The sequence below is a fragment of the Bacteroides mucinivorans genome (assembly GCF_034654355.2).
GTDB lineage: Bacteria > Bacteroidota > Bacteroidia > Bacteroidales > Bacteroidaceae > Bacteroides > Bacteroides nordii.
Window position 1 is genome coordinate 3,921,663 of record NZ_CP178179.1, and the last position, 115,343, is coordinate 4,037,005.

The window sequence follows — 115,343 nt, forward strand, 5'->3', positions numbered from 1 at the left end:
CACCCGGCAGATGTGGATCGGTACAAGAATGGGGCTCTATCAACTTGACAAGGAATCCGGGATTTACCGGTATATTGACCTGCCCATTGAATCTCCCTATATATGCGCATTATACCAAAGGAATGACGGTATCCTATATATCGGCACTCGTGGAGCCGGACTGCTTATATATGACATCGATAAAAAGAAGTTCATCCATCAGTACCGTACAGACAACTGTGCTCTGATTTCCGATAATATCTATACAATTCTCGCGCGTCAGGACAAGAGCCTCCTCATGGGTACAGAAAACGGAATTACCATTTACTCGCCTAAAGAACACTCCTTCCGCAATTGGACACGGGAACAAGGATTGATGAGTGTCAATTTTAATACCGGCTCTGCTACAACCTATAGCAAAAATACACTTGTTTTTGGTAGCAATGACGGGGCTGTCAGGTTCCCAACAGACATACAGATACCGGAACCGCATTACTCCCGTTTGTTACTGCGCGATTTTATGATAGCCTATCATCCCGTTTATCCTGGTGATGACGGTTCTCCGCTGGAAAAGGATATTGACGAGACTGACCGATTAAAATTGACTTACGGACAAAACTCCTTTTCTCTTGATGTAACTTCCATTAATTATGATTATCCTTCTAACATTCTTTATTCATGGAAGATTGACGGTTTTCATAAAGAATGGAGCCGTCCGAGCCAAGACAACCGGATTGTTGTAAGGAATCTGCCGCCCGGCAATTATACTTTGCAGATTCGTGCCGTATCCAATGAGGAAAAATATAAGACCTTTGAGACAAGAAACATTCAGATTATCATAACGCCTCCAGCATGGGCCAGTGTATGGGCTATGGCGGGATATGCAATCCTGCTGGTGCTGGTTATGGGTATCATATTCCGTATCATCATGCTACACAAACAGAAGAAAATTTCGGATGAGAAGACACAGTTCTTCATTAATACGGCCCATGACATACGTACCCCGCTCACATTGATAAAGGCTCCACTGGAGGAAGTCGTAGAAAATTGTATGATAAAGGAACAAGCATTACCGCATATGAATATGGCCCTTAGGAATGTAAATACATTGCTCCAGCTAACGACCAACCTGATAAATTTCGAACGGGTAGGTGTCTACTCTTCCCACCTTTATGTTTCCGAATACGAATTGAACTCCTATATGGATAATATTTGTGCCACTTTCCGTAAATATGCTGAGATGAGACATGTCAGGTTTGTTTACGAAAGCAATTTTAACTATCTGAATGTGTGGTTTGACAGTGACAAGATGGGATCTATTCTGAAGAATATCCTGTCAAATGCATTGAAATATACACCTGAAGGTGGCAGCGTACGTATTTATGCCTGCGAGGAAGCGAACTCCTGGAGCATCGAGGTGAAAGATACCGGAATCGGTATTCCCGCATGTGAACAGAAGAAACTGTTCAGGAATTATTTCCGGGGGAGCAACGTTATCAACCTCAAAGTGACAGGCTCTGGAATCGGGTTGATGCTGGTATACAAGCTGGTCAGATTACATAAAGGCAGGATCCAAATTCAGAGTACGGAACATCAAGGGACCTGTGTACAAGTTACTTTCCCGAAAGGAAACAGCCATCTCCATAAAGCAAAATTCATATCTCCCAAGACACCGGATGAATGTTCGGAGATTATCATACCTGATAGTGCTTCAGAGCAGCCATCCATAGAAACATCCCAGGCAAACGGTTCTTTACAACGTATCCTGATAGTAGAGGACAATGATGACTTACGTAATTATCTTGCTGATATGTTCAGAACGGGTTATAATATTCAGTCCTGTTCAAATGGAAAGGATGCGCTTGTCATAATACGGGAATTTAATCCGAATCTCATTATATCCGATATAATGATGCCCGAGATGGGCGGGGATAAACTCTGCTCAATTATAAAAGGTGATCTTGAAATGTCACATATTCCGGTCATCTTGCTGACTGCGCTGGGAGATGAAAAAAATATGCTCGAAGGACTGGAAATTGGAGCAGATGCCTACATCACAAAACCTTTCAACGTAGGGATACTCAAGGCAACGGCCAAGAATATACTTGCAAATCGCGCCATGCTCCGTCAGGTTTATAACAGTATCGAAGATGAAAAACAGAATCTTCCGTCCAACTGCACCAATACTTTGGACTGGAAATTCATAGCCTCTGTCAAGGAATGTATAGAAAACAATATGGGAAATCCGGACTTCAATGTGGACATGCTCAGTAGTCAGCATCACATGAGCCGTACAAGTTTCTTCAACAAATTAAAGGCGTTGACCGGCTATGCTCCGGCTGATTATATCCGGATGATACGTCTGCAACATGCCGCACAATTGCTGAAACAGGGTGAATATACAATAACGGAGATTGCTGACATAGTCGGATTCTCGGATGCAAAATACTTCCGTGAAGTATTTAAAAAATATTATAATGTAAGTCCAAGCAAATTTAATAAAAATCAGAATATTGATGGCTAATAAAAAAACTCACCGATCTGAACCTCAGTGTCTCAAGCATATCATTCCTCCTCAGTTCTAATCTTCTCGGTTTTCCTGACTGGAACGATGTGCAAGATATACTGGGATTTTTTAATTATCATCAGATCCCTACTCTTTCCTTGTTTTTTCTGCCACCATAAGCACTAACTTTTATACAAGTCGTATTTATTAGTAATATTTTATCTTTGCGGAAAACCTGAGAAAGAACAAAGTTAGCGAATGAAAGAACTTTATTTGCCTATATTCGTACCTCTCTTTATCTCCTTACTACAGGAATTGGAATATTACAGATCGAAGGCATTTCACGTCTTCACGGACCTTAAATGATGTTCAATAGAACAGACATAAGGGGATAAAAAAAGTTCCACAAATCTAATGATTTGTGGAACTTAGCTATTCATGCGGAGAGACAGGGATTCGAACCCCGGGTACCTCGCAGTACAACGGTTTTCAAGACCGCCGCAATCGACCACTCTGCCACCTCTCCAAAACTTCTTTATCAGAAGTGCTTTCCTTTGAAAGCGGTGCAAAGGTACGTATCTTTTTTAAATCTGCAAGCATTCTAATGATTTTTTCATGAAATAATCGTATTTTTGCTTCGTAATTCAAATTACAGGGAGTAATCTCAATCGTAAATTGTAAATAGCTAAATCGTAAATATCAATGATATATCCTCAAAATTTTGAGCAAAAGATAGGATTTGAACAAATCAGACAACTATTGAAAGAAAAATGTCTCAGCACATTGGGCGAGGAACGTGTAACAGATATGAACTTCTCCGATCAGCATGAAAAGGTAGAGGAACTACTAAATCAAGTTACAGAGTTTGTCCGCATCATACAGGAAGAAGACAGTTTCCCCGACCAGTTCTTTTTCGACGTACGCCCGTCACTGAAACGTGTACGAATAGAAGGAATGTACCTGGACGAGCAGGAATTATTTGATTTAAGACGTTCGTTAGAAACGATTCGCGACATCGTACGATTCCTTCAACGCAATGAAGAGGATGAAGAAAGTGATTGTCCCTACCCCAGCCTGAAACGATTGGCGGGAGATATTGCTGTATTTCCCCAGCTAATAGGAAAGATTGACGGTATACTAAACAAATACGGAAAGATAAAGGACAATGCTTCAACGGAACTGGCACGTATTCGTCGTGAACTTGCAAGTACGATGGGAAGCATCTCACGCTCACTAAACAGCATTTTACGCAGTGCTCAATCCGAAGGCTATGTAGACAAAGATGTAGCACCCACCATGCGTGATGGTCGCCTCGTAATCCCCGTTGCACCAGGATTGAAGAGAAAAATAAAAGGTATTGTACACGATGAGTCTGCCAGTGGAAAGACGGTCTTTATAGAACCAGCGGAAGTGGTAGAAGCCAACAATCGCATTCGTGAACTGGAGGGAGATGAACGACGGGAAATTATCCGTATTCTGACAGAGTTCTCCAATATGTTGCGTCCTTCTATCCCGGAAATACTACAATCTTATGAGTTTCTGGCAGAAATTGACTTTATACGGGCAAAAAGTTATTTCGCCATACAGACCAATGCGCTGAAACCTTCTCTTGAGAATGAGCAATTACTGGACTGGACCATGGCTATACACCCATTGTTACAACTGTCCCTCGCCAAGCATGGCAAAAAGGTAGTGCCCCTCGACATCGAATTGAATCAGCAACAACGTATTCTCATTATCTCCGGTCCTAATGCCGGTGGAAAGTCCGTCTGTCTCAAAACAGTAGGACTACTGCAATACATGTTGCAATGCGGAATGCTCATCCCTATGCATGAACGCAGCCATGCAGGAATATTCAGCAGCATATTCATTGACATCGGTGACGAACAATCTATTGAAGACGACCTGAGTACTTATTCGTCCCATCTGACCAACATGAAGATGATGATGAAGAATTGCAATGAACGCAGCCTTATTCTTATCGACGAATTCGGAGGTGGAACAGAACCACAGATAGGTGGAGCTATTGCCGAAGCTGTATTGAAACGCTTTAATCAGAAAAAGACATTCGGAGTTATCACTACGCATTATCAGAATCTAAAACACTTTGCAGAAGATAATGAAGGAGTAGTGAATGGTGCCATGCTTTACGACCGCCATCTCATGCAGGCTCTTTTTCAACTACAAATAGGTAATCCGGGGAGTTCATTTGCTGTAGAAATAGCAAGAAAAATCGGACTACCTGAGGATGTCATTGCTGATGCTTCAGAAATCGTAGGCAGCGAATATATTAACGCGGACAAATATCTTCAGGACATTGTCCGTGACAAACGTTATTGGGAAGGTAAACGCCAGACTATCCGCCAGCGTGAAAAACATATGGAGGAAACAATCGCCCGTTATCAGACCGAAATGGAGGAATTGCAGAAATCCCGTAAGGAAATTATCCGCCAGGCAAAAGAAGAAGCCGAACGATTGCTGCAAGAATCAAATGCAAAAATAGAGAATACCATACGTACCATCAAGGAGGCACAGGCAGAAAAAGAAAAAACCCGCCTTGTACGCCAGGAACTAAATGACTTCCGCGCTTCTGTAAACGAACTTGCTTCCAAAGAACAGGAAGATAAGATTGCCCGGAAAATGGAAAAGCTGAAAGAAAAGCAGAATCGAAAAAAGAGCAAGCAAAAAGCTACTCCGGAAGAAAAAGCACAATCCCAACTGGTTCCCAAAGTGATACCTATCACCATAGGTGACAATGTCAAGTTAAAAGGACAAACCAGCGTTGGTGAAGTACTGGAAATAAATGGTAAAAATGCAGTAGTAGGCTTTGGTAGTATCAAAACAACCGTTAAACTGGAAAGACTGGAACGCGCCAATGCCACGGTACAGAAACAGGAGCCGGCAAAGAGTACTTTTGTCAGTAGTCAGACACACGATCAGATGTATGAGAAAAAATTAAATTTCAAACAAGACATTGATGTACGTGGGATGCGTGGAGACGAGGCTTTGCAGGCTGTCACTTACTTTGTAGACGATGCCATACTGGTAGGTATGAGTCGCATACGTATTCTTCATGGTACAGGTACAGGTATTCTTCGTTCTCTTATCCGCCAGTATTTAGATACCGTACCAGGTGTACGCCACTTTGCCGATGAACATGTACAGTTTGGAGGTGCCGGGATTACAGTTGTAGATTTGGCATAAAAGCGAACTAAAGTATTAAACAACTTGTTCTCATATAGAAAATCATTACCTTTGTTGTAATGGTTTTCTAAAACTAAAAAATAAAGCATGAAGAACAACCTGTTAAGCGAGAAATTAATTTATACGGGTGAGAGCCAGACGCCTACCCATCTGCACCTTTGTACATACAATGCCAATGAAATGCAGGAAGTTTCAGGAGCAGACTTTCATGAAATCAGCAGTTCTCTGAATAGTGAACGTATCAACTGGCTTCAGGTACATGGTATGAAGAATACTGAAACTGTTCGTGAAATATGCGAACATTTCGAAATAAACTTTCTCGTGTTACAAGATATACTGAATGCCAATCATCCTACTAAAATAGAAGAACACGATAATTACATCGTACTAATTTTAAAGCTCTTCTATCCTGCACCCAAAAAGAACGAGGAAGATTTGGATGAACTGGAGCAGCAACAAATCTGCATTATTTTGGGTACCAATTACATACTTACCTTCCTTGAAAGAGAAACTGATTTTTTTGATGATGTAAGTACTGCCCTACGCAATGACGTACTCAAAATACGAGGCAGACAAAGCGATTATCTGCTCAGTGTACTTTTGAATAGTGTTATAGGCAATTACACCTCAATGGTATCCGACATAGATGATGCCCTTGAAGACCTCGAAGAAGAATTACTGACCATCAGCGACGGAAATGACATTGGTGTACAAATTCAGTCCCTGCGCCGTCAGTATATGCTGATGAAAAAATCAATACTCCCCTTAAAAGAGCAGTACATAAAACTACTGCGGGGAGAGAGCACTCTGATGCACAAGGTGAACCGTGCCTTCTTCAATGATGTAAACGACCATTTACAATTTGTACTGCAAACCATTGAAATATGCAGAGAAACCCTTTCATCTTTGGTAGACCTCTATATTTCCAACAATGATTTGAAGATGAATGACATCATGAAACGGCTAACAATCGTTTCTACAATCTTTATACCATTAACCTTTTTGGTAGGCGTATGGGGTATGAATTTCAAAGTGATGCCCGAACTGGACTGGCGATACGGATACTGTTTCGCCTGGGGATTAATGGCAGTTATAGGTATCATCGTATATGCTTTCTTCCGGAAAAAAAGATGGTACTGAAAGAGTTGAAAATAAGCACATTTATTATATATGAAATCTATTAAAGAGTTATACCGTATCGGTACGGGGCCTTCGAGTAGCCACACAATGGGGCCACGCAAAGCTGCCGAAATGTTTGTGGTACGCCATCCGGATGCTGCCAAGTTTAAAGTAACCCTCTATGGAAGTCTTGCCGCCACAGGAAAAGGACACATGACAGACGTTGCCATCATTGATACGCTGGAACCTACAGCCCCCGTAGAAATTATATGGCAACCTAAAGTATTCCTCCCTTTCCACCCCAATGGGATGACTTTTGCTGCATTCGATGTCAATGATAAATTAACAGAAAACTGGACCGTATATAGTGTTGGTGGCGGAGCTTTGGCAGAGAACAACGATACTCCTTCTATCGAAAGCCCAGATGTATACGGCATGAACAGCATGACAGAGATTCTGGAATGGTGTGAATGCAATGGCAGAAGCTATTGGGAATATGTCAAAGAATGCGAAGACTCTGATATTTGGGATTACCTGAATGAAGTCTGGAAAACAATGATAGATTCCATTCACCGTGGATTGGAAGAGGAAGGTGTATTACCCGGTCCACTGAATCTGAGAAGAAAAGCCTCAACCTATTATATCCGTGCTACAGGATACAAACAATCCTTGCAATCCCGTGGACTGGTATTTGCATACGCATTGGCTGTCAGCGAAGAAAATGCTTCCGGAGGGAAAATAGTCACGGCTCCTACTTGTGGCTCTTGTGGAGTAGTACCTGCCGTACTTTATCATCTGTACAAAAGCCGCGATTTCAGTGATATTCGTATCCTTCGTGCATTGGCAACAGCCGGATTAGTGGGAAATATTGTCAAATTCAATGCTTCTATCTCAGGAGCGGAAGTAGGTTGTCAAGGGGAAGTAGGTGTAGCATGTGCAATGGCCTCAGCTGCATCCAATCAGTTATTCGGGGGAAGCCCGGCACAAATAGAGTACGCAGCCGAAATGGGATTAGAACATCATTTGGGCATGACTTGTGATCCCGTATGCGGATTGGTACAAATTCCCTGTATTGAACGTAATGCATATGCTGCAGCACGTGCGCTGGATGCAAATCTATATTCTTCATTTACAGACGGAATGCATCGTGTCTCCTTCGATAAAGTTGTACAGGTGATGAAACAAACAGGACATGACCTACCTTCTCTGTATAAAGAAACAAGCGAAGGAGGACTGGCAAAAGACTACAAGCAAATGTAGTTATTTAGTTGACAATTGACAGTGGACAATTGACAGTGGCTATGCAGCATATAGCACAGCTAACTATCAACGATCAATTGTCAACTGTCAATTGTCAACTGTCAATTGTCAACTAATGTCCGGCCAGTGGGTATTATCCGTATCAGAGATGTCTTTTTCACGAAGGAGGCCTCCATATTCTGAATAATATAAAGCCCGTTCCTGCCCTCCTCGCTGTACTTCTAAAACAAACTCTTCGGGCTTTTGCGGGAAAGTCAGTTTCGTCAAATCATCAATAACCCAATTGGCGTAGTTACCTTCCTGGAAAGCAGTACTGACAGCTGTTGGCAGATTCTCGAAAAAGATATCCATTTCTGTCATAATCCAATTGGCATTGGCATCAAACCACACATCGAGTTCGTCATTTCCTACCCAGCAATTCGCCACATAATAAACACCTTTCTGCTCCCATTCTATGTTTTTCACACCGGGATAAAGCTGGTTCAATGCATTTATGATAGCCTGATTGGGGGGTAGATAAGTATCATCATCGTCACTACAAGAGTTAAAGGAAAATAAGGCTGTCATCAACATGACAGCCCAAATACTAAATTTTATTTTTATCATAGTTAAAGTCCTTCGGGGTTAGATTATTATCAGTAATCAGTGATCAATGATCTGCTTTACGAAATTTACCTTTCTTATCGAACTTAAAAGATACATCAGTATTCAATTCTACCTCGTATCCTTTACGATCACGTTCTACTTTGGTAACAAACTCATTGGTAAAATTATTCATCTTCAGATAATCATTCACAAAAGAGGGAATAATTGTTGCAGGTACCTTCTTTTTTCCGGCATCTACTTCAGTCCAGTTGCCTTTAGAATCAAAATCTATTTCTGTGCCATCTGTCAGTTGTACCTCGTATTTCTTCGACATTATTTCACTATCAATCTTAATGTGCGAAACCTGAGGACTGGCAAAGTGCTGATTAATGAAATTACGTGCCGCAAGTGGCAACTGGTTAATGTCTTTAGTAATAACATCACCTGCAAAAGCAAATTGAACAGCTACAACCGCCATCACAAGAAGAGACAAAATCTTTTTCATAATCGTTATTTTTTTAATGTTAGTAATATAGTTTTCTATCATTTGATAATGCAAATAACGATAGAGATTCTGGAAAGATTTGGGAATAATGGAATACAACTATTGTTTTTTAATTCTTTAACGTATGATTCCTGAAAACAGAAATGAAGGTATAGCAAAAGTTAATTGTCCTATCATTAAAATGCAGATTAACACAGGGGTCACAAAATTTAAATTAAATCTGCGACCCTCTGTGTTAATCTGCACTCCAAAAGTATAATACTTGTATCAATTCTCTGAATAACCGGCAAGATTATAGCACACAGGGATAGTACTATTTCCTACACGATAAATTCCAAATTTAAAGTAATACCCATCCTCATCATTACGGCCAATGAGAATTTCTTCATTATCTACAATATGACGATTTACCAGTTTCCCTTTTTCCGTATAACTCATCTGTACATCCAGCATACCGGGTTTTACAATTGTCTCGGCTTCTTTACCATATACAGTCCAGTCAATATGTATGCGGAATGTGATCCAGCAATCTTTAGGGAACTCTGCAAACGGCATTTTATAAGCAATAGTAGATGCTTTATATTTGGAAGTGACAGGCTTCATGATCTGAGATTTCTCAGCGCTGGCATTACAACGATCCGTTTTATCAGTAAGCCATTTACGGTCAGAATTTGCTTTTATATAAAAATATCCTCCGGAAAATCCAAAAGCAAGTGGAGGGTAACCACCTTGTTCTACCAACCAACCATTGGCCTTACCTGCTTTATAGATAACGTTACCATCTTTATCCTTTTTCGGATTACCTTGTTTGTCAAGTACCGGCACCTTATCATGTGCTGCATTTTTCTTAAAGATCATCCGGTCATACAGTTCCAAAAACTCCTCTGTAGTGAGCTTCTTCACTTCTCCGTCAGGAGTAGAAACCAAAGTACGATCCGGCATTCCGTGCCATTGGGCAAAGATAGTAGATACATCCCCATTCAATGTGGAAGGAATATAAACAGAGAACTCATAATCACGTGAAGCACCTTGCGGACATATACCTTTTCCATGATGATAAACGGTTTTGGTCTTCTGCGCATTTTCATAAACGCTTGCAGGCTGTCCTTTAAAATCAGCGGATGTAGCATAACAATAAGAAAACTCCGCACGGCCCTTAGTCTCACCTTTGGCATATCCTTCCAAGGTGTTGTCCTCTGTTTTAAGCTCAAAACGATAAGAAGGCTTTCCATTAAAAGGAATGGTATAATCCCGTTGAATGGAATGTGGTTTGTCTGTACCAACAGCTACCCAACAACCATCAATAACCTGATTGATACGTGCTGAGTCAGCCTGTACATTCACACGTTCCGTCAAAGGAATCAGCTTTGCATTTTGAGCAGTAAGCATCGCTGTGCTTACAGCCAGCAGAGAAAAAGAAAAAACAATTTTGTTCATATATTATTTACTTATTGAAAATTTACATTCTTATCAATTGGGAAGTGGCACCATCGGTCTGCGACCGTGATTCAGTTGTAATCCCATTTCGTATGCTTCCGGACCATGCAAATCCTTTATATCCATCTCTCCCAGATTCACAAGGATACCACGTGCCATCAATCCGGCATCTTCATTTGCCTTACGAGGAAGTTTTTCAGCTTTCTCTTTCAGATCGGCCAAATGTACCCGTACCGCAGGTTGCATCGCCTTATCCAAAGACAGGCACTCCAACAATGAATATCCTATCTTTCTATCCGCTTCATTCTGCGGATAATTCAGGCGCTTTACCCCTTTCTCTGTCTCACCCAGATAAGAAACAGCATAGGCAGCTTCACAAGCTATATAAGCATCGTTATCATCCAATAATGCAAGTAACGCAGCCGGACAAGTTTTCAACTCTCCTTTTATGCCTAACTGAGCCAAGCCTACGGCAGCCCAATAACGCATTTCGGGATATGCACTGGTCAGTGCTTTTTCAAATACCGACACATCAGCAGCAGTTGCTACACCTGCCAATTCCACCAAAGCATATAAGTCATTCAACGGATATTTCTCCTTACGCACTTTATCATACAAGACTACATTCTCACGGGAAGTAGGAATAAAGAATCCCAAATCCTTTGTCTCACGAATATGATCGGACATTCCCTTACGAAAACGAAGCAGTACCTCCTGATATTCCGGTTTAGCAGCCAGATCATTCAATTCAAACGGATCATTATCCAAATCGAATAACATCTCTGCCGGATGATGTTCAAACGTCTGCTTCCAGTCGGGATTCGTATTATGGCCACCCATTACCCATTTATCCCAGGCTTTATTGGAAGGCATGCCCCACTGATAGTAATTACGTAATGCAAACTGGCGGTAAGGTATATAACTGCGGATATACTTATAACGTCCGTCCATAGCTGCACGTACCGGCATAAAATGATGCAACTGATTGGCAGCCAATGCAAACTGCATCGTAGTCTTCTCCTTAGAAGCATATTTTCCCATCAGTGCTTTCCCCTGCATATGCTTAGGAGGCTTCACACCTGCCAGACTCAGGACAGTAGGGCCTAAGTCCACAAAACTAATCAGTGTACTATCTTTTGTTCCCGCTGTTGCCGGAGCCAGATGTTTCCATTTCTCGGGGAAATAAGTAACCAATGGCACCCGCAAACCTGTCTCATATAAGTATCCCTTACCACGAGGTAGACAACCACCATGATCACTGAATACAAAGATGATGGTATTATCTTCCAAACCGTGTTCCTTGAGATCCTTGAGGAAAAAGCCTACCCATGTATCCACATCCTGAGCAGCCTCCAAATGTCCGGCATAATCAGAACGTACTTCCGGAAGATCGGGCACATGAGGCGGAAGAATCAGTTTATCAGGATAAATGCCTTCCTTTGTATAATCACGACGCCCATCCATATGAAAGGTACGTACACGCCCCATATGAGAGGTAACCGTATTGTATACTGCAAAGAAAGGTTGGTCTTTTTCACGTTTAGGACTGTTGTAAGAAGCTGTTTTTGTGCATTCATCCCAACAGATCTTATTATCTGTAGTCGAGTTATAATGTGTCTTGCTATTATTCGTACAATAATAACCGGCATCCCTCAACCATTGTGGGAAGAAGATATTCTCCGGAGTATCATAGGGTACCGGGTGAACATCCATACCATATGTACTGGAATAACATCCGGTAATAAGCGAAGAACGTGCAGCAGAACTTTGTGGTGCCACCGACCATGCATTCATAAACTGTATTCCTTTGGAAGCCAGTCCGTCTACATTGGGTGTATGTACTTGCGCATTTCCATAACAACCAAACTCATAAGAGCTCGTGTCTTCAAAAGTAAGCCAAAGAATATTGGGCCGTTCTTTTTGCTTATCGGCTGCTTTGGTCTGAGCAGCAGTCAGCAACAAAGCTGCGGAGCATAAATAAAGTTGTGTGTTCATCATATTTATAAAATTTATTGACTCCGCTAAAATACAAAAGGTAACCACAGGGCTACCTTTCAATTGTTTTAAAAATTATCATATTTGTGTAAATATGCTGTCAAAACATATCAGAGAGTTTAAATACTGTCTTCTTCATATATTTCCTCCAGCAACTCCTCCTTTTCCATTGTCATCTTACCATCGGCAGTAATCGTTATAGAGATAGGCACATACAAATCTGTCTGCGGATAACACACACTGGCTGCATAAACAATCCCTTGCGGGGTAGTCTTATTATACACCATCCCCTCAAGAATAGATTTCGACAAGAAATCATCACTCACAATAGAAGAAAAATTCTTCTTTGTAAAAGTCATATTAAAGACTTGCTCACTGCCACGGGTCAAACGAAGCTGAATCTTATTGTCAACAAAAGTATTTCCCATCTCATTCTTCACAAGCGGCAGGTCTTCATCAGGAGTACGAGAAATAAAAGAGTGGTAATCCTTCCCTTTAAACTTAATATCCACTTCGGCTTTCGATACCTGCATACGCTGCAATCCCCGGTTATCTACACTATCCTGCATAAGGATCAATGAACCTTCATCCGTTTTTTTACTTCCACCACTACAAGCTGTTAGTACTGCCAGCAGTGGTAGAATAAACAAATTTATGAATCTCTTCATCTTTAATCCGTTCTTTTAATTTAGACGACAAAGGAACAAAAAGAGCCGGATATACACAAGAATTCAAGGTTGAAAGTTAGGCTACTTTTTCTGTCTGCGTCCATCCTTCATCCGCTGTTCACGCTCAGCCTGCTTCTTGGTATAAGAAGCATATTGATCTTTAGTCATAATCTTTTGCAGCTCTGCATTGTAAGCCTCACTGTTAGCTTTCATCTCTGCACGCATCTTTTCACGTTCTTCTTTCGTCATTTCGGGTGCTTTCTTTCCATCTCTCTGCGGACGCATCGAAGCACGATCTCCCATCTTCTCACACTGTGCCAGATTTACTTCAAATAATTGTTTCTTCTGCGTATCGTTCAAAGAGTACTCTTTAACCATACGTTCTGTCATTTGTTCCGCACGTTCTTTCGGAGTCATTTTCTTATGTTCGCCCCGTTGTCCCTGTGCCATCACTACACTACCCATCAGAAAGAGGGTAACCATTAAAAATACTATTCTTTTCATACTAACATCTGCTTTTAAGTTGATTAATTATCAGTTTCTTTGTTGCAACTGAATATAGGACTCATTGAAACCCAATAAGTTTAGCCTGTCCCCTTTTTTTTAACAATTTATAAACGATTCTTCTGCTTCTTTACATACCTTATCGTTTTTTTCTATCTTTCTATAGAAAATATCTGTTTGACAAGTGAGCAAATTCCCCCTATCTTTGTTATATATTTATAAACTCTCACAAACTACACATTTATGGAAGAAAAGAAACTTACAGCTGCCAACGGCCGTCCTGTTGCCGACAATCAGAATTCACAGACAGTGGGGCCTCGTGGTCCTATCACCTTGCAAGATCCATGGTTAATTGAAAAACTCGCTCATTTTGACCGGGAGGTAATCCCTGAAAGACGTATGCATGCCAAAGGTTCCGGAGCTTACGGAACATTTACTGTAACGCATGACATTACAAAGTATACCCGTGCAGCCATATTCAGCGAAGTGGGAAAGAAAACAGAGTGTTTCGTCCGCTTCTCTACCGTAGCCGGTGAACGCGGAGCTGCTGATGCAGAACGTGATATTCGTGGTTTTGCCATGAAATTTTATACAGAAGAAGGTAACTGGGATCTGGTAGGAAACAATACCCCGGTATTCTTTTTACGTGATCCTCTGAAGTTTCCTGACCTCAATCATGCCATCAAACGAGATCCGAAAACAAACATGCGTAGCCCTAACAGTAATTGGGATTTCTGGACACTGCTGCCCGAAGCATTACACCAGGTCACTATCACTATGAGCCCGCGTGGCATTCCTTATTCCTACCGTCATATGCATGGATTCGGCAGCCATACCTATAGTTTCTATAACGCCGCAAACGAACGTACCTGGGTAAAATTCCATCTGCGTACCCTGCAAGGTATCAAAAATCTGACTGACCAGGAAGCTGAAGCTATTGTTGCTAAAGACCGCGAGTCACACCAACGCGATTTATTTGAAAGTATTGAAAAAGGCGACTATCCAAAATGGCTGTTCCAAATTCAAGTGATGACGGAAGAAGAAGCGGATAATTACCGTATCAATCCGTTTGACCTGACTAAAGTATGGCCACACAAAGACTTCCCACTACAGGACGTAGGTATTCTTGAGCTGAACCGTAATCCGGAAAATTATTTTGCGGAAGTAGAGCAAGCTGCCTTCAATCCGATAAATATTGTCGAAGGTATTGGATTCTCTCCCGACAAAATGCTACAAGGCCGTTTGTTCTCCTACGGAGATGCACAGCGTTACCGTCTGGGCGTTAATTCGGAGCAGATACCGGTTAATAAACCTCGCTGTCCGTTCCATGCCTACCATCGCGATGGTTCTATGCGTGTAGATGGTAATTATGGCGCTACCAAAGGATATGAACCCAACAGCTATGGCGAATGGAAAGATTCTCCCGAAAAGAAAGAACCACCTTTGAAAGTTCATGGTGATATCTATAATTATAATGAACGGGAGTATGATGACGATTATTACAGCCAGCCGGGTGATCTTTTCCGACTAATGCCGGCAGACGAACAACAACTGCTGTTTGAAAACACAGCGCGTGCCATGGGGGATTCTGAACTCTTCATCAAACAACGCCACGTACGTAATTGCTATAAAGCAGACCCGGCTTATGGAACAGGCGTTGCCAAAGCACTGGGTATTGATCTGGAAGAAGCACTGAAAGCTAACAGATAAGTAGTAATTCATTCCAAACATACATTCCTTGCTATTTTCTGAAAACGAAAATAGCAAGGAATGCTTTTTAGAATAAAATAAAATCAAAGTCCGAACTTTATAACGTTTTCTACAAGGAAACTACATATCAGACAATGCATTATTATAACGCCTTCCAGAACTTTTGGAAATCTCTGTATTTACCGTAACACACCAGTTCATCTCCTTCCTGTATCTTATCATTTTCAGGAAGTTCGTTGACTATACTACGTTCCGTCAGTGAAATACCCAGGCAATTCTCTATCCGATTTGCCCGTTTCAACCCTATCAGCTTTAAACGAAATTCTTCATCCAGATTTAGTTCATTCACAAAATACCCGATAAATTTCTCTGGTACAGAAAACTTCACCACATAATATTCTGAATCTACCCGGAATGCCTCCATGTTAGTTCCAAAATCCAGTAATTGTACCAAGCTGCGTGCAGCATCTTCTTCCGGAGTCAGTATCCTTTCCAGATTAAAAGCCTCCAATACCGAACGGTGTACCGTATCAATAGCGCGTGCATAGATATGCTGTACCTTTTTCTGCTTCAGCAACGCTACTACACGAATGGAAGCACCGAAATTCTCTCCGATTGCCACTATCACAATATCCACACTATTGAGCGGAAGTACTGCTAACGATAACTCATCTGTCGCATCAATTACAAAAGCAGTAGCCACCTTATCTTTAATACTATCTACCCTGCTTTCACTAATATCTGCACCTATCACTTCATGTCCTAACGCAGAAAGTTCTTCTGCCAATACATGCCCATAATTTCCCAGACCAATAATAATGTATTTCATACTAATATTTTTTTAATGTGCCGATTGAATAATGTGCCAATTGCCATGCGGCATTACAGCGCAGCCAATTGACACATTGGCATATTGGCACATTGACATATTATTCAATTTATTATTATGTTATCATTCGGATAACGATATTTCGTATTTTTCTTTTGTCTCACAATGCCCAGCATTAGTGTTATCAATCCTACGCGACCTACAAACATCAGTAAAGCCACCAATAACTTACTCTCATCCCGAAGTAAGGGTGTGGCATTCAGACTCGATCCTACTGTACTTAATGCCGACACACACTCAAACGTTAGTGTCATAATCGACATTTTAGGTTCCAGTATGCTCAATATAAATACAAACAGAAACAACACTCCAAGAGACATAACTACCGTTGCATTAGAACGACGGATTGAATCATGTGAAAGCTGACGCCCAAAAACTTCTACACGATCTGTACCACGCAGCACTGCCATAAGATTCATCACTACAACGGCAAAAGCATTGACTTTGACTCCACCTGCCGTAGATTGTGCTGCACCACCTATCCACATCAGCAAAATATAAATCAATATGCTCTGTATACTCAGGCTTGTCAGATCCACACTACTGAACCCTGCCGTTCGCGGACAGGTGGCATTGAAAAATGCTTGTGTCCATTTATCCGCTACAGACATACCGGCAAAAGAACCATTCCATTCAAAGGCGGCAATGGCGAGTGTACCCAATACGAGAAGCAGGAAAGTCATAATCAATACAATTTTCGTATTCAGATTATAAAGATGCTGTACTCTGTGTTTATCCAGTTTAAGTGTACGCACAAACTTCCAGAAACGGTGCAAATGATAAAGCACAATATCTTTAAAATTCACCAGGATAGGAAACCCAATACCACCCAAAATAATCAATAAAGAAACGGATATATAAAGAGAATTATGCCCGGTCATTACCATCGGATTACCCAAGTTACCCGGTAAAGTGGAGAAACCGGCATTACAAAATGCCGATATAGAATGAAAAGCCGAGAAAGCCAGTTCTTCCTGCAGATCCATCCCCAATGTACCATGAATACCCAGCCAGATGGATAACATTCCCATACCCTCTATCACTAACGTAAAGCCCAATATATACAACAGTGTGGACAGTAATGAACCCAATGAATTAGAACTTACCATGTCACGTACCACCAACTGATTATACAACGAAGTATTCCCCATGAAAAACATGGCAAAGAAACTGGTTAATGTCATCACCCCCAATCCACCGACCTGTATCAGCAGAATAATCACAGTAAGCCCCAAAGGTGTAAAAGTTGCAGATACGTCTACCGGTACAAGACCTGTCACACACACTGCACTCGTCGAAGTAAACAGCGCATCCACCCACGAAATAGATATTCCCTCTACCGTACAACGGGGCAGTAATAACAATCCCGTACCTATCAGTATAATCACCAGAAAACTCACCGCCAGAATTAATGAGGGATTCGTCCTGCGTCCTAACAGCCGTACCAGACCATTAGACAGATTCAGAAAAGAAAAAAGTAATAAAAGGGTTACATGATAAAACTTACTGTTCAGGAATTCCCAAAAATGAAGAATCGCACCACTCTCCTCCGGTTGATGGAAGATAACGGGAATGAGTGTCAGATAAAGTAATCCGCTTAACACCCACGCCAGTTTACGATAATTCTTTTTTGTATCTCTGTATTCCAACAGAAAGTGCAAGGTCACATCTATCAAAAAGATAATCCAGACAGCCTTATATAATATTTTAAGATGCTCCACATCCACACTCGAAAGTGGAAACCCATGTTCATAAACAACTCCTACTATCAATAGTAATGAGGCTACATAAGTAAAAGCAGCTATTAGCCTGAGCAAAACACGAACATAAGGCTGTAGTAACTTATTCTGATACAACAATATTTTATGGTAAATCTTCATGATAAATAATGTGTCAATGTGTGATGGTGCAAACTTAATTAAAATAACAACAAATTCGATTCTTTGTTGACTATTTAATCGTTGTATTAAAAATTATGCCTATTTTTGGCAATCAAAATATTAAAATTTGCAATATCATGAGTAACAAGACAAAGAGGTACCTGCTACCCGAAGAAGAAATTCCACACTATTGGTACAATATTCAGGCTGACATGGCAAACAAGCCGATGCCTCCTTTACACCCTGGTACAAAACAACCTTTAAAGGCAGAAGACCTTTTCCCTATATTTGCAGAAGAACTTTCACGTCAGGAGTTGAATCAGACTGATGCTTGGATCGAGATTCCGGAAGAGGTACGCGAAATGTATAAATACTACCGCAGTACTCCGCTGGTACGTGCTTACGGACTGGAAAAAGCTTTGGGAACTCCGGCACATATCTATTTTAAAAATGAGAGTGTCAGCCCAATGGGCTCACACAAATTAAATTCTGCCATTCCTCAAGCTTACTATTGCAAACAGGAAGGAGTAACCAATGTAACCACGGAGACAGGTGCAGGACAATGGGGAGCCTCTCTTGCTTATGCCGCCCGACTTTTCGGACTGGAAGCTGCCGTTTATCAGGTGAAAATCAGTTATGAACAGAAGCCCTATCGTCGTAGTATCATGCAAACCTTCGGAGCACAGGTCACTCCCTCTCCTTCTATGTCTACCCGTGCCGGAAAAGATATACTGACCGCCCATCCCAATTATCAGGGTTCATTGGGTACAGCCATTTCCGAAGCTATAGAACTTGCCCGTACCACTCCGAACTGTAAATATACCCTCGGCTCTGTACTTAGCCACGTTACACTTCATCAAACAATTATCGGATTGGAAGCCGAAAAACAGATGGAAATGGCAGGAGAATATCCCGATATGGTGATTGCTTGCTTTGGAGGCGGTTCAAACTTTGGAGGTATTGCTTTTCCTTTCATGCGTCATAATATTCTTAATGGTAAGAAAACCCGTTTCATTGCAGCCGAACCGGCTTCCTGTCCCAAGCTGACACGTGGTAAATTTCAGTATGACTTTGGAGACGAAGCCGGATACACCCCTTTGCTTCCTATGTTTACATTGGGACATAACTTCGCTCCTGCCAATATTCATGCCGGTGGTCTTCGTTATCATGGCGCAGGCGTTATTGTTTCTCAATTGTTGAAAGACGGACTGATGGAAGCGGTAGACATCAAACAGCTCGAATCTTTTGAAGCCGGTTGCTTATTTGCACAAGTCGAAGGCATTATTCCTGCTCCGGAATCTTGTCACGCCATCGCTGCTGCTATTCGTGAAGCAAACAAATGCAAAGAGACAGGCGAAGAGAAAGTAATTCTGTTCAATCTTTCCGGTCACGGACTCATTGATATGCCCTCTTACGATAAGTTCCTGGCAGGAGACTTGGTGAATTACTCACTTAGCGATGAAGATATTCAAAAGAACCTGGATGAAATAGGAAGTCTGGCATAAGATTCTTTGTACTTGACAATCATTGCTTTAAGATTAGTTGCGAAAAGAACAATCACAGACATTCACACAAAGTGAAATTCAGTATAGAGTACAGAACGTTTTCGAATCATAAACCAATGATAATCAAAGACTAGCAAGCTCTATTTTTAAGAAATATAAGATTGTACACTTTAGTACCTCAATATTGTACACTTTTGCATGGCAAGATTGTACAATATTGAGGTACTAAAGTGTACAATCTTGCATATAAGCCCCATCTTGTTAAAAAAGCGACGTTAACAATGTTAATGTAACAAGAAACAATGTGCGGAACGTATCAAATCAGTAGCTTTGTGATAAAGTGAGATTTTCCTCTGTATACTACAATTTGGCACACGTTCTCCTCACATAAAACTCAATCAGCCTGTTCATAAAATGTAGAGAGAGGAAGAGGTATTTTTACTCACCAACCAAACTAATCCCTCTATACACGAAAAAACGATGGATATCTGAATCAATCTCATATCGAACACGTTAAAAAACATACCACAAAAAGAGAAAAATAACAGTGATTATCTACAGCATATCTATCACCCAATTTATATAAAAGCGCAATAGCTTAAGCTCTTATCACGTTTTTTAGACATAAATGAAAGAGTTATAAACAAAAGTGAAAGACATAAAGCGATTTTTAAATAAACTAAAGACATTAGGAATTAATTGTTTTAAAGATTTGCAATATTTTTGGGGCAGATAAAAATTCAAAATTCAACCTTTATTTAATTGTTATGGAAAATTTTCAAAAATTCCTTTTCACGGCAATTTTTCTATTTGTCGGCCTTAACATACAGGCACAGAGCCTTACTGTTACAGGTAAAGTAATAGACAGTGACGGATTTGAAGTAATCGGTGCCAATGTAGTAATAAAAGGTACCACCGGCACAGGTACCATCACTGATATCGATGGAAAATACTCATTAAGAGTAAATAATGCAGCAAAAGACGTATTGGTATTCACCTATATAGGTATGGATACACAAGAAATCCCGGTCAATGGTCGTAGTCAGATCAATGTGACTCTGGTCCCTAACTCTATTCAACTGGATGAAGTTGTGGCAATTGGTTATGCTACCACTAAGCGTCGTGACTTAACCGGTTCTGTATCTTCCGTTCAGGGAGGTGAATTAAGCAAAATACCGGTTTCCAGTGTAACACAGGCATTAGCTGGTAAAATTGCCGGTGTACAGGTTATCCAATCTCAAGGTTCTCCCGACGCAGAAATCTCAGTACGCGTACGTGGTGGAATGTCAATCACACAGAGCAATGAACCTCTATATATTATAGATGGTTTTCAAAGTGAGAATGGTATGAACGGACTCGATCCGAGTGATATTGAATCTATTGATGTATTGAAAGATGCATCATCAACAGCCATCTATGGTTCTGCAGGAGCAAACGGTGTAATCCTTATTACAACAAAATCCGGTAAGGAAGGCAAAGCAACCGTTAGCTATGATATGTATGTGGGTTTCAAGAAGCTGACCAAGAGAATTGATCTTCTCAGCACAGAACAATTCGCAAAACTGGAATATGAACGTGCTATGATCGGTGCAGACTCCGACAAGCAAACTTATCTGAAATATTATGCAGATCCTTATGATGAAAACGGAGGTGCTATTCTGGATCAGATGTATGCAGCTTATCAAAACATTCCAAGTGTTTATGGTAATCGTGCAGGCATAGACTGGCAGGATGAAGTATTCGGTAGCAACAGCCCCATTTCTCAAAACCACAAAGTAAGTATCAGCGGAGGAACCAAAACATCCAGTTACAACATTTCAATAGCACGTACCAGTGATGACGGAATTATGAAGGGAAGTGGTTTTGCCCGTACCAATATCCGTGCTAAATTTACACAGGATGTCAACAAACGGTTAAAAGTTACTTTCAATGCTAACTACAGCAACGAAACTTCTGAAGGATTAGGTTCTCTGAACGAATCCGGATATTTCAGCCGTATGCAGCATATCCTCCAATATCGTCCCGTTATTGGTAAATATGGTAACGACTCTGATTTATTAACCCTCCAACGTGACCCGATTACCGATGAAGACAGTGGTAACCAGATGCAAAACCCATTGATCTCCATTCAGGCAGAAGAACGTACTAAAGAAAATAAGAGTCTACAAATCAATGGAGAAGTACAGTTTAAAATATTAGACAATCTCATCTATCGCGGTTCTGTAGGTCTTCGCGAACGTCGCCTGAATAATGATGTATTCTATCAGGCACAGAGTCGCCAGGCTATTAATAGTGGAGCCCCTTACGGAACGAAGAATATCAATGACTATAACGGTTGGCAGTATAACAACACCGTGACTTATACCCCGAAACTGAAGAACGGACATTCGTTTGATATGTTGGTAGGTCAGGAAGACTATATGCTTGAAACAAAAACATTATCAGTGACAAATACCAATTTCCCTGATGTAAACTTTGGTTTTGACGATTTTTCATTGGGAACAAACCCTAATGTACCTTCTACGACACATTACAAATACCGTAAGATATCTTTCTTCGGACGTGCTAACTATAACTATAAAAGTAAATATCTTGCTACTGTAACCGTTCGTGCAGATGGTTCCAATCGTTTCGGTAAGAACAATAAATGGGGAGTATTCCCAGCCGGTTCTATTGCATGGCGTGCTTCTGAAGAAGATTTTATCAAAAATCTGAATGTGTTCTCAAACCTGAAAGTAAGATTCGGATATGGTATGGCAGGTAATGACAATATCGGTAGTTACCGTTCATTAGCCATCATGGGTTCCGGTAACACCAGCTACGAAGATCAATTAGTTCCGACTTATGCAAGTTCACAGCTTCCTAATCCGAACCTCAAATGGGAAACTAACATTACAGCCAACTTAGGTCTTGAAATGGGATTCCTTGACCAACGTATTCAGGCCACTATCGATATCTATAATAACCAGACCAAGGATTTGTTACTGAACTCCAAACTTCCAGGATTATCAGGATATACAACCGTAATGAAGAATGTGGGTGAAACGCGCAATCGTGGTATTGAAGTTTCTATTAATACCATCAATATCAGAAACAGAAACTTCACTTGGGAAAGTAATCTGAACTTTGCTCACAACAAGAATAAGATTGTAGCCTTGGCCGACGCTGATTACTTCACTGAACGTTCCGGATGGTCAACTGTATCAGAATTTAATGACGACGATTATATCATCGCTGTAGGACAATCAATGGGACAGATGTACGGCTATCAGCTGGATGGAAAAGGAATCTATATGGTGGAAGATTTCCATTGGGATAATGCTGCAAACAACGGTAACGGAGGATATGTACTGAACGGAGAAGGCAATTCTTATGATGCCAGCATACAACCCGGATATTGGAAATTTAAAGATACAGACGGCGTGAAAGGTATCACTTCTGACGACAAAACCGTAATCGGAAATGCAACTCCGGATATTATCGGTGGATTTATCAACAACTTCACTTTCAAAGGTTTCGATCTTTCTATCGGTTTGAATTTCCAGATTGGCGGTGATGTGTACAATGCTAACAAGATGTATTTTACCAAAATGAATAATAAGAATCGTAATTCATTGGCTAATGCTGCCGAACGTTTCACGTATATTGACGGTACAGGTGCCAATGTTTTCAAAGATCCTGAAAAGCTTGCCATCCTCAACCGTAATGCAAACTATGCATCCATCGAAGGATCCAGCAATCTGGCTTTCCATTCCGGATATGTAGAAGACGCTTCGTTCTTACGACTGAACAATGTCACTTTCGGTTATACCTTCCCGAAAACATGGCTGAAGAAAGCATATATCAGTAACCTCCGTGTGTATGCTTCTGCATACAACCTGTTCACCATTACTGGTTACTCTGGTTATGACCCGGAAGTTAATACCAAACCGAACGGAGGTCTGACTCCGGGTGTGGACTGGGGTGCTTATCCAAGAAGCTTGTCATTCGTATTCGGATTAAACCTTTCATTTTAACCTGATAATAATTTGAAATTATGAAAACAAATAGAATAGTAAATATAATAAAAGTAAGTGCATTCGCTCTCTTCACAGGAGTTATTTCTACCTCTTGTCTTGATCAGCTGGAAGAAGAAACTTACGGAAAATACAGCGCAGATACCTACTTCGATACTACTGGCAAAATGGAAATGGCCGTTAATGGTATATACGAAACTTTCAGCAGTATCACTACCTACGGACAATACTGGCAGGTATACGGAGATTGTGACACAGACATCGCTCACGTAAAAGGAGCTGGTACGGGGCATGTTGCCCGCGACTTAGGTCACTATAATGCCTATGCAGAACACTCCTGGCTACAAAGTTCCTGGGAATTGTATTATCAGGGAATAGACCGTGCCAACACAATTCTGGACCAAAAAGAAAATGTGGTAATTAATGGAGAAAGTGACCAGTTGGTATTCAATCGGTTGGTAGCTCAGACCAAATGTATGCGTGCCATGTGCTACCTCGACCTGGTACGCCTTTGGGGAGATGTGCCTTTGAAGCTTGATCCGTCAAAAGACGGGGATAACTTTAAACTCCCAAAAACAGACCGGGATGAAGTGTATGCACAAATTATAACTGATTTAAAAGAAGCAATACCGGGCCTGTTGTGGTGTGATGACAGTAACCAGAAAGGAGAAAGACTCTCAAAAGGAGCAGCCATGGGATTACTAGCACGGGCTTATTTATTCCGCGGAGGATATTCACTTTATCAGGATAAATCAATCAAACGTCCCGGTAACTATAAAGAATACTACCAGGCAGCACAAACAGTTTTAAACGAATTGATATCTTCTGGCAAACATGGGCTGATCGACGCAGACGGTACATACTCCAGTGGATATGAAAAGAACTTCCGCAACATGTGTGAACTAAAATACGATCCGTTTGAAAACATCTGTGAAATATCATTCTATAATCCAACCGGACAGAATGCAGGAGCCAGCAATATGGGAACATACAACGGTCCTGAAATTAATGTAAACTCCATTTATGGACGAGCCAATTCATTCATCAAAACACATAAATTCTTTTATGAGACTTTTGATGAGAAAGATTTACGCCGGGATGTAGCAGTAGCCACATTCAGTATCAATGCCAACAGTAAAATTGTAGAAATAGCCGAAAAGAACAGTCAGAACTGGTCGCCTGGAAAATGGCGCCGTAACTGGCAGACAGCTGCTATCAAAGACAATAACAATACCGATGTCAACTTCCCGCTACTTCGATACGCCGACGTTCTATTAATGAGTGCAGAAGTTGAAAACGAACTGAATGACGGTCCGAACGATTTAGCCATTGAACGTGTTAACCAGGTACGTCGCCGTGCTTTTGGCAAACCATATTTAACGGCAAACGCAGATGTAGACCTGAAAACAAGTGATTTCACCGGAAAAGATGATTTCTTCAAATTCATTGTAGCCGAACGCGGACGCGAACTTTGTTTCGAAGGTAACCGCCGACTTGATCTTATACGTTGGAATCTCCTAAAAGAAACAATAGCAACTACTTATCAGAATTTCCTTGATTACTATAACGGTCAGGAAGGACTAGGAAGCAACTATGCATTCGCAGCCGGTTCAAGATTTGTTAGCGGAAAACACGAGCTGTATCCTATCCCCGCCCGCGAAGTACGCGAAACATTAGGTTCTGTTTCTCAGAATCCGGGATATTAATCCCAAAGAAGTTCTTTTCGCCCTGGCGAAACACTCCATCAGTTTTTAATAGAATCGAGTAGGAAGAAGACAACTCCGTTTTCTTCCTACTTTTATTTTTCACCCACTCTTACCATACAGAAATGTTATTTGTTATCAAAGAAATAGTATAATACCATCCGTTATTATTATCTTTGTGAATGAATAGTTTTAAAATAATTAATGTAATTAATTGTATTTGAATATATCAGGATGAGTTTTATTAAACGTATTTATCTATTTATATTATTCTCTGTAATAGGGATAATGACACTTTCTGCTAATGATAACGGAAGCATCAAGTTTTCTCATATATCACTCAACAATGGACTGTCGCAAAGTACCGTTTTCTCTATAGCACAAGACAAAAGAGGAAATATGTGGTTTGCCACTTATGATGGAGTAAATAAATTCGATGGATATGATTTTACTATTTATCAGCATGATGCTTCTGATCCACACAGTATAGCCAATGATATAGCCCGTACTGTTATGACCGATAGTCAGGGACGTATATGGATAGGTACACGGGACGGACTATCATGGTACAATGAAGAAAAAGATTTATTTAGAAATTTCTTTTATAAGAAAAACGGTAAGAACACACAAGTAAACGGCATTGCGGAAATCAATCCGGAACAACTTCTCATCAGTTCGCAGGAAGGACTATTACTATTTAACGTTAAAGACACCTGCTTTATAGATAATCAACTGAGCACAGAGATGCATCAATTAAAAGCCTCCACTATCAGCAGACAAGGAGAAAATATATATATTGGCACAAATAATGGATTATTTGAATATTCCATTAGTACAGGGCGATTAAGTACAGTAACCAAAGCACTGGATAATAAGCAAATACAAGCAGTTCTATTACAATCCCCTACTCGTTTATGGGTAGCAACCGAAGGAGCCGGACTTTACCTGCTGAATCCCAAAACAGGAGAAGTAAAAAACTACCGTCATTCTCCCGGAACGCCACAATGCATCAGTTCCAATTTTATCCGCTCACTTGCATTGGATTCGCAAAACAGATTATGGATCGGTACATTCAATGACCTGAATATCTATCATGAAGGACATGATTCATTTGTATCTTTCAGCAGTAACCCGGTAGAAGATGGCAGTTTGTCACAAAGTTCCGTACGTAGCATTTTTATGGACTCTCAAGGAGGTATGTGGCTAGGTACCTACTTTGGAGGACTCAATTATTATCACCCACTGAAAAATCGTTTCCGTAACATCACACGAATTCCTTATCAGAATTCGCTGAACGATAATGTAGTAAGCTGCATAATTGAAGACAAGGAACGTAATCTATGGATAGGAACCAATGATGGAGGGCTTAACCTATACAACCCTAAAACAAAACATTTCTCTTATTACACTCTGCAGGAAGGCAATAAAGAAGGTATCGGTTCCAATAATGTAAAAGCAGTATATGTAGACGAGAAAAAAGGGCGTGTATACATCGGCACACATGCTGGAGGACTAAGTGTACTCCAACGCAATACAGGACGCATCGAGCATTTCAATATGCAAAATAGCGGGTTGCTGGATGACAACGTATATGCTATATTACCGGATGGAGAACAGAGCCTCTGGTTAGGAACTCTCAAGGCATTAATACGATTCAATCCAGAGAAACGTTTGTTTACCGTCATTGATAAAGAAAAAAACGGGAACGAAATTCCCAACCGCCGCATTACCACTCTCTTCCGCGACTCCCGGCAACGTATCTGGGTAGGAGGTGAAGAAGGACTGTGCATTTATAAAGTAGAAAACGGAGAAGTAGAATCCCTTCACCTCATTGAGCCAACTTCTTCATTGGCAGGAGCATTTATCAACTGCGTATATGAAACACAAAATGATGTATTCTGGATAGGAACACGTGAAGGAGTATACAGTTATAATGAAAAGAAAAATACAATAAAACATTATACAACAGCCAACGGACTCCCCAATAATGTACTTTATGGAATACTGGAAGACTCCTTTGGCCGTCTGTGGATGAGTACCAACCGGGGACTGACTTGTTTCAATCCGGAAACAGAGAAATTCCGTAACTTCACGCAGACAGACGGAATACAAAGTAATCAGTTTAACTCATCTTCTTATTGCCGTACTTCGACCGGACAGATGTACTTTGGTGGTATTGCCGGAATCACGACTTTCCGGCCGGAGTTACTAATAGACAATCCATACACTCCTCCGGTAGTAATTACGGGGCTTCGCTTATTCAATAAAATAGTACGCCCGGATGATGAAACAGAAATACTGACACGGAACATTGCAGATACAGAAAGCATTACGCTAAGTTCTCACCAGTCGGCTTTTTCACTGGATTTTGTAGTATCCAATTATATTTCGGGGCAACACAATACATTTGCCTACAAACTAGAAGGATATGACAAAGAATGGTATTATCTGACCGACAAACAGCCTGTGTCCTATTCCAATCTACCGCAAGGAACCTACAACTTCCTCGTAAAAGCAGCCAATAGTGACGGAAAGTGGAACGAAACACCAACTCAGCTTGAAATCGTGGTACTTCCTATATGGTATAAAACGTGGTGGGCAATTCTTTTATTTGTTGCCACATTTACCGGATTCATTACGTTTGTATTCCGCTTCTTCCTGATGCGCAAAAATATGGAAGCCAAATTGGCAATGGAACGAATGGACAAAGAGCATCAGGAAGAAATTAATCAGATGAAGATGCGCTTCTTTATCAATATATCCCATGAATTGCGTACTCCACTAACATTAATAATGGCACCATTGCAAGAAATAATCAGCCGCATTAGTGACCGATGGACACGCAATCAGTTAGACTATATACAACGTAATGCCAATCGCCTGCTCTATCTGGTAAATCAATTAATGGATTACCGCAGAGCAGAATTGGGAGTGTTTGAACTGAAAGCGAGAATAGGAAATGCGCACCAATTAGTAGAAGATAACTTCTTATTCTATGATAAACTGGCTAAACAGAAAAAAATTCATTATACTTTGCATTCGGAAGTAGAAGATAAAGAAATGCTTTTCGATACAAACTATCTTGAACTGATTGTAAACAATCTGCTTTCAAACGCATTCAAATACACACATGAAGGACAAAGTATTACAGTTACATTAAAAAAGGAAAACGATTTTCTGTTATTACAGGTAAGTGATACAGGCATAGGTATTCCTATCAATAAACAAGCCAAAATATTTGAGCGTTTCTATCAAATAGAAAGCGAGTATGTGGGAAGTGGTATCGGATTATCCCTGGTGCAAAGACTGGTAGAACTACACCATGGACATATAGAGTTGGAAAGCGAAGAAGGTAAAGGAAGTACATTCTCTGTTTACCTGCCACAAGATCCTGCAATATACAATCCGACAGAATTAGCTTCAGATACGGAGGAAGAAGTCAAAGTACACACTACAAATCCGAAAGACATGTACTTCATTGACACAGCAACCGTAGAAAAAGAAGTAGTGGAAACAGGTGATAAGAAACGAGGAACAATCTTAATTGTAGAAGATAATAAAGAAATTCTTCACTATCTGAATCAAGGGTTATCCGAACTGTTCAATACAATAGGAGCATATAATGGCGAAGAGGCTTTGGAAATTCTGAAAGAAAAAGATGTAGATGTAGTAGTGACAGATGTTATGATGCCGGTAATGGATGGTATTAAACTGTGTAAAACTATCAAACAAAACATACGAACCTGCCATATACCAGTAATCATACTATCAGCAAAAAGTGAAGTAAAAGATCAGATGGAGGGATTACAGGTAGGTGCAGATGACTATATTCCGAAGCCATTCTCATTGAGCGTTGTGATGACAAAAATTCAGAACATGTTACGAACGCGACACAGAATGCTTGAGCGTTATTCCAAATCATTGGAAGTAGAACCGGAAAAAATAACATTCAATGCCATGGACGAAGCATTGCTAAAACGTGCTGTGGCTATCGTAGAAAAGAATATGGATAATATTGAATTCTCTACCGATGAGTTTGCACGCGAGATGAATATGAGCCGTTCTAATTTACATCTGAAATTAAAGGCAATTACCGGAGAATCTACCATCGACTTCATCCGTAAAATCCGATTCAATGAAGCATGTAAATTATTAAAGGACGGAAGATATACAGTATCTGAAGTAAGTAGTATGGTAGGTTTTAATACTCCCTCCTACTTTGCTACAAGCTTTAAGAAATATTTCGGATGTTTGCCTACGGAATACATAAAGAAAAGAAAAGGATAATATCTATTCTTCGTACGATATACTACACAATGACAGCTCTTACCCCCTTTCAAAGGGGGTAATTCGACAAGACTAATATCCCACTGCACAAAATTAAAAGAAAAAGAGTCGTTTTTAAATAAAGCTGATACAACCTGAATTATTTGGGAGTATGCGTTAATATAACTTTGCTACATAATAAAATGACATGTAGAATCTTTATTAACAAATTACCTGAATGAAACATCTTTTTCTTTTATCTAATGAACGTTCTTCCGGCATGAAAATGTTGGAAGCGACCTATCTTTCAGCTATTACTAACACGTTCAGCAGTCAAATATCTATGCCTGTGGAACAGATGTTAGACCTTAACTATCATTTTCAAACTAACTAAAAACAATCTAGAAACAATGAATTTTAAAAAGTTAACCTCAGGTTTCTTAGCAATCCTGACTGTTACATCACTGATTCTGGCCGGGACTTCCTGCTCGGACACAGAAACTACAGATTCGACTCCTTTTGCAATTTATTATTCGGGAATGACTGATATCGGCCCTTCAATGAATGCAAAAATAAGCGCCCCTACCTATATTGGTGCGACTCCGGCAGACTTTACAATTACTAAAATTATTCTTGAAAATGAAAGTATAAACACCGAAAGCTTCGTTATTGATGCTACAACCGGTGAAATAGAAATCAAGAATAGCGATAATCTGGCTGTCGGACTGTATCATCTTTCTATCTCCTGTGTATCCAACGGAAAGACATATAACTTTGCAGATGCCGTATCTATCAACATGATGCGTCCTGTACCAGAAGGTATCACAGTAGAACCCAACCTGTTGACAATTGACTATGCTGACGTGAAGACTTCAGATGCCAAAGCACAGGTAAAAACGGAAGGTGAACATGTATCTATCAGCAAATACTCCATTGCAGAAAGTGATTTCAAAGACTACTTCACTGTTAACGCAAGTGGTGAAGTCAGTATTAATAAGAACTATGAAGGTGATATTCTACCGGGTATCTATAAAGTAGCTTTAAAGCTACAGACAGAAGCCGGAGAAGGTATTTTTGCAGATGCTGTGACCTTTAACATCACTTCCAAGCCATTAGCTCTGACCTATACTCCCAATAAAGGTAAGATGGAAGAAGCTACCGAAGGTCCTACTTCATACACCACCAATGTACCTACACTAAAAGGTTCATTGGAAGGTGTTGTTTATCGCATTGCCAATATAACTCCTGCTACAGACAAGATTAAAATTGATGCTTCAACAGGTGTCATTTCTGTAGCAGAAGGACATAGTTTCAAAGCAGGCGAAACCTATGTTATAGATGTAAATGTAAAAAACATCTATAATACAACAGAAGAAGCAGATAAAGTATTCGAAAGCGTATTTACACTGGAAGTAGTTGGTTTTATTGCTCCGATTGAAAACTTTACCTATGAAAACGCAACGAAAACACAGGCAACCCCATTCACCATTGCACATACAGACGCATTCAAAGGTGACGAAGTAACCTTTGAATTAGGTGAACTGGCTGCTGAACTTCAGGGACAACTGAATATTGATGCGACAACAGGTACCATTACCGCAAAGAAAGGTAATACAATTCCTGTAGGTACCTATACAGTAGCTGTAAAAGCCAAAAATGTAAAAGGGGAACAGACCACTACCTTTACACTCGTTATTGAAAAGAATAAGAACTTCTTTACTACCATTACCTATGGTAATAACCTGGGACTACCCGAAGGTAGCGCTTTCCAATACAGGTTCAACTCTGCCGAAGATCTGGCTAAAGCTATTATCCCCGCACCGAAAACAGATATTCCGGAAGGCGTTACAGTAACTTGGAAAGTACAAAACAAACTCAACATGAGTAATGGTAAAGTAGGTAAAGACGGTGCATTGAATCTGGCAAATATTACATGGAAAGATGCAACGTGTGGCATGATTATGGTGACAGCTACAGCTGGTGAAGGTGACGAAGCCGTATCAGTAAGTGTACCTGTATTCTTCCATTTTGCAGCGCCAGTAAAAGATGTAACTATCAATTATACTCCATTCGTACTTCAGGTAAACCCCAAGACAGGGGGACGCTCTGTAGCTCCGACTGTTGCAGGAGCAGATGAGAGTAAAGTATTGATGGATTATCGACGTAACTTTAGCTATTACAATATCAACGGAAGCGAAAGCCACATCAGCGGACAGATAAAGAATGATGAGGCAACGAATAACTTCTTTATGGCACAGGTATGGCGTAATTACTATACTGCTGTCAATAAGAAGCCTAATTACGAAGCAAGAGCACCAATGTCTTACTATGATAATGCCAGTTCATCAGCCGTAACATTAGGATATATAGATCCTGCAGACAAGTCACTGGTTATCAATCCGGGTAAATGGATCGGCGAGGATAAAACATATGCCAATGGTGTCATGAGTGGACAAATTACATTTGTAACCAATGGAGCCAGTGCCGGCTTAGGTAGCGGCAATCAGATTTACCCGATTCTTGTTTGGTTTGATGAGAAATTTTAATCTATATCTTATATTATAAATAATGAGTAATTCAATGATAAATAAAGCTATGAGCCAAAGAGGGTGGATGACCCTCTTAGCTCTGATTATGTCAATCAGCTTATATGCCCAGAATACAATTAAGGGAGTAATAGTTGACGAAACAGATTTCCCACTGATCGGAGCAACCGTAATGGTAAAAGGAACTTCCAATGGAGGAGTAACCGATCTGGATGGAAAATTTACGATTACCGCAAAGAAGGGAGATGTATTGTCTGTTTCTTATATTGGTTATAAACCACAAGAAATAAAAATACAGGATCAGAAAACACTGAATATTAAAATGGTTCCGGACAATGCAATGCTGGATGAAGTAGTTGTAGTAGGCTATGGTTCAATGAAACGTTCGGACCTGACCGGATCAGTCTCATCCGTATCTGCCAAAAATGTTGAAGGTTTCAAAACCGGTTCGGTAATGGAAGCTTTAGGAGGACAGGTAGCCGGTGTACAAATCACACAAACAGACGGTACTCCCGGTTCAGGTTTTGATATCAAAGTACGTGGTATCGGTACTATGACAGGCGACGCTTCTCCACTGTACATTGTAGATGGTTTCCAGGTAGACGATATTAACTATCTCGCTAACTCGGATATTGAATCAATCGAGGTATTGAAAGATGCTTCCTCAGCTGCTATCTATGGAGCACGTGCAGCCAATGGTGTTGTAATGGTAACTACAAAATCAGGTAAAACTGGCCGTCCTGTAGTAAGTTACAACGGTTCTACAAGCTACCGTAAAATTTCCAAGACACTGGATTTGCTGGATCCGTACGAATTTGTAAAATTACAGATGGAAGTTAATCCCAGTAAATATGCAAATACGTATTATAAAACCGGCGAAGATGACAATGGCGTTCCCTACAGATACCAGTCTATGGATGATTATATCGGTGTACAAGGTGTAGATTGGCAAAGTGAGACATTCCGCCCGACCTGGTCACAAGATCATAACCTGTCTGTAATGGGTGGTAATGACAATACGAAGTATACGCTTTCATTCTCCCGCTACAATGAAAATGGTATTTTCAACAATAGTGGATTTGATAAAACATCCGGTAAATTCCGTGTGAATCAGAAAGTAACCAAAAATGTATCTTTCGATGCTACTATCAACTATTCAAATACAAACAAGAAGGGTGCAGGAACATCCGGAGATTCCGGCCGTTTCAACATGCTGGCCCAAATTCTGAGTGCACGTCCTACCGGTGGTCTTGCATTAACCAATGAAGAACTGTTGGCAGCTGCTATCGACCCATTAGAGTTGGAAAGTAGCGAAAGCCTCGCACAGGTAAATCCTATTATGCAGACTCAATCTGTTACGAATACAAAACGTTCTGAAATGTGGTCGGGTAATTTGTCTGTAACCTGGGAAATTATAAAAGGATTAACATTCAAAACAGCCGGAACTTACAATACAACCAATACCCGTACGAACATTTTCTATAAAAATGGTTCAAAAGAAGCCTACCGTAACGGACAGAAACCTTATGGTCAGACTCAAATGGGACGTGACCTGCGTTGGACGAACTATAACAACCTTACCTGGAAACAGAAAATCAAAAAACATTCTTATGACGTAATGTTGGGACAGGAGATCTCGTTCAAAAGTTCTGAATACCTGTTAGGACAGGCAAAAGATTTCCCTTTTGACAACATGGGTAATGACAATTTAGGTATTGGTGCAACGCCAAGTAAAGTAGCTACTTCATACAGCGACAAAACACTGGTATCATTTTTTGCCCGTGGTAACTATAGTTACAACAATCGTTATTTGTTGACTGCCACTGTACGTGCTGACGGCTCTACAGTATTCTCTAAAAAGCATAAATGGGGATATTTCCCTTCATTCTCTGCTGCATGGAGGGTTTCTGAAGAAAACTTCATGAAGAACCTGGAATTCATCTCAAATGCTAAAGTACGTTTTGGCTGGGGAACAGTAGGTAATGACCGTATATCCAACTACTTATCTATGGACTTATACGAACAGAGCAAATATGGTGTAGGTGGAAGCACAGTTACTGTACTAACTCCGAAACAACTGAAAAATGAAAATCTGAAATGGGAAGGTTCTACCACCATTAACTTAGGTTTTGACCTGGGCTTCCTTGACAACAGACTGAACCTGACAGCTGATTTCTTTATCAAAAACACGAAAGACTTGTTACTGGCACAGAGTCTGGCACATGTCACCGGATTCTCTTCTCAATACCAAAACATTGGTAAGATTCAGAATCGCGGTATCGAACTTAGCCTGAACAGTACAAACATCCAGAATCGTAACTTTACCTGGCAAACAGATTTCAACATTTCATTCATTCGCAACGAATTGAAATCACTCCAGTCAGGAGTACAATCGATGTATTCCCGCTCAGGGTTCAGCTCTGACTTTACAGACTATGATTACGTAGCTACCGTAGGTTCTTCTCTGGGATTAATTTATGGATATGAATTTGATGGTGTATATCAAAGCTCCGACTTTATTACTACTCCAAACGGTTCACAGCAACTAAAACCGGGTGTGACACGTAATGATCGCTATACTACCGGTCCTTTGGCTCCGGGGGTTGTGAAATATAAAGATCAGGATGGTGACGGTGTAATCACTACTAACGACCGTACGGTAATTGGTAATGCTATTCCCAAATGGTATGGTGGTTTCACTAATACATTTAACTATAAGGGCATCGACCTGAGTGTCATGTTCCAGTTCAATTATGGTAATGATGTATACAATGCAACCCGCCTTTATGCCACCCAGACTCAGAACGAACGTACCAATCAGCTGGCAGAAGTTGCCGACCGCTGGACTCCGACCAATGCATCCAATAGAGTACCTTCGGCCAAAGGATACGTAAAAAATGAACTATATTCACGTTTCATTGAAGACGGTTCATTCCTGCGTTTGAAGAATGTGACACTGGGCTACACACTTCCTGTCAACTGGACAAAGAAAGCATATATTTCTAAATTACGCGTATATGCTTCAGGCCAGAACCTCTTCTGTATTTCGGGTTATAGCGGCTATGACCCTGAGGTAAGTACAGCAAGCAATAGCCCGATGACTCCCGGACTTGACTGGGGTGCATATCCAAAGAGTAGAGTAATTACATTCGGACTTGATATTCAATTCTAATCAAATGACAACAATGAAAAAGATATCCTATTATATATTCGCGGCATTAATGTGTGCCACTTCCCTCTCCTCTTGCTCAGACATGCTTGAGGAAGAGTCAGCTGTAGAAGTTGATAAATCGAAATACATGAACAATGCTTCAGAAGCAGAAATCGTGTTATTGGGTGTTTATCGCAATATGGTGACTGATGCACTGTATAGCTACAATCTATCTATATTGTTTAATATCACCAATGACATTGCACAATGCGAAGGTAATTCGACAAATGCATTCCGTGAAATCCCGGCCAATGCCTTCACCACAAGTAATTCCAGTGTTCAGTCTACCTGGTCTACATTGTACAACTCCATCTACAATGCCAATGATTTTATTGAAACCCTGGAAAGTAAAGTAGGTAACTACACAGAAGGTGACAAAAAACTGGCAAACATCTATATGGCAGAAGCAAGAGCTTTGCGTGGTTTATATTACTTCGAATTAGTTCGCTGGTATGGTAATATCGCACTCATGAAAAATACCCAGATGTCTAATCAGCATCCGTCTACTTTTGTACAGGCAGATCCGGCTGAGGTATACCGTTTTATTGAAGATGATCTGAAATTTGCAGCAGATAACCTGCCATATTCAACCGAGGACGATGTACGCAAAGAGAGCAGCTTCCGCATGTCAAAAGGTGCTGCCTTAGGATTGTTGGCTAAAGTATATGCTACATGGGCAGGATACCCTGTACATGACACCTCTAAATGGGAACAGGCTGCGCTGACTGCCCAGACACTTATTGAATCGAAAAAGCACAGCTTACTACAGAATTATGAACAACTATGGAAAAACACCTGCAACGGTGTGTGGGCCCCTGAAGAGAGCTTAATTGAAGTAAGTTTCTATGCCCCTACCGTAACAGGATCAAACAGCGAGGACCCTGTAGGACGTATCGGTAAGTGGAACGGCGTGATTGCAAACGAAATCCCAGGTGTACGTGGACGTAATGCAGGTAATGTAAAAGTTATCTATACTTTCTACCGTGACTGGGAAAATAAAGAAAACGATTTGCGTTGTAATCTCTCTATCGCCGACTACAAATATGTGGGTACTGTAAAAACTCCGTATTCAACCAAAGACCCGGATGAAGACCAAAAAAACTGGCAACTTCTTACTCCGGCTAAATGGGATACAGAAAAGTATGTAAACCAAAGCAATGTACTGATCAATGCTGACCGTTCCAACATAAACTGGTACATCCTACGCTACTCAGATGTATTGCTATTGTATGCAGAAGCCTTGAATGAATGGAAAGGAGCCCCCAATGATGCTGCTTACAACGCTGTAAATATGGTACGCCGCCGCGGATTCGGACTTCCGGTAGACGCAGCAAGTGAAATTGCAGACCTGCCTGCCGGGCTCGATTATCAAGGTTTCCAGAAAGCCATTCGCAAAGAACGTGCATACGAGCTTGCTTTTGAAGGACATCGTCGCCAGGATCTTGTACGCTGGGGAATCTATGCAGAAGCAATTGATGAAACAGATACACAGTTGAGAAGATGGTTCCCAAATGCAAATTACATAGCATACGATTTTACAAAGAAGGGGAAACACGAACTGTTTCCCATCCCGCAAAGAGACAAAGATCTTATGAAACAGTTCAAACAAAACCCGGGTTGGAATTAATTCGGAATTACTATAAAAGCAAAGCAAGAGGGTGCTACAGAGTACCCTCTTGTATAATATTAATAGCAAATTCAACAAAAGTAATACTATAGTGGACTTATTCCAATTCCTTTTCAACATTCGTACAATAAAAATACATTCTGATTGAGTACATTTGCAATATAACAAAATCACATTTAACAACTGCTTATTAAAAAATGAATAACATGAAAAAGAACCTTGTGCTCTTTGCTTCGCTTGCGGTCGTTGCTCTGTCATCGTGCAACACCACTCCAAAGGAAGACTACAGCTGGATTAAAAAAGGCATTGATGTAGCTTCTGCACAGCTCAAACTCACAGCTGAAGAAATTGCTGACTCAACAAAAATGCCACGTTCCATTTGGACCGGCTATGATATGAATTTCCTTTGTCAGCAATTAGAACGAGATTCACTTACTTTTAAGGACTCACTTCGTACTCATCCTCAGGCATACAAGTTAGGGAAACGCCGTCTTTGCGGACTACTTGACTGGACAAGCGGATTCTTTCCCGGAACGTTATGGTATACTTACGAGCTGACAGGTGATAATGCATTAAAAACACAAGCTGTTAAATATACAAATATGCTGAATCCGGTACGCTACTATACGGGTACACACGATCTTGGTTTTATGATAAATTGTAGCTATGGCAACGCAAAACGTTTATCACCCAATGATACCATCTCCGCTGTAATGGTGGAAACAGCAGAAAACCTTTGTTCACGTTTTAATGAGTCAATTGGGGCAATCCGTTCATGGGATTTCGGAACATGGAACTTCCCGGTTATCATCGACAACATGATGAATCTCGACCTGTTATTCACAGCCAGCAAAATGACAGGTAACCCCAAATACAAAGACATTGCTATCAAACATGCACAGACTACCATGAAATACCATTTCCGTCCGGACTATACCTGCTGGCACGTTATCAGCTACAACAATGATGGTACAGTGGAACGCAGACAGACTCACCAGGGCAAAAACGATGACTCTTCATGGGCACGCGGACAAGCATGGGCGGTATACGGATACGTATCCTGCTATCGTGAAACTGGCGACAAAGAATACTTGAATTTTGCTACTAAAATTGCCGATATGATCATGGCACGGGTAAAAACAGATGATGCCATACCTTTGTGGGACTATGATGCACAAGGTGAAGGAACTCCGCGCGATGCCTCAGCAGCGTCTGTAACAGCTTCTGCCCTCATTGAAATGAGTACAATGGTTCCGGATGGAAAGAAATATCTGGATTATGCTGAGAAAATCCTGAAGAGTCTCTCGAGCGATGCATATCTGGCCAAAGCAGGTGAGAACCAGGGATTCATTCTGATGCACTCTACCGGTTCACTACCCAATGGCTCAGAAATCGACACTCCGCTGAATTACGCAGACTATTACTACATGGAAGCTTTGAAACGCTTTATGGATGTAAAAGGGATAGAATATAAGAAGCTATAATAAAGTTATGGAGTTATAGGGCTATAAGCCTAAGGACTTAATCCTATAACATTATAGCTCCTATAACATTATAACTCCCATAACCCTATTAACATTATAACTCTATAACATAAATAATTATCATGTTAAACAAAACATTTAAATTAATCACTCTGCTTGTTATTGCATGTTTTGCAAGCCAAGCAGGTGCCCAGGAATTGAAAAGCGAAGTATTCTCGCTCCTCAACCTGGATTATCCGGGACTTGAGAAAGTAAAAGCCCTTCACGAAGAGGGTAAGGATGAAGATGCTGCCAAAGCATTACTCGACTACTATCGGGCACGGACCAATGTGAAGAGTCCGGATATCGATCTGCAAAACCTTAAAATCAGCAAACAGGAGCAGAAATGGGCCGACGATGGTTTAGAACACACTTTCTTTGTACATAAAGGTTATCAGCCTTCTTACAACTACGGTAAAGATATTAACTGGCAATACTGGCCGGTGAAAGACAATGAATTACGTTGGCAGTTGCACCGTCACAAATGGTTCACTCCGATGGGAAAGGCTTACCGCATCTCCGGTGACGAAAAGTATGCAAAAGAATGGGCTTTTCAGTATATCGACTGGATCAAGAAGAATCCTCTGACAAAGATGGAAAAAGAACACTACGAACTTGTCAGTGCAGGTGAAGTGAAAGGAAATGCTGAAAACGTACGCTTTGCATGGCGTCCACTGGAAGTGAGTAACCGTCTGCAAGACCAGACAAGTCAGTTCCTGCTATTCCTCCCCTCTTCATCATTTACTCCGGATTTCCTCACAGAATTCCTTGTAAATTACCACAAACATGCTGTACATATCCTGAATAACTATTCGGACCAGGGCAATCACTTATTGTTCGAGGCACAACGTATGATCTATGCAGGAGCCTTCTTCCCCGAATTCAAAGAAGCGGCAGCATGGAGAAAAAGCGGTATCGATATCCTGAATCGCGAAATTCATGTACAGGTATACGAAGATGGCGGACAGTTTGAACTTGACCCGCACTATCACCTGGCAGCTATCAATATCTTCTGCAAGGCATTGCGCATGGCAGATGTAAACGGATTCCGTAATGAATTCCCGCAAGGTTATCTGGATACCATCGAATCAATGATTACTTTCTATAGTAACATCTGTTTCCCTGATTATTCTAATCCTTGCTTCAGTGACGCTAAATTGGGTGATAAACCAGCTGAAATCAACAACTACAAAGACTGGGTAAAAATCTTCCCGAAAAATGAGCAGATACTTTGGTTTGCTACAGAAGGTAAAAAAGGAAAGAAACCGGAGAACTTATCTAAAGGTTTTCTGAAATCAGGCTTCTTTACTTTCCGCAATTCATGGAATACAGACGCTACAGTAATGGTAGCGAAAGCCGGACCAAAAGCGTTCTGGCATTGCCAACCGGATAATGGTACATTTGAGCTTTGGTTTAATGGTAAAAATCTGTTCCCCGACAGTGGTGCATACGTATATGCCGGTGAAGGTGAAGTAATGAAATTACGTAACTGGTTCCGCCAGACTATGGTCCACAATACGTTGACACTTGATAACAAAACATTAGAGACCACAGAATCTGTAACCAAACTTTGGCAACCGGAAGGTGACGTACAAATATTAGTAACTGAAAACCCCAGCTACAAAGATTTGAAACACCGTCGTTCTATATTCTTCGTTGACAATAAATATTTTGTGATTGTAGACGAAGCCGTAGGTACTGCCAAAGGCAAAGTAAATCTACACTACCAACTGTGCGAAGGTAAAGTGAATATTGATCCAAAAACAATGACACTCACTTCTGACTTTGAAGGTAACAGTAATGTGAAACTACAATGCTTTGCTCCGAAAGGCACAACATTGGAAACAGAAGAAGGATGGCGCTCTACTGCTTATCGCAAGCGCGTTGAGCGTACGGCTGTAGCCTTCAATGTAAACAAAGATAAAGAAGAGGCCGTACGTTATATCACTATCATCTACCCAACTGAAGACAGTACCAAAGCCCCCAAACTGTCAGCAAGCTTCAAAAACAAGAAGTTTGACGAAAATACACTGGAAGTAGAAGTGAAGATCGACGGAAAGAAACAGTCATTGAAATATAAAATCAGCGATGAGTAGTTAGTGATAAGTGATTAGTGATAAGTGATTAGCCAGCTGCGCTATATACCGCATGGTGTTAATCACTTATCACTAATCACTCATCACTAATCACTGATCACCCATCACTAACCACTAAATAACTGGTCATTATGAAAAGCAATTCTTCTCAACTCATCCTTCCACTTGCCGTACTGAGTCTTGCCTCGTGCGCAGAAAAAAAGGAAGAACTCAAGCGCCCTAACATCATTTTCATGATGACGGACGACCATACCACACAAGCCATGTCATGCTATGGTGGTAATCTTATCCAAACTCCGAATATGGACCGCATTGCCAATGAAGGTATCCGCTTCGACAACTGCTATGCAGTCAATGCACTCTCCGGTCCATCCCGTGCCTGTATCCTGACAGGTAAATTCAGCCATGAGAACGGCTTTACTGACAATGCAAGTACTTTTAACGGCGATCAGCAGACTTTCCCCAAACTACTGCAACAAGCCGGATATCAAACTGCCATGATCGGCAAATGGCATCTTATCACCGAACCGCAAGGCTTTGATTTCTGGAGTATTCTGAGCGGACAACATGAACAGGGTGATTATTACGACCCGGATTTTCTTGAAATGGGTAAACCTGTTGTCGAGAAAGGATATGCCACAGATATTATCACAGACAAAGCAATCAACTTTCTTGAACACCGCGATAAATCAAAACCTTTCTGCATGATGTATCATCAGAAAGCGCCTCATCGCAACTGGATGCCTGCCCCCCGGCATCTGGGTATATTCAACAACACAATATTCCCCGAGCCAGCCAACCTTTTCGATGATTACGAAGGACGTGGGCGTGCAGCACGTGAACAGGATATGTCTATCGAACATACATTAACGAACGATTGGGACTTGAAGTTACTCACACGTGCCGAAATGCTGAAAGATACTACCAATCGCCTGTACAGCGTATACAAACGCATGCCGGCAGAAGTGCAGGACAAATGGGATTCAGTCTATGCACAACGTATTGCCGAGTATCACAAAGGAAACTTAAAAGGAAAGGCACTTATCAGCTGGAAATATCAGCAATACATGCGCGATTATCTGGCAACAGTACTGGCAGTAGATGAGAATATCGGACGCCTGATGAACTATCTGGAAGAGATTGGAGAACTGGATAACACAATCATCGTCTATACATCGGATCAGGGTTTCTTCCTGGGTGAACATGGTTGGTTTGACAAACGCTTTATGTATGAAGAATGCCAACGTATGCCACTGATAATCCGTTTCCCAAAAGGTATCAAAGCAGGAAGTACAAGTAGTGCAATCAGCATGAATGTAGACTTTGCTCCTACTTTCCTTGATTATGCAGGAGCAGATATCCCTTCGGATATACAGGGTAAATCTCTGAAACCGATCCTGGATAATGCAGGCAAAACTCCGGTAGACTGGCGTCAGGCTGCCTATTATCACTATTATGAATATCCGGCAGAGCACTCTGTGAAACGTCATTACGGCATTCGCACACAGGATTTCAAACTCATTCATTTCTACAATGACATCAACGAATGGGAAATGTATGATATGAAAGCAGACCCGCGCGAAATGAATAATGTATTTGATAAACCGGAGTATGCAGAGAAGCAAAAAGAACTCATGCAGCTGTTGGAAGATACACAGAAACAATATAATGATACTGACCCGGAAGAGAAGGTAAAAGAACTCTTCAAAGGAGACAGACGAATGATGCACAACAGGTGAAAAGATTAGACGATTGGACAATTGACAATTTACGATTGATATTTCCTCTTTCAGAAGAATAATCCTAATTGCAAATTGTCTAATCGTAAATCTCTCCGCTACCTTATATATAAACAAAGTTATTTCAATCGTAAATTGTAAATCGTCTAATCGTAAATATTATTATGGACAGAAGAAGTTTTCTTAAAAACACAGGTTGGTCCTTCCTGGGACTGGCCGCATCCGGTAGCTTGCTCGGTGCTTGTGCAGCAGGTAGCAAAGAGGCTAAAAAAATCATGCCATCAGCAAGTGACCTTAAAATGTACTGGGGTGACTTACATAATCACTGTAACATCACTTACGGACATGGTGATATGCGCGATGCTTTTGAAGCAGCAAAAGAACAACTGGACTTTGTATCAGTGACTCCACATGCCATGTGGCCGGATATTCCCGGAGCTGATGATCCTCGTCTGAAATGGGTGATAGACTACCACACAGGTGCTTTCAAACGTCTGCGTGAAGGTAACTATGACAAATACATCGCTATGACGAAAGAGTATAATAAGGAAGGAGAATTCCTTACTTTTACGGGATACGAATGCCATAGCATGGCACACGGTGACCACGTGGCACTGTGGCATGACATTGATGTGCCACTCGTTGAGTGCACCTCTGTACAGGAATGGAAAGAGAAACTAAAAAATGAGAAGGTATTTATCACCCCGCACCATATGGGTTATCAGGGTGGATACCGTGGATATAACTGGGATTGTTTCACAGAAGGAGATCAGACTCCGTTCGTTGAAATGTATTCTCGTCACGGACTGGCAGAAAGTGATCAGGGAGATTATAACTATCTGCACGATATGGGACCACGCCAGTGGGAAGGAACCGTGCAATACGGATTGGATCGTGGCAATAAGTTTGGTATCATGTGCTCAACAGACCAACATTCGGGCTATCCCGGTAGCTATGGTGACGGACGTATCGGTGTACTGGCTCCTTCACTGACTCGGGATGCTATCTGGGATGCTCTGAAAAGCCGTCATGTATGTGGTGCGACCGGTGACAAAATTAAGATTGACTTCCGCCTGAATGATGCATTCATGGGAGACGTAGTACGTGGCAACAGCCGTCGCATCTATGTTAACGTAGAAGGTGAAAGCTGTATCGACTATGTAGATATCGTGAAAAACGGACAATGCATTGCCCGTCTGAATGGACCATTGACTCCGATAATGCCCGAAGGTGACACTGTACACTGTAAAGTAAAAGTAGACTTTGGCTGGAATCGCGAAGAGAAATATGTACACTGGCAAGGTAAACTCGCAGTGAATAAAGGACGTATCGTGAGCGTAACCCCCTGTTTCCGTGGCGCTGCATTTACTTCTCCGCAAGAGGGTGAAACAGAATTCCATACACATGTAAATCGTATCCTTTCTACCAATGAGAAGGAAACAGAACTCGATATGTACTCCAGTAAAAATCCGAACGTAACCACTCCCGCTATGCAGGCTGTCATCCTTGAACTGGAAATGCCTAAAGACGGAGTTCTGGCAGCGGAGTTTAACGGCAAGAAGTTTGAACATACTTTAGGCGAATTACTCGAAGGTTCACGCTCTCATTTCATGATAGGCTGGTTGAGCGAAGCCATTCTTTTCAACCGTGCAATGCCCGAAAGCTGCTATACTGTAGAGCATTTTATGGAAGATAAAGAACCGCAAAAGGATACGGATTATTACTATGTCCGGGTTCGCCAACGCGATCAGCAGTGGGCATGGAGTTCACCGATCTGGGCGGAGAGAGTTTAAATTGTATAATGTACTTTTCTTTCGCCTTGATGCGAAAGAAAAGATACCAAAAGAAAGAATCGAGGCTGCATTTTTTCTCCTACTCACTTCCTTCGTTCCGCTAAAGGGGCTCGAACTCGCTTCGCTCAAACAATCGCCCCTTTTTGACGCTTCACTGCGGGCGTTCGCTTGACGGAGAAAAAATGAGGCCGGAGGCCGTTCATCAGCGGAACTACGGTTTAGGATGAGGTAGAGATATGTGATATAAAAGTAAATATATTGCAATATAATTAATGTAATATAGTATACGTCTTTAGTTACAAGAAGCATTGTATGCTATCTACCATCCGAATGGTCCCCCCCGGCCTCATTTCCGCAGCGTCAAACGGAACGGAGGTGAAAAGCGTAAGAAGGGGCGATTGTCTGAGCGAAGCGAGTTCGAGCCCCTTTAGCTTTTCACCGTGGTGCAGTAGCGGAGGAAATGCAGCCTTGATCTTTTCTTTTGGTATCTTTTCTTTTGCATCAAGGCAAAAGAAAAGTACATCCAACTTAATAAGATATTTTATGAACAACCTATATGCTATCGGCATCGATTTGGGTGGCACCTCCATCAAATACGCCCTGATCAGTAATAAAGGAGAATTCCTGTTTCAAGGAAAACTGCCCTCTTTAGCTGATGTCTCGGCAGAAGCCGTAATAGAACAATTGATAAAAGCAATCAATGAAGTAAAAGTTTTCGCCACTGAACACGGATACAAAATCGAAGGTATCGGTATTGGTACACCAGGAATTGTAGACGAAACCAATCGCATTGTTCTCGGAGGAGCCGAAAACATCAAGGGATGGGAAAAGCTTCCCTTAGCGGATACAATTGAAAAAGCTACCGGACTCCCTACTTTACTTGGCAATGACGCCAATCTGATGGGATTGGGAGAGACTATGTATGGAGCAGGACAAGGAGCAACACATGTTGTGTTTCTGACTGTCGGTACAGGAATCGGAGGAGCTGTTGTGATTGACGGCAAACTATTCAACGGTTTTGCCAACCGAGGGACGGAACTAGGACATGTACCCCTCATTGCCAATGGAGAGGCTTGTGCTTGTGGTTCAGTAGGCTGTCTGGAACATTACGCTTCCACATCGGCTCTGGTACGTCGTTTTACACAACGCAGCGCAGAAGCAGGCATACAATATCCTGGAAAGGAGATCAATGGTGAGCTTATTGTCCACCTCTACAAAGAGGGAAATAAACTTGCTACAGAATGTTTAGAAGAACATTGTGACTATCTGGGACATGGTATTGCCGGATTTATTAATATCTTTAGCCCGCAACGCATTGTTATTGGGGGCGGACTGTCTGAAGCGGGAGACTTCTACATAGAGAAGGTCAGCCGGCAAGCACATCGTTATGCCATCCCCGATTGTGCGGTCAATACAGAAATCATTGCAGCTCGCTTAGGTAATAAAGCCGGAAGTATAGGAGCAGCAGGCTTAATATTTAATCGACGATAGTACAAAAGAAATCTGAAACACTATTATTATGAAAAGAAACTTTGGAATGCTGGCGCTCATTATGGCGTTTTGGTTCACTATATCTTTTATTACCAATATTCTGGGGCCGCTGATACCGGATATCATCCACAACTTCAACCTGAGCGACCTGGCAATGGCAGGATTTATTCCAACTTCTTTTTTCCTGGCATATGCCATCATGTCTATCCCTGCCGGATTGCTGATTGACCGTTACGGAGAGAAACCGGTACTTTTCTGTGGTTTCTTAATGCCGTTTATCGGTACCATTCTTTTCGCTTGTCTTCATACCTATCCCATGTTATTAGCCTCATCCTTTATCATCGGGTTAGGTATGGCAATGTTACAAACAGTACTGAATCCGTTACAACGTACTGTAGGAGGTGAAGAGAACTATGCCTTTGTTGCCGAACTGGCACAATTCATGTTTGGTATCGCTTCATTCCTCAGTCCATTGGTTTATACCTATCTGATACGAGAGCTGAATGCTGACACCTACGTCGCCGGACATAATTTCCTACTCGATCTGTTGGCAGATGTTACTCCGAGAGAAATGCCCTGGGTATCTCTCTATTGGGTCTTTTCCGCACTATTACTGATTATGCTGATTGCAGTCGGCATCTCACGCTTCCCGAAAATCACTCTGCAGGAAGAGGAGAAAAGCGGTACCACCAGTTCCTATCTGGAGTTATTCAAACAGAAGTATGTATGGTTGTTCTTCCTGGGCATCTTCTGCTATGTAAGCACCGAGCAGGGAACTTCCATCTTCATGAGCACCTTCCTTGAGCAATACCATGGCGTCAATCCACAGACAGAAGGTGCACAGGCTGTCAGTTATTTCTGGGGACTGATGACGGCAGGTTGCATCGTCGGCATGTTCCTGCTGAAACTGATGGACAGTAAACGGTTGTTGCAAATCTCAGGATTCCTCACTATGATATTGTTACTGACCGCTTTATTTGGTACACGTGAAATGTCGCTGATTGCTTTCCCGGCTATCGGATTCAGTATCTCGATGATGTTTAGTATCGTCTTCTCTCTGGCTCTGAATTCAGCACGAAAACACCACGGTTCATTTGCCGGGATTCTTTGTTCGGCGATTGCAGGTGGTGCAGGTGGTCCAATGATTGTCAGTACACTGGCAGATGCCACTTCACTACGCATAGGTATGCTGAGCATTTTGATATTCGTAGGATACATAACCTTTATAGGCTTCTGGGCACACCCGCTTATCAACAATAAAACGGTGAAATTAAAAGAACTTTTTAAATAATGTGATAATGTGCCAATATGCCAATGTGCCAATTGGCTGCGCGACGTTTACTCACCGCATGGTAATTGGCATATTGGCACATTGGCACATTATTTAATTGGCATATTATTATTAATTAGTCTTTAAATCATGAAACGAATCACTTACTATTTCCTCTTCGCCGCCCTCCTGTCTTCTACTTCAGTAGGAGCGCAGAACAGCATCATGCATCTGACGCAACCTACACTTATGCATGAGGTACGCGAAACTCCTTCCCCACTCGACGGACAACACATTGCAATGAACCCGCCACGCTTCATGTGGCCGGATAAATTCCCTCACCTCGGCGCTGTACTCGATGGCGTGGAAGGTGAAGAGCATAAACCACACGTAACTTATCGCATACGCATCGCCCGCGACAAAGACTTTCGGCAAGGAGTCATTACCGCTGAACGTAACTGGGCTTTCTTCAATCCGTTCCAACTCTTTGAGAAAGGTACTTATTACTGGCAACATGCTTATGTAGACAAGAACGGTAAAGAAGAGTGGTCACCTGTTTATCATTTCTATATAGATGAGAATACGCGTACTTTCAATCCACCTTCATTGCAAGAGTTACTCACCAAACTTCCTGCAGAACACCCTCGTATTCTTCTCGACTTTAAAGAATGGAACGACATCATCGTCCGAAATCAGAATAATCCGGAAGCGCAGTCTTACATCACCAAAGCCGATAAATGTATCATGCACCCCCTGAAACACCTGGCAGAAGAAATTGATACCAGCGCAGTGGTGAAACTAACAAACATCGTACAGTACAAATCCGCCCTTATCCGCGAAAGCCGAAAGATTGTAGATCGTGAAGAGAAAAATATAGAAGGCATGATACGTGCTTATCTGCTGACTAAAAACGAGGTATATTATCGTGAAGCAATGAAGCGTCTTACCGAAATCCTCTCCTGGAAAGACAGTAAGTATTTTGCCGGTGACTTTAACCTCGGTACAATTCTCTCCATGAGCACTTCGGCTTACGACGCCTTCTACCACCTGCTTACCCCTACTGAGAAAACTCTTTTACTGGGTAGTATCCGGGAGAATGGAAGTAAATTTTTCGAAGAATACGTCAACCATCTTGAGAACCGTATTGCCGATAATCACGTTTGGCAAATGACTTTCCGTATCCTTACAATGGCTGCATTTGCTACTTACGGCGAACTCCCCGAAGCCTCTACCTGGGTAGATTATTGCTATAACGAATGGGTATCACGCCTGCCGGGACTTAATGCAGACGGAGGATGGCATAACGGAGATTCCTATTTTCACGTGAATATCCGTACACTGATCGAAGTACCCGCCTTTTTCTCACGCGTCACCGGATTCGATTTCTTTGCTGATCCATGGTACAATAAGAATGCATTGTACGTTATCTATCAGCAACCTCCTTTCTCTAAAGCTGCCGGACAGGGAAATTCTCACGAAAATCAAAAGACTCCCAGCGGAGCACGTGTAGGTTACGCCGATGCATTGGCACGTCAATGCAATAATCCGTGGGCGGCTGCTTACGTACGATCTATAAAAGAACGCCAACCGGACATCTTCCAAAGTTCTTTTGAAGCAAAACCTGCCGACCTTACCTGGTATCGTTGTATCACTAAAAAGCCTTTCCCGGCTGAAGATGTTTTCCCCATTGGTAAACGTACCCTCGATGATATGCCACAGACACACGTTTTCAATGAAACGGGACTGGGAAATATGAATACTTCTCTGGGAGAACCGGAGAAGAATGCCATGCTCTCCTTTCGCAGTAGTTCTTACGGAAGTACCTCACATGCACTTGCCAATCAGAATGCATTCAATACATTCTATGGTGGTAAAGAGATTTTCTATAGTAGTGGCCATCGTACAGGTTTCACTGACGACCATTGCATGTATTCTTATCGTAACACCCGTGCCCATAACTCCATTCTTGTAAATGGTATGGGGCAGAAAATAGGAACAGAGGGATATGGTTGGATACCGCGTTGGTATGAAGGAGAAAAACTCTCTTATTTTGTAGGCGACGCTTCAAATGCTTATGGCAAAGTGACCTCTCCTCTCTGGCTCGAGCGTGCGCGCCTCAGTGGAACAAAGTTTACTCCGGAGAATGGTTGGGATGAGAATAAATTGAATATGTTCCGCCGCCACGTTATCCAACTGGGTAAGACAGGGGTTTATGTCATTTATGATGAGCTGGAAGGAAAAGAACCTGTAACTTGGAGCTATCTGTTGCATACCACCTCATTCCCAATGGACGTAAAACGTCAGTCACCTGATGCTATTACCATTACAGGGCACAATGCGGTTGACGGTGTATCAGTTGCCCATCTGTTCAGTTCTGCTCCTGTGCAAGAAGCCTTGACAGATACATTCTTCTGCCCACCTACCAACTGGAAAAATGTGACGGACAAAAGTGGAAAGACCGTAAAGTATCCCAATCACTGGCACTTCTCGGCTACAACATCACAAGCTGCCACTGCTCGTTTTCTGACTATCATCGATACACATGGCAAAGACCAGGCAGATATGAAAGTGACCCGTAAAGGCGACACTTGGCAGGTAGGTGACTGGATTATCCAATGTAATCTTACCCCAACAGGAAAAGCCGCTATCAGCGTAAGTAACAAGACAGAGAAAACATCTCTGATTTATGACGCTGCCAAAAACGAAGGTGCCACATTCATTAATGAACAAACAGATGGAAAAAAAATCGAAAAGAAACTGGTAGACTATCTGCCCGATTTCGAAATATAGTACTTCCCGGTGCTTCCCGCACGAGGAGGTGCGACAAGCGATAATGAGGCTAAAACGCAGATTAACGCAAATTTCCGCAAAGAAGAACAAGTATAAGACTAAAATAACGGTCTTTTTAATCTGCAGAAATTTGAGTTAATCTGCGTTTCATCAGATATAATAATTGTTATCTTTGCATGTAAATGTAATAAACTAAAAAGAAACAGTATGAAATATATCGGAGCACATGTCAGTGCCTCGGGAGGTGTGGAAAATGCCCCTGTCAATGCACATGAAATAGGCGCTAATGCCTTTGCACTTTTCACTAAGAATCAACGCCAGTGGGTAAGTAAACCTCTAACCAAAGAAAGTATTCGCCTTTTTAAAGAGAACTGCGAAAAGTATAACTTCAAACCGGAGTATATTCTTCCCCATGATAGTTATCTTATCAACCTGGGACATCCCGAACCGGATGCACTGGAGAAAAGCCGTGCCGCCTTTTTAGACGAAATGCAACGTTGCGAACAGTTGGGACTGAAACTGCTAAACTTTCATCCGGGCAGTCATTTGAATAAAATTTCAGTAGAAGACAGCCTTGACCTCATTGCAGAAAGCATCAATATCACGCTGGAAAAGACGAAAGGAGTAACGGCAGTTATTGAAAATACTGCGGGACAAGGCAGCAACTTAGGAAATGAGTTCTGGCATCTGAAATATATCATCGATCGTGTAGAAGACAAAAACCGGGTTGGCGTCTGTCTGGATACCTGCCACACATTCACGGCAGGGTACGATTTCCTTGGAGATTATGATGCAGTGTTTAACGAATTTGAAGAAGTAGTAGGGTTCCGCTATCTCCGTGGAATGCACCTCAATGATTCTAAGAAAGAATTGGGCAGCCATGTAGACCGCCACGACAGTATCGGAAAAGGGCTGATCGGTTTCGCTTTCTTTGAAAAGCTAATGCGCGATCCACGCTTTGACAATATGCCGTTGATACTCGAAACAATAGACGAAACGTTGTGGCCCGAAGAGATAGCCTGGCTGCGGGAACAATCAGAAAACAAGTAAACAAATAGTTTTCTTAAAATAAAAGGGAAAAAGCTTGACTTTGAGAAAGTAAAGTAGTATCTTTGTAAGAGTAATGATAAAGTATATTCAGATTAAACTGAGGTAAAAGAGGGAAGTTATAACTTTCCTCTTTTTTTTCGTCCTCCTCGTTCAAAGCACTCCTGAGCAAGGTTGTTAAGTAAGTTTTCCTCGGTACTTACATGAATTTCCTCGGTATGAAACGGTTTATTACCTGGTATGTTATGATTCATTTCATACCATGTTGCGATGCAAATGCTACTGTGTTGCAATGCAACAGATGCTTTACAACGAAAAGTGCTCTTTTTAGTTAAGAATCAATAAATCGACTCTTGACAAAAAGAAGCTGGCGGAAACCGATTTGTAAACAAAAGCGATCTCCGGTATAAAAGTAAACGATCTGTTACTTGCGCGCTGCTATTGCCAGAAATATACCAAGTACCACTCCCAATAAAGCCGCAAACAATACACGTGCATCACCCGGCAAAAGGAAAGTTATGGTATGGGCAGGAAACCAGAAAAACGGAATAGTCTTCTTAAAAACAAAGCCCCATTGTACTTTCCAATTAAGATTCTGCAAAATCTGCCCCATAGGAATAGGGGTAAAGAAGCCCTTCATCGTACCTCCGGTAGCAAGAATGTGAGTATCAGTAACCTTATGCAGGGTCATAAATACTGGTCCGAAAATGGTATTCATCGTTACAGAAATAGCCAACGCCAGCAATACCTTATCGATTGAAAGAGGCCCGGACATTATACTACCGGCATCCGCTACTCCCAGATAAGAAGCAAAAGCTGGAACTCCGTTAGAGAAAACAACAAAAGCCATGTTGATCCCCAATCCGAGTAATCCCCAGACAAACGCACGGGGCAAAATACCAAAACCACGGCGATGATAAGAACCGGTACTGATACGAAGCCCAATCACCTCGCCCAAAGTGGAAAGAATGGCAAACTTGATAAAACTCATTACCATACCATGAGAAGCGTTAAACTGCTTATAGGCATCATACACCACATCACTCAAGAAAAAAGGGAGGAAGCAGACAAGCACGCAAAGAAAAAAAAGAAAATCGTGTTTTTTCATTTCTATAGTTGTATTTCAGTATGGCTACAAATATAGATAAAAGAAATGAAATTCAAAGAATTATCAGTCAAAAGTGCTGGTATATTCCATAAATCAGCATACAAATGCTCTATACGATCCGCTATTAATAGATATTTGCCATGCTTACCAATGGTTCGTATAACTTTTCGATGTCTTGTGCATCCATCTCTATTTGTACCTGATCTCCCGGAATAAGCCGGGTACCGGCCGGTGTCAGGTCTTTCCGGTCACGGTGTACATTGATAATGATACAATGTTCGGGTAATCTTAACTCATTCACCTCTTTACCATCCAGATAAGACCCGGTCATGATCTCTACCGAGAGTGTATAACGCTTCTGCTGCTGAAAATCGGGGGTATTTATCATATCGTTGTATAAAGTAACATTGAAAGGCTTTATTTGCAATAACTCCGTGAAATAATACGTCAGTCCGCCCACCACCACAGAAGGATAGAAAACTTCAAAGTGTCCTGTTATCTCTGTTATCAGAACAATAGCCGTCAGTGGTGTCCGGATAACAGCAACAAGAAAAGCAGACATACTGATCAGCATAATATAACTCACATTCTCCTGAGCTATAAACCCTCTTTGTACCAATATCAGAGCTACAATCTGCCCGAATAACCCACCAGTCACCAACGTAGGGATAAAATTTCCTCCCGGCAATCCGGAAGAGATGGAAAGTGCCGTAAATACAAAATGAACCATCATCATTGCCAACACCCACATAACCTGCTTACTCCCATCAGTGACCTGTTCTAACAGGAATTGTTCGCCTCCTCCCGTCAGATTCACTTGCAACAGTGAAATAGCATAAGCAATCACTAACAGGTAGAGCATCTTCATATGCACAGGATGTTTCACCTGCGAATAGACTTGTTTGAAATACAACGTCAATTCAGAATAAAATTTTCCAAAGAGAGAGATAACCACTGCAAGTAACAGGAATAGTTTTACCTGAGATAAAAAGGGAAGCAATGGTTCGATGGCATCTATAAGACGATAAGGACTGATGGGAAATATCCAGCTTGCCACCCCCCCGGCTACCACACCGGCGAGTAACGTAGTAATAGCAGTTTTCGGTGCATCAAAGCGTTCGATTGATTCAATTACTAACAATGAGGAAGCGAGAGGGGCCGAAAATGCAGCTGCCAGGCCGGCACCTGCTCCGGCAGCCAGAAGTTGTTTACGCTCTCCGGCAAGTACCCGCGTCCATTTGGAAACAAGGCAACCAACGTAAGAGCCAATCTGTACAGAGGGACCTTCACGCCCTAAAGACAACCCCGCAGTCAATGCAAGAACTCCTCCCACAAACTTAGATACCATTTCTATAAAAGGATGCTTATAGGAGATGCGGCCATTGATAACCCCTCTCGTTTGCGGAATACCACCACCGGTGATGAGCGGCATCTTACGAACTAACCAAGAAACAAAGATAAGTATTCCCCATAATGCCAGGAACAACATAATATGCCAATACCAACGGGGATGAGCGTCAAAGAATGTGCGCCGGATATCGAAAAAAAATTGTAACAGATAATGATAAGGCACGGCAATAAGCCCTGTCAGCAATCCCACAAAGATGCTGACAAAGTACAATCTGGCATCAATCAACTTTAATTTCCAGACATGCCATCCCCTCACTCCTTTCAAGCTTTTCCAGTGTTCGAACATACCCCAATAAGATATTTGCCGGGTATAACAATGAAACAACAAGAGATGTTTGTGGACGAAAGGTTATTTATCTGTATCCTGTGTTTAGCTAATATCTGTATAATTATTATCCGGAGACGTTTTACTTCATTTCTTTCAGGTTTTATTGCCCAAAATGCAACTTTATCATAATAGTAATCGTTATATATACATTTACTATTATTCAAAAAATCAGAAACATTTATGGAATACAGACAATTAAACGGCTCAGGACTTTTTGTTCCGGCATTGAGCCTGGGGACAGCAACCTTTGGAGGTACTCACGGTTTTGAAGGTTGGGGAAATACAGGTGTTTCCGAAGCTACCCGAATGGTAGATATGTGCCTGGAAGCCGGGCTAAATCTTTTTGACACTGCCGATATTTATTCCCGTGGCTTGTCGGAAGAGATACTTGGCAAAGCTATTTCCGGAAAGCGAGACCGTCTTCTCATCTCCACCAAAGCCACTTTTCCAATGGGAGAAGACCGGAACGAAATGGGAGCTTCCCGCTTTCACATTATCAATGCCTGTGAAGCCAGTCTGCGACGTTTGGGAACAGACCATATCGACATCTATTATATGCACGGCTTTGATGGCGCTACTCCGTTGGAAGAGACCCTTAGCGCGCTGGACAATCTTGTTCAAAGCGGAAAGGTACGCTACATCGGATGCTCCAACTTCTCCGGCTGGCAGTTAATGAAGTCACTGGCTGTTTCCGACAAATACGGTTGGTCACGTTATGTAGCCCACCAGGTGTATTACTCTTTGCTCAACCGTGAGTTTGAATGGGAGCTGATGCCACTTGGCGTCGATCAGCAAGTTGGTACATTTGTCTGGAGTCCGTTAGCAGCAGGACGTTTGGGAGGACGTTATCGTCGTAATAATCCGATTCCGGAAGATGGAAGAGTGGCCCGTGGCGGTGCTCCGGTAGGTGATGAAATCATGTCATACGATCTTCTTTACAATATTATTGATGTTCTGGAAGATATTGCGGGAGAGCTAGGAAAGACAGTGGCACAGGTAGCACTAAACTGGCTATTGCAACGTCCTACTATTTGCAGTCTTGTAATTGGTGCACGAACCGAAGAACATCTGAAACAGAATCTCGGAGCCATCGGCTGGAGTCTGACAACAGAACAAATAAAGCGGTTGGATGAGGCAAGTAAAACGCCAAAGATATATCCGTATTGGCATCAGAATCAGTTTCCTGAACTAAAATCACAACTGATATTTTAATACATCCTACTGCGTACTGTACATTGATAAGTAAATATAAAAGAGTTGTTTCACCGATTATTAAGTAAATAATTATAAAATGATTGGTGAAACAATTTACAATTAAACAACTCTATTATAACAACAGGTTACCAAAACTTATTATGTTCCGGACTATATTCAAAGCCTGCATTTTTGAGCTGATTAATGATGTCCTCTTTCTCTACATGCAGATCATCACACAATTCATCCAACGAAGAATAGTTATCACGAAGCTTCATATTGATGACACTAAACAACATCATCGGGTCTTTAGGTAATTCCATATTAAAACACTATTTTGTAACCGGGGTACAAAGATATAGTTTTTCAAGATTAACAGATGCAGATACAGCAAGTTTTATGCATACATTTGCTCCACTCCTGCATACCGTTTTTTTTATTCACCCGTTTATTTCCAGCAGTTTTATCAGGCTTGTCCGTTGAATAGAGAATGTATTCCCTTCTTCCTGAACATACTTGAGCAACCAGAGACCGTCCTGTCGGAGTTTGGATTTTTGCAGGACATGATCTGAAGACATATCTTCTGACAATTTCAGCATACTCATAGCAGCAAGTTCTATTTTACCCATTTCGTCAGGATCGCCTTTATACCGTTCGATCAACTCCCGCATATCCATATCAATCAACTGCTCGGCAGGAAAGCCTAAAATTTGTCGGGTCAGGCAATCATACTCTACCCACTCTTGCTTACGAAGTTTCTTCTTATTCAGAATAGCATTTGCAATCAAAGAGATAATTTCCTGAATCATCCGTACCAGATAGTCTTGTTTAATCATATCTTTTCGTATTCATTGAATATATTTCATTCAGACTGCAAAATAACAAATATCCTGCTTATCTTCACTCCTTTTGATGAACTGTTTTCTCTATCTTTAACGTTACCTTCTCTATTATCTTACTCAACTCTCCCTCTAACGGGATCGTATTAAACTCTTCCCAGAAACTTTCATCATATTTAAAATCAATATCTGCAAGTACTGTATGTATTGGTACCCTTTCAGTACGGGAAAAACGGACCACATTATCCCTATCCACCTTGCATGTTACCATTTCGAACCATGTATGCAAAGTGGGATTACTGAACAGTGCCCGTTTTTTCTTCATCCTAAAAAACAAATCGCCACGGATATGGTGAATATAGTAAGTACCTCTCCACGGTTTATATGAAATAGTATATACCACCTTTTGTGCTGTCAGATTTACACTGGGAGCTTGCCGGACAACAAAAATCCTTGTAGCTTTTTTTATATACCGGGGTTGCATTTCAATTCGTGCCTGTAATAAAGCCCCATTTTCCGAATCAATATATAACTCCCCGCAATAAAGCGGTTCTTTAACCCCTTGCTTCTGCTCAAAAGAAACCACATTTACACAACGGTCATCTATAGAGGTGATGCCACCGGAAGTATATGTATACGGATTATCTTCTGCATCAACAGATAGAAAATCCGGCAGATCTTTCATGATATCCAGTTGCAGGCAAGCCTGAATACCCGCCCTAATCTTAGCAATCAGGCTATCTGTACTTTCACGGTTATCCATCCGGCTCATCTTTAGTAACTTCACCTGATCCAACACCCCGGATTCATCCAGAGGAGATTTATAAACTTTGAATACAGCTTCCGTCAGATTCTGAAACTTGTTCTTTAGTTGGACTCCCTCCCGGTAAAATGTCGTCAGATGAACTGGGACCAATGAATAATTTTCCTCTCGCCGCTTTAGCATTTCCCTCAACAACTTTTTGGGTTCTACCAACCGGATCAGAACCTCCTGCAAGGGAACGATTTTAGGCTCCAGACTCAGTATATTGTCACGACCCATAAGCATAGCCGCTTCAACATTCTGCGCTACATAACCCAAATGAGAAAAAGAAAGAACCCCATCTCTCAGAGAGTCGGGTAAATGAAGTCTGAACTCTCCGTCTTTATTTGTAATATTACCTATTGAAGTACCTTGAATTGTCACTGATGCATTGACCACAGGCTCCCCGGTTTCTTTATCCAACAAAGTACCGGTAATTGTGGAAAAGGCTGGCAAGGGCAATTGGCTCTCTTTTTTTATATTCTTATTCTTTTCTACAGGAGGCAGGATTAATATATGTCCTCCAATCACCTTTAAAACCAATCTCCTGTTACCGGTTATTTCATAGATAGCCTGCCGAATTGTACAGTCTTTCTCCTTCGTCTTTGTCACAACATCATTGTTCACGACCTTACTATCATAAACAAAAAAATATCCGGAACGTTCTGAGACTTTACCCAACAAAGAATACACCGTACCTTTCATCTTAGGCAGACTGATAACACGATCCAGAACATCATCTCCACCTGCTCTTATTGTACCAGCAGCAATAAAAAGCAGTCCGAAGAAAAGCAGACAGAGAGGATGTAATTTCATATTTTTAAACTTTAAGAATCATCGTTCGGACAAAATCAGTTTATCTCCTTCACGAGTACATTTCAAATTTAACGCCCAACAGATCAGTTCGGCAACCGTATCGGGCGAGTTGTCCAGAAACTCAATAGTCAGCTTGCGTTTACCCAAATCCAATGAACCTGCTTGTATCTGCAACGCAGAATTTTCAGCATTCACTACCCGCAGGATATCTTCCAGGCTTTCATCCTTAAAACGTATGTTCTTTGTATAAATATCAGACTCATTACCTTTTGAGGTCTCACTTAACTGCAACTGTTGTGCTTGTAATGTAACCGTTTCGCCCGCATTCACAAGAACACTGTGACCTCCCCGTTTCAGTGATACCTTCACCTTACCACGCCGCACAGACAAACTAAACGGAACTTCTTCATTACTACGGACATTAAAAGCTGTACCCAATACTTCTATCTGTACCTTCTCGGTTTCAATCAGGAAAGTTTGTTCATGTTTCTTCGCTACATCAAAAAAGGCTTCTCCATGCAAGTTAACCTCTCTCTTATCCGTGGCAAAATGTTCAGGGTACTGTAATACACTCTCCTGCCCCAGATAAACAATAGAGCCATCTTCAAGAGTAGTGACCAGCGTTGACTTCTCTCTGTTTTCCTGAGTTACCAGATTAAGATTTCTAGTATCATTTCCCGGCATTAACCACCAAACAGACATCAGACAGATCACTCCTGCCAACATAGCAGCAGCTACAGTTCCCCATTTTAAGAAAAGCCTACGACGGATCACCTCCTCTCCCGCCTCTACAAGCAGGCTGTCTTTATCCAAACGAGCATACAAGTGCCTCCATGCCTCATCTGTCCTCACTTTATTTTTATTTACTTCAGTCATTTCGTAAGAATATAATTATCTATTTCATTTCGTAAAGTCCGGAGTGCTTTTGTCATCTCTGCTTCCACTGTTTTGACAGACAATGAAAGAGACGAAGCAATCTCTACATATTTCTTTCCTTCCATACGATGCATTTCAAATATCCTGAGTCTGCGCCCCGGCAGTTTATCAAGTGTATGGCGGATAACCTCCTGCAACTCCTCATACTCCAATTGCCGGTGAGGATCAGATACCTGTTCTGAAACATTATCTGCCAGCACATACTCCCGATACCGTTCTCTGACTTCTCTATGCTGGCAGTATTGAAGCGCTTCATTGCGTGCAGCCCTGTACAGATAACTTTTAATGGATTGAAATATCTGCAAATGTTCCCGGTCTTTCCAAAATACGTAGAAGAGTTCTTCTACTATCTCTTCGGCAGCTTCCACTTCGCCTGTTATACCTGCAGCATACCAGCAAAGGGGTGAATAATAGCGACGGAAAATTTCCTCGAATGCTTTTATATCACCCTCTTTTATTTTAGCAAGTATGAACAGTTCATTTAGCATACCCGAATCATTATTGGTACCAAATATATAAAAAACTATCTGAACTCTAACGAGATTGTTTTTTCAATTTGTTCACAGCGTGCTCCAAAGACTCAGCAGGTTCAATGATATTGTATTCTTTCCAGAAATCTTCGTTCCAGTATTCATCTACTAAATCATAAAACACTTGCTTTTCTTTGAAAGCCGTCTTATTAGAAATAGCTGTAAAGTTATCCTCTTGCCTGTCTGTTACCACCATCTCAGAATAAACTGTATATCCCGAAGAGAAGAGGCGCTTCTTCCAATCACATTTGAAACGGATGGTATTCCATATATAGTTCAAATACGTCTTCCCATTCTGCTCTTTATAAGTCACCAGATAAGATACTTCCTGTGGCTTAAACTGTAAGCCCAAAGGTTTCTTATGTAAAATAGCTTCCACGGCTTTCGTTTTATTTTTCATATCCAGCGAGAACTCTGCCCGGGTGAATGCCAGTTTCTCAAAATCAATATACAGTTTCCCATAAAACAATGCATACATCAGGTTAACTTTGGGCCGAAAACTGATTACATATTGCATACGGTTATCAAAATTCACAGGCTCTTCGATGTGAAATTCATAATAATCCAAATCTCCCATATTCAGCAATGCATCCTGATTCTTCACGACATCCAGATAAATAGCCAAACTGGGACCTCCCACTACCTTCACAGCCAATGTGTCACTGGTTTTCTGACTCAGCAAACGACGCCCTTTCTGGAGTTGTACCTTATCTTTCACAGGTACACGGTCATTATAAGCTGTCTTATATACATCTATAACAGCCTCCGACACACTGATATAACGACGCCTCTTTTGTACTGTTTCTCTGTAAAATGTTGTCAGCATATTCTCATTAGGAGAATAGTTTACCGGGATTTTTCTAATTGCTTCTTCCACAATACCACGGGCATTATTACCAAAAATCACAATCTCACTCAGTAAATTAGGTGCCGGCATCATCCACACAGTCAATGCAGATAAATCCTTATTTTCTTTCAAAGAGATCTGAGTATTGAGGTACCCGATATGAGATACTTCCAGCCCCCGGACTATTTCAGCATCTTTGATCTTAAGAGAGAATAGACCATCTGAATTTGTTACCGTCCCAATATTTGTACCGGGCACAGAAACATTCACATTCTCCAGCTTTTTCCTATCATCCTTGTTTCTCACAACCCCTGTAACCGTGAAATAGCCATCCACTTCTTCCCGTGCCTGCAAAGGTGCAATATCCAATAGTAAGAAAAATATCAACCAGCCCATTATAACTCCAACTAACTTTTTCATCTTCGTATGATTTTAAAGGTGAATAATTCTTGCTTTCTACTTATAAGATCGCTTAGAAGTAGAAAACCCTATTAAAATTCGATGAATAATTTTTCTTCTTTTGCATTATATCCGGAATTAGTCAATATTCCCATCTTAATCCACTGATAATCAAGCAATATAAGAATGTACACTTTTATACCTCAATAATGTACACTCTTGCTATGGATCATTGTACACTTTTACAAAGTTGAAAAATACTAATTAAAAATAGTAATCAATAAAAGTACAGCTTTTGATTATTTAGTATACTTCTTCCTAAAAGGATTTCTAGAAAAAAGAAAGAGCCGTAAGTCAATGACCTACAGTTCTCTTTTTAATATATTAATCGTTTACTGATCGATTTTACTTCACTTCCTCAAAGTCAACATGATATATTTATCAACGGCTTCCGTACATGTGTTATAAATATAACGTAAACCCAAAAATAAGTATCCATAAGCAACAACAGCTCTTGCTTATAAAAGTACGATATTCTTAAACAACGGGATGTAAACGCATAAAAATCAAAAGAGAACGGTAATTTTAACTGATTTTTCGGTTTTATCCTTACCTTTGTAAATGATATTGGGGTGTTATACCCGAACAACAATAAGAAAACGATGCCGATACATAACTAATTCAAATTTATAAAACTATTTATTATATTGAATATATGTCAATATGGAGCAAGCTCATAGGAATCAAGAAAACCGAGGATAGAAACAATATCATTGGTAATAAAACGACCTCTGTACCATGTAGTGCCACAAATTATGCCATAGTAGATGTTGAAGTCGGCTTGAAAGATCATAAAATTCATGATATAGGAGCACTCAAACATGATGACACGACATTCCATAAAACGTCAAAAGAAGAACTGTTTATTTTCTTAAACAACATAGATTACATCTGTGGCCACAATATCATTCATCATGATGCCAAATATCTGTTCACGAACAAAACATGCCGCTGGATTTTAGTTGATACACTTTATGTCTCGCCTTTATTATTCCCGGAACGCCCTTACCATAGGCTTGTGAAAGATGACAAACTGATTAGCGAACAGATGAATAATCCGGTGAACGATTGCAAAAAAGCAAAAGACTTATTACTGGACGAAATAGCACGCTGGAATTCATTACCGGAGGAAAAGCGTATACTATTCGCATCGTTACTGAAGGACAAGAAAGAATTTGAGGGATTTCTTAGCATGGTAAGCGCAAAGTATATCCATGAAGGAATACCTGAACTTATAAAAGAACTTTATACTGGAAAGATTTGCCATCATGCCGACCTTGACATGCTCATCGAACAATATCCATGCGGATTGGCATACGCATTGGCTCTGATTGAGACCACCGACTATCGTTCTATCACTCCCGGATGGGTACTTTACAATTATCCGGAAGTAGAATTTATTGTAAAACTCCTGCGCCACACTAATTGCCAGGAAGGTTGCGGCTACTGCCATACGCAATTGGATGTACTCTATAATCTAAAAGCATTTTTCGGATATGAACGTTTCCGAACATACGAAGGCGAGCCACTGCAAGAACGAGCAGCCCAAGCAGCGGTGAAAGGCAAATCGTTGCTGGCGATATTTCCTACCGGTGGCGGCAAATCACTCACCTTCCAATTGCCGGCACTCATGGCAGGACACTCCGTGCACGGGCTTACGGTTATCATCTCCCCTTTGCAGTCTCTCATGAAAGACCAGGTAGATAACCTTGCCGACAGAGGTATCACGGATGCCGTAACCATAAATGGAATGTTAGACCCCATAACAAGAGCACTATCCATACAAAGAGTACAAGACGGAGAAGCCTCACTGTTGTATATATCCCCGGAAATGCTTCGCTCAAAAACAATCGAGAAAATATTGGTGGCACGCCACGTTGTAAGATTTGTAATAGATGAAGCGCATTGCTTTTCTTCATGGGGGCAGGATTTTAGAGTTGACTATCTCTACATTGGTAAATTCATCCGAAAGTACCAGCAAAAGAAAAAATGCAAAAACCCGATCCCCGTATCCTGCTTTACGGCTACTGCAAAACAGAAAGTAATACAAGACATCTGCGACTATTTCAAGCAAACCTTGGACTTGAACTTAGAGTTATTCGCATCAACAGCCTCAAGAACAAATCTGCACTATTCCGTCATACATGTAGAAAGTGACAATGACAAATATTTAAAGCTGAGAGAACTTGTAGCGGAATCCGATTGCCCGACAATTGTTTACGTATCACGTACCAAACGAACAAAAGAACTAGCAGTTAAATTGACGCGTGACGGTTACAAGGCGCTACCTTTCAATGGTAAAATGGAAGCTGATGAAAAAATTGCCAACCAGGATGCCTTCATGAACGATCAGGTGCACATCATTGTGGCTACGTCTGCATTTGGCATGGGGGTCGATAAGAAAGATGTCGGTCTTGTGGTACATTATGATATTTCCGATTCGCTGGAGAACTACGTTCAAGAAGCAGGCAGAGCTGGTCGTGATCCCGGCCTCAGTGCACGTTGCTATGTGCTTTATAGTGACAATGATTTGGACAAACATTTTATATTACTAAACCAAACGAAACTAAGTATCAGTGAAATACAACAAGTATGGAAAGCTGTCAAAAACCTTACCAGACAGCGCATGAAAGTCAACTGTTCTGCATTGGAAATTGCCCGGCAAGCAGGATGGGACGATTCAGTATCTGACATTGAAACCCGTGTACGAACAGCACTAGCGGCTTTGGAACAAAGCGGATACTTGGTAAGAGGAAACAATGTACCTCATGTATATGCCACAGGAATCACGGTGAAAAACATGGACGAAGCAAGAGAACGCATTTCAGCGTCAGTACTCTTTGGGAGCGATGAAATAGAAAAGGCAATCCGCATCATCAAATCATTGATATCCCAAAAACACATCGCTAAGGCCCAGGATTCAGAAGCAGAATCACGGATCGACTATCTGGCAGATATCTTGGGACTAAGCAAAAGAGAAGTTATATCCGTAGTGGAACGCATGCGACAGGAAGGCATATTGGCAGACAGCAAAGATATATCTGCCTATTTGCAGGATATAGGTGATTCGGAACGAAAGTCGCAAATACTCCTCGAACGCTTTGCAAAACTTGAACAATATATCCTTAACCATATTCCCGACGGCTCTTTGCGAATTTCATGTAAGCAACTGAATGAAAACGCCGTAAACGACGGAATCAATACATCCAAAGAAAAAGACATCCGAACTCTGCTCTATTTCCTTACCGTAAAAGGATATACACGTAAGAAAGAAGATGCGGTCCGTAATATGGAGATAAGCCGTCAAGCAGACTTGGAATCTACCATCAGACGCTTCGAAAAACGATTGGAAATAAGTCGTTTTACCGTGGAATGGTTATACAAGTTGGCCTCAGATGCAGAAAAGGAAAACACACCCGGCAAAGCTATCCAGTTCTCTGTAGTAGAACTTCTAAACCGAATAAAATCAAGTCCTCAATCCCTTTTCGGCGGACTTGACGACATTCAGTTAGAAGACGTGGAAGAAGCACTTCTATACTTGTCGAAAATCGGTGCGCTAAAACTTGAAGGCGGCTTCTTGGTACTTTATAATGCCATGAATATCCAAAGAATAAAGGATAACAAGTCGAGATACAAGCAAGACGACTACCGGATGCTAAATGAATTCTACAAACTGAAAATCCAACAAGTGCATATTGTGGGCGAATATGCCAATTTGATGGTGAAAGATTATCATGCAGCACTGCAATATGTTCAAGACTATTTCCAAATGGATTACAGGAAGTTTGTCACAAAATATTTCAAAGGCGACAGAATTAGCGAGATACAACGTAACTTGACGCCACAGAAATACAAGCAGTTATTTGGGCAATTGTCCAAACGGCAAATGGAAATTATCTCCGATAAGGATTCACGTTGCATTGTGGTCGGAGCTGGTCCAGGTAGTGGAAAAACACGAGTATTGGTTCACAAACTGGCCTCACTTCTGCTACTTGAAGACGTAAAACACGAACAGCTCCTGATGCTGACGTTTTCAAGAGTAGCCGCAACAGAATTCAAACAAAGACTCATGGAATTGATAGGTAACGCTGCCCATTTTGTCGAAATAAAAACATTCCACTCTTATTGCTTCGACCTTCTGGGACGGATAGGAAATCTTGAGGATGCAAAAAATGTCGTTGCAAAGGCAGCTGAGATGATCAACCAAGGAGAAGTAGAACCAAATAAAATCGGCAAGACGGTGCTGGTCATAGACGAAGCTCAAGATATGGGAGCCGAAGAGTATGCGCTTGTAAAGGCTTTAATGACTAATAATGAGGAAATGCGTGTGATAGCAGTGGGAGACGATGACCAGAACATCTATGAATTCCGCGGTTCCGATTCCGACTATATGTACCGGTTGGCGCAAGAAAGCGGAAGTACATTTGTCGAAATGACTGAGAATTACCGCAGCGCGCGCCAGCCAGTGGATTTTGCCAACGGATTCTTGAAAACTATTAATAAAAGGATAAAAAGTACACCTATCATCTCTATGAGAAAAGAGAAAGGTTGGGTGGAAGTAATACGTCATCATTCAACATATATGTATCAGCCGCTTGTGGAAAACTTACTTCAACACAAGGACAAAGGCACTTCGTGTGTACTCACCCAAACAAACGAAGAAGCCGTCATCTTGATAGCCCTCCTGCGAAAGCATGGTATAAACAGTAAACTGGTACAATCAATGGACGGTTTACGTTTTTGGAACATGGCGGAAATGAGATACTTCCTGAGGTATATAGACAAACGGATAAAAACACCGCTAATCACAGAAGAACTATGGGAAGAAGCCAAGCATGCAACCTTTTCTATTTATGACAGAAGTCTAAGTTTGACGTATGTGAAGCGGTGTGTGGAACAGTTTGAACAAACCAACAAAACAAAATATTTCAGTGACTTCAAGGAATTTGTATTTGAGTCGTCAGTGGAAGACTTTTGCGACACATCAGGCACCGATGTCGTAGTATCAACCATCCACAAGACTAAAGGCAGGGAGTTTGATGATGTATATATGCTCATATCCGACAACTATGTAAAGGATGCCCATCTGATGCGTAGATATTACGTAGGAATAACTCGTGCAAAAAACAGACTATTCATACATACAAATGGCGATTGCTTCAATCATTTAAGTGCAAACTTATATCTCATTGACCAACAACAATATGATATGCCTGAAGAAATTATACTACAGCTCTCTCACAAAGATGTCAATTTGGGATTCTTCAAAGAACGGAAACAAGAGGTTTTAGCACTAAGAGGAGGAGATTCTTTAATTTACAATGATTTCTTCTTGTATAGTTCATCGACCGATAAACCTATAGCAAAATTATCATCAAGAATGCAGGGTACGTTATCCGAATGGAAACAAAGAGGTTACAAGGTAAAATCCGCATCTGTACGGTTCGTTGTGGCATGGAAACCTAAAGATGCACAAAAGAATGAACCGGAAACGGCTGTTCTTTTAGCAGATTTGGTGCTTTCTATGTAAGTCAAGATAATGCCTGTGAAAGAAGTAGCTAACAAAGTAAATTGTACCCTAGAGAATTAGAAAAAGTGTCAATCTTATTAAAACATCAAAATGAAAAGTAACAGAGTCTTAAAAAAGATTTACTTAGTTTACTCATAAACTATTTATGCAAATCAGCAGTTGACAATCATCTACTTTTTCGCTTGTTAAAATGTTACAATTCAGTAAATCATCTCATTAATCAGTTTTCCAGTCTCCATGACAATCAGCATATTAGAAGAATAAAACCACTCATTGTTCTAATTATGATTCCCAAAGAGAAAGAATTAAAACTTATAAAAATATATATGTATATCTACGATGTTTACGAGTCTTCATTCAAGTTCTACTACCAGAGGTTCAGTAATAATAATCATCCAATCTTTACCGTTCAGAAACTGCTTACTGTATACCTATTCTGCGAAGCTTATCAGCAATATTTTAAAATCAAAAAACATACATACTTTTACCAAGGAATAACTGCTTTCATGGTTCCCTGACTTGCCTTCTTACCAAACATTCAATTATAGATTGAATTTGATGCCGGAAGCAATCAGTGAACTTGTCAGACAGTTAATTCACTCAAACCTCAAAATTGTGACAGTATGAAATCATTGATTACTCTAATTTTTAACTAATGAATCAAATACTGATTCACATTATTTATCTTTAGTGAATGTAACCATAAACTCTTTGCATTTACGTTTATCCGGCCGAGTGGCTGCAACAGAATACGGACTATACTTCTCGTATATATCAAGTCCACGTCCCATTGAAATTACCCAACCATTGTCGGTCCTGATACAACGATCGTGAAATTCACGGAAGTTATAATCAAACTCAATGCCATAGCCAATCATATCGTCTTTTATGTCATCCAGTTTATCTATGAGATCAGGTAACTTATCTTCTTCTTCATTGGTCACCAGATGCACTTTAAGATCATCTACGTCGCGGGTATCAATGAGCATCGTCAGAAACTCCATGAGATTCTTTACTTGCCAACTTGTTCGGATGAACGGGTCTTCAATCGTAATTTCAGTTGCATCCTTGAGATATTCGGCGAAGAGAAACTGATAAGTGACACCGGTCTGTCCCAAACGGAAGAACTGATTCTTTTCCTGCAAACAAATGAATCTTTTGCGAGACTGTCGTTCTGAAGAAAGCTCTACTTGCATTGTTGTTTCAGCTCCTTCTTGGAAAAGCGGAATATCGCTATCATCCAAATTTGCCATAAAAGTAGATCCTTGGTGAATATTATTAGGGATGATAAGTGCATTGCTCACCTTCTCCAAAGTCTCCACACTAACCTCTACACCATCCTTCTCACGTACATATCTGAATTTAGCAGGCTCTGCATTAAACGTCTCATCCACGATATACAACTGGTCTTTGACACGCTTACGGCTTTCAGCAGCAAAGTCTATCAACTCAAATGCCTCTTCGTCCGTCATGTTACCATCCGGATAAATCAACTTCACCATGCCAGAAAATGTTTTCCGAATAGCCAAGTGATCACGTTCAGAAAGGGAACCATCAAACTTAGCATAATCCTTCAATAATGCTGTCAAATCTTTATTGCGCAGTTCGTGCATAATGGCTGCTATGTAATCGGTAATCAGACCGTATCCTTTTGAGAAGCTATCTTTCTTCAGCATCCTAATCTCCCAACCCGGGTTGTAGAGGTGAATACGATCTAAAAAAGCTCCCTTGATAAACGAAGTAGGAATTGATTCAAAAAGATGGCTATTCTTTAGCATATAAGGAACCGTATGTTTCGTGTTACCCACAAAGCAAATAGAAGCGGAAGCCTCATGCGTACCCTTACCACGGTTGAATGACTTATTGGCCAAATAATTTTGCATGGTATCAATTAATACCGCATCTACGGCACGACCTTTTTGCTGCTCAAATTCATCCCAAGCCACTACATCCCAGTAACCCACCAATCCTAAAATCTCTTTATTACCGCTCATTTTAACAAACAGACGAGGACTGGTCACATCACCACCACTCACTAAAACACCGTATGGTGACAGTTCCTGAAAGACATGACTCTTGCCGGTTCCTTTAGGTCCTAATTCCATAAAGTTGAAATTATTCTCAACATGAGGAAGTAGACGAGCTAACGTAATGAACTTCTCACGCCGATTTAAGGTGTCGGGGTTCAACCCAACGGTATGCATCATGAAGTCCAACCACTCCTCTGTGGTAAAGTTCTTGCGTTTATCTATATAATCTTGAACATCCACATTGGATATTTGTACAGGCTTCAGGGTTTGAATTTCCCAGCGCACTTTAATATCTTCACCTGATATATAGCCAATAGTGACGATACACCAAACACCATTTCCTGATAAGAGCTTGGGATTGTCTGTCACATATTGAGTGCCAATAGGCACATTAGTAAGACCTAAGTTAGCAAAATGAGCTTGGTATTCGTCCACTTTCTCATTGAGAGTAACAGTCACCTTATCAATGATACGATGGCGACCCTGCTCACGGATTTTACCTTTAATGACTTCTGACTCCGCGCGATGCACATAATTGTTTTGGATCACTTGTCTCACCCTTTCCAAACCTTCTTCTATGGTTGCTTCGTCATCACAGGCGCAATACTGCCCAAGCAGATACTCCAATACGTATGTAGGTACAGGGAGCCCTCCCTTTACAAGAAAAGCCAAATCTTTACGAACCACTTTACCTATGAAAGCATTCATTATTTTCTGTTGTAGTATCATATCAAAAAACTTAATCAATAATACTTAAAAGTCTTGTTCTATCATTGTATTATTCTTCACCACTTCACGAATAAGTGGATTCAAACAGTCTTCTTCATCATACACACGTAGTTGTAGCATACCTGAATGTACTGAATGATTCAAAGTCAGCACAACCTCGTATACTCTATTATTCAAATTGATCGTATCAGCACTGTCAAGCGTAATGGTTTGCTTTCCGGTTACGGGTGTATCGCCTTGATACACTTGACAAACGACCTTACGTTCAACTAGCGTCATGGAAACCGCTTCGCTTTGTATTAATTGAAATTTCAATCTACTGCTTACCATCACGAGATTGTGATCAACCAATGCCACACCCACTTTATTAGTCTTATCAGAACGTTTCTGCGAACTATGAATCACAGGAATAAGCATTTCCTGCAAGGTTGCTCCGCCATGGGCAAAGCTGTATCCACCAGAAGCAGCTAAACGGTTGGTACCCATAGGTACTCCTATATATATAGGAGTCTCGACTTTCATACCCGATACTTTGTCCAATGGCATTGTCACCATCCCTTCTTGCGCGCTAACTTGATCACTCACGTAGTAACGTGTTTTCTTCTCGATAATACCCGCAACCATCACCGCATGTTTATCCTTCTCTACAAACTCCACGTCATTGTAGAGAAAGCCATGGTCGGCTGTCAGTACAACATTCGTCACATTCCAAGAGGCATGAAGGCGACGAATCAGCACAGCGAGCTGTTCAATAGCCTTACGACAAGCCGCAATTACATCTCCAGCTCCAGCCCCGTGACTAGCAGCGTCAATTGTATCATGGAAGATATAAACCAACGGATTTTTAAATAGTGCGCGTGCTGTTTTCACATCTGCTTTGATTACAGTTTCATAGTCTACACAACAAGCACTTTCTTTGTATTTGGCCACTTGTGCCGAACGACTCTCTAAGGTGTCTAATACTTCACCATCTACCAGCATTTCTTTGTTCTTCCATATCAATGAAGTATGAGGCAGAAGAGCCGGCTTGCAGTATTTGGTTTCAGTAGGCAGCATGGCCCGATATGCAGATAGTTTTGCTATATGTTTCTCTTTAGCCAGTTCCTGCATCAGTTCTGCCGCCACTTCATAGCGTAGTGCATCAGAGATGATTACCACCTGTTTACTGTTACTGACACATTCATTAGCATAAAAATCCTCCTGTTTTTTCAACGACAGGTCGTTAAAGTAGTTCCCTTTTTCTATCACACAGGTCATCCATTCCAGATTGAAAACATTAACCATACGTGCATACCCTCCGTCAAACTGTTGTTTCAGTCTATTCAAACAAGTAAGTATAGGAACATCCTTTGACAACAATTCATGATATTCTTCCAATGCACAACGATAGAAGGTGTCAAGCCTGTACAAGTCGTTCGTATAGAGTTGCACATAAGCTTCCGGAGTATTCAACTTCAGACTGCCCAGTCCTCTTACCATTTCATAATAAAAGGCCATTTGCATCAAGAATCTTATAGCTTGTTGAAACACACTATCAGCAGGAAGTTTTTGGGAAAGCAAACGCAAACGTTCTTGCATTTCTGCAGGTTCTGTCACGAGTTTGCTACCGGCAATTTCTTGCAATATAGGCCAACCTAATTCTTCCGTCAAGTAATAGAAGGAGGCATCCATGCCATAAATGGTAGTCAGCTCCCTTTCACGAATATCAGCACCTAGTTCTTTCATCACTTTCATGAATTTATCTACAAACTCCCGGTCACGTGTGCCCAGTTCATAAATACGATTCATTTGTTCAAGTGCTATACTGCTCTTTATTTTGTAAGCCTTGTAGGGGTCATCGGCAATCACATCAAGAAGTTGGGTGATGCTATTATACTTCAAACTCTCCACCAACTCTTTCACCTTCGCCTCTTGGTTGGGTTTGTAACTGAATCCAAATATCTTAGTCAAACGTTCATCGACCGCCGTCTTGGCATCCTTGTTTCGTTCCAACTTATGATAAAAATCCAACCGTTTCTTATTTTCTGAATCCAATCCGAGTATGAACATTCTTACGATGATGTTTTCCCATTCCAAGAGTCTCTTTTCACCCAGATAAGAAGAAATAAAACCGCGGACTACTATATCCTCACTGAATGCTTCCGGCGTAAACCGGTCTTTCAGCATTGCATTTATCTTATTCGACATCAATTCACCGATATGGCGGCTGATAAAGGCGCGATATTTCTCTGGAAGTTTATATTGTTGCATGAACGCGGCATAATCTTCCTCTTTATATTCCATGTTAGCTTTCAGCATGTCCATAAGAGGGAATCTGAGCTGTTGTTCCTCACTTATGGGATAGGAGCCTAATGGAAAGAGTAATACCACACGTTTCTCTTTCCATGCGTATTCAATGTTATATTTAGTGTTGAACCAAGCTCCATCAAATACTTTATAGATATATTCAGTTTCCCACGAACAGTCTGCCAAATCATTCATAATGATATTCGCCTTGTCAAAGATAAAAAGCACATGCAACTGTGGGTTACGCTGAAAATAACTGTATATTCTTTCTTGAGTCATAATGATTGCTTCTTTTTATACTTTTGATTCATATCAAAAGGGTTATCGGGAATGGTTCGCTCCAAATACCCTGCATCTACTAATTCAGTAACATATCTTTTGATATTACTATTATGATATTTCACTCCTACCCTCTCAAGTATCTCCCGACTACTTCTTGGTACATTACAAAAGTTTACTATATCCTTTTGTTTATTGGAAAGTTTCATCTGATGAGTGTTAGGGCATTCATCGGAAGTGTTAGGGGTAGTGTCTAAGTGCTCCGAAAAAGTGTCAGGGCATTCATCGGAAGTGTTAGGGGTAGTGTCTGAGTGCTCTGAAAAAGTGTTAGGGGTAGTGTCAGAGTCAGCTAGATTACTATCCAAGTCTTTGTTCCTCTTTATGGTAGTTAGAAACTCATGTATCCGTTCATCATTCGTAAACTCTACTTGTACCCCTTCCTCCAAGGCACGTTGAATACCACTACCTGCACCTGTATAGGGAAGAAGATAGATAGCATTGCTAAAAAGGAAGTTGTTACGGGGCATCGAGGTGCCATTGGTAATATCTTCTACTTGCAAGCCGTTAGGCAACGTGCCCGGACTGTGAATTTCCACTCTGTTATCAAAGATAAAGATACGTATGGGAGCTTTCCAATTCAGCGAACGATGGACCAGTGCATTTACTACAAACTCCATCAGGCTCACGTATGGAATCTCAAGCTCGCCCAATGAATTGAACTCTTTTTCCACTTGTACATTCTTGAGGTTGCGAGTGAAGAAAGACATAATGGTCTCAAATTGGTGCAGAAGATTTCCTTCCATTACTGCATCGTTCACCTTGTCTCGAAAGACCTTGCCGCCAATAGAGTTACCGACATAGCTGATACACTTTGCCGTCATCACAGGCAACCAACGCTGGGTGTACTTACCAAACAGTAATATGGCAGCCACTGTAAGGCTCCCATCCGGACGGATAAAACGCAAGTTGCGCATCAATTTATTAAGATCATGTCCTTTGGCAATTACATTGGCTATCTCATCAAGTGACGCTTCCTGCAAAGCATCGCCAATCATTCCTTTTTTCTCCAATACCATAGCAAAACGGTTTTGCAAGAACTGCTTGATAGTGTCTTCATCCAAATCATCCAACGTGGCATCTTTAACGGCAGATTCATCGGGAGTAAAGCTACCACACTCGGTCATCATCTCCGCCAACTCCGCATTATCGAAAACCTTACGCTTATCCGCTCCATTTTTCATCCACACGATACCTTTATTGTCATGGTAGGGCTTGTTAATTCCTTCCTTAATAGTAGCTATCACTACACTGCCACCTTCAACGCTGACCGTATCTATCTCAAGTAGGATATTGGGTACCACATTCTCCGAAGCCATATTGCTCAGAAGATTGGTGGTTTCCTGCACTTCGGCATACGACAACAGATTAAAAGCTCCTGTCTTGTCGTTGATACCAATGACAAGTTGCCCTCCGCGAGCATTACTCATGGCAACCAGCTCGCAGCCTATATCATATTTATCCAAGATACGTTCTTTGAACTGTACCTTGCTCACTTCGCCGAGGTCTCTGAGTTTCTGTATATCTTCTATGGTCATGTGTAAATATAGCGATATTGTTTTAAATTTCAATTCTGTATCACACCAATATTCTAATTACGAAATCACTTCAAAAAGTTCCTCCAACTTCTTGGAAAGACTATTATAGGTTGTTTCTTTTTTGAAATGCTCAAGAGAGGTAATCTGTAACCAGTACTCATTATCATCAATGTAACTACTACCCTTTATCGTTTCAAGTAGTTCTTTTGCATATTTCTTCGTCTTACATTCCAATTGAATACACAACTCATGATGCTGACAGAAACCTACCCAAAGAATACATTTCTGTCTTTCTTGTGTAATCCAAATTTCATTGCCGAAACTATCACCATACTCTTGGTACATGCCAAGTTGATTTTCGTCATTATAAACAAAACCATAGTTCTGAGCAATATCATAAGCAATTTCGGCCCGTTCGGTATCTAACGCAACCTTAGCAAATTGCTTTCTTGGAATAGCAATCATTATATGACCTTCATAAAAATAGATTCTGAATACCGATTTTCTCTGTATTTCCTCGTTGGCAATCCAATCATATAGCTTAACATCCTTTCGTAATCTCTCCACTGCCATATCACAGTATTCCTTATCAGTATATGTTGCACCAAACCATGGGATAAACCCTTTTGCACCATCAATGTATGATGCCAATATATTCTTAACAGCATCTTTATTTTCCTGACTAAGTACATCAAACAACATTAGGCGCACTTTATCATGCGATGCAAGGATGTTTTTCAAATACTTGTTGGTTTCTGCTCTTTCTGTAACATAACGTTCTCGAAGTTTATCCCAAGTAGTAAACTGACTGACAATTGCACGTATAAGCAGATGCTTCTCCCTATATGTTTCAGAAATTCCATTCTCATCAAACATATCCTTAGCAAGTTCATAACTATGTTTATATGCTGCTAATGACATACCTTCTTCATAAAAGAATAGAACCATACCTTTAAAGAATGGATGCTGCTCCGCCTCTTCAAAGGCATCAAGCCAACTTTCTTCTTCAGAAATACGTTTGGCTTTCTCAACCTCTTCTATCAATGCTCTGCTATCACGTTCGTCGGTGTTGGTATCTTTCCACTGAGACAGAGCTTCATAGAACGTTATGCCTTCCTCAGAAGATCTTGCTATGTAACAGATAACGGCAGAGAATTTTCTAATTAAAGATGATACAGGTGTCAAGCTGTCAATGTTTGTATTTTCGACCACATTCCAAACAACACGCATCCATTGTCTGAATGTATGAACATCAAACGTTTTGTAAGCTTCAATAAATTCAATAACTGCTCCAAAAACGACAAGCTTAGTCTGAGTCATCTTAGAGGCTGTATTGCAATAGAAATCATCACCTTCTTCGTCTTTTTCCCATGAAGGAACCATCATTTCATAGATAACCTTCTTTGCCTCCTTGTAGTCGTATTCGTAAAACACATCAAATACTTTGTCAAGGGTTAGTACATATTCAGGATGCCCATTAAGTAGCTGTTCAAATTCTTGGAACCCGAGATATTCATTTGCTTCGTTCCTATTTTCTGCCTCTGTATATATATGACGTAAAGTCTTGTCTTGACGCATATCTCTGTCAGTGACAATGTCTCTTGTTGAAACGATATACTTACAAGCAAAGAAACGTGAGAAGAAACTCATGTAAGCTGCATCAAAGTTCGCAAAGCCTTTTTTCCAAAAGATGTCAATCCACTTAGCATCAAGTTTTACCGAGAAATTGAATTTAAATTCAACCTTTGCTTCACAATCTTTCTTATACAAAGCAACCTGCTGCCTGAATGGAACGTACTCCTTGTCACTGATGAAGTTAGTTAAGTCCGCCTTAAAGTTTTCAAACGGACTCAACTGCAAGCCACGAGCATTCATCTTAATGTACAACTCCTCAGAAAGATTGAAATAACCTAGTGACTTTACATAGAATTGAATATTATCCAGTTTTTTGTAAAGTTCATTATTCCCCTGGTTGCCGTATCTTACATGGATAGCATCGAGCATAGTAAGCATGGCACAGATAGTACTATCTCTGTCAAAAGACTTAAAATACCATTTTGTTTGTCTTATAGCTTTGGAAGGAATAGTTTCTGACAAGTCAACTCTATATGAAGATAGCTTTTGGCAGAATACAGTAGAGGTTGATCTTGTTTCGTAAACAAATCGACTCAAAACATCACGGATTTCTGTATCAGCCTCATCTTCTTCGTTAAGTTCTCGGTTAGCTATATACCAATAAACAAGAAATAGAGTTGTCATTCGTTGCTGACCATCCAATAATTCCATGATGTATTTGTCATTAGAAGGGCGAATAATACCGTAAATGAAGTTGAAATCGAAAACTTCATCTGTGTTGAGGTTCGCAAACATTTCATTCAGAAGCGTATTACGAACATATGTACAAACACCATCTTGCCTTCCCTGAGCGTACGGACGCTGAATCTTAGGAATGACTATCCGATCGATCTTTACCTTTGTATCTTTGCTTAGGTCGAGTTTTTTCTTATATATATCTATAAATGTATATCTTTCGCTCATTGCTAGTCCTCCTCATTATTAACATAAGTAATAAGTATATCATAAATGTACTTGTGATATGCCTCCATGTCATCCCTTGTCCATAAAGAACGGTTTGTTCCTTTTGGATCGAAGAACTTGGCAAAGATATATTGCGTTGCGACAGGTACAAATACACCTTGCTTTATACGTTCAATGATGATGCGCCGTTTGGTACAGAATAAACTGTTCCCATAAGATCTATTAGTAGCTGCATCAAGGAGGGTCAAGTTTCCAATAGTATTCTTAATTTCTTCATCAGCTTCCACTTCTTGAGCGTTCTTCTTCAGGAGGTTTATAGCATCATCCAAAGCGTTCTCTTCCAGTTTCTGCAGAATCAAGGCTTTTTCTTCGTCCTTCAAATCGCCCAAGCGATCATCCATCGCTGTCTTAATCCAGTCTTCCTTGTCTTTGTCTCTCTTTAAGTTGTTAGTGTGGAAAGAATCTACATGCTCTATATCCCAATTTTGAGTGCTAAGTACATCGAAAGGAAACTTATAAACATCCGATTCTGATTCCAATTTCTGATTCTGCTCGTTGAGAAGGTGAATATTGAGAGTCAGCAACAACTTATAAATAGTATCATGTTCCTTATATGTATTGAGAATAGCTTTTTTTTCCTTATCAATCTTGGCACCACGCAAATGATGTGATATACGTTGTTTCAGATAGTTTTCAAAATCTACTCGGTATGATGTCTCTGACATATACTCGAAATGAAGAACAAGTCTACATAAATCTTCACCACACTGACTGAGTAAACCAATAAAGTTATATGTAGCGGGAGAACAGAACCAGTCATCAAGAGTACGAAACAACTCCATTACCTCATTCCATGCTGATGCTACCTCATGTTGCAATTCTTCACCCATTTTACCTTCAAAGCGATTGTAGTAGAAACGGAATATTTCGCTTTGCCTAGTATCCGACAGCAGTTCATCAATTTCTTTGATTTTATTATCCCATTCATCTTCGGGAACCTCTTTGATGGTATTCTTCTTGTATATTAAATTAAAAAGAAGGTCAATACGGTTAGGCATGTCGATACTCTTTTTCTGAAGGAAATACCAAAAATTGTTGGCATGAAGAGTATTTTCTATAAACTCCCATTCCAGTGCTAACTCTGACTGTTTAATATACTTGTCGCCTGAAGTAAAATTCTTCTTCAGCAAGAAAAGCCCTTTAATAAGTTCAGCATCTGTTAATCGAATCTTACCAGTATTGATCTTTTGGAATTCTTTAATATTATTCTTTTCTTTTGTCTCCGCAATTTCATACCATAGCACTTGAACTGAGCCCCCCTTTGTATCACTCATTCCATTCAGAAGTTTAAAGAAAGATGTGCGGATGTTGTCAAGGCTACCACCTAACTGATAACGAACATTTATATTCTTACCTTCAGTCTTAATCCACTCGCCTATATATTTGAAAGCATTAGCCATATGGAAGAAGTCAACATTCTCTTTAATATCATTCTCATTGCTATCTCTAATGCTTTTCATTGACAGTTCTTCAAGGTATTTTGAAGAACCATCACGAGTTGCATAGCAAATATGATATAATTCCTTTCCATCTTCCTCTTCCTTAAGTGTCTCTGCATCCCATCCCTTTTGGTCTAGTAGATGTTTGTAGAGGAGGAAAATGGTGGTAAGACGCTGCTGACCATCAATAATTTCCCACACGCCATGTTCCAGAATACTATCATTATACTCAGTTTCGAAGATGGATTTTAACTTTTCTTCATCAGTAATAGAACGCGCAATCACTGGTTGAAGGCAGTAAAACTGTTCTTGTTTCTTTTCCTTGCCTTCATTTGCAAAATCGTTGGCAAAGCAAAGTAAGTCACGAAGCAAATCGCCAACCTGTTTTTCAGTCCAACGATAACCTCTCTGATAGGAAGGTATATAGAGATATCGTCCATCAAGGAGTTCGCCTATAGCATATTGTTTTATAGAATTGTCCATTATTCCCTTATTTTATTCGTTGCAATACATCACCCAATTTAGCATAGTTCACCACCACGCCATCGTCAAGATCAAGCGGGATAGCTTGTTCGGCTACTACGGCGAGGCGGTCATGATATTCACGGCACTCCTCTAGCTGCTTGTTCAATGTGTCAAGCTTCTTACGTTCGGCGGTGCTGAGGTCGGCAGCACGGGCGGTGAGATCGGCAATCTTGCGACCTAGCGTTTCGATGAAGGGCAGAAGATATTTACTACGGATGCGTTCGGGGGTATAAGGTGTCATGCGATGCAGGTAGGCAATGCATTGGAAGGTGCCTTTTTTGCTCGCAAACAGCCAATAGATGGGACGATTCTGATACATCTTCTTATGGTCTTTCCAAAAATCCTTTTGCCAATACTGCTCTATGGTTTTGCCGAGGGTCTGCTCAATGTAGTTAAGGTTCTCCACCTGATACTCCGCACCAAACACATCGCTCACGAATTGAGCGGTGCGTAAGCATGCATTATCTGTGAAGCCACTATCAGCAGCCATCAAGGGGAATATGCCATCATCATCTATCTCGATTGTGTGACCGTTATAGGTATAAGGAACTAATTCATCGACTATGGGGTTGGGGTGAGCTATATGCAAACCGGGCTTGTCGAGACGATAGCGACCCATCCATACTCCTACAGCGTAACTGAGGACTTGCTTCAATATTACTTCATCGTGCCACTTCAAGGCATTGCCCTCAATGCTCACTTCGCCCTGTTGCAGGATGGTGATTTCATTTAAAGGTACGTCGGGAGTAAGTTCGTCTTGTAAGTCATAGATATCGATGAACTGGCGGTTAAGTTCTTCTTCATTGGCGTGAAGCTGCATAAAGAGGGTACTCCACTTCTGATGATAACATTCCATAAGGTCTTGTAATCTGACTGCGCGAGGGGTTTCTTCGGCTTGATGTGTCGCTGTACTACCGCGTGCAGTAGTGCTGTACAATAAAGTCAGTGATTTTACAGTAAAGGCTTGTTCAGTACAATCTATGAGAGAAATCAGTTCATTCTGCTTGAAGTCCCAAGAAGTTTCGTGGGAGTCCCAGTCGAAACGGCTGATACAATAATTTTCTACCACAATATTATAAACCTGTATCATATTATTATTCCAGTTTGGAGTCGGAAATTTTGCCACATCTCCACATTGTAATGCTAGTGTCGGGTTTATTATTTCACTAATCAGTCTGTACACTTTAGTGTTCAAAGCTCCTAAAAAAAGAAATATATCCTCATCATTTAAAGGAAATAGACTCATTCCATTTACGTCAAATAATGCAGCGTTCGGATTAAACCTAAATCCACAGCCTACAGATGATGTCAATGACCAACTTAAACTTTTTTTAAAATAATAAGCCGTGTTTTTTACTGTCCTAGAAGCTGTTTTATACAATACTTCCGCATACTGTTTAATTTCAAACCCATCATTCTCCCAATTAACCAACAACTCCTGATTACCATACCATTTCCTAAACGATCCCCCTTTATTATAAGGAAACCATTTTAATTTGGAATCTTTCGCATCTTCAGCACTTTCGCAATATAGACCAGACTTGTTATTATCAATTTCATGCCAAAAACGAACAAATCTGCCATTATCAGATGTCTGCAAACCAGCACGAGGGTTTGCTGTTTCAGACATCGGAGTACTTTCTGAAAATGCGACTAACAGTTTTTCAGAGGTCCAGTACCCGATTGGACATCCCGGAATTTTCTCAAAATTAGCCTGCGGCACATTGGGGTAGTATATTTTAGCATCTTGTTCGTCATAATGCAAGAACATCTGTTCCTTATCTGCACAGTTTTTACCTTCCACCAAACGGAAATACGATCCACTTTGGTTGACACAATGATTTGCTACCACGAAAACAGTATTCTGTACAACTTCCCCACTCAATTCATCAAAAGTACGAGGACCAAGGTGAAGCATATTCTCAATATGATAGTTGCCGAGTAATGTCTTGCGAAGTTTCTCGAACGAAGAAAGGAACATCCAGCTCTGCATATTAATCATACCATACCTTCCATGTACTTTTAGCCGTTCGATCGCAAATGCCATAAATACAGAGAAAAGGTCGGCTTTGGCCTCCTCATAATTCTTCTTCACATATTTACTCAACACCTCATTCATATTACCTCCCCCCATATACGGCGGATTCATCACCAAAGCATCATACTGCTCTGTCAGCGCTATCACCAACGCTGCCGCTTCATTCTCTTCAGCCAGCGAAGCCACCCATTCACGAGCAGCAGGTGTAAGATCAAACTTCATGATGCTACCTAAAGAATCAGCATCTTTCAACAAAGTATTGGCAACATCAATTTCTACCGTTAATCGAGTATCAGTAGGCAATGGCAATTGCACCTTCGGCATCGTCAGCACCCGTGGCAAGCAATGTGCATCTACAAAGCTATGATCGCGTTGGCAAGCCTTCAGCGTCAACGCAAAGAGCGAAAGTTGCTGTGCACGAGGATCGAGATCGATACCCGTGAGATTATCTTGGAAGATATGTGTAATGGCTTCGACACGTGTATAACCCTCAGTGATATAAAGATCGTAGAGTAGATCGAAGCACTCGTTAAGGATATGTCCCGAACCACAAGCAAGATCAGCCACTTTCAAGTCGGTCAGCTCATTGTAATGAAGAATAGCTTCAGCAGGGGTCGGCTCTGCAGGCTCCACGAGGTATTGCCATTTCTCTTTATAAGCCAAAGTGGTATAAGGATTGTTATCAAGATAGATGCGTCCCACCGTATTCTGTACCATGTACTTCACAATCCAGTTAGGTGTAAAGATCTGCGTGGCGGCAGGAATCTCATCAGCCTCAAACTTGCCTTTCTTGGCGAACACCTCATCTTTGCGCTCACTGATGTAGAACTGGTAGAGCCAACCAATGAGTTCGGGCGAACGGAACTCCTCATCGGAAATAAACTCGGTGTGGTTCAAGAGGTCGATAAAGCCATTCTCCGCCAAAATATTAGCGGGAAGTAACAGTTCAGTATAGTCCTCCATAGTGCCAAAGCAGCGTTGCAGGATAGGGTTGGCATGGCACCATGCCACCAAAAGCACAGCAAACTGTTCAGTAACTTTCGTATCGTCATCTAGGAGTTCCAAGAGGTGACGTTTACTCGCCTCCTCCATTGGAGGGAATAGCCCTTGACGGGCTTGGTTTACAATCTGTGGGGTATGTGCAGAGTCGGCGTATGTACTTACCGGTTCGCATAGTCCGTTCTTCTGCAAGACACGAATAGCTACGAGGCGATTAAACCATGTGTAAGCTGCTTGTTCGTACACTTCGTTCACACCCTTAGCCTGCACCTCCTCGTAGAGGCGCATCCATTGGTGATAGAATCCTTCGGAGAGAGTCCGTCCGTTCCAAAGCGTACCGCCCTGCAAGAGTTGCGGGCGTAAATTCTCAGCCACTCCGCCCTTGCTGTCAAAGCCCAAGCTGGTGAGTTTGGCGGCAATACCCGCCTTTAGTATATTGCGTGCTTCAGTAGCAAATTTCTTTAATCTATTGGTATCCATCTATCTTATTCCTTCATTCTATTATTTGATAATCATTACCGTCTCACCTTTGTCAATATGTGCCATTAGTTGCTTCTTGAGTTGTGCCAAATACTTATCCACATCAGCCTCTGAACCAATAGGTAAAGTGGTACGAGTACTCAAAGCTACCTGTGTAGGATACTTCTTAGCAGGAGTTTCTTCCTTTTTGTTTTTGTCATCACCAACCGTAGGTTTAGGCTTCGGTTTTGCAGCCAATATCTTCGCTGTTTGCTCAGCAAAGAATGCATTGGTATCGAGGTTGGTCTGCAACACAGGAATGCTATCCGGCTGTGTTTTGAGTTTTACTATAACCTCTTGATCTGAAAGAACAGAAGTCGATACCTCGTTTTCCTTGCAGCCTTGCTCCAACTGAGCATACGTTTTGGCATATTCTTCAGAAATTTGTTTGCGAAGTTCTGTTCGTTTAGCATCGATGGCCCCGGCAAGAGTGTTGCGAAGCTTCATATAAGTACGTATGCCGATGGGCCATGTTGCATTCTCTATTCCTAATAACTGTGTAACTGTTTCGTGAAGCTCAATAGGTACGAAGCTAAAATTATCCCGATTATCGCGTACAAAGCGGAGCACATTCCTATAATTGCCCATCTGATCTTGAACAAACTGCACGACTTCTTTACAAGTATCGAAGAGGGTTCGTGCCTGCTGCTGTTCGTCAATCACACGACGGAAATACTTCAACGGATCGCGCTCAGCAAGCCAACCTTCGAGCAAAGTCACCATTTCGTCGAGCGGCGCACTGAAAGAGTATGCGGCAATATCCTTGTAGAGCTGCTTGTAGCGTGCTACTACATTCTCCACACTTCGTACATTCTCTTTCTCTCGACTGAGACGGAATAGCTGGGTACTATCGGTAGTGGAGAAAGATTCGCTCACACCAAAGATATTCTTCCAAGCGGCAATGAAACCATTAATCACCTCGGACGAAATGGTTACAGCCGGACGAATGGTAAACTTGTTGGTTTCGCTCAGCAAACGGTTTGCTACAATATTCACCTCCACATTAGGATTGTTGCCATAACTATAGTCACGCTTATGCCGGCGTACGAGTTCGTTCACCACATAAAGGGTACAGATGCCATCCCAACCGAATGGAGCCTTAGAGAACTTGGCTACCACATCGCCCACATTCAATTCCTCGTATTGCTTGTTGAGATAAATTTCCACCTCATGTTCTGCTTCGGTAAGCGAGTCATTTAATCCCTCGTAATCACCCGGATTCACGGGACAAAGGATAGCTGCCTTGAGTTTATCACTGTTTCGGGGTATTTGCGGTAAATCGACCAGCCCAGCTTTAGTATAGATGCCGGCGAGGTGTTTCTCTATAGCAGCCAAGTAGCGGTCATTCCCTTTTTTATTACCTAACTCTACATCATCAATCACAGAGAGACCACTTACTAGAGGACAGGTGTCGAGAATCTTTTGGAACTCTCTCTCAATGATGCCAGTCATCACTTCGTTAGCACGTTTTTTAAATTCTTCGCGCACAGCAGCATTCTCGTCGCTGGTAGCAGGATTGGCGATCATATAACTCTGCACCTTACAATACCAATAAAAGTTGTTGCGCAAACGAACATTGGCACGGAACTGTGGCCCCACATAGTACACCAACCGATTGATCTGGTTTTGTAGAGCAAGTTGTTCGGGTGTATCATAGTCGTCATCCATCATAAATTCCAGCACCACATCAGGATTATTACTGAGGTAGTTGCGCTGATTGATGGTCATTCCCACGGCAAACGAACGAGTTTTATATTGTTCCTTGTTCTTCAATCCTTTCAAGTAGCGATTGAAGATTTCTTTCAGTTCACCGGCTTGTAGGTTGTTATCAGCAGTCTGACTTTTAATCAGCTCGGCTACTTTCATTTCCTCTTCGCTATAGAACGAGAAGAAGTCGGGCGCACCCTGACGGCCTTGTTCACGACGGATGATGTTATTGTCGCAAAGGAAATCGACCACCTTTTCTACCTCATTCTTCAGATTGAGACGAGGCGTGGTCATATCATTAATCAGCAACGTGGTGATATTATCGAGCGTTGCCGGGAAAACTAGTTGGTCTGTTTGCGAAATATTACAAACCATAAAGAGGACATTGGCTACACGTATAGCCAATTTCGGGTCAATATAGGTACGGGCAATGCGGATAGCATTATCCACAGCCTTCTGTCCACGAGCCTGCAAACCCTCCTCGAACATATTGTTGTAAAGTTCATCAAACGAAACGAACTTACCTACTTCGGCCTGAGCATTGTTGGGAGCCTTAGCCGTAGCGTGAATCACCTTGATGATGCTTCGTTCGTTACCTTTCACCTCCTTAGCCACATACCCCAAAGCAAGGAAAGAGTCGAACACCTGCATGATGAGCTTAAACTGATAAGGAACAAAGGGGTAGAAGTCGATAAAGTCAGTCTCCGTATCGTAACTCTTATACGCATTTGGTAACTTAAACTGGAGACTGAAGGCTCCTTGTTGCTGCTCGTACATGGCAGCTAAATCGTTTTTCACCTCTGGCTTCTTTTCCAAGATACGCTTCTGTGTAATCACTTCGGGCTGCGTGCCTTTGAGTGATACTTTCACTTCAAAACGACCTTTAATCTTTCCTTCCTTGTCCTTTTCTTCACCAATATTACAGTCGTCCATAATCTCGCTGAGATCCTGTTGGGCTGTACAAGCCACCCATACCTGATTGTTGCAAGCTTCAGAAAGTTTAGTGATAATTTCTTGCAGATTCAGATAACGGTCGCGTTCCTTATTGATAAACTGGCTCACCTCATCGGCAAGCAATATCAAGCGATAATCTTCGCCTTTGTCCTTGATATAGTCTGCCAGTTCCATGCCAAAGCGGTCGATACTGATGGCATAGTCGCGCTTGTCGATATGATTGTACAGGGAGTTGCGGTCAAACTGCGGATTGAGCTCACAAGCGGCATCTACAACCATCTCCAAAGCTTGATCCACCAAATCGGCTGCCTCGCTGGGATTATTCCAATCGCCACCCATCTCGGCAATTACCTCCTTAAATTGCTCCAACAACCCACGCTCCATCAACGGTTTTTCCAAAAGCTGTGCTAAGGTGAGATTAAACTTGTTCAGTCCACGTTTGTCGTTAAACTCATCCCAAAACACCTGCAAGAAAGCCTTCTTTTTGTCGGTAGCCGCATTGTAGGAAGTTTCGAGGTTGAAGATGCAGGTATCGATGGTGGCAGTCTTGAGCCACGAAGCAATATCTTGAATCTGTGAAAACTCAAACTGAAGGTTATGCTTACCATCGAAAGGATCGATTTCTTTCACAGCATCAAGAAAACGCTCTAAGGCTAAATCGCGAGTTTCGGGAGTAATGCAGTAGTCGAGGTACTTTAAAAAGTGAGATTTACCCGAACCGTAGTAGCCATCAATCCAAATACCAACATGATCATAAGGTTTGTTGTTCTTGATAGCATTCAGAATGCGATAAAGTCCATTGAGGATTTCATCGGTAAAAACGTATTCCTTAATTTCAATATCAATGGTATCTTTATCGAACTTGGTAGCAGAAACTGCCGGATTGACCGGACGATTAATAGGTTTGATATACAAGTCTTGTAGTTGCATCGTTTATTCGTTTATTAAAAGGGTTGCGCGATAAGTATGATGATCATTTAAGGTATCAAAGAGTTTGAATGAATTTTGTTCCCGATGTCCGGGATAAAAAAGAATGATTTTATAGCGTCCGGTCTCATTGTAATCCTCGTACTTTGCCAAAAGTTCATTGGCACGAAGATAAGGATACATGGTACCGATGCCATACATAAACACGTATGGACGACGATATTCATCATCAATCGTGATATGCGCCACGATCCGCTCATGTAGATATTTCACGAACTTCTCACTATGGGCATGACGCTCCAATGTGCTGAAAATCTTATCGCTCGTATCGGGATACTCTTGTTCTTTCTCGAGCAAATATTGTAGCATGGAGTCGAACTTGAGAAATTTTTGTCCATTGAGGTAGTTACAGAACTCTTCAAACAAGTCGAGCGTGAGCACATCCACATAGTTCGTAGGACGGATAAGGTTTTGTTTGAACTCCTGTATCTGCTTACGGATATCATATTCTTTCTCTGCCGGATATTGGTAGATGAAGAAATTATAAAATAAGTCTCCGTTCTCAGTATCCTGAAATCCGGGACTATTAAGTTTATCATCCAGTTCTTTTATAGTCATACCAAACTGTTTTTAATCTTTTCAATTTGATAAGGCTGTAACAAACAAGCCTCTAGAAACCAAGGTTCGCCAATCTGCAAATAGTATGGATAGTTGGTACAATCAAACACTTGCAATTGGTTAGTTCTATCGAGCATTCCTATCTTTCGCAAAATAGATAAATAGGCACTAATCACTTTGTCCTTCGTAGCTTCACTCCACGAGTCAACAAATGCATCACGAGCAGATATTTCATTAAACTCCATGAGGATATCTTCTCTCTTCACAGACTTAGCGACGCTATTCCAACGACGTATCGTCACGTTCACATGAAAGTCAAAAAGTATTTTGTACGTCTTCAACATCACAAAAAAGAGAGCAATAGGCTGCTCTGCGGCAGTCATCGCTAAAAAGTCCTGCCAGAAAGCAGGTGACATCGTATCATAACGACGACAAATCTCTAGGATTGCCTTCTTTCTTGATGTTTCAGCATTAATCATCAGTACGCGGTTGTTCAATTGTTCATCTTTGAGAAGTTCTTCTCGATCTTCACTTTGCAAGAGAGGAAGCAGAGCAAGCGTCTCATTAAGTAAAAAACCTCCACCCGTAATTGCAGCCGTATAAGGGCTATTTATCTTCATTGCCATATTGTTCTTTTATTCTTTCGATTTATTTATCAGTTCTCGCACATCAATCTCCAAAACTACTTTAATGCGATTCAAATCTGCCATAATTGCATACATAACGCAAATGTAATGAAGTTACTCGGTTGAACCATAAATTTTGCCACCTTTCTTAACACAATAAGTGTATTTCCCACTTCACTAAACCATTGATTCCAAATAGCGGTTGGGAAGGATGCCAAAAACATTACCTCAATCTCTCCGACTCCTAAACGCAAAAAGCGTGCAACTCATTGAGCAGCACGCTTTCGCTTATTGTTTATTATGTATCCTTATCGGAATCATTTGACCTCCTCGAAGTCTGCATCCTGAATATGTTCATCCTGTCCACCATTAGACTGTCCACCAGCTTGTTGTCCACCGTTCATATCGGGACCAGCCTGAGCACCACCTTGTGCACCGCTTTGTGCATACATCTCAGCACTTGCAGCCTGGAATGCAGTATTCAGTTCAGCCATAGCACTGTCAATAGTGGCCAGATCCTGCGCTTTGTGAGCATCTTTCAGTTTCTGCAAAGCAGCTTCAATCGGAGCTTTCTTGTCAGCAGGCAACTTATCACCCAGTTCTTTCAATTGATTTTCAGTAGAGAAAATCATACTGTCAGCCTGATTCAGTTTATCAATCTTCTCACGTTCTTTCTTATCTGCCTCAGCATTAGCTTCTGCTTCTGCCTTCATCTTATCAATTTCTTCTTTACTCAAACCGCTGGAAGCTTCAATACGGATAGCTTGTTCCTTGCCGGTAGCTTTATCTTTAGCAGATACCTTTAAGATACCGTTAGCATCGATATCGAATGTTACTTCAATCTGGGGTACACCACGACGAGCCGGAGCGATACCTGTCAGATTGAACTGGCCGATTGATTTATTCTGTGCAGCCATCGGACGTTCACCTTGCAACACATGAATAGTTACTTCTGTCTGATTATCAGCAGCAGTAGAGAATGTTTCACTCTTACGTGCAGGAATAGTTGTGTTAGCATCGATCAACTTAGTCATCACACCACCCAGTGTTTCGATACCCATTGACAACGGAGTAACATCCAACAATACCACACCTTTGATCTCGTCTGTTAACACAGCCCCCTGTACAGCAGCACCTACAGCTACTACTTCATCGGGGTTAACACCTTTAGAAGGAGTTTTACCAAAGAAATCTTCAACCAGTTTCTGTACAGCAGGGATACGTGAAGAACCACCTACAAGGATTACTTCATCAATATCAGAGTTACCCAAACCTGCATCCTGCATTGCTTTTTTACATGGTTCAAGACAAGCCTGAATCAAGTTATGAGCCAGAGATTCAAATTTAGCACGAGTCAATGTCTTAACCAAGTGCTTAGGTACACCACCTACCGGCATGATATACGGTAAGTTGATTTCTGTACTTGTAGAAGAAGATAATTCAATCTTAGCTTTTTCAGCAGCTTCTTTCAAACGTTGCAAAGCCATCGGGTCCTGGGTAAGATCAGCACCTTCATCATTCTTGAATTCTTCAACTAACCAATTGATAATTACCTGGTCAAAGTCATCACCACCAAGATGAGTATCACCATTAGTAGAAAGTACCTCAAATACACCACCACCGAACTCAAGGATAGAGATATCAAATGTACCACCACCAAGGTCGAATACGGCAATCTTCATATCTTTGTGTGCCTTATCAAGACCGTAAGCAAGTGCAGCAGCAGTCGGTTCATTTACGATACGTTTTACTTCCAGTCCGGCAATCTGCCCAGCCTCTTTAGTGGCCTGACGTTGTGAATCAGAGAAGTATGCAGGTACAGTGATAACAGCTTCTGTTACTTCTTGTCCAAGATAGTCTTCAGCAGTTTTCTTCATTTTCTGCAAAATCATTGCAGAAATTTCCTGCGGAGTGTAAAGACGACCATCAATATCAACACGTGGAGTGTTATTATCACCTTTTACTACTTTATATGGAACGCGGGTTACTTCTTTTTGCACCTGATCCCAATTTTCACCCATGAAGCGTTTAATAGAGAAAATTGTCCTTGTCGGATTTGTGATAGCCTGACGTTTTGCAGGATCACCCACTTTACGTTCGCCACCATCAACAAATGCAACAATAGAAGGAGTTGTACGTTTACCTTCGCTGTTTGCAATTACTACCGGTTCGTTTCCTTCGAATACAGAAACACATGAATTTGTTGTTCCTAAGTCAATACCAATAATTTTTCCCATGATCTTTATACTTTTATATTATTTATTATTCTAATTTCCTTTTGTCCGATTGTCATTCAGCGCCTTTCTTCAAGGATATCTTTCAAGCGGACGACAACTAAAAAACAAACCGTGTGCCAAAAGGAAATTACATTAGTTAGTGACATATTTTCTGCCAAAACGACAGTTTTTAACGATAGAAACTGCCGCAGCAGGCACAAGGCTGCAAGCATGATTGCTTCATACAACAAATGTAACCGGCTCTGGTTCGATGGAAAAAATAAATTCTTATCTTTGTAGTTGGAAGTTAGAAGATAGTAGTTTCTAATTTATACAAACCTGATATGACAAACCGCATTTTATACATCTGCCTTTTTGTTTTGCTGACAGCCTGTGGTGGAAAAACAAAAAAGGAAACAGTATTACAAGATAGTACTCCCGTTTCTCTGTCACAAGCCCAAGGTTTCGGTATAGCACATACCGATAATTATACCATTGTCACTGTATATAATCCCTGGAAACCAGGAGAAATATATGATAAATATTATCTCGTTAAAGATGAGACAATTGCAGTGCCCCAAGACGGACATAAAATTACTATTCCGTTAAAAAGCCTGATGACAAACTCAGCCACCCATCTCGGCTTCCTAGAGTTGTTGGGAGAACTTGACAAAGTGACGGGAGTATGTAATTCTGACTATATTTATAACCCCACTATTCTAAAGGGAGTAGAAAAAGGACAAATTAAGGATTTGGGAGACGCTTTCAATCTTGATATAGAGAATCTGCTCCTACTCCATCCACAAGCTGTCATGACTACCGCTTATAATACCGAAGATGAGAATAGCAAACGAATGCGACAGACAGGCCTTAACCTTATATATAATATAGAGTGGCAAGAGCCGACTTTGCTGGGACGCGCCGAATGGATTAAATTTATCGGAGCTTTCTTTGATAAAGAAGCACTGGCTGACAGTATATATACGGGAATAGAACAACGCTATAACGATTCAAAAATGAAAGCACTGGTACTCTCATATGCTCCATCTATTTTCTCCGGACAGGATTATCGCGGTACCTGGTCATTACCTGGTGGTAAAAGCTATACAGCCCAATTGTTTCGTGATGCCGGAGCCTCGTACAAATACTCACAGGATTCAACCAGCACCAGTATTCCCAGTAATATAGAAGAGGTATTGGTGAATTTTAACCAAGCGGATATATGGATAGGTGCACAGGCTTCTTCACTCGAAGAGTTGGGAAAAACAGATAACAAATACAAACTTTTCAAAGCCTACAAAGAAGGTAATGTGTACAATACAAACAAACGAACAAATGCTACCGGAGGAAATGACTACTGGGAAAGCGGAGTCGCACGTCCTGACTTGCTACTGAATGACATGATTAAAATCTGCCATCCCAACCTTTTCTCTGAATATGAACTGACCTATTACGAACGACTGAAATAATGAAAAGTTATCCTCTGTTTTTTTTGTTAAGCGGACTGCTGATTTGTGCTTTTCTGGCTGATATCGCTATTGGCAGTGTCAACCTGTCATTATCTGATGTGTGGGTAACCTTAACAGGAAACAGTGACAATCTTATTTATCATGAGATCATATTAAATCACCGGTTACCTAAAGCTATTACTGCCATACTGGCGGGAGGAGCTCTCTCTGTAGCCGGCGTACTGATGCAAACCCTGTTTCATAATCCATTGGCAGGCCCTGACGTATTGGGGGTTACCTCCGGTGCCAGCTTGGGAGTTGCCTTACTCACATTAAGTACTTCCACCCTTCCCCTTTGGCTCATTACCGGATGGGGGCAGGTAATGGCTGCTATTATTGGAGCAGTATGTGTACTATTGTTGGTTATAATCGTATCCATTCGCATACCACAGACCGTTTCTTTGTTAATAATAGGTATGATGTTCGGTTATTTTGCCGGAGCAATAGTGAGTATTCTGCAAAGCATGAGTAATCCGGATACACTGAAACTATTTATTACCTGGACATTCGGTAGCCTTTCTTCTGTAGGTTGGGGACAAATGGCAGTAATGGCTCCTGTCATTATCTGTGGAATATTTCTAGCGCTACTTTTACAGAAACAGCTGAATGTATTACTACTGGGCAGAAACTACGCCAGTGGACTGGGTATTTCTGTCACTCAACTGCGTTTATGGATTATTCTGGCTACAGCACTGTTGGCAGGTACCTCAACGGCTTTCACCGGACCGATTGCTTTTATTGGGATCACAATGCCTCATATTGCCCGTGGGCTATTCCAGACTCCCAATCACCGGATTATTCTTCCGGCTTCTATGTTATGTGGAGCCATCATCCTATTGATATGTGACCTCATTTCACAAATGCCTGGTTTTCAAGGCACACTCCCCGTTAATGCCGTGACAGCCCTCTTTGGTGCTCCAGTCATTATCTGGATCATACTAAAAAATAAAGGATGAAGCAATACTTCAGTAAGACCTTCATAGCGTATGATAGGACTCAACCTGTACAAGGTTGGTAAGGAACGATGTACGACATGCACATGTCGTACTGTACCAGATGCACATGTCGTACTGTACGAGATGCACATGTCGCGCTGTACGAGATGCACATGTCGTACATTGCTCCTCACCGAAGAAAAGAGTACTTCTCTAAGGCAAAAGCCATCTACCTTCCTTATATTCAGACATAAACACATAGCCCCGGATGTACAACATTTGTCCATCCGGGGCTACACTATACTTATTTAATATATACTTCTCTTATTTCTTGGTAAGCACCAATACTAAAGTATTATTCGCATCATACAAGCCAATGCCACCACCGGCAAGTTTACCAAACGATTTCACTTCATTCAGGGCACTCATAATTTTACCTTCGGTTTCCATATCAGGACATGCCATCATGGTAGATGCTACAGCAGGGAAAGAGATTGAAAGAGCATTACCCTCCTCCATTTTGAAACCACCATTGATCAGGTTGCATCCGGCATTGCCATGAATTCTCTGTTCTTTCACATCAAAAGCAATGAAAGGTTGTTTTTCCATACCAGCAGGAACCGCTTCTCCATTCACTTCCGTAATGTTCCATTCACCCTTTAAATCAGCCACTTTCACATCGGAAGCTTTCTTTTGAAGTATAACAACAGGACGGTCGGAAGCATTGCAAAGAGCCATTGTTGCTTTCCCCATTTTTTTATATCCCTTGACCTGTCCCAAAGTGCTCAATACATTCTGTTCAAGGGTCATGTCCGGGCAAGCCATACGAGTGCTGCCTAATGCTCCCAAATCAATTGTACCAGCTTTCGCATTCACATCAATTGATCCTATTAAACGATTACATCCGGTGTAACCATATACTTTTCCTGTAGTAGTATCGAAGCCGATAAAAGGGATTTGCTGACCTTGACCCGGCACAACAGCTGTACCGTTTATCTCAATAATGTTCCATTCACCATTCATGGAAGACAAAGAAGTCGCCTCTTTGGAAGAGCGGCAAGATGACATTGCAAGTGCTGCACCTGCAATGAAAATAGAAACTAATACTTTTTTCATTATTCAATAACGTTTAAGTTAAATATGGGCGCAAATATATCAAAAATAACATAAAGTTCATACATTTGTCTGAGTTAATATTAACAGAACAGACAATTCAATGGTTCATGAAATACAAACGAAGATGAAAAGAATTACATTTATCCTCCTCTGCCTTATTCTGAGAATTGTAGCCATTACAGCTCAGAATGATTATCTTGTAACGACGCCTCAGCAAAAAAGTAATAGTATGAGTGAAGAAGAACAATTTATTGAGAGTAACTTTCCGTTGCAACTCTTATGTAAATGGACACCCGGATTAAAATTCATGTTTATTCCTGATGGTAATGAGCTTTTTATTCCAATCTTCAACTCTTACGAAACAGAAAAAGAAGTAGACAGCAATAAACTTAAACACAAAATCTTCGAGTTTCAGGGTACAGAAGAGAAAGAAAAAGAGACCTACGTGGGTACTAATTACTCCACCCGTTTCATCTTTAGCTGCGAAGGAAATAAGTATTATTCCGAATTCAAAAACCTACGCCTTAATGATATTTGTGAACAAAACCCACGTGCCAACATTAGTGGCCTGGTATATTTACCCGATGTAGACAAGGCACGAGAGTTACTTATCGGCAAAGTTGTTTACACCCACATCGCCAGTGCACGGATAGACGACAGTAATAGCTATTCAGGTTATAAGACAGTACAAATTGCCGAAAATGAAAAAGTTACAATCACAAATATAGGAGTAGGCAGTAAAGCCTATCCGGTAAAGATTGTTTTTGAAGACACAAAAGGTAATTCATACTATGTTGAAGTAGCTTTATCCAGAACAAATTCCGGCATGGATAAGTCAGACTTTCAGGCAGATAAGAAAACTAAATATTTTCCAAACGCATTCTCATTCAATAATCAAAATGCATTAACACTTGAAAACTTAAAAAGCAAATACGTCGGCATGTCCGTCTATCCCAAGCAAACGATGAGTACAAAATGCAACATGAAAGTAGAAGGAAGTACCACAGCATTAGAAGTACGCCTGCTACGCTACACTCCGTTACAAATAAAAGATATTTCCATTGAGTCTCCTAAAACAATAGCTATGCTGACTCTGGAAGATGCAAACGGAAGCACTTATGAGACTGAAGTAGATTTGAAATATGATATAATTACCAAAAACGAGAATTACATAGAAGATATTTTTGTGTTTGGAAATATCCGGAAGCAGTACCCTTACATCACAGAAGAAAATTGGAAACTAATTGCTCAAGGAAAAATAAAGGAGGGAATGACCACAGATGAATGTCGTCTGGCACTGGGCAATCCTATCCAAATAGAATATAAACAGGACACGCGTTTTGAAAGCTGGTTGTACGCTCGTAAAATACTTGAATTTGAAAGCGGCACGTTGCTTCGTTATAAATAAATAAGGAAAGAGGGAATGATTTTATAAAAATAATACCGTATATTTGTTCCTTAAACAAGTCTTAAATTCTTAATTTTTAATTCTCATATTAAAGAAATGGGTAGAGTTCTTATTATCGGTGCGGGCGGTGTAGGTACCGTTGTTGCGCACAAAGTGGCACAAAATGCCGATGTATTTACTGACATTATGATTGCCAGCCGCACTAAATCCAAATGCGATGACATCGTAAAAGCCATTGGTAATCCTAATATAAAAACAGCCAAAGTAGATGCTGATAATGTAGACGAGCTGGTAGCTTTATTCAATGACTTCAAACCGGAAATGGTAATCAATGTTGCCCTCCCCTATCAAGACCTTACCATTATGGAAGCTTGTCTGAAAGCTGGAGTGAACTATCTGGATACTGCGAACTATGAGCCCAAAGATGAAGCTCATTTTGAATATAGTTGGCAATGGGCTTACCACGATCGCTTCAAAGAAGCCGGGCTGACAGCTATCTTGGGTTGTGGTTTCGATCCGGGGGTAAGTGGAATCTATACAGCATATGCCGCTAAACACTATTTCGACGAAATTCAGTATCTGGACATCGTAGACTGTAATGCAGGTAATCATCATAAAGCGTTTGCCACTAATTTCAATCCGGAAATTAATATCCGTGAAATCACCCAAAACGGACGTTATTATCAAGATGGTAAATGGGTAACCACCGGTCCGCTTGAAATTCACAAAGATATTACCTATCCTAATATCGGTCCGCGCGATTCATACCTACTCTATCATGAAGAGTTGGAGTCATTGGTAAAACATTTCCCTACGATCAAGCGTGCACGCTTCTGGATGACTTTCGGTCAGGAATATCTGACTCACCTGCGCGTAATTCAAAATATTGGTATGGCCCGTATTGATCCAATCAATTACAATGGCGTAGAAATCATCCCGTTACAATTCCTCAAAGCCGTATTACCTAATCCACAGGAACTGGGCGAAAACTATGAAGGCGAAACTTCTATTGGCTGTCGCATCCGGGGATTGAAAGATGGTAAAGAACGCACATACTACGTATACAACAACTGTAGCCATCAGGAAGCTTACAAGGAAACTGGTATGCAAGGAGTCAGCTACACTACCGGTGTGCCGGCTATGATCGGCGCCATGATGTTCTTCAAAGGAGAATGGAAACGTCCGGGTGTGAATAATGTAGAAGAGTTTAATCCGGATCCGTTCATGGATCAACTGAATAAACAGGGATTACCCTGGCACGAAGTATTTGATGGTGATTTAGAGTTATAAAATAATATGGGATTAAACGTTGGAGATAAGGCTCCCGAAATATTAGGAGCAAACGAAAAAGGAGAGGAAATACGTCTCAGCAATTATAGAGGAAAGAAAATCGTAATCTACTTTTATCCAAAAGATAATACTTCCGGATGTACAGCGCAGGCTTGTAGCTTGCGTGACAATTACTCTGAACTGCGTAAAGCCGGTTACGAAGTGATTGGTGTAAGTGTAGATGATGAGAAATCACATCAGAAGTTCATAGCTAAAAACGAATTACCCTTCACTCTCATAGCCGATACAGACAAGAAATTGGTAGAAGAATTCGGTGTATGGGGAGAAAAAAAACTGTATGGGCGTGCATACATGGGAACATTCCGTACTACTTTCCTTATTAACGAAGAAGGAATTATAGAACGAATCATTGGCCCTAAAGAGGTGAAAACCAAAGAACACGCCGCTCAAATTTTAGTAAACAAAGACTAATCAGTCAGTATACTGACTACTAAATTCTAACTATTAACTACTAAAATAGTATGGCAAAGAAAGACGAACTTAATTTTGAAACAGGAAATAATATGGCATCAAGCGAAAAACTAAAAGCCTTACAGGCTGCCATGGACAAGATAGAAAAGAGCTTCGGCAAAGGTTCTATCATGAAAATGGGTGACGAAGTTGTAGAAGAAATGGAGGTTATCCCTACCGGATCAATCGCATTAAACGCAGCTCTTGGCGTAGGCGGTTATCCACGTGGTAGAATAATCGAAATCTATGGTCCGGAGTCTTCCGGTAAAACAACTCTGGCCATCCATGCCATTGCTGAGGCACAAAAGGCAGGAGGTATTGCAGCATTCATTGATGCTGAACATGCATTCGACCGCTTCTACGCAGAAAAGCTGGGAGTAGATGTAGACAATCTCTTTATCTCTCAACCGGATAACGGAGAACAGGCATTGGAAATAGCCGAGCAGCTGATCCGTTCTTCTGCCATTGATATTATTGTCGTGGACTCTGTGGCTGCGTTAACACCGAAAGCCGAAATTGAAGGCGATATGGGTGATAACAAAGTTGGCTTACAGGCACGTTTGATGTCTCAAGCACTACGTAAATTAACTTCTGCAGTAAGCAAAACCCGCACTACTTGTATTTTTATCAATCAGTTGCGTGAGAAAATCGGTGTAATGTTTGGTAATCCGGAAACGACTACTGGTGGTAATGCATTGAAATTCTATGCCTCTGTACGTTTGGACATCCGTGGTTCTCAACAAATAAAAGATGGCGAAGAAGTTATCGGTAAACAGACTAAAGTGAAAGTAGTGAAGAACAAAGTGGCACCTCCTTTCCGTAAAGCAGAGTTCGATATCATGTTCGGCGAAGGTATTTCCCGTTCCGGTGAAGTGATCGATCTGGGAGCTGATATGGGAATCATTAAGAAAAGTGGTTCATGGTATAGTTACAATGATACTAAACTGGGACAAGGACGTGACGCTGCAAAACAGTGTATCGCCGACAATCCGGAATTGGCAGAAGAACTTGAAGCATTAATATTTGAAAAACTGAAAGAACATAAGTAAAATTAAAGATTGAAAATTAAAGGCTGCGCAATTGGATTAGTAATCCCTGCACAGCCTTTTGTTTTTATCTTTTTTTATCAATCAATAGCTGATCAACCTTCTTAAAACCAATAAATATATGCCAGTGTACTACAGCTAATAACAACCCACAGCAATATACCTTGAATCAATGGCTTTAACCCTACCGACCTTACTACATCCATAGAAAGAGAAGCACCTATGAAAAACATGGTTATAGTCAAAGTTTTACGAGCCAAGCCATTAATAGCAGACCCTAACTCCGGAACACTACCTAAGAGATAAGTATTTACTATCATAGCCAGTACAAAGAAGAAAATAAACCAGGGAATACTTATTTTTTGTCCCTTGCTTTTGAATATAAACGAAGTTGCAAATGCCATCGGAATAATCCAAAGAGCACGAGTCAATTTTATAGTAGTAGCTACCTTCAAAGCCTCTTCACCGTACGCTGCCCCTGCCCCAACAACAGAACTCGTATCATGAATAGCAATGGCAGCCCATGTTCCGAATTCATGCTGGCTCATACCCAAAGCGTGACCAATAACGGGAAAGATAAACAATGCAATTGCATTTAGAATGAAAATGGTAGCTAATGCCACAGACATTTCACTATCATTTGCTTTCACCACCGGTCCAACAGCAGCAATAGCACTCCCCCCACAAATAGCAGTACCGGAACTGATCAAATAAGAGGTATTACGGTCCACCTTCAATACCTTGCGACCAATAAACCACCCGATCACTAAGGTACCAATAACAGAAATAATTGTAAACTCCATACCTTCTTTACCGGAAGCTAAAGCAGAATCAAGATTCATACCAAACCCCAAGCCGACAACGGAATATTGCAATAAATATTTTGAGGTTTTCTTATTAAACTTGGGATGTGCCTGCCCACAGATTAATGCAAATGCTAATCCTAAAAAGAGAGCTAAAGGAGGGGTTACCCATGCAGAAAGAGCATGCATTCCTGGAATGTAGTCTAACAACAAGAAAAAAGTTAAAATTGAGAGTAAAGTTACATAAACAGTTTTGTTATTTGCCTTTAATGTTCTTGTAATTGCTAAAGCCATATCTTTATTATTTAATTATTTTTTTCGGCTGCAAAGATACGCTTAGTTTATGGGTTACGCCAATCGTTTCTATTTATGTGCTATAACTTTTTATTATCACCTCCAAATAGAAATTACTTATAGTATAAATTTTCTACTACTATCTTAAGATTGATTTATACTATAAGTAATTCAACTATCTTTTATAAACATTTGTTATTTCAATAAATGTTTATTTATAAAATTCCATGCACCTTCTTTGTAATAGCGATGCCCTCCATTGCCAATGTAAAGTTCGCAATTATCCGGAACACCGGCAGCCGTATATATTTTCTTCAAATTTACAAAAGCTTTCTGAGCTTCTTTTAGAGGAAACATAGCATCGTCTTTTCCATTCAAAGTACAAAAAAATCGAGGGGCTGTCAGTCCTGCAATATCAGACATTTCACCATACTCCAATATTCCCGGAACATAGTTACAGTCACAATGATACATTGTTCCAATACTCCCTGTAAAAGTACAAAAATAGGAAGATGGAATCGACATCGAAATACGAGTATCGCACGCTCCGGCAAAAAGAGTCGTCGTCCCACCTCCCGAATTACCAGAAACAATAATATTAGACTTATCAACGGGCAGCTCTGCCAATGCCCAATCTATCAACTTAGAAATATCCCACACTCTATCACCTATAGGAGTTCGCCCAACCAATAAGTCTTGCATTAATAGCGTACGACAAGAATATGGTACATCCTTTGCCTTATCTTCCGAAGTACGTGTCTTTCCGAATCCTCTTGAAGTAGGAGCTATGGCAATAAAACCGTTCTGCACTGCTTGTACAGCAACATTTCTTTCGCCAATCTCTCCCTCAATGCGCTCCTGCTCAGAGAGATATATTCCGGCGTAGGTTTCCGTATTTTTCCCATGTCCGTGCGGAGTTATCATTAAAGGCAGGTTTCCTTCTTTATTTTTAGGTAATAAAAGCACAAACGGCAGGGGAACAGTCGGTTCAGTCCATATTTCCCATCTCTCTCTAATAGCATATCCAATATCTTCAGAATTGATTTTCCTGGCTTTAATTTTAAATGAAGCCAACTGCTTTTCTAACTGACTGATCCCTAATCTTTCTTTTAATTTATCTCTAAATTCTGTCTGCCAAACATCGACTTCCTCAGATGTCGTACCTTTAAATGCATACTTCATTTCAGCACTGTTATAGAGGTCTTCATAATAAGCAGATGCGGAAAAACTGTCTTTATAAGCAAGGTCTCGCTCTCTCAAAATATCATCTTTTTGAGTTGTTTTTTGGTAATTTGTACATTGGGTCACAATTAATGTACTTGATAACAATGCAGACCAGTAAATTATTGACTTCATAAGCATATAACATTTTTTATCTTAATGTGAACTATACGAATGATTATAACTTTATACTTGCCACTATTTGATACAAGAAAGCGGCCTTAATATAACTTTACCCGAGATTCCTGATGGTCGGGGTTTCCAGTTTCCTGCATCAAATTTCCCATCCTTTCCAACGTTCATTCGTCCTTTTGAATCGATGTTCGCATTATAAAAAATCTTCCATTCCAATCCTCTTTTATCCATATAAGAAATACGATTTGCCATAAGGTTGGATACTTTAATTTTCAGTTCATCATTTCCTTTCAATACAGAAGCTGGTATCTCTATTGTATACGGAGCATTAAAAAGAGTTCCCAAATATTTATTATTCACGTATATCGCAGCACTCTCATACAGATGCTCTATATGAAGTAACCAAGCATCTGCTTTTCCCGGTAATGCTGGTATACGAGTTGTATATTCAGCAGTCCCAGAAAAAGCTGCGTAGTCTTCTCCATATTCTGTCCATGACTCCAATTCTGTAACATTTCTCGCTTCCGGTAATACAGGCCCACCTTTCACAAAAGAAATCGTCCAATTATTATCTAAAAGAACCTCTTCGCCTATCGGTGTATAATAAGGATACAAATCACCCACATACTTTTGACAGAATGTTTCAACTACCATCGATTCATTGGGTTTTAAACTAAGCCATAGTTCTGTCTTTCCACTCTTCTCACGTGTCCGCGCATAACCGTCTTTTCCAGTCATTGGATTATATAATGCACACGATTTATAATCCGCATTCAAAGTTATCCAATCTGAAAATTCTTTATCTTCAGGATTCAAAATAAAATAATAGAAATTCCCGTCTTCTTTTAGCCGCCTGACACACTGTAATCCCTGTTTACAAATACTTTCGGAAATAATACCCGATTCACTCATCAAATCCGAGATGGTCCCAGAGGTTATAAATTTGCCTTTCCCATATTGAGCAATACACACTTTCCCCTTTTCTACAAATCTAAGTTCATCTTTCAAAGAGAACAATTTGTTTCTGTTGTGTTCTAAATTAATCAACCCCGGAACATCGGAAGGAAGCGTACCATAAAAAGCAACGGTAGCACCAGCTTTTACCAATTCCATCAATCGTTCAAATGTCTTTAAAGGCATATGTTTTATTTTAGGAATCACAATCATCTTATATATATTCCCTCCGGCAGAAACACCTTCTTTCCCGACTTTCACCTCTTGTAATAGTTGGTCAGACACAGCATCCCATGAATATCCGTTTAGCCAGAGATAACGCCCGCATTCATCCATTGTTACCGTTTTAAAAGAATGGAAGTAATGAAATATTTCTTTACCGGGAGTAGACCAAAGATCAGAAATTCCGTAATAAAGCAATAAATCGTTAGATGGCTTTCCTGCCTGCAAAAAGCTTTGTGAACAGGCTACATATTTATTGAGTGCTCCGAAATCATCCCAAAAACTATTGGATGGAGTAAAATGTACCGCTGCATAATACAGCCATCCCGGCCAAGAAGCATTTTGAGGAGAATAAGCTGTACCATGATAAAATATATGATTTACACCCCCCAATAAGAATTTATCATTGGCAATCTTAACATCAGACAATTTAGTTTGAAAATGTTCACTTAACAAAGTTGCTGACTCTGCTGACGTTAGCTTCTTTCCCCTCAGATGAGCAGCCGAAGAAGCACTTTTTATATCCGTAATCGTACTCCCTTCTGTTTCCGGAATATCGCTGGCTGCATACAAATCCAGAGCATTAGCCGGAGAACCGTGTGCCTGATTCCGAATTCCTTTTCCTTGATGTTCAGCCCACAACTGCCATTTTCGGGTAAATCGTTCTAATAATAAATCAGAGATAACCATACGATAATCGTATAAAACCCTACCATTAGTATCATCATCTGCCAAGCCTAAAAGAGCCGGAAGATATTGTTTTAAATCATATCCACAAACCCGTTTAAACTCCTTAAAAAAATCCGGAGTCCAATTTGCACATCCAACTGCATCATCCACTTCATAAGAGTCATTAAAATAACATCTCAAGTAACTCAAATCGTATCCGGAGAATGCATCGTCAAATTTCTTTAGATATTCACTGACTGCATACTCCGAAAAATGATCTATTACATTCCCTTCCCCCCCGGGGCCCGCACGTTCCACCATTTTACCATGATTACCTTGAAATAAAGCACAAACCAACCAGTCTCCCTGAGGAGCAGTCCAGTCTAAAACCCCGTTTCTCACCCTATCCGTAAGATCTATGGTTTCTGTAAATCCGACTTGCCCCACTCGTTTCTTATTCGCCGTGACAGCAACCAAAGGCAAGTTTTTTCTATACCAAACCTGCGCATAACAATTCTCTTGCAAATTCCGGTTAGCAGTGACAGGTTCCTTCACATCGTCAATGTCCACTTTCAAACCACTTTGAGTATAAACCAACGGTTGACGGATATATTCTATTCTCTCAGCCAGTCTCTGCCCCTCTTGCAACCTAAAAGTTTTTGACAACATACTTTTGCAGGCCATATCCTCATTGACCCAAGGCCCACCAAACGGCCATCCGGATGTATTCGCCATATCTACCCCCATGCCAAGGCGTTTAGCCTCAGCAAGGGTGTACACTAATTTATCCATCCATTTTGGAGATAGAAAATCAATAAATTTACTTTCTTCTCCCCTGACGCCATATATAGGAGTTATTTCGACCCCTCCTATTCCTGCTTTCCGATACGATTCCAAGGCAGTTGTAATATCCTTTTCAGTCAAGACATTCCCAAACCACCACCAACGAGTCCATGGTCTCATCTCCTGCGTGATTCCCGGCCATTTTACCACTCCGGTTTCTTGCATTTTTGAACTATCAGAAAGAGAACAAGAAGTCAAAAATATCACAACAGCATATAAGGGAAAATATTTTCTTAATATAATATCCATCTCCATCACTTAGTTAATTATTTAGCTAAAGAAACCGATTTTATTTTGACACGTCCTCCCTCATCATTAGATACAACAAAACCGATTGTCACAGGTCCGCTTGCCAATACTTCAAATTCCATACCCTGTTTTGTTATCTCTATTGTCTCATCCCAATGAAGATAAGCAAGAACATCAGGATTACTTTCAACATCATCAATATCAGGAAGTTCCACTCCCTTAGTTACTACAAAATAACAATTATTTTTTCCAACAAAACTAAACGGAACAAAAGCAGCATAATAAGCCCCTTCCGGTAAATCCGTGGTCTGATAAATTTTAGCATTTTCCAATGCACCCGTCGTTGCTTTATTTGCATAAAAATCCATCACTCCGCCATTATCTCCCTGATAACCGCCTACATATATTTTCTTAGACGAATTATAAGTCGACAATACATTTTCAGTACAGGTCCAATCTTTCAGGCAGTCAACACGTCCGGAAACCAATCCTGCTTTCTGGAAAGGATTTCCACCATTTTTAATGTAGATATCCGTAATATCCTCCCAAATATGAACCACTTTTTCTTTCGTAACCAGATTTCCACGCGTACCCTTCGAAGTCAGTTTTACATTATAAACTCCAACCCCGGGAAACACATGTTTCTGAGGCTCTTTCTCGTTAACCGTTGACGACCCGTCATCAAAATCCCATTCATAATCCAGACAGAAAACAGATTTATTGGAGAAAGAGACCTCAAATGGTTTCTTTTCGTCCATTTCGAAAGTGAAGTCCGGTTGAGGCTCTATAAACCCTGCTGTAATGTCGACAACAATAAGACTCATTTTTTCATTGATCTCTGCGTTCGAATTTAGTATCCTTATGCCTAATACATATCTTTTATCCAGATTATCCAATAAAAAAGGAATATCCACAGTTAAATTCAATTGTCCTAAATCTTCTCCCTTTGCAATATGTATTTCCGTATCCAACCGATATTTATCTGCAGGCAGAATTTCGGGAATAGTACCATCTTCACCCACTAATTCCTCCGAATCGATAAGAGCAGGTATCGTATCATTATCAATACCCAATTCAACACTCACATCATTATTACTCCATACTGATGACCGGTATATACCCAAAGGTATCAAAACCTTATTATTCTCTACATCGATTTTATAACGAAACGGGGCATTTTCTGTTTCTACAATCTGATCAACCTTATAAATAATACTTTCATAAGTACCCGCTATGTATACTTTATCAACCGGATATTCGGATCCTGCATCATAAATATCTTTATATTCACATGCATGCAACAGGATAACCAGCAACAATGACAATGCTCTATATATCATCTTTTTCATATACTTCATATTTTTATTCGTTAAGAAATTTACCATAATGGATTTTGCGGCCAACCAGCAGCCATTACTTGCTCATTCAAAATGACCGATCCCGGTATAGGATAGAAATACATTTTAGGTGAAAAGACTCTCTTTTCCACATTGATTTTTTTATAAGTAAATGTTTCATTTTCATTCTTACGTATCTCAACACCTGTCAAATCAGCATTAAGCACATCCGTCGCAATCATCCATCTCCGAGCGTCCCATAAACGATGATCCTCAAAAGCTAATTCAATCCGTCTCTCATTTCTTATTCTTTTACGCAACACATCCTGATCCGTATCTCCAATCGGAATCATCTTAACATCAGAACGGCCTCTTGTTTTATTCACATAAGTCAGAATATCCGGATGTCCGGGATTACTCTCATTCAAAGCTTCAGCATAGTTCAAGTAAATCTCGGAAATACGAAATATCACCCAAGGATGATTACTAGTACCATTCACCACCAAATTGATATTAGAATCTACAAACTTCCTCAAATAATATCCGGTCATTGTCCCGTTCTTAATTCTTTTATGTGCCCCTCCCTCAAATGTTTCTATAGTCGTATTTTTGAATGAAGAACCATTGGTATATATCGACAAAGCCAAACGGGGATCGCGATTACTATAAGGAGAGAGTGCGTGTTCCGGATTATTCCAATCAAACTTACTGCCATCAATCATTTCATAATCATCCACCAAATTCTGTGAAGGAGTAACTCGCCCTTCTCCATTAGGAAATCCGGCCGGAAAATTCAATTTTTCAAACGTATTGGTATTTCCGCTTATACGTCGCACCAATATCAATTCCGGGCTCTGAGTTACTTTTCCTAAATCCGAATAACGTTCCATCAGCCCATAACCGGCTTCGGCAGATAAATCAATTACCGCTTTAGCTGCTACCGCAGCCTCCGCCCATCTGTCCCTACGGTCTCTCTTCTCTAATGTCACCAGTTCGGGATGTGAATATCCTTGTGTCCATGAATCCGTATTCCACAAATCACTGGCTGCGTATAGCAATAACCGACTTTTTAAAGCCAAAGCAGCCCCTCTCGTTACTCTTCCTAAATTATCATTATTATAAACTATCGGTAAAGCATCTTCATCACCATTTACTCCTTCTCCGCCCAAAACAGAGCATTCATTCACTATAAAGTCAACACATTCTTGTAATGTGTTCCGATGAATATTCTTAAAATCGGCATCCAATGGTAAAGCTGTTTTCATAATCGGAATGCCACCATAACGTTTCACCAGTTCAAAATGATAATATGCTCTCAAGAAACGAGCTTCTTTTTTCCAATTGGCAATATCACTCAACCTCGCTTTATAAGTTTCCTGTGCATTCTCACTCGGATCATACTTATATGCATCCAAATTAACCTCAAACTTTTCCGAAGATTCCAGATAAGTATTTATACGGCGTATATAAGAATAATAATGCGCCCACAAATCATCCGGGTTAACATACTGATTCCAAGAACCAGAATTAAAGACTTGTGCATTCCCCTGTAGCGTATATTCGGCCTCATCGCTCAACGAGGCCATCATCGCATTATCGATCAGATAATGTCCGTCACGCATACCGGCATATAAGTGGGTAACCTGTTTTTGCAAATTACCATACTCTTGAGCAATCGACTCTTCATTCATCGTTGTTGAATATTCCCTGTCCAGTTCAGAACATGCACCGAACAATAACAACATAAAAACAAGATTATATTTTTTTATCGTATTTCTCATTTTTCCTTTAATTTATCAAAACTGAATATTTGCTCCTAAACTCACTGTCCTGACTGCAGGATAACCACCAATCCGTTCCGAATCATACCCATCGACATTGTCCACTGCAAAAAGATTGGTTCCATTCACAAAGATTCTTAAATTGGCTTTTGTATCCGGAATAATATTTTTAAATGTATATCCAATCTCTACATCTCTCAATTTCAAAAAATTACCATTGCGCATCCAGAAAGTTGATGTTCTGTAATTGTTTTGCTCATTGGTGAGAGAAAGTCGAGGATAAGTCGCAGTATGAGCCGTTTCTTCCGAAGTCCATCGGTTCAAAGCAAACTCCGAAACAGAACCGTTGTTTTGAAAAGCCTTATAATAGCTCGCATCCAAATACACACTCCGGTTCAGTGCCGCATGCAGAAATGCTGAAACATCCAGATTCTTATATGAAAATCCTAAGTTCAGACCAATCGTCATCTCCGGAACATTTGTATAACCCAAAGGAGCACTATCGTTATTATCGATAATTCCATCCCCATTCCAGTCTTTATACTTCAAATCTCCGGGTACAACATCCTTCCATGTCGGTTTTGCAACATCCGGATTATTGATATCCTCTTGCGTGTAGTATCCTAATGACTCCAGATAAAAAGGCTGGTTAATACGATGTCCCGTTTTATACAAGTGCCCGTTATTATCAGCCCGAATATCCTCGGACATATACAATATCTTATTCTTAGCCGCCCACATATTCGCCTTTACGTAATATTCAAAGTCCTTACCAATACGATCATGATAAGCAACGGACACTTCAAAGCCGGTATTTTTGTTTTTTCCAATATTCAAATAAGGCAGTTCCGCTCCCATATAAGAAGGAATGCTCCGGTTCGGCAGGCATAAAATGCCCGACCGGCAATTATGAAAATAGTCGAACGAAAGGTCTATTTTCCCTCCTAAATTCATCTCAAAGCCTATATTCAACTTCTTCTCTTTTTCCCATGAGATATCCGGATTAGCCAGTCTAAGTTGCCGGAAACCGGAAAAGTTACTATTACTAACGCCGAAATTATACCCATCCGTACCTCCGTAATCCTGATCATACATAAAACGTCGATCACCATTTATTTTATCATTACCGGTTAAACCGTACGAAGCTCTGAGTTTTAAAAGTTGTACCAACTTATTCCCTTTCAGAAAATCTTCCTCCGAAATAACCCAAGCAATGGACCCAGCCGGAAAGAAACCGGCCCGATTTCCTTTTTTAAACGCTTCACTGGCCTGCAATCCCATAGAAAACTCACCTATGTATTTTCGGGCATACGCATAAGTCAGGCGTGCTCCCATACCAACATGTATAAAAGGCTGTTGTTGTCCGTATGTCTCGTTTTCATATGAATATAAAAGCAGGGCATCCAAATCATGGCTGCCAAAAGAACCTTTATAGTTCAACGATCCTTCTACTGTCGTATTTCTCCATTGGTCGGACATAGAATCATCGATTGTTAACTGTTCTTTCTTCCCGAAAGGTTCAGAATACAAATATTTTCCTTCGGCATCCTTACCTGTTAATGCATAATACTCATAATTAGCATATCTGTTGGAATATCCTAAATAATAACTATTGAAAGATATCGCCCCGGAAACACTAAGTCCGGGAAGTAACATATCCAGTTTCTCCGTCAACTTTAAAGCGGAATTAATATTTCTCGAATTCTGTTTCCAATAGCCACGTTCCGTAATATTGGCTAACGGATTAGACCAGTTACTACTTCCTCCCCAAGTATTGTTAGGATTCACTACAGGAAATGAATTAGGAGGAAGTTGCTGTATACGATTGAAAAGATCATTTGTATTTTTACCGGCCTCTGCCCCTCCGGGAGTTATCTTATCTTCAATAGCAATTCCCAACGTAATATGAGCAGATAAGTTCTTAGTGATGTTCACATCCATATTAGAACGGACATTGTATCGATTATAACGCTGATTCTTAGTTTTATCAGACATATCGGCTGTACGTCTGATCAGTCCGGAATTTCCCAAATAATTCAATAACACAAAATACTTCACGACCTCATTTCCTCCTTGAAAATTCAAGCCAACTTTATACATCTCGGCTACTTTCCGTAAAGTCTCGTCGTACCAGTCCACATTAGGATACAAATATTTATCCATACCGTTTTTATAAGCATTCAAAACCTCTTCATTATAAAATTGGGCACCATTATTCACATTACCGTAGGCCTCATTATAAAGACGTGCATAATCATAGGAATTCAAAAAATTCGGCATCCGCGTTGGCTGCTGAAATCCGATTTGTGCGGTAAAATTAATTCTCAATGGAGAATTAACTCCCCTCTTAGTATTGATCAACAGAACCCCATTAGCTCCTCTCAATCCGTAAATTGCTGTTGCAGATGCATCTTTCAATAAAGTGATCGATTCAATTTCCTCCGGCATCAGTTGAGACAAAAGCGTTCTCAAATAACCATCTCCATCAATATATTGGGCAACAAAACCATCAATAACGATCAGAGGTTCAGTCAGCCCTTGAAAAGTACCAAGTCCTCGTATAAAGAGTTTGTTATCAATAACACCAGCCTCGTCCGAACCTTGGCTCACTGTTAATCCCGGCAAGCGGCCGGTCAGCGAATTAAGCAAGTTAGGAGTAAAAGATTTTAAAAGTTCATCTCCACAAACAGATGAAATAGCACTACTTGTTTTATACCTTTCCTGCACATCATATCCGATAGGTGTTTCGACACATATACTGTCATTTACAGCAAATATGGAAACGGGTATGGAAAGAAAAGCAAAACACATTAAATATTTAAACATCGAATTCATAATATCTATTTAAAAGTTCAAGAAATATAACTACTATATGATATCAATATCCCGGATTTTGAATCAGATAACCTTTATCCATTTCACCGGTAGAGAACGGATGCCTGTACATCTTACGATTAAAAGTTCTCACCTCGAAGACGTAAGGTTCGTACCGGCATTCTTTCGTGCCTTCTATCTTATAAATTTTTATTCCGTACATATTGCCCTTCATGACTCCTTCCTGTTCGCATATTTCCCAACGCCTGACATCATACAGACGATGTCCTTCCATGCACAATTCTACTGCTCTTTCATTTCGTACTTTATCTCTGAATTCTCCCTGAGTTAAATCCCTGGATAAGACAGGCATCCCTGCCCGTTTACGAACTTCATCCACTGCGTCATAAGCTTCTGTGGGCGGAACATCATAATATTCATTCAAAGCCTCTGCATAACTCAAGTAAAATTCGGCTAACCTAAAAATACATCCTTTAGGTTCAACCAACACATTATCTCTCCGGCTGAGCGAAAGCGGTACCGGTTTATGCATATACTGCCCTGTAATGCATTTATCATTTCCCGTCTGAGACAGATCCATAGAAAGGTTGTCCGTTGAATTCCAAGGTTGTCCGTGATAAGTCGCAGTCTGTCTGAAACGAGGATCCAGTTCTTCATATTTTTCCATCAGATCATCCCCTCCATTCATATTCCATGTCTGTCGAGTTCCGTTTTTCTTCTCATATTTCATAACAAAATTAAATGTCATACAGAGTCCTCCGCCCGAACCGCCGACAACGCTGGGTATGTGACCATTCCATGGAAAATGTCCGGTACCCACTCTTCCCCTGCATTGATCGGCAAGTATCACTTCCTCATTGTCCGGATGATCCCAAACATATAAATAAGATATATCCTTACCGCTCTCGTCTTTCTTTCCTTTCACAAGAGTCACCCCTGTCCTGTCTGCCTCATCGAGCACCTCTTTAGCAGCATCGGCAGCTTTTTTCCAACGTTCTCTGTCATAAGTTCCTAAAATGATCAGATCATTATTTGCGCCATAATTTATATAAGGTTTATCTGTATTGAAAGTTGGGCTCGCAGCATACAACAAGGTTCTGGCTTTCAAGCACATTGCCGCCAAATTGGTTAGTCTTCCTCTTTGCGAAGTAGTCAGTTCGTTCGGCTTCGGCAAAAGTTTTATCGCCTCTTCACAGTCATCCAGAATAAATTGAACTACCTCCTGAACTGTATTTCTTGGAATTTTAAGATCTCCTCCCAAAGCAACACGTTCACGAAGAATCGGAACACCACCGTATTTACGGAATAATTCAAAATAATTAAGTGCCCGGATACAATACCCCTCTCCTTTGACACGGCGTTTAAAAGCATCGTCCTGAAAAGGAGCATCATCAATACGTTCCAATATCGTATTAGCTCTTCGTATAGCTTTCCAATGGGTTGTAAACCTTAAGTCACCAGTATTGCTGGGATTCATCCCTCCGGCGTTCCAAGGAGCCTGACACCAATACCACCCCTGTGTTATTTCAGCTTCGTCCGTTGCCGCTCCCGAACCGATGTCACTCATATCCTGTTCGTTCCAGTACGGAAAGTCGCTTTTTACTCCCATATAATAGGTTCCGGCAACAAAATAATCGACTTGTACTGGTGATGAAAAAATCGTATCCTCCGTTACATCTACTCCGGGAGGTTTCTCCAAGTATTGATCACACGACAAACATATTGTATTCAAGAATATACTCAAAAACAAAATAGCGGTTTTATATAATAATTTTTCCATTTTTATTACGTATTAGAAATTAATGTTAAGTCCCATATTTACTGTTCTCACCAAAGGATACGGTTCATAATTATTATCATTATAGGAAGGCACCTCCGGATCTTCACCTTTCCACAGCCCGCTCCAAGTCAACAAATTGGTTCCATTCACATATATACGTGCCGATTCGATATGTAACTTCTTCAAGACCTCATTGGTAAATGTATATCCCAATTCCACATTTTTCAAACGCAAGTATTTTGAATCACGTATCCACAAGGTTGAATTCTGGTAATTGTGAGCTTGCGATTTGTCGGCTGAGACATGTGGAAATGTTATATTCTCTCCTCTTTCATATCTCTCTTGAGTCCAACTCCAATCTTTCAAGAAATCTAAAGCCGATCCGTCTTGCTGCCAACCCTGATAAAATTTCTTTGAAGCTTTCTTTGAAGACTTCGCAGCTCCTTGAAATAAGATAGAAAAGTCGAAATTTTTATAACTGCCGCCCAACGAAAATCCGTATGAAATCTCGGGAAAAGGAGCATAACCGATAGGAATCATATCATTATTGTTAATGACACCATCGCCATTTACATCTTTATATTTGACGTCACCCGGCTGCAACTTATTATTATTCCAGATAGACACCGGACGATTCGGATCATTCACTTCCTCCCAAGTATTGTAGAAACCTTCAGCAACAAGTCCAAAATATTGTTCAAACGGTTTTCCTGTTCGCTGCATATACGGATATGCTCTGTCGACCTCATCCATTTCCAATATCTTATTACGGGCAAACGTAAACAATCCTTTGATCCAATAATTAAAATCACCGATATGATCATTATATGATATTTCACCATCAAAACCATAATTTTTCATTTTACCTAAGTTATAAGCAGGTAAATCGGCTCCAACTATAACAGGCACACTGCCTCTATTTGCCAAAATATTATCTCTCACCTCTTTGAAAAAATCACCAGTGAATTTTATCCGACCTTCCCAAAAATAAATATCTACTCCGACATTCATTTTCTTCGCACGTTCCCATGTCAAATCCGGATTTCCTAATTTTCCTTCCGATGCCGTCATATCCCATTTTTTATAATCGACCCCAACCGTTCCAAAATGATAAGTATTATTACTTCCTGTAGAGTTCGAGTTATTCTCCGAAGTATTGTAAGTGTAAGTGGTCGGTAAATAAAGGAAACGTTGTCCTCCGATTTTATCATTTCCAACTTCACCATAAGAACCTCTGATTTTAACAAAACTCACAATCTTGTTTTCTGGAAAAAAACTCTCTTCGCTCAATACCCATCCCAAAGAGTATGCAGGAAAGAAGCCAAACCGATGCCCTTTGGCAAAGTTTTCAGTGCCGTTATATCCGGCATTAAATTCAGCAAGATACCTGTTTTTGTAAGAATAGGTAACACGACCTACCAAACCGGTATAGGCACTCGGAATCTTATACAGTAAATTGGGATTATTATCTTTCGTCTGATTATACAATACCAAGGCGCCGACCTTATGATCACCAAACTCTCCCGAGTAATTAACTCCGGCTTCTAAATAAGTTCTTCCTCTTTGGCTCAGAGATTCGGTTAGGGCATAAGGTGATGGCGTGCCCTGAGGTAGATAGCTCGGTGAGCCATCGGGCTTTTTCACAGCTTTATACGTTTGTACCTCCTTATAATACCGAGTACTGTGCCAATTCCATTGTTGATATGAAATCATGGCATGAGCACTCAAGCCTTTTAACAAAAAGCCCAAATCATAAGTCGGCTTTACCGAAACATTCAACTGATTGGAATAATTCTTCAACGCACCGCTATTGATCATTAATCGCGTTACAGGATTTCTTGAATAATTATACCGGCCATCCAGATTTTCTATCACCTTACCGTCTGCCACTCCCGGGCCCGACGTAGGCGGATGTGAAAAAGCATATGAAAGAATAACGCCGGTGTCCTCGTTAGGCCGATTAACAAATTCTAACTGGTCAGACACATTCAACATTACATTGAGCCGTTTCGTCACTTTAAAATCAAAGTTCGTACGAAAATTATATCTTTTATAACGTACCTGTGCATCATAATCAGATACCAAATTTGTATTATTATACATACCTCCCTGAGTAAAGACCCCTAATGAGGCAAAGTATTTCACTCGCTCTGTTCCCCCTCTTAAATTGATGTTATGTTGGGTCTGAAGACTTGTTTCCTTAAATAACATATCCACCCAATTCGTATTCGGATAAAATACAGGATCCGAATTATCTCTGAACTTCTGAATTTCTTCATCTGTAAATACCGGATCATAATTTCCAGTCAGATACCCATCATATTTCCGTGTTTCATTTAACTGCACTGCCCAATTATATGCATCCATCGGTTCACGCAAATTCGTAAATGAATTTATAGCATAGCTGGTCGATACACTTAACTTTGGTTTTTCTACCATTCCCCGTTTGGTGGTTATCAGTATCACCCCATTAGCACCACGTACCCCATATACAGCCGTTGCTGAAGCGTCTTTTAAAATAGCGACATTTTCAATTTCATTCGGGTCTATATTATTATAGTTCGCAACTTCAACTCCATCCACCATCACTAAAGGATTCTGTAAATCACTATCATAAGAACCTGCAAAAGAACCAATGCCACGGATTCGGATAATAGATTGGTCATTCCCCGGTTCACCTGATTTTTGAACAGCTGTAAGCCCAGGCAAACGCCCGACAAGAGCATTACTGATATTAGCCTGAGACGACTGTACCAATGCCTTCGTATTCACGGAAGATATTGCTCCCGTAACAGTCTCTTTTTTCTGTACTCCATAACCTACTACTACGACCTCCTCTACCATATGGACATCTTCAGTCATAGTAATAAAAATATTACCCAAGGTTTTTATTTTATAAATAATCGTACTATAACCTAAATATGAAAATTCAAGAGTAGCACCTACCGGAGCCTGAATAGAGAATTTCCCTTCCACATCCGTAATCGTCCCCAATGCTGTACCTTGAACCAATACAGTAGCTCCGATAAGAGGCTCTCCCTTTGAATCTACCACTGTACCTTTCAATGGCTTTACGTTTGCAAAAGTAGACTCGATCGTATTCCCAGCCCATATAGATACCATTGAGACGAGCAGGAACACCAAACATAGATATAGGAATCTTTGTTGAAAGAATCCTAAATTCCAACATTTAATACCATTTTCCGTGTGTTTTTCCATTTTATTATAATATAGAATTTGTTTAGTAAATTGTTCCTTCTTTTACTGTTTCCCCACATTCCGCCTTTTTCCGGACTCTATCAAAATTGACGGATCTGACATCGATATGCCTGCTCTTTTCACCATCGATCTTTAAGAATAAAGGAACCTCTTCCGATGTACGAAATCCGGAAAACACAACATCCGAAGACTCATTCAGATATACTATAGGAGTCTCTCCCTGAGGTAGATCGACCTGAAAATTATTCAGACTTACATTATGCACATCATCAAAAATAAATGCGGGTCTATAATCCGGCTTCCGTAAACGACATTGTATATTTTCCATCGTCAGATTCTTTACATGCCGAACATACAGACCGTAAGCCGGCAGCACCGGACCGAACATTCTATTTTCGGGATACTCATTAATCTTCTCCGGAACAACAATAAAAGTATCGTTTTCATCTGCTCCTCCTGTATAGCTGAACACAATATCCCTGAGAGTAACATTTTCAACATAGCTACCGGGGATTCCCGTTATCGATGAAGTTATCAAACTTTGATTCTCAGCCACGATATTCGAAACTATAATATTCTTTAATACTCCTTTTCCCCTACGATTTCCCAAACGGATAAACAAAGGAGTCTGTACATCCTGCATCGAAATATTATTGATAACCACCCGATCCATCGTCCCACCGTCAACAACCTCAAGTGCTATACCCGAAATAACTGTTGTATCTGCTGAAATACCCCTTAACATCTTTGGCCAGTTACGAATATTATTTTCAGAGGCTTTCCGTATAACACAGTTACTGATACTTATATTCCGAAAAGTACCAAAAGACCCGGTACCGAACTTAATGCCATTGCAATTGGAAGCTATAACACAATTAGACACGGTCACATGTTCCACATCAAATCCGGGAATATCCGTTTTAAAACAAATGCCATCATCATCACAGTCTATGATACAATCAGATATTACGACATTCCTGCTATTAATATCAATTCCGTCACAGTTATGATTACCATGAGAATAGATCCTTATATTGTTCACAATTACCCCATCATTATTGGCACAACGTAATGTCCATGATGCCGAATTATAAAGAAATACATCCTTTACCTTGACATTGGAACAATTCTCAAACAATACAACATGAGGGCGACGACCTTTATCATCACCAAACTGAAAGTTTTTATGATTACCTTGTCCATCAATACATCCTTCTCCCTGAATAGAAGTATTTTTAATATTCTCTCCGACAACAATAGCACGTCCTTTGTAGGCTTTAGGATCAGTTACCCCCTGTAGTACAGCTCCATTGTGCAGGAATAAATGAACATTACTCTTAAGGAATATCGTTGTAGTTAGATAAGTTCCCGCAGGAACATACACCGTTCCTCCTCCACTCAATGCGCATTTATCTATGGCAGCCTGTATAGCTGCCGAATTATCCTGGGATTTCTGTTTTGCGCCAAAGTCCAAAATGGACATATCGGCAGCATTTACTTGCATTCCCGCCATTAAACATAGCAGACTTAGTATAACCTTTTTCATTGATATTTTTTTTAAGATTACTATTTATTTCTTGTACATTCTTCCCATGAATCAGTGCGGAAAGGCACTGTCAACAATCCTTCTTTGTTATATAAATTGGCTCCCGGATTATTGGACCAAGCATAACGGACAGCTACAGGATCTTTTACCCTATCCGAAAACACCACTACCTTATCCCCTTGGATATAAGCTTTCGCCCACTCAAACTTCCGGTCTTTACCGGCAATAGAGAAACCTGTGACATATCCGTATTTATTATTTTTAGTACACAAGCCTTTTTCTGCATTATCAAAAGATACAATGATTGTATCTTTTTCTTTTCGGAACGATTTATATACAGGTCCCTCACATACCGTATCTGTTTGACCGTATGTTTTATTCATTGCGACCAACGCAAGCCGTCTGCCCACTTCCTGTTTATTCGCCGGATGTATATTATATGCTTCACCGATATCATAAATAACAGCCTGTCCTGTTTGCGGTAAAGTTAGCGTCATTGTTTGTGCTTCGCGTAATTCGGCCCATGGGCTATCCTTAGGTAGGATATCTTCCGAATTTATATTCGCTAACGATACCCAATAAAACGGAAACTCGTATCCCCATTGCCGACGCCAGTCATTTATCAGATTCGGAAACATGGTTCTGTATGCATAAGCCCGAACCGTATCGTGTTCGCCCTGATACCAGATCACCCCCTTTATACGAAACTTTATCAACGGATGAATCATCGCATTATACAGTAGTGAAGGTGCAATATTCGGCCCTATTTCCACATAACCATAATCCATGCTGACAGCAGACTTTTTATATTTCCACTTTTCCGATAAAGGAAAATGAAATTTATTCTTCCCCTTTGTTTCAAGATAATAGTTCTCCGGTTCGGAGATAAATCCTCCGGTATGAGAGGAGTTGTTAACCCGAACCGTTACCGTATTCTCCCCTGCTTTCAAAAGCCCTTCGGGTATATCATAAATACGCCGTTTATCGTAACCGTATCCTTCTCCTACTTTCACACCGTTTATCCAGACAATATCCCCATCGTCAATAACTCCCAACGATATGGTACCGGACTCTCCGACCACCTTTTCCGAAAGGTTTATTTTCTTACAATACCACACATTTCCTAACGAAGTTCCCAACTCTGTTCCCATCCACGCTCTGGGAAGATTTATCTCTTTCCACAAGGATATGTCCGTCTCCGGATCATACCATTTCCCGGCCATGCCGATATCATTAGCCAGTGCTTTCTCAAATCGTTTCTTATTATCGGAATTTTCTTTTTGGAATTTCCCGAAATCATTTAATGCCAATTGATTATAATCGGCCGACATTGCCAGTGGAAGCATATCAAATGCTTTTCTGCTTGTCCATGTCCTTACTCCGGTAGCTCCCCAAGACGAATGTATAATTCCAATCGGAATATTCAATTGTCTGTAAAGCTCACGCGCATAATAGTATCCTACAGCCGTAAAATTGCCAACAGTAGAAGGAGAACAGATTTCCCACTCACCTGTCATATCTTCTTGAGGTAATGCATTCACCGTACGCGAAACGTCCAAAGAACGAATCATCGGATAATCGGCCGCTTCAATCTCTTTCGGAGCATTTGCGGACAACTTTACCTGGAATTCCATATTCGACTGTCCACTACAAACCCATACGTCTCCTATCAGAATATTTTTGATTTTAATCTCATTGCTTTTACCTGAAACAGTCATCTCATAAGGTCCGCCAAAAGACATTTCTTTCAGTTGAAGTTCCCAATAACCGTCATTATTTGTACGGGTTCTCTGGTTTTGCCCATTAAATATCACAGTTACCGTTTCTCCTTTGTCTCCCCATCCCCATACTTTGACAGGAGCATCTCTCTGAATAACCATATTATCGGCAAAAA

Annotated in this window: 65 protein-coding genes, 1 tRNA gene and 1 pseudogene (2 of these 67 cut by a window edge); 29 read left to right on the plus strand and 38 right to left on the minus strand. The window is 40.8% G+C overall.

The window, feature by feature from the left end:
* Together VCM39_RS15085 and VCM39_RS15090 are read left to right on the plus strand one after the other, a co-directional pair.
* Positions 1-2,503 carry the 3' portion of a two-component regulator propeller domain-containing protein gene (locus VCM39_RS15085; protein ID WP_413544843.1) on the plus strand. 1,406 nt of this gene lie to the left of the window's left edge, so the window shows 2,503 of its 3,909 coding nt (coding positions 1,407-3,909); its start codon lies off the left edge, out of view; the stop codon is at positions 2,501-2,503.
* Between the two features lie 221 nt (positions 2,504-2,724).
* Positions 2,725-2,841 (plus strand): annotated as a pseudogene (locus tag VCM39_RS15090) (DUF202 domain-containing protein); the annotation flags it as partial.
* An 85-nt stretch (positions 2,842-2,926) separates the two neighbouring features.
* Here VCM39_RS15090 and VCM39_RS15095 read toward each other — a convergent pair.
* Positions 2,927-3,011 (minus strand) — tRNA-Ser (locus tag VCM39_RS15095).
* Positions 3,012-3,187: 176 nt separating this feature from the next.
* On the opposite strand from VCM39_RS15095, the gene VCM39_RS15100 reads away from it, so the two are divergent.
* From VCM39_RS15100 to VCM39_RS15110, 3 genes are all read left to right on the plus strand, one after another.
* The gene (locus VCM39_RS15100; protein ID WP_322932938.1) at positions 3,188-5,689 is read left to right on the plus strand and encodes an endonuclease MutS2; all 2,502 of its coding nucleotides are present in this window, start codon (positions 3,188-3,190) and stop codon (positions 5,687-5,689) included.
* Positions 5,690-5,776: 87 nt separating this feature from the next.
* Positions 5,777-6,829 carry a magnesium/cobalt transporter CorA gene (corA, locus tag VCM39_RS15105; protein ID WP_289293779.1) on the plus strand — a complete coding sequence of 351 codons (1,053 nt, stop codon included), beginning with the start codon at positions 5,777-5,779 and terminating at the stop codon, positions 6,827-6,829.
* Between the two features lie 30 nt (positions 6,830-6,859).
* Positions 6,860-8,068, plus strand: a complete 1,209-nt coding sequence (locus VCM39_RS15110) for an L-serine ammonia-lyase (RefSeq protein ID WP_221648530.1) — start codon at positions 6,860-6,862, stop codon at positions 8,066-8,068.
* 108 nt (positions 8,069-8,176) lie between these two features.
* Here VCM39_RS15110 and VCM39_RS15115 read toward each other — a convergent pair whose 3' ends face one another.
* From VCM39_RS15115 to VCM39_RS15140, 6 genes are all read right to left on the minus strand, one after another.
* Positions 8,177-8,674, minus strand: coding sequence for a PepSY-like domain-containing protein (locus tag VCM39_RS15115; protein WP_322932937.1), 498 nt, complete (start codon positions 8,672-8,674; stop codon positions 8,177-8,179).
* A 43-nt stretch (positions 8,675-8,717) separates the two neighbouring features.
* Positions 8,718-9,158 (minus strand): PepSY-like domain-containing protein, encoded by a 441-nt coding sequence (locus VCM39_RS15120; RefSeq protein ID WP_007484720.1) that lies wholly within the window; start codon positions 9,156-9,158, stop codon positions 8,718-8,720.
* 267 nt (positions 9,159-9,425) lie between these two features.
* The gene (locus tag VCM39_RS15125; RefSeq protein ID WP_221648532.1) at positions 9,426-10,595 is read right to left on the minus strand and encodes a heparin lyase I family protein; all 1,170 of its coding nucleotides are present in this window, start codon (positions 10,593-10,595) and stop codon (positions 9,426-9,428) included.
* Positions 10,596-10,628: 33 nt separating this feature from the next.
* A complete protein-coding gene (locus VCM39_RS15130) occupies positions 10,629-12,593 on the minus strand; it encodes a sulfatase (protein ID WP_221648533.1) in 1,965 nt (654 codons plus the stop codon).
* Positions 12,594-12,709: 116 nt separating this feature from the next.
* On the minus strand, positions 12,710-13,258 hold the full coding sequence (locus tag VCM39_RS15135) for a DUF4738 domain-containing protein (protein ID WP_221648534.1): 549 nt from the start codon (positions 13,256-13,258) through the stop codon (positions 12,710-12,712).
* 81 nt (positions 13,259-13,339) lie between these two features.
* On the minus strand, positions 13,340-13,762 hold the full coding sequence (locus VCM39_RS15140; RefSeq protein WP_007484713.1) for a DUF4890 domain-containing protein: 423 nt from the start codon (positions 13,760-13,762) through the stop codon (positions 13,340-13,342).
* 243 nt (positions 13,763-14,005) lie between these two features.
* On the opposite strand from VCM39_RS15140, the gene VCM39_RS15145 reads away from it, so the two are divergent.
* Positions 14,006-15,472 (plus strand): catalase, encoded by a 1,467-nt coding sequence (locus VCM39_RS15145; protein ID WP_221648535.1) that lies wholly within the window; start codon positions 14,006-14,008, stop codon positions 15,470-15,472.
* 142 nt (positions 15,473-15,614) lie between these two features.
* On the opposite strand, the gene VCM39_RS15150 is transcribed toward VCM39_RS15145, so the two are convergent.
* Together VCM39_RS15150 and VCM39_RS15155 are read right to left on the minus strand one after the other, a co-directional pair.
* Complete coding sequence (locus VCM39_RS15150) at positions 15,615-16,301, minus strand: potassium channel family protein (RefSeq protein ID WP_221648536.1); 687 nt, start codon at positions 16,299-16,301, stop codon at positions 15,615-15,617.
* A 104-nt stretch (positions 16,302-16,405) separates the two neighbouring features.
* On the minus strand, positions 16,406-18,241 hold the full coding sequence (locus VCM39_RS15155; protein ID WP_195661318.1) for a TrkH family potassium uptake protein: 1,836 nt from the start codon (positions 18,239-18,241) through the stop codon (positions 16,406-16,408).
* A gap of 137 nt (positions 18,242-18,378) precedes the next feature.
* On the opposite strand from VCM39_RS15155, the gene VCM39_RS15160 reads away from it, so the two are divergent.
* From VCM39_RS15160 to nfo, 15 genes are all read left to right on the plus strand, one after another.
* Positions 18,379-19,746 (plus strand): TrpB-like pyridoxal phosphate-dependent enzyme, encoded by a 1,368-nt coding sequence (locus tag VCM39_RS15160; RefSeq protein WP_221648537.1) that lies wholly within the window; start codon positions 18,379-18,381, stop codon positions 19,744-19,746.
* A 767-nt stretch (positions 19,747-20,513) separates the two neighbouring features.
* Positions 20,514-23,762 (plus strand): SusC/RagA family TonB-linked outer membrane protein, encoded by a 3,249-nt coding sequence (locus tag VCM39_RS15165; RefSeq protein WP_221648538.1) that lies wholly within the window; start codon positions 20,514-20,516, stop codon positions 23,760-23,762.
* Positions 23,763-23,782: 20 nt separating this feature from the next.
* On the plus strand, positions 23,783-25,468 hold the full coding sequence (locus tag VCM39_RS15170; protein WP_322932936.1) for a RagB/SusD family nutrient uptake outer membrane protein: 1,686 nt from the start codon (positions 23,783-23,785) through the stop codon (positions 25,466-25,468).
* A 285-nt stretch (positions 25,469-25,753) separates the two neighbouring features.
* The gene (locus tag VCM39_RS15175) at positions 25,754-29,752 is read left to right on the plus strand and encodes a two-component regulator propeller domain-containing protein (protein WP_407934704.1); all 3,999 of its coding nucleotides are present in this window, start codon (positions 25,754-25,756) and stop codon (positions 29,750-29,752) included.
* 389 nt (positions 29,753-30,141) lie between these two features.
* On the plus strand, positions 30,142-32,277 hold the full coding sequence (locus VCM39_RS15180; RefSeq protein WP_322932934.1) for a surface glycan-binding family protein: 2,136 nt from the start codon (positions 30,142-30,144) through the stop codon (positions 32,275-32,277).
* A gap of 34 nt (positions 32,278-32,311) precedes the next feature.
* Positions 32,312-35,449: a TonB-dependent receptor gene (locus tag VCM39_RS15185; RefSeq protein WP_322932933.1), complete on the plus strand. Its 3,138-nt coding sequence runs from the start codon at positions 32,312-32,314 to the stop codon at positions 35,447-35,449.
* Positions 35,450-35,462: 13 nt separating this feature from the next.
* Positions 35,463-37,115, plus strand: a complete 1,653-nt coding sequence (locus tag VCM39_RS15190) for a RagB/SusD family nutrient uptake outer membrane protein (RefSeq protein WP_322932932.1) — start codon at positions 35,463-35,465, stop codon at positions 37,113-37,115.
* 197 nt (positions 37,116-37,312) lie between these two features.
* The gene (locus VCM39_RS15195) at positions 37,313-38,599 is read left to right on the plus strand and encodes a DUF4995 domain-containing protein (protein ID WP_221648544.1); all 1,287 of its coding nucleotides are present in this window, start codon (positions 37,313-37,315) and stop codon (positions 38,597-38,599) included.
* A gap of 122 nt (positions 38,600-38,721) precedes the next feature.
* Entirely contained in the window at positions 38,722-40,734 is a 2,013-nt protein-coding gene (gene hepC, locus VCM39_RS15200; protein WP_322932930.1) for a heparin-sulfate lyase HepC, read from the plus strand.
* 131 nt (positions 40,735-40,865) lie between these two features.
* Positions 40,866-42,473, plus strand: coding sequence for a sulfatase (locus VCM39_RS15205; protein WP_322932929.1), 1,608 nt, complete (start codon positions 40,866-40,868; stop codon positions 42,471-42,473).
* Positions 42,474-42,637: 164 nt separating this feature from the next.
* Positions 42,638-44,266 (plus strand): hypothetical protein, encoded by a 1,629-nt coding sequence (locus VCM39_RS15210; RefSeq protein WP_322932928.1) that lies wholly within the window; start codon positions 42,638-42,640, stop codon positions 44,264-44,266.
* 543 nt (positions 44,267-44,809) lie between these two features.
* Positions 44,810-45,757, plus strand: coding sequence for an ROK family protein (locus VCM39_RS15215; RefSeq protein WP_322932927.1), 948 nt, complete (start codon positions 44,810-44,812; stop codon positions 45,755-45,757).
* Between the two features lie 28 nt (positions 45,758-45,785).
* Positions 45,786-47,048 carry a sugar MFS transporter gene (locus tag VCM39_RS15220; RefSeq protein WP_221648549.1) on the plus strand — a complete coding sequence of 421 codons (1,263 nt, stop codon included), beginning with the start codon at positions 45,786-45,788 and terminating at the stop codon, positions 47,046-47,048.
* Positions 47,049-47,174: 126 nt separating this feature from the next.
* Positions 47,175-49,817 carry a DUF4962 domain-containing protein gene (locus VCM39_RS15225; RefSeq protein WP_323673987.1) on the plus strand — a complete coding sequence of 881 codons (2,643 nt, stop codon included), beginning with the start codon at positions 47,175-47,177 and terminating at the stop codon, positions 49,815-49,817.
* 207 nt (positions 49,818-50,024) lie between these two features.
* Positions 50,025-50,867 carry a deoxyribonuclease IV gene (gene nfo, locus VCM39_RS15230; RefSeq protein WP_221648550.1) on the plus strand — a complete coding sequence of 281 codons (843 nt, stop codon included), beginning with the start codon at positions 50,025-50,027 and terminating at the stop codon, positions 50,865-50,867.
* A gap of 421 nt (positions 50,868-51,288) precedes the next feature.
* Here the strand turns inward: nfo and VCM39_RS15235 are convergent, their stop codons facing one another.
* Positions 51,289-51,972, minus strand: a complete 684-nt coding sequence (locus VCM39_RS15235; protein WP_221648551.1) for a hypothetical protein — start codon at positions 51,970-51,972, stop codon at positions 51,289-51,291.
* A gap of 124 nt (positions 51,973-52,096) precedes the next feature.
* Entirely contained in the window at positions 52,097-53,668 is a 1,572-nt protein-coding gene (locus VCM39_RS15240; RefSeq protein WP_221648552.1) for a ClC family H(+)/Cl(-) exchange transporter, read from the minus strand.
* A 222-nt stretch (positions 53,669-53,890) separates the two neighbouring features.
* Here VCM39_RS15240 and VCM39_RS15245 point away from each other — a divergent pair, with 222 nt between their 5' ends.
* Positions 53,891-54,922, plus strand: a complete 1,032-nt coding sequence (locus tag VCM39_RS15245) for an aldo/keto reductase (RefSeq protein ID WP_322932925.1) — start codon at positions 53,891-53,893, stop codon at positions 54,920-54,922.
* Between the two features lie 128 nt (positions 54,923-55,050).
* Here the strand turns inward: VCM39_RS15245 and VCM39_RS15250 are convergent, their stop codons facing one another.
* The 6 genes from VCM39_RS15250 to VCM39_RS15275 all read right to left on the minus strand — a co-directional run bounded on the left by VCM39_RS15250 (position 55,051) and on the right by VCM39_RS15275 (position 60,094).
* Entirely contained in the window at positions 55,051-55,227 is a 177-nt protein-coding gene (locus tag VCM39_RS15250; RefSeq protein WP_289292690.1) for a DUF4250 domain-containing protein, read from the minus strand.
* 117 nt (positions 55,228-55,344) lie between these two features.
* Positions 55,345-55,740 (minus strand): hypothetical protein, encoded by a 396-nt coding sequence (locus VCM39_RS15255; RefSeq protein ID WP_221648555.1) that lies wholly within the window; start codon positions 55,738-55,740, stop codon positions 55,345-55,347.
* 64 nt (positions 55,741-55,804) lie between these two features.
* Positions 55,805-57,361, minus strand: coding sequence for a carboxypeptidase-like regulatory domain-containing protein (locus VCM39_RS15260; protein WP_322932924.1), 1,557 nt, complete (start codon positions 57,359-57,361; stop codon positions 55,805-55,807).
* Positions 57,362-57,379: 18 nt separating this feature from the next.
* Positions 57,380-58,237 carry a FecR family protein gene (locus VCM39_RS15265; RefSeq protein WP_322932923.1) on the minus strand — a complete coding sequence of 286 codons (858 nt, stop codon included), beginning with the start codon at positions 58,235-58,237 and terminating at the stop codon, positions 57,380-57,382.
* A complete protein-coding gene (locus VCM39_RS15270; protein ID WP_195571596.1) occupies positions 58,234-58,785 on the minus strand; it encodes an RNA polymerase sigma-70 factor in 552 nt (183 codons plus the stop codon). The genes VCM39_RS15265 and VCM39_RS15270 overlap by 4 nt, the downstream gene beginning before the upstream one ends.
* A gap of 46 nt (positions 58,786-58,831) precedes the next feature.
* Positions 58,832-60,094, minus strand: coding sequence for a carboxypeptidase-like regulatory domain-containing protein (locus VCM39_RS15275; RefSeq protein WP_289292694.1), 1,263 nt, complete (start codon positions 60,092-60,094; stop codon positions 58,832-58,834).
* A 694-nt stretch (positions 60,095-60,788) separates the two neighbouring features.
* Here VCM39_RS15275 and VCM39_RS15280 point away from each other — a divergent pair.
* Entirely contained in the window at positions 60,789-65,663 is a 4,875-nt protein-coding gene (locus VCM39_RS15280) for a RecQ family ATP-dependent DNA helicase (protein WP_322932922.1), read from the plus strand.
* Positions 65,664-66,340: 677 nt separating this feature from the next.
* Here the strand turns inward: VCM39_RS15280 and brxL are convergent.
* The 10 genes from brxL to dnaK form a co-directional block, all read right to left on the minus strand.
* Entirely contained in the window at positions 66,341-68,422 is a 2,082-nt protein-coding gene (gene brxL / locus VCM39_RS15285; RefSeq protein WP_322932921.1) for a BREX system Lon protease-like protein BrxL, read from the minus strand.
* Between the two features lie 24 nt (positions 68,423-68,446).
* On the minus strand, positions 68,447-70,987 hold the full coding sequence (gene pglZ, locus VCM39_RS15290) for a BREX-1 system phosphatase PglZ type A (protein ID WP_322932920.1): 2,541 nt from the start codon (positions 70,985-70,987) through the stop codon (positions 68,447-68,449).
* Complete coding sequence (locus tag VCM39_RS15295) at positions 70,984-72,582, minus strand: RNA-binding domain-containing protein (protein ID WP_322932919.1); 1,599 nt, start codon at positions 72,580-72,582, stop codon at positions 70,984-70,986. Before VCM39_RS15295 ends, pglZ begins: the two co-directional genes overlap by 4 nt.
* A gap of 57 nt (positions 72,583-72,639) precedes the next feature.
* On the minus strand, positions 72,640-75,120 hold the full coding sequence (locus VCM39_RS15300; protein ID WP_322932918.1) for a DUF262 domain-containing protein: 2,481 nt from the start codon (positions 75,118-75,120) through the stop codon (positions 72,640-72,642).
* A 2-nt stretch (positions 75,121-75,122) separates the two neighbouring features.
* Positions 75,123-77,102 (minus strand): DUF262 domain-containing protein, encoded by a 1,980-nt coding sequence (locus VCM39_RS15305; RefSeq protein WP_322932917.1) that lies wholly within the window; start codon positions 77,100-77,102, stop codon positions 75,123-75,125.
* A 7-nt stretch (positions 77,103-77,109) separates the two neighbouring features.
* Positions 77,110-80,661 (minus strand): BREX-1 system adenine-specific DNA-methyltransferase PglX, encoded by a 3,552-nt coding sequence (gene pglX / locus VCM39_RS15310; RefSeq protein WP_322932916.1) that lies wholly within the window; start codon positions 80,659-80,661, stop codon positions 77,110-77,112.
* Between the two features lie 21 nt (positions 80,662-80,682).
* Entirely contained in the window at positions 80,683-84,291 is a 3,609-nt protein-coding gene (gene brxC / locus VCM39_RS15315) for a BREX system P-loop protein BrxC (protein WP_322932915.1), read from the minus strand.
* A 3-nt stretch (positions 84,292-84,294) separates the two neighbouring features.
* Positions 84,295-84,906 (minus strand): BREX protein BrxB domain-containing protein, encoded by a 612-nt coding sequence (locus VCM39_RS15320; protein WP_234130352.1) that lies wholly within the window; start codon positions 84,904-84,906, stop codon positions 84,295-84,297.
* Positions 84,903-85,532 carry a BrxA family protein gene (locus VCM39_RS15325; RefSeq protein WP_322932914.1) on the minus strand — a complete coding sequence of 210 codons (630 nt, stop codon included), beginning with the start codon at positions 85,530-85,532 and terminating at the stop codon, positions 84,903-84,905. The genes VCM39_RS15320 and VCM39_RS15325 overlap by 4 nt, the downstream gene beginning before the upstream one ends.
* Positions 85,533-85,849: 317 nt before the next feature.
* Positions 85,850-87,769 carry a molecular chaperone DnaK gene (dnaK, locus tag VCM39_RS15330; RefSeq protein ID WP_195349103.1) on the minus strand — a complete coding sequence of 640 codons (1,920 nt, stop codon included), beginning with the start codon at positions 87,767-87,769 and terminating at the stop codon, positions 85,850-85,852.
* Positions 87,770-88,092: 323 nt separating this feature from the next.
* Here dnaK and VCM39_RS15335 point away from each other — a divergent pair, with 323 nt between their 5' ends.
* Positions 88,093-89,217, plus strand: coding sequence for an ABC transporter substrate-binding protein (locus VCM39_RS15335; protein ID WP_289290792.1), 1,125 nt, complete (start codon positions 88,093-88,095; stop codon positions 89,215-89,217).
* Complete coding sequence (locus VCM39_RS15340; protein ID WP_322932913.1) at positions 89,217-90,212, plus strand: iron ABC transporter permease; 996 nt, start codon at positions 89,217-89,219, stop codon at positions 90,210-90,212. Before VCM39_RS15335 ends, VCM39_RS15340 begins: the two co-directional genes overlap by 1 nt.
* 303 nt (positions 90,213-90,515) lie before the next feature.
* Here VCM39_RS15340 and VCM39_RS15345 read toward each other — a convergent pair whose 3' ends face one another.
* Positions 90,516-91,307, minus strand: a complete 792-nt coding sequence (locus VCM39_RS15345) for an META domain-containing protein (RefSeq protein ID WP_221648562.1) — start codon at positions 91,305-91,307, stop codon at positions 90,516-90,518.
* 124 nt (positions 91,308-91,431) lie between these two features.
* On the opposite strand from VCM39_RS15345, the gene VCM39_RS15350 reads away from it, so the two are divergent.
* The 4 genes from VCM39_RS15350 (at position 91,432) to recA (ending at position 95,564) form a co-directional block, all read left to right on the plus strand.
* Positions 91,432-92,715: a hypothetical protein gene (locus VCM39_RS15350; RefSeq protein WP_221648563.1), complete on the plus strand. Its 1,284-nt coding sequence runs from the start codon at positions 91,432-91,434 to the stop codon at positions 92,713-92,715.
* A 96-nt stretch (positions 92,716-92,811) separates the two neighbouring features.
* Positions 92,812-94,005 (plus strand): saccharopine dehydrogenase family protein, encoded by a 1,194-nt coding sequence (locus VCM39_RS15355; RefSeq protein ID WP_251236280.1) that lies wholly within the window; start codon positions 92,812-92,814, stop codon positions 94,003-94,005.
* A gap of 6 nt (positions 94,006-94,011) precedes the next feature.
* On the plus strand, positions 94,012-94,476 hold the full coding sequence (bcp, locus tag VCM39_RS15360; RefSeq protein ID WP_221648566.1) for a thioredoxin-dependent thiol peroxidase: 465 nt from the start codon (positions 94,012-94,014) through the stop codon (positions 94,474-94,476).
* Between the two features lie 50 nt (positions 94,477-94,526).
* Positions 94,527-95,564, plus strand: a complete 1,038-nt coding sequence (gene recA / locus VCM39_RS15365) for a recombinase RecA (protein ID WP_002561983.1) — start codon at positions 94,527-94,529, stop codon at positions 95,562-95,564.
* 101 nt (positions 95,565-95,665) lie between these two features.
* On the opposite strand, the gene VCM39_RS15370 is transcribed toward recA, so the two are convergent.
* The 10 genes from VCM39_RS15370 to VCM39_RS15415 all read right to left on the minus strand — a co-directional run.
* On the minus strand, positions 95,666-96,658 hold the full coding sequence (locus tag VCM39_RS15370; RefSeq protein ID WP_289290798.1) for a YeiH family protein: 993 nt from the start codon (positions 96,656-96,658) through the stop codon (positions 95,666-95,668).
* 195 nt (positions 96,659-96,853) lie between these two features.
* Positions 96,854-98,014 (minus strand): alpha/beta hydrolase family protein, encoded by a 1,161-nt coding sequence (locus VCM39_RS15375; RefSeq protein WP_289290800.1) that lies wholly within the window; start codon positions 98,012-98,014, stop codon positions 96,854-96,856.
* Positions 98,015-98,077: 63 nt separating this feature from the next.
* Positions 98,078-100,957 carry a glycosyl hydrolase gene (locus tag VCM39_RS15380; RefSeq protein ID WP_407934702.1) on the minus strand — a complete coding sequence of 960 codons (2,880 nt, stop codon included), beginning with the start codon at positions 100,955-100,957 and terminating at the stop codon, positions 98,078-98,080.
* Positions 100,958-100,968: 11 nt separating this feature from the next.
* Positions 100,969-102,300 (minus strand): DUF5013 domain-containing protein, encoded by a 1,332-nt coding sequence (locus VCM39_RS15385; RefSeq protein WP_322932911.1) that lies wholly within the window; start codon positions 102,298-102,300, stop codon positions 100,969-100,971.
* Positions 102,301-102,329: 29 nt separating this feature from the next.
* The gene (locus VCM39_RS15390) at positions 102,330-104,069 is read right to left on the minus strand and encodes a RagB/SusD family nutrient uptake outer membrane protein (protein WP_322932910.1); all 1,740 of its coding nucleotides are present in this window, start codon (positions 104,067-104,069) and stop codon (positions 102,330-102,332) included.
* A gap of 15 nt (positions 104,070-104,084) precedes the next feature.
* Positions 104,085-106,895, minus strand: a complete 2,811-nt coding sequence (locus VCM39_RS15395) for a TonB-dependent receptor (RefSeq protein ID WP_322932909.1) — start codon at positions 106,893-106,895, stop codon at positions 104,085-104,087.
* A gap of 52 nt (positions 106,896-106,947) precedes the next feature.
* Positions 106,948-108,684 carry a RagB/SusD family nutrient uptake outer membrane protein gene (locus VCM39_RS15400; RefSeq protein ID WP_221648572.1) on the minus strand — a complete coding sequence of 579 codons (1,737 nt, stop codon included), beginning with the start codon at positions 108,682-108,684 and terminating at the stop codon, positions 106,948-106,950.
* Positions 108,685-108,696: 12 nt separating this feature from the next.
* Positions 108,697-111,903: a TonB-dependent receptor gene (locus VCM39_RS15405; protein ID WP_322932908.1), complete on the minus strand. Its 3,207-nt coding sequence runs from the start codon at positions 111,901-111,903 to the stop codon at positions 108,697-108,699.
* A gap of 22 nt (positions 111,904-111,925) precedes the next feature.
* On the minus strand, positions 111,926-113,449 hold the full coding sequence (locus VCM39_RS15410; RefSeq protein WP_322932907.1) for a glycoside hydrolase family 28 protein: 1,524 nt from the start codon (positions 113,447-113,449) through the stop codon (positions 111,926-111,928).
* Positions 113,450-113,469: 20 nt separating this feature from the next.
* Positions 113,470-115,343, minus strand: partial view of a sialate O-acetylesterase gene (locus VCM39_RS15415; protein ID WP_322932906.1) — the 3' portion only. 79 nt of this gene lie beyond the right edge of the window; the window shows 1,874 of its 1,953 coding nt (coding positions 80-1,953); its start codon lies off the right edge, out of view; it ends in the stop codon at positions 113,470-113,472.

Bases quoted from the DNA above. Each gene is read 5' to 3' on its own strand.
- VCM39_RS15100 (WP_322932938.1), top strand. From the start codon at position 3,188: ATGATATATCCTCAAAATTTTGAGCAAAAGATAGGATTTGAACAAATC.
- corA (WP_289293779.1), top strand. From the start codon at position 5,777: ATGAAGAACAACCTGTTAAGCGAGAAATTAATTTATACGGGTGAGAGC.
- VCM39_RS15110 (WP_221648530.1), top strand. From the start codon at position 6,860: ATGAAATCTATTAAAGAGTTATACCGTATCGGTACGGGGCCTTCGAGT.
- VCM39_RS15115 (WP_322932937.1), bottom strand. From the start codon at position 8,674: ATGATAAAAATAAAATTTAGTATTTGGGCTGTCATGTTGATGACAGCC.
- VCM39_RS15120 (WP_007484720.1), bottom strand. From the start codon at position 9,158: ATGAAAAAGATTTTGTCTCTTCTTGTGATGGCGGTTGTAGCTGTTCAA.
- VCM39_RS15125 (WP_221648532.1), bottom strand. From the start codon at position 10,595: ATGAACAAAATTGTTTTTTCTTTTTCTCTGCTGGCTGTAAGCACAGCG.
- VCM39_RS15130 (WP_221648533.1), bottom strand. From the start codon at position 12,593: ATGATGAACACACAACTTTATTTATGCTCCGCAGCTTTGTTGCTGACT.
- VCM39_RS15135 (WP_221648534.1), bottom strand. From the start codon at position 13,258: ATGAAGAGATTCATAAATTTGTTTATTCTACCACTGCTGGCAGTACTA.
- VCM39_RS15140 (WP_007484713.1), bottom strand. From the start codon at position 13,762: ATGAAAAGAATAGTATTTTTAATGGTTACCCTCTTTCTGATGGGTAGT.
- VCM39_RS15145 (WP_221648535.1), top strand. From the start codon at position 14,006: ATGGAAGAAAAGAAACTTACAGCTGCCAACGGCCGTCCTGTTGCCGAC.
- VCM39_RS15150 (WP_221648536.1), bottom strand. From the start codon at position 16,301: ATGAAATACATTATTATTGGTCTGGGAAATTATGGGCATGTATTGGCA.
- VCM39_RS15155 (WP_195661318.1), bottom strand. From the start codon at position 18,241: ATGAAGATTTACCATAAAATATTGTTGTATCAGAATAAGTTACTACAG.
- VCM39_RS15160 (WP_221648537.1), top strand. From the start codon at position 18,379: ATGAGTAACAAGACAAAGAGGTACCTGCTACCCGAAGAAGAAATTCCA.
- VCM39_RS15165 (WP_221648538.1), top strand. From the start codon at position 20,514: ATGGAAAATTTTCAAAAATTCCTTTTCACGGCAATTTTTCTATTTGTC.
- VCM39_RS15170 (WP_322932936.1), top strand. From the start codon at position 23,783: ATGAAAACAAATAGAATAGTAAATATAATAAAAGTAAGTGCATTCGCT.
- VCM39_RS15175 (WP_407934704.1), top strand. From the start codon at position 25,754: ATGACACTTTCTGCTAATGATAACGGAAGCATCAAGTTTTCTCATATA.
- VCM39_RS15180 (WP_322932934.1), top strand. From the start codon at position 30,142: ATGAATTTTAAAAAGTTAACCTCAGGTTTCTTAGCAATCCTGACTGTT.
- VCM39_RS15185 (WP_322932933.1), top strand. From the start codon at position 32,312: ATGATAAATAAAGCTATGAGCCAAAGAGGGTGGATGACCCTCTTAGCT.
- VCM39_RS15190 (WP_322932932.1), top strand. From the start codon at position 35,463: ATGAAAAAGATATCCTATTATATATTCGCGGCATTAATGTGTGCCACT.
- VCM39_RS15195 (WP_221648544.1), top strand. From the start codon at position 37,313: ATGAATAACATGAAAAAGAACCTTGTGCTCTTTGCTTCGCTTGCGGTC.
- hepC (WP_322932930.1), top strand. From the start codon at position 38,722: ATGTTAAACAAAACATTTAAATTAATCACTCTGCTTGTTATTGCATGT.
- VCM39_RS15205 (WP_322932929.1), top strand. From the start codon at position 40,866: ATGAAAAGCAATTCTTCTCAACTCATCCTTCCACTTGCCGTACTGAGT.
- VCM39_RS15210 (WP_322932928.1), top strand. From the start codon at position 42,638: ATGGACAGAAGAAGTTTTCTTAAAAACACAGGTTGGTCCTTCCTGGGA.
- VCM39_RS15215 (WP_322932927.1), top strand. From the start codon at position 44,810: ATGAACAACCTATATGCTATCGGCATCGATTTGGGTGGCACCTCCATC.
- VCM39_RS15220 (WP_221648549.1), top strand. From the start codon at position 45,786: ATGAAAAGAAACTTTGGAATGCTGGCGCTCATTATGGCGTTTTGGTTC.
- nfo (WP_221648550.1), top strand. From the start codon at position 50,025: ATGAAATATATCGGAGCACATGTCAGTGCCTCGGGAGGTGTGGAAAAT.
- VCM39_RS15235 (WP_221648551.1), bottom strand. From the start codon at position 51,972: ATGAAAAAACACGATTTTCTTTTTTTTCTTTGCGTGCTTGTCTGCTTC.
- VCM39_RS15240 (WP_221648552.1), bottom strand. From the start codon at position 53,668: ATGTTCGAACACTGGAAAAGCTTGAAAGGAGTGAGGGGATGGCATGTC.
- VCM39_RS15245 (WP_322932925.1), top strand. From the start codon at position 53,891: ATGGAATACAGACAATTAAACGGCTCAGGACTTTTTGTTCCGGCATTG.
- VCM39_RS15250 (WP_289292690.1), bottom strand. From the start codon at position 55,227: ATGGAATTACCTAAAGACCCGATGATGTTGTTTAGTGTCATCAATATG.
- VCM39_RS15255 (WP_221648555.1), bottom strand. From the start codon at position 55,740: ATGATTAAACAAGACTATCTGGTACGGATGATTCAGGAAATTATCTCT.
- VCM39_RS15260 (WP_322932924.1), bottom strand. From the start codon at position 57,361: ATGAAATTACATCCTCTCTGTCTGCTTTTCTTCGGACTGCTTTTTATT.
- VCM39_RS15265 (WP_322932923.1), bottom strand. From the start codon at position 58,237: ATGACTGAAGTAAATAAAAATAAAGTGAGGACAGATGAGGCATGGAGG.
- VCM39_RS15270 (WP_195571596.1), bottom strand. From the start codon at position 58,785: ATGCTAAATGAACTGTTCATACTTGCTAAAATAAAAGAGGGTGATATA.
- VCM39_RS15275 (WP_289292694.1), bottom strand. From the start codon at position 60,094: ATGAAAAAGTTAGTTGGAGTTATAATGGGCTGGTTGATATTTTTCTTA.
- VCM39_RS15280 (WP_322932922.1), top strand. From the start codon at position 60,789: ATGTCAATATGGAGCAAGCTCATAGGAATCAAGAAAACCGAGGATAGA.
- brxL (WP_322932921.1), bottom strand. From the start codon at position 68,422: ATGATACTACAACAGAAAATAATGAATGCTTTCATAGGTAAAGTGGTT.
- pglZ (WP_322932920.1), bottom strand. From the start codon at position 70,987: ATGACTCAAGAAAGAATATACAGTTATTTTCAGCGTAACCCACAGTTG.
- VCM39_RS15295 (WP_322932919.1), bottom strand. From the start codon at position 72,582: ATGACCATAGAAGATATACAGAAACTCAGAGACCTCGGCGAAGTGAGC.
- VCM39_RS15300 (WP_322932918.1), bottom strand. From the start codon at position 75,120: ATGAGCGAAAGATATACATTTATAGATATATATAAGAAAAAACTCGAC.
- VCM39_RS15305 (WP_322932917.1), bottom strand. From the start codon at position 77,102: ATGGACAATTCTATAAAACAATATGCTATAGGCGAACTCCTTGATGGA.
- pglX (WP_322932916.1), bottom strand. From the start codon at position 80,661: ATGGATACCAATAGATTAAAGAAATTTGCTACTGAAGCACGCAATATA.
- brxC (WP_322932915.1), bottom strand. From the start codon at position 84,291: ATGCAACTACAAGACTTGTATATCAAACCTATTAATCGTCCGGTCAAT.
- VCM39_RS15320 (WP_234130352.1), bottom strand. From the start codon at position 84,906: ATGACTATAAAAGAACTGGATGATAAACTTAATAGTCCCGGATTTCAG.
- VCM39_RS15325 (WP_322932914.1), bottom strand. From the start codon at position 85,532: ATGGCAATGAAGATAAATAGCCCTTATACGGCTGCAATTACGGGTGGA.
- dnaK (WP_195349103.1), bottom strand. From the start codon at position 87,769: ATGGGAAAAATTATTGGTATTGACTTAGGAACAACAAATTCATGTGTT.
- VCM39_RS15335 (WP_289290792.1), top strand. From the start codon at position 88,093: ATGACAAACCGCATTTTATACATCTGCCTTTTTGTTTTGCTGACAGCC.
- VCM39_RS15340 (WP_322932913.1), top strand. From the start codon at position 89,217: ATGAAAAGTTATCCTCTGTTTTTTTTGTTAAGCGGACTGCTGATTTGT.
- VCM39_RS15345 (WP_221648562.1), bottom strand. From the start codon at position 91,307: ATGAAAAAAGTATTAGTTTCTATTTTCATTGCAGGTGCAGCACTTGCA.
- VCM39_RS15350 (WP_221648563.1), top strand. From the start codon at position 91,432: ATGAAAAGAATTACATTTATCCTCCTCTGCCTTATTCTGAGAATTGTA.
- VCM39_RS15355 (WP_251236280.1), top strand. From the start codon at position 92,812: ATGGGTAGAGTTCTTATTATCGGTGCGGGCGGTGTAGGTACCGTTGTT.
- bcp (WP_221648566.1), top strand. From the start codon at position 94,012: ATGGGATTAAACGTTGGAGATAAGGCTCCCGAAATATTAGGAGCAAAC.
- recA (WP_002561983.1), top strand. From the start codon at position 94,527: ATGGCAAAGAAAGACGAACTTAATTTTGAAACAGGAAATAATATGGCA.
- VCM39_RS15370 (WP_289290798.1), bottom strand. From the start codon at position 96,658: ATGGCTTTAGCAATTACAAGAACATTAAAGGCAAATAACAAAACTGTT.
- VCM39_RS15375 (WP_289290800.1), bottom strand. From the start codon at position 98,014: ATGAAGTCAATAATTTACTGGTCTGCATTGTTATCAAGTACATTAATT.
- VCM39_RS15380 (WP_407934702.1), bottom strand. From the start codon at position 100,957: ATGGAGATGGATATTATATTAAGAAAATATTTTCCCTTATATGCTGTT.
- VCM39_RS15385 (WP_322932911.1), bottom strand. From the start codon at position 102,300: ATGAAAAAGATGATATATAGAGCATTGTCATTGTTGCTGGTTATCCTG.
- VCM39_RS15390 (WP_322932910.1), bottom strand. From the start codon at position 104,069: ATGAGAAATACGATAAAAAAATATAATCTTGTTTTTATGTTGTTATTG.
- VCM39_RS15395 (WP_322932909.1), bottom strand. From the start codon at position 106,895: ATGTTTAAATATTTAATGTGTTTTGCTTTTCTTTCCATACCCGTTTCC.
- VCM39_RS15400 (WP_221648572.1), bottom strand. From the start codon at position 108,684: ATGGAAAAATTATTATATAAAACCGCTATTTTGTTTTTGAGTATATTC.
- VCM39_RS15405 (WP_322932908.1), bottom strand. From the start codon at position 111,903: ATGGAAAAACACACGGAAAATGGTATTAAATGTTGGAATTTAGGATTC.
- VCM39_RS15410 (WP_322932907.1), bottom strand. From the start codon at position 113,449: ATGAAAAAGGTTATACTAAGTCTGCTATGTTTAATGGCGGGAATGCAA.